The organism is Haloarchaeobius marinus (assembly GCF_051207415.1).
Classification (GTDB): Archaea; Halobacteriota; Halobacteria; order Halobacteriales; family Natrialbaceae; genus Haloarchaeobius.
In genome coordinates, this window is record NZ_JBPKGD010000003.1 from 1 (window position 1) to 108,147 (window position 108,147).

The following is a 108,147-nucleotide window of genomic DNA, read 5'->3' on the forward strand; positions in this document are numbered from 1 at the left end:
TGGTATCACGTGACCTTGCCATGGTCACAACCTGGGTTCAAATCCCAGCCAGCGCACTTCTGTCGACGCACCACCGTGAGCAGTCGCTGTGCGACTGCGAACACGACGGTGCGAGACGACCGCCACCCTGGATTCGAACCCTGCCAGCCCCGGCGGAACCCCGTGAGCGCGACCGGCTGGCTCCGGTTCAAATCCCAGCCAGCGCACTTCTGTCGACCCACCTCCGTGAGCAGTCGCCACGCGATATCGGGGTAACCGCCACGCTCTAGCCGCCACGCTCACGCTCTAACCGCCACGCTCGCCGTCGAGCAGCGAAGAAGCAGGATGGACGCGATGGGGCGTTCGTCACCCCTGGTCGCTGGCTCACCGGAGCCGTCGGACCAGTCGGGTGAGCAGCGAGACGGCCGTCCCGAGACCGGGAATCTTCGACGACAGCGCCGCCGCACCGAGCAGCAGGACGCCGTCCTTCGTCCGTCCCCGGGCGAAGGCTATCGCCGCGTCGATCACTGTGGAGATGATGCTGAGCTTGTTCGCCGAGTTCACGTTGACTGTGGTCATCGTCCCACTGTACCGGAACGGCCACACGGGGAAGTATCGCGGCCTTGCAGTCGCACGCTCCTTAACCGCCCGCCCGAACCGGTCGAACCGGATGCGGGACGCAGGTCGGCCGACCGGGGCAGCGCTCGCCCCGACGCGAACAGTCTCAGAGCCGACTCACGGCACCGATCGCCGAGTCGAGCGGCGGTGCGTCGAACAGTTCGAGGCCGGTGTAGGCGTTCGCGCCGGCGGTGTAGAGGTCGCTCACGACCTGGATGACGTCGTCGTCGAGGGGTTCGGGGTCGACCGGACAGAGCGTCCGCCAGTCCGCGACGTCCTCGGCTTTCGCCCGCTCCTTGGCGCCGGTGACGGCCTCGACCCACTCCGGTTGCGTGCGCTTGTGGTACTGGCGGACGACCTCCTTGCTTATCTGGGTGCCCTCGTAGCTGAAGCGGTTCTCGTCGAAGGTGCCGACGACGTCGGCGACGCGGACCTCGCCGTCGAAGTAGAGGCACTCTATCTTGCCGTCCTCGTGGGTCAGGCCGCCCGATTCGGCTTGCTCGGTGACGACCCGGTTGGCCTCGCGGGCGACGCGTTCGAGGTCGGCGACGTCGGCTCGGCCGGCGATGGCGTCGGCCTCCTCACGGGTGAGGTACCGGTCGGACTCCTCGAACTTCGTCGAGAACTCGACGATGGGTTCGTCGAGGTCGACGACCGCCTCGGGCCAGGTCTCGAAGTCGAGGCCGTGGTCGGCCGGGTCCGTGCGTCGCCGGAGGCTGGACCCGACCGGGACGCGGTTCCGGAAGACGATCTCGAGGGGGACCAGGTAGTTCTCCCCGGCGTCGGCGTGGAACGACTCGTAGTCGTAGTCCCGACCCTCGTGGGGGAGGTCGGGGACCTGCGTGAGGTCGATGGCCATCTCCCAGGGCGGGTGCGAGGCGTCGCGCAGGGACACGACGTCGCCGTTCTCGACGACGCCGCGGTAGTGGGTCGGGACGCCCTCGTCCTCCAGGAGTTCGAAGTTGAACGCGCCCATCGAACAGAGCGACGCCCCCTTGTTCGGAATCGTGTCGGGCATCTTGCCCCAGTCGAAGACGGAGTAGTCGTCGGTGAAGACGAACGCGCCGCGACCGAGTTCGTCCGCGGTCGCCGGCCGTTCGATACGGAACTCCTTGACGCTCGTCACGTCGGCCGCCCCCGCACGCGAGTGCTCATATGCGAACGGGCGAAGCGGTCGGTAAAGAAGGTTTCACTCCGCGACGAGCGCCGGTGCGTCCCGGTACCGGCCGCCGGTATCCACTACGTTTTTGGGTCTGAAACGCGACTCCCGCGTAATGGCCGACTCGTTCGAGACCACCGCTGCCGACCTGCCGTCCGACGGGTTCGACTTCGAGCACGTTCCGGAGACCGAGCAGTCCTTCGAGAACGCGCTCGAGAAGGCCCGTGACGGCGAGCGACTCACGGTGGCGGACGGTATCGAACTCATCACGACCGGCACCGACGTCGACGGCATCGACCGGGGGCGAAAGGAACTGGTCCTCGAGGCGGCCGACCACCGCCGCGCCGACGTCGTCGGCGAGGAGGTCACCTTCGTCGCCAACCTCAACAACAACGTCACGACGGCCTGCAACACCGGGTGTCTGTTCTGCAACTTCAAGAACAGCGCCCACGCCTTCGAGGTCGACTCGGACCTCGACCACGACGGGTTCACCAAGACGCCCGCCGAGTCACGCCGGGTCGTCGATTCGATGCTCGACCGCGGCATCTACGAGGTCACGTCGGTCTCGGGGCTGCATCCCGCCTTCGCCCTGAACGAGGAGCACCACGAGAGACTCCGCGACTCGGACTGGAAGGAGACCAACTACAGGCCGCCCGAGCAGTACGACGTCGACCCCGGCACCTACGTCGAGCAGATGGAGGCGATGTCGGTCGGCGGCGTCCACCTCCACTCGATGACCCCGGAGGAGGCCTACCACGCCCGCAGGGGGACCGACTGGAGCTACGAGGAGGTCTACCGGGAACTCGGGGACGCCGGTCTCGATTCGGTCCCGGGCACCGCCGCCGAGATACTCGTCGACGAGGTTCGAGACGTCATCTGCCCCGGGAAGATACGCACCGACGGCTGGCTCGAGGCCATGGAAGCCGCCGCGAACGTCGGCCTCGACATGACCGCGACCATCATGTACGGCCACGTCGAGAACGCGGCCCACCGCGTCTTGCACCTGAAGGAACTCCGCGACCTCCAGGACCGAACCGGCGGCGCTATCACCGAGTTCGTCCCCCTGTCGTTCGTCCACCAGAACACGCCACTGTACGAACACGGCGTCGTGACCGAGGGCGCCAGCCGCGCCGAGGACGAACTCATGGTGGCGGTGGGTCGCCTCTTCCTCGACAACGTCGAACACGTCCAGTCCTCGTGGGTGAAGTACGGCGACGAGCACGGGATGAAGATGCTCAACTGCGGTGCCGACGACTTCATGGGCACCATCCTCTCGGAGGAGATAACCAAGCGCGCCGGGGGCACGTACGGCGAGTTCCGAACCTTCGACCGGTACGTCGAGATGATTCGGGCCATCGGCCGCGTCCCCGTCGAGCGCTCGACCGACTACCGGGAGCGCCGGGTCGTCGACGGCGACGCTCCGTTCGGGCCGACGCTCGGCCCGCGGGCCGACGGCACGCCGTTGCTCCGCGACGACGAGGTACCCGAGACGGCCGGCGACGTCGTCAGTGCGGACGACTGAGTCCCGTCGGCGACCCGACGAGAACGACTACCGTTTTACCCCTCCCGCACCGACCCTGAGACATGAACACGCTCGTCCCGGCCGACGGCGAGGGGCGCTATCGACTCCCCCGGCACGCCCACATCGTCGTCTACGAGCGCGACGGCGGGCGGGGTCTGCTGACGGTGTACGACTGCGGGGCGGCACAGAAGCCCCCGACGGCGCAGTTGCTCGGCGACATGGGGAGCGTCCGTGCCGACCACGAGGTCCAGTCGAACCCGACGGGCTACGTGGTCCGGATGCGCGAACCGTCGGTACTGGTTCGCGAGGGGGACAGCCACTGGGTCGTCAGGACGGAGTAGCCGACCGTCGGACCCGATGGATACGACGGAGGCGGTCGCACGCACGACGCCCTCGCGCTACGTCGTCGCCCGCCGGTCGAGAACGCGGCGGTAGCGCCGGCCGGCCGGCGTGTCGCCGGTGAGGGCCGCACGGACCGGGTCGTCTATCCACCCGTCGCCCGGGGCGGGTTCGCCGTCGAAGTCCGGCCGGCGGAGCTCCGCCGGGAGGAAGCGCTCGTAGACTGGAAGCCGTTCCCGCAGGGGGACGCCGGCCGAGTCGGCGATGTCGCGCAGTTCTCGCAGGGCCGGCCACTCGTAGTCCGGGTTGATGTAGTCGTCCGTGACGGGGGAGACGCCGCCGAGGTCGTCGACGCCGCAGTCGAGCAACTCCCGCGTTGGCGAGAGGTTCGGGGGAACCTGCACCGAGACCTCCTCGGGGAGGACCGCCCGGGCCATGGCGACGACTCTGCGCATCGTCTCGACGCTGGGGCGCTCGAAGCGCGACCGCTCGTTCGGGACGACGTTCTGGACGATGACCTCCTGGACGTGGCCGTACCGTTCGTGCAGTTCGCGGATGGCGAGCAGGCTCTCGGCCCGGTCGCGCCAGTCCTCGCCGATGCCGACGAGGATGCCCGTCGTGAAGGGGATACGCAGTTCGCCCGCGTTCCGGATGGTGTTCAGGCGCTGGCCCGGCGACTTTACGCGCCGACCGGCGTGGGCGTCGACGTCGGCCGTCGTCTCCAGCATGACGCCCATGCTGGCGTTGTAGGGTGCGACCGACGCCATCTGTTCGCGGGTCTGGTCGCCGGGGTTCGAGTGCGGCAGGATGCCCCGGTCGAGGGTGTGCTCCGACACGGCACGGAGGTAGTCGTGGATGGAGTCGTACCCCCACCGGTCGAGCTGGGCGTGGACCTCGTCGTACCTGTCGTCCGGGTCGTCGCCGAAGGTGAACAGCGCCTCGGTGCACCCGGCGTCGATGCCCATGTCGAGCGTCTCGTTCACGGCCTCGTCGTCCAGCAGCGTCGCCTGCCCCGGCGGGTCGAAGAAGGTGCAGTAGGTGCAGGTGTACCGACACGCCGTCGTCAGTGGCAGGAAGACGTTCCGTGCGAAGGTCAACTCCGACGCCGGGTCGACGTCGTCGGGGGTGACCGCGAGCGCAGCCTCGACGTCCGACTCCGCGATAGAGATGTCGACCCCGTACTCGTCGGCCCCCGGAATCATACTCTGGCGTGCGAGTTCGACCGGCAAAAACGTGTCTTCCTGTCGCGGACCGAACCGGGCGAGTCCGGTGGGACCGCCTTCGACGACGACGGACGTCGCCACCGGACCGTCGCGTTCGGGCCTAGTCGTCGGCGCGAACGACGTCCACGCGTCCGTTCCCGCGGTCGAGTCGGAACCCGTGCGTCCGGAGCCACTCGGCCGCCTCGCCGTCGCCATGGACGAGCACCTCGACGAGATCGGTCGGTTCGTCGACGTCCGTCGCCAGTCGGTGCGAGTCGACGGTCGTCGGGTCGGCACCGACCGCCGTCGCCGCCTCGCGATGGTCGAGGTAGGACGCGCCGTGGAAGTCGACGCGGAACGCATCGTCGCGAACGACGAGCGCGTTCGTCCCGGCCCCTCGCCCCGGTGCGACGACGACGTCCCCCTCGGTCGCGAACAGACGTTCCAGTACGGGGCCGGTCACGAGGGGCAGGTCCGCCATCACGACGGCGACCGGACGGTCGGCGTCCGCCAGTACCGCGTTCACCGCCGGGGTCAACCGACGCTCGTCGACGCCGACCGGTGCGTCCACGTCGACCGGTCCGGTCGCGAGCACCGTCGGCTCCGCACCGGCCGCACGGACGGCGTCGAGGACGTCCCGGAGCATCGCGTGAGCGAACGCGACCCGCTCGTCGGGGCCGAGAACGTCCGAGAGCCGGGTCTTGGGGTTGGTCCCTTCGAACGGGACGACGACACGCATAGCTGGCGGTCACGAGTGAACCGCAAAGAACGTTCCGAAGCGCTCAGCCGAGGCGGCCGTAGTCGTCCTGTTGCTGACGGTGCCAGTAGATGCCACCGCCGACGACGCCGAGGACGAGAATCGCTGCACCGCCGTACATGAGGAACTTGGTGCGCTGCTGGCTGGACTCGGCAGCCGACTTCGCCTCGTTCGCCTCGCTCTGTGCGCGGTCGGCGAGGTCCTGTGCGTTCCCGAAGTTCGCGCCGTTGTAGGCCGAGACGGCCGACGAGAGCGTGTCCTCGGCCGTCGAGGTGTCACCGCCGGCGGCTCCGGCGGCGGAGATCGCCTGCTCGGCCGTCCCGATGGCGTCCCGGGCCGCCTTGCTCTCCGGGGTGTAGTGGTGGGCCTTGCGGGTGGCGACGTTGTTCGTGGTGCCACCCTCACGGACCTGCGTCAGGCCCGCGACGACGAACTGTTCCTCCTCGGAGTAGGTGTAGTTCTCGACCTCGGGCACCGTCCCGGTCACCTCGACGGTGACCTGGTTCGCGTCGTTCGCCTCGGCGTCGATGTTCGAGTAGTTGAACGACTGGCCGTCGAACGACTGCTGGTCTATCTGCTGGCCGGTGTCCGTGTCGGTCGTCGTGACCGTCCAGGTCACGTTCTCCAGTTCGGTCGACCCGCGCAGGGTCCACGACGTGTAGTCGGGGTCCTGGTACAGTTCCCCGAGCGTCATCGTCGCCGAGTAGTCGGACGATACCTCTCCCTCTGCCGGCACGTCTTCTTGGGTGACCGATACCGCCGCTGCTGTCCCGACCGCAGCGACCGCGATGACCGCGACCACGGCGAGTATCGACCACCTAGAAAAGCGGCTCGAGTTCATCCTCGTCATCTTCGACTAAGTTCTGTAAGTTATCTTCGCTTTCGTCGCGGATAGATTCGATGTTGTCCTGTGCCTCTATCGCGACCTGCTGGAGCTCCTTGATTCGCGGGACGTTGTTCACGCCAGACAGGAGTATACAGGACGCTACCTGCGGTTCGCGGAGCGGGTAGTCCCCGCCTCGAACCTCCATCGACCCGGTCTGCTCCTCCAGCCACTTCCGCCCGCGCTCTATACCTTTCCGGTTGAGGTGTTCGGTGGGACCGGCCATGACGAGCAGGGCACGCTCGGTGCCTTCTATCTCGCAGGGCAGGGTGAGCCGTCCGAGTGCGGCCTTGCGGACCAGCGACGTGATGCGGTTCGTCGTGTGTGCGGTGTCGACGTCGTCGTCGCCACCGCCGGTGAACCGCGACAGCAGTCCGCTGTCGTCGGAGAGTTCGACGCCCTCGGTCGCGTAGCCCACCGTCGAGATGCCGCCGCCGTCGAGCGTGTTGATTATCTCGGATGAGTCGACGACGCTCTCGGCCACCTCGTCGCCTTGCCCGATCTCGCCAGCGCCGAACAGCACGCCGAACCGGCGGACGATCTCCTCGTTGATCTCGGCGTATCCACCCTCGACGGACTCGCCGGCCTGCCGCCAGGAGTCGTTGTCGAAGACGAGCAGGTTGTCGACCTCGCGGACGAACGTCTGGAACGACCGTGCGGCGTTCAGCGTGTAGATGCCGCCCTCGTCCGACCCCGGCAGGACGCCCAGCCCGTACACTGGAATCGTGTAGATACGCTTGAGATGTTTCGCGAGGACGGGTGCGCCGCCACTGCCGGTACCGCCGCCCATCCCGGCCACGACGAGGAAGGCGTCTATCTCGTGTGTCGGAATCGAGTCGATGGCACCCTGCACCTCGTCGATGTCCTCCTCGGCGACTTCCGCGCCGAGCTCGTTGTCCGCGCCCACCCCGTGGCCCTTGACCCGTGACTGGCCGATTAGGACGCGCTTTTCGTTCGGTATGTTCTCCAAACCCATCAGGTCGGCCTTGGCCGTGTTGACGGCGACAGCGGCACGTACGATGCCGCTTTTCGTCCGTTCGTCGTAGTCGACGAAACGGTCGACGATTTTGCCGCCGGCCTGACCGAATCCAATCATCGCCAGTTTCATTTGAAAGGGGGCTCCGTTGGTTTGTCAAGACAGGGATGAAGGATATAAGCCTTTGGATGGTACCACTCGCGAGTTAATGTCACATTTATCCAGAACGTCGCGGTAAGGGCCTCCTACCTGCCAGATTCGCCTGCGTCGAAGCAACCATTATTTCACGAATTGAGCCCGTATATGTTACCGTCTGGAGGCAGAACGCGACGGGTCAGTCGGCCGTCGCAGCGGCCCGTTCGACGCCGAGGTACGACGCGAGCGTCGTCAGGTCGGACGGGTCGACGCCGAACGCCTCGACGTCGTTGTGTGAGACGGTGTGGTCCAGCTCCAGCGAGCGACCCTGGTCGGGGCCGAAGGGGACGAACGGGAGGGGACCGGCGAGGGCCAGTCCGAGGTTCGCAATCGGGAGCGGGATGGGGAGGATGGTTATCGACTTGCCCTCGGCGGCGTAGGCCAGTCGCGTCACGTCCGCGAGCGTCAGCACCTCCGGCCCACCGAGTTCGTACGTCTGGCCGACGTGGGCGTCGTCCTCCACCGTGTCGGCCAGCATCGGGACGATGTCGCCCACCCAGATGGGCTGGAACGGGGTCTTCCCGCCGCCCGGCAGGCCCGTCACGACCGGCGTCGTCAGCTTCTTGGTGAAGGAGACGAACTCGCCGCCCTCGCCGAATATCACCGACGGGCGCACGATGACCCAGTCGAGGTCGGACGCCCGGACGATCTCCTCGGCCCGTCCTTTCGCCCGGAGGTACGCCGTCGGGGCGTCCGGGTCGGCCCCCAGCCCCGACATCTGGACTAGGCGGTCGACGCCGTGCGCTTCGCAGGCACGGACGACGTTCTCGGTCCCCTTCCGGTGGACCGAGTCGTGGGTCAGGTTCCCCCGCGGTTCGAACAGCGGCGACAGCGCGACGAGGTTGACGACGGCGTCCTGCCCCTCGAAGTGCGGTTCGATGGACTCGTAGGCGCTCACGTCGCCCATCGCCGTGTCGACGGTGTCGGGCAGGTCCGCGTCGCCCGGGTTCCGGGCGAGTGCCGTCACCTCGTGCCCCCTGTCGTCGAGTTCTGCACACAGTCGGCGTCCGATGAAGCCTGTCCCGCCGGTGACGAGCACGTTCATACGTCGGCAGTTAGTCAGGAATCCCGATAAAGGCTAGCCATCGGTCGGCACGTCGCAAGTGCGTCCGGACCGGTCCGATGCCGGAGAGCTATGCGTACCAGACAGGTAGGATGGCATATGCGTCGGCGTAGACATCGCTCGCCGACAGGTAACCGGCCGTTACTGCCACCGTTTGGACCTTCCGCTGCACGTCTCAGTCCGACAGACAGATACGCCATCCCGAAGAAGTCCCGGCCATGCTCGTCACGCTGGAGGGACTCGACGGGAGCGGGAAGACGACGGTCTGGGAGGCCTTGCACGACGTCTACCCCGACGCCACGTTCACGCGCGAACCGACCGACTCGTGGTACGGCGAGGCGGTCGACCGCGCCATCGCGGACGACGACGCCGACCCGCTCGCGGAGCTGTTCCTGTTCGTCGCGGACCACGCCGACCACCTCTCCCGGGTCGTCCGGCCCGCACTCGCCGACGGCGACCTCGTCATCTCCGACCGCTTCGCCGACTCCCGGTACGCCTACCAGGGCGCGACCCTGGAGGGCGAACTCAGGCGGCCGATGGAGTACATCCGTGGCGTCCACCAGCCCTTCACCGTCCAGCCGGACTTCACCATCTTCCTCGACGTCGACCCCCGGACCGCCATGCAGCGCTCGGGTGCCACGAACAAGTTCGAGCAGTCGCAGTACCTCGCGCAGGTCAAGCAGAACTACGAACAGCTCATCGAGTGGGAACCCGAGCGGTTCGTCCGGGTCGACGCGACCCGGTCGCCGGAGGCGGTACTGGAAGACGTCGAGCGAGCCCTCGCGGACCTCGTCGACGAGTGAGCCCGCGGTTCCCGTCCGTCGGTCCGCCGCCCTATCGCATCGTGTCCGGGAGTTCTATCTCGTCCGGCGAGGGCATCCAGAAGAAGTCCACGCTCACGCCGAGGACCAGCGGGAGTGCGATGGCGACCAGCAGTGCGAGGTTGCGCGACCCGAGGTCGCCGCCGAGACCGAGGACGCCCGAGAGCAGGAGCGTCGTCACCAGGAGGACGAACGGAGTGACGACGACGACGTAGATTATCGACCCCCAGTCGGTGTCCAGTCGCTGGCGGAAGAACCGGGTGGCGACCGCCGCGAGCGCCGTGTTGACGAGGACGAGGACCAGCAGGCCGACCGCGCCGACCAGTGAGACCATACCACCCCTAGGCGTCGGGAACACTTTGCCGTATCGGAACGGCTTTCAGTCGGGCAAGGTTTGCAACTGACATGCATCGAGTCATCGGAGAACGGGACGTCGCCGACACGCCGTTCTCAGCCGAACAGGCCCGGACGCTGTACCGAGACATGGTCCGGGCTCGCCGATTCGACGAGCGTGCGCTGTCGCTCCAGCGCCGCGGCTGGATGAGTGGGTACCCACCGTACAAGGGGCAGGAGGCCTCGCAGGTGGGCGCGGCACACGCGATGGCCGACGACGACTGGCTGTTCCCGACCTACCGGTCGAACGCGATGCAGATAGCCCGGGGAGTCCCGATGAGCGACCTCCTGCTGTTCCGTCGTGGCCGCGCCGAGTTCGACTCGGGACACTCGCTCCCGATATTCCCGCAGGCGGTCCCCATCGCGACGCAGATACCCCACGCCACGGGTGCGGGCATGGCGATGAACTACACCGACGACAACGGTGCCGTCGTCTGTTACTTCGGCGACGGCGCCACCTCGGAGGGCGACTTCCACGAGGGGCTGAACTTCGCCGGCGTCTTCGACGCACCGACGGTGTTCTTCTGTGAGAACAACAACTGGGCCATCTCGCTCCCCCGGCAGCGACAGACGGCGGCGGACTCCATCGCCGGCAAGGCACAGGCTTACGGCATCGCGGGCGGGCAGGTCGACGGGAACGACCCCCTCGCGGTGCTCGAGTTCGTCGGCAGCGCGCTCTCGTCCGCCCGCGAGGGCGACCCCGTCCTCGTCGAGAGTCTCACCTACCGGCAGGGCGCACACACGACCAGCGACGACCCCTCGCGCTACCGCGACGCGGAGAGCGAGGACCTCCCCGAGTGGCGTACCCGCGACCCCCTCGACCGGTACGAGGAGTACCTCCGCGAGCAGGGACTCGTCAACGACGAGTACGTCGACACCATCTACGAGGAGGCGGACGAGGAACTGGCAGACGCTGTCGACCGGGCGGAGGCGAAAGAACCCGCCACGCCGGAGGAGGTGTTCGACTCCGTCTACGCCGAGTTGCCGGAGCGGTTACGGAAACAGCAGGCAGAACTCCGCTCGTTCGTCGACGACCACGACGTCCAGGAACTGGACCACTAGCTGCGTCGCCTCACTGGAGTGCGATGTACGTCTTGGTGTCGGAGACGCCGTCGAGTCGTTGCATCTCGCCGGTGACCGTGTGCAGGACGTCGTACACCTCGCCCGCGTCGACCTCGGTGATGATGTCGTAGTTCCCGGCGACGATGTGTGCCTCGGTGACGGCGTCGAGTCCGCGTATCGAGTCGAGGAGGCTCTCCGACTTGCCGGCGGCCGTCTTGACCATGATGAACGCGTGAACCATTCCCTCTGTGGTACAATTTCACATAGCAAAAACCTTCCCCCAGCACAGGGACCGCCGCCAGGGCAAGTTATTCAAGGTGGGTAGGCGTATGCACTGATATGCGGTTCGTTATCATAGGTGCTGGTCGAGTTGGACTCCGTACGGCGCGTGTCCTCAGGGACGAGGGGCACGAGGTCACGCTCGTCGAACTCGACGAGCGGAAGATTAAACGCGCTCGCGACCAGGGGTTCACGGTCGTCGAGGGCGACGGTTCGCGCGAAGACAAGCTGGAGGCGGCAGGCATCGCGGAGGCGGACGCGGTCGGGGCGCTGACGGGCGACCTCAACACCAACTTCGCGGCCTGCATGATCGCGGACCACCACGGCGCGCGGACGGTCATGCGCATCGACGAGGACTACCGCGAGGAGATATACCAGAAGTACGCCGACGCCGTCGACGAGGTCGTCTACCCCGAACGCCTGGGCGCCATCGGTGCGAAGAACGCACTGCTCGGCGGCGACATCCGGGCCATCGCGGACATCGCACAGAATCTTCAGCTCGTGGAACTGACCGCCACCGAGGAGTCGCCCATGCGTGGCTACTCCCTCTCGGAGGTCGAACTACCCGGCAGCGCGACGATGATAGCGTTCGGCAAGGCCGACGGGCCGCTCGTGATTCCCGACCCCGACGAGTCGCTCGAACTCGGTGACCGCGTCGTCGTCCTCGCCGACTTCGACGTCCTCGACGACGTTCGACAACTCGTCGTCGGCGACGCGAGCAGGGCCGCACCCGCAGGAGGTGTCTGACCGTGGTCACGGCGTACATCATGATCAAGGCCAACACGGGCGAGGCGGACAGGCTGAAGAACAACATCGAGGACATCGACGGCGTCGACCACGCCTACATCGTCGCGGGCGACGTCGACGTCATCGCGAAGGTCACCGTCGAGTCGCCCGGCGCGGTCAAGGACATCGCCGCGACCCAGATTCAGGGCATCAAGGGCGTCGAGGACACACAGACGTACATCGCGATGGATTGAGTTCTAGGGCCCGCCCGACCGACTGCTTCCTCCCTGCGTCGCGTTCGTCAGGAGTTCGGCTGCCGGTCCGCCGTAGTCGTACCCCGGGACGATACCCTGGACGAACGTACCCTCGGCGAACTCGGCGACGGCTTTCGCGTCCTCGACGCCCGTCCGGGCGCTCCCAGACCGGTAGGTGAACGTCGCGACGACCGTCTCCCCCCGGCGCTCGACGGTGGGGTCGTCGTGGTCGAGGGTGTGGGCGACGTCGAATGCGTCCTCCAGTCGGAGTTCGAGCGTCTCGAACCAGCCGTCCTCGACGACCGGTGGGACGGTCTCCCCCTCGACGACGGCGTCGAGCGTCGGGATCCGGACCGTCACCCGGAAGGCACCGTCGCGGTCGTCCCCCGTCGGCGCCGCCGTGACGACGGCGTCCAGTCGCGTCGTCCCGACCGCGAACTCGTCGTCGACGCGGGTGAACGCGTCGTGCCGTTCCAGCGCTCGCTCGACCGACTCGGGCAACCCTGTCATTGCCGACGGCTAGGCCATCGACGAAGATGGGCGTTGCGCTCTCGGCGTCACCCGAGGACGTACCGGGTCCAGGGGTACGCCTCGACGAGCGGTCGGCCGCCGACCTCGTACTGCTCGACGTAGGCGTCGAGGCCGAAGATACGGCCCGCACCGAAGGCGGCGACGGAGAGGAACACCAGCATGTACGCGAAGTCCCCGTTGATGTACCCGTGACCGACGTCCCAGTTGCCCAGGTAGAACAGCAACATCATGAACGCGCCCCAGAAGGCCGCCAGTCGGGTCATGAACCCGACGATGAGACCGAGACCGATGAGCAACTCGCCCCACGGGACCGCCACGTTGACGAAGTCGACGAACCAGGTGGTCTCGCCCATCCACACGAACGCGTTCGCCACCGGACTCCCGCTGCCGGGGACGCCCTGGGTGAGGTACCCGCCCGCGCGGAACCCACCCGAGAGCACCTTGTCGAGTCCGCTCTGGAAGAACGCGATGCCCATCATCAACCGGAGTGCGAGGATGAACCAGACGCTCAGCGAGTGGAGCGTTCCGTCCACGGTGAATCCTGCGACCGTACTCTGAAGTCGTACCTCCTGACCTGACATGTCCCTACACTCCAGAGGCCACCACCGTAAAAGCTATCTTTCTGCGAGGAGAGAATCCCGCCGTTTGCGGCGGGAGTGAATCCGACAACTCCTCCACGGTCCACCGACGACACTCTGGCCGGATATTCCGTGCTCTTCCGAACCATTGAGTAGATTTGTTTACATAGGCTATATATGGCGATCGAGGTCACGCGCACCTGCGTTGGTTCCATCAAGAACCACCGACAGGTGTGTGATGGCCTCGACTCGCTCGGTGAGTCCGCCTCGAAAATCTGGAACGTCGCACGCTGGACAGCCGACCGAATCTGGGACGCGACCGGCGAAATCCCCGACGAAGGCGTGCTGAAGGCGTATATGAAGAACCAGTCGTGCTGGAAAGACCTGAACGCACAATCCAGTCAGAAAGTCATCGAAGAACTTTCCGACGCTTTCCAGTCGTGGTTCGACCTGCGACAGAAAGATCCGGAGGCGAATCCGCCCGGCTACCGCAAACACGGCGACACCAGACCACGTAGTACGGTCACGTTCAAAGCAGACGGGTTCGAACACGACCCCGAGAACGACCGCGTCCGTCTCAGTAAAGGCTCGAACCTGAAACAGTACTGGTCGGACTTCCTGCTCTGCGAGTACCAGACGCGCCCCGACGTTGACCTCTCGGAAGTCGACAGCGTGCAGACCGTTCGCGCCGTCTGGAACGGTGACGAGTGGGAGTGAGTTGGCCCGAGGACGTGCGTGAGTCCGACTGGGGCACGACCGGGAACAAGAAGTTGCACTCGTGGGCGTGCGACCGACTCTACCAGTACCTCGCATACAAAGGCGAGATACGGGGCGTCGAGGTGCTGAAAGAGAACGAGTGGGAGACGTCGAAGACGTGTTCACGATGTGGGGACGACACGACGTCGAACCGTGTCGAACGCGGGCTGTACGTCTGCTCGTCGTGTGAGTTGGTAGCCAACGCGGACTGCAACGGAGCGGAGAACATGCGACAGAAGATAACTCCGAGTCCTCACGGAGAGGATAGGAGTAACGGCTGTGTGGCACAGCCATCGACGTACCTGTTCGATTCCCGAAGTGGGGTGTTCGCCCCGCGAGAACAGGTCGTGTCGCAGACCGGCAAACATCCCACCTGCGGTACGGGAAGCCCCGTCGGTTACGACGGGGAGGATGTCACGCCGTGGATTCGCCGGCCAGGACGCCACGGGCCGCCATCTCCAGTTCGTGGAAGTTCGACAGCGTCAGGCCGTCCGTGGTGACGAACACTCCCTCGGTGTCGGTGGTCACGCGGACGAGGAAGCCGTTCTCGAACACGCGGATGGTGTACTCGTAGTCGCCGAGTTCGGACTGCTGGTAGGCCGCCTGGGTGGTCTTGAACCCGCGCCACTCGTGGCCGACGAACGTGGTCAGGTCCGCGTCGCGTTCGAGGTCGCTCCGCAGGTAGAGCTGTTCGAAATCGTCCCGTGTGAAGTACGTCAGCGACCGGAGACTGTCCCCCACGGTCGTCCGACACGCCGTCACGAGCTGGTCCGCCAACCGGTCGGTCAACAACCTCGCCATGGTCGTCATCGTCCACCCATGGACATAAGGACGGTGTTGTGCCCGGACGTCGGTGAAACCGGACGACGTCGACGCGGCGCGACGTATCACTAACCGATACGTTTACGGTGCCAACCGAGAGACACGGAAGCGGTCCCCGAGGAATCGGGTACCACGACCGACGGGACATCTGTCATGACCCACAGTTCGCGTTGGTCGACGGCGGCTACCACTGCCATGCCCCGGTAGTCGCCTTCCGTACAGTGGACCACCTCCGTAGCGACCGCGTTTCCAGCCAGTTCGCCGTCCGACCGACTGCACGTCCTGTCCTTCCCGGACGACCGGTCGACAGCCGTCGCTGGGCCGTTCCAGTCGGTACGGTTCCGGGACACCCATCGACCCGTGCGGCGGCGGCAGAACGGAGACGAACGGCTCTTCGTTCGTTCGAGACGGGATGCGAGGGGCAGGATTCGAACCCGCGAACTCCTACGAGAGCGGATCTTAAGTCCGCCGCTTTTGGCCTGGCTCAGCCACCCTCGCGCGGTCGGCCATTATCCCGGCGCGTTCAAGACGATTTCGCTTACCAGTCGACGGAGAGGGTGCCGTCGCCCTCCGGGTCGGGCGCGATCTCCTCGTCGGTCCGGCGGTCGACGACGTGGATGATGCCACGGTCCTTCTTGGCCGGGCAGGCCTCGGCGGCCCTGACGTTGTGTTCGAGTTCGTCCTCACCGAAGAAGTACGTCTTCGGGGTCGCCAGCCCGGTGTCGATGTCGAGGTCCCAGTTCGCGGAGACCTCGGCGCACTTGCCCGCGCCGAAGCACTTGTTCGCCTCGAATATCAACTTGTACGGCGCCTCCTCGACGGGTGGTGCGTTCGCCTCGCCGATCTCGCTCGGCGTGTGGGCGTCCTCGGCGTCGCTCATGCGTCGAGGGTCGGGGTCGAGGAACCTTTCGTGTGTCGGTCTCCGGCGCGGTCCCGTCGCCGTCAGTCCGGGCGACGTGGACCGTCAGTACGTCCGGACCGCCGTGACGATGCCGGCCGTCTGGCCGACCCCGACCAGCGCGAAACCGACGTAGGCCAGCGTCGGGGCGCCGACCGACGACAGGTAGGCGACCGTCCCGAGTCCGGAGAGGACGGCCCCTGCGAAGTACACCGACGGCGCACGTTCGACCCGGAGGCCGGTGTAGACGTAGGCGACGGCCGGGACGAGCATCCACGCGACGATAGCCGCGGCGGCCAGCGCGAGGTCGACGGGGTCTGCGAACACCGCCACCGTGGCCAGCAGGTTCGCCGCGGTTCCGACCACGAGGACGAGTTTCCAGGCGAACAGGACGCCCTCGCGCATGTCTCTCCACGAGAGGACGGTGAACGCCACGAGCAGGGCGTCCATGACGAGCAGTCCGATCCGGACCGTCCGCAACTGGAGGAGTTCGGCGTGGGCGGCGGTCGCGAACCCCCACGCGAGCGGGACCAGCGCCGCCGGTCCGGTCTCACGGAGCCGCCTGAACATGGTCGTACTGTCGGGCGGGCGGACAAAGAGCGTGGCTCTTCCAGCAGGTCCGGAGGAAGTTCATCCAGGACCCGACGGTGCCCGCGTTCGCACCGGTTACCACACCTAGCCGACGAATACTTTTGCCCTCCTCTCTCCGACCCGGGGTATGCGCTACCGACCCGGGCGTCGCTCCACGCGAAGCACCGGCGTCCGCCGGTTCGTCACGACGCCCCGCGACAGCACCCGTCCGGGCAGGCCGGGTGAGACGCCGTGACGACGCCGGCGGTCCTCGCGCTCGACGACGACCGTGCGGCAGACCCGGAGACGGCCGGTTCGAAGGCCGCGACGCTCGCCCGCCTGCGCGGTGCCGGCCTCCCCGTCCCCGACGGCTTCGTCGTCACCACCGACACCTACCGTACCCTCGTCGACGACCCCGAGACGCGGGGACTGCTCGCTGCGCTGGACGAGGCAATCGAGGCGGGCGACGACGAACGGCGGGACCGCACCGCCGCCGACGTGCGCGAGCGAATCGAGTCGCGACCGCTCCCCGACGACGTGGTCGAGGGCGTCGAGGACCACCTCGGCGAGGGCGCCTACGCGGTCCGGTCGTCGGGGACGGCCGAGGACCTGCCCGGGACGTCCTTCGCCGGCCAGTACGAGACGGTCCTCGACGTGTCCGGACGCGACGAGGTGCTGGACGCGGTCCGGACCTGCCTGGCGAGTCTGTTCACCGACCGGGCCGTCGCCTACCGCGCCCGGAACGGCATCCCGACGGCCGACGCCGCGATGGCCGTCGTCGTCCAGCGGTTCGTCGACCCGGAGTCCTCGGGCATCCTGTTCACAGCCGACCCCGTCACCGGCGACCGGACCGTCAGCGTCGTCGACGCGGGGCCGGGGCGTGGCGACACGCAGGTCGCCGGACTGGAGACGGCCGACACGTTGCGCGTCGACTCCGAGACGGGCGACGCCCTCGACTACCGACTCGCCCCCGGCCGGTCCGAGCGCGTCCTCTCGGACGGGGACGTCGCCGCCCTCGTCGACCTGGGGGCGCGGGTCTCGGCCGTCCTCGACGGGCCACAGGACGTCGAGTGGGCCATCGTCGAGGGCGACGAGGAGCGCCCGGTCGGCGAGGTCGTCCTCCTGCAGTCCAGACCGGTCACGGCCCTGTTTCCCCTCCCCGAACCGCGCCCGACCGACGACCGACTCCACGTCTACTACAGTTTCGGCTACAGACAGGGGATGCCCGAGGCGATGCCGCCGCTCGTCCTCGACGTCTGGCGACGCCTCATCGACACCGCCTGGGAGCAGTACGGCCTCACCGGACGCTTCGCCGCGATGGCGGGTGGGCGCCTCTACATCGACCTCACCCCCTACCTCGTCAGACCGTGGCTCGGCCGTCGCATCCGGTCGACGCTCCGGTCGATCGACGAACCCGCCGCCGAGGCGCTCTCCGTCCTGGTCGACGAACGCGGGGACGACCTCCCCTGGTCGGGGTGGACGGTCGACCGGGTTCGCCGGACCGCCGGCACACTCGTTCGCGTCGCCCCCACGGTCGGACGCGTCCTCGGGCGCATCGCGACGGCGTTCGTCTCGTCGCGCCCCGAAGGGGCACCCGACCGGGCGCGAGTCGTCTACGAGGCGAACTGTCGGTCCGCAGTCCGCCGGATACGGAGCCACGACGCTCCCGAGGGTCGCGTTCGCGCCGCCGTCGACGAACTCGAGGCGTCGGTCTCGTGGCTGCTGGACGAGTTCTACCCGTTCTACGCGTCGATGCTGGCGGGAAGTGCCCTCGGCCGCCTCCGCCCGGGTCAGGCCGACGACGTCGCCCGTCTCGCCAGCGGCATCCGCGACGACCCGGTGCGCCGGATGGGTGCCGAACTCGACGACCTGGCCGACGTCGCCCGTGACGACCCCGCCGTCGTGGCCGCGCTCCGGGACGGTGCCTCGCTCGACGACCTCGCGAGCGTGTCGGGGAGCGGTCCGTTCCTCGACGCCTTCGAGGCGTTCCTCGACGAGTACGGCTTCCGGGCCGCCGCCGAGATAGACTTCAGCCGCCCGCGCTACCGGGAGGACCCGACGCTGTTGCTGAACGCCGTCGCCGGACACCTCGAATCCGGCGGTGGACCGGACGAGCGGGCCGCCACCCCGGAGCGCACGGCCGACGAGGCCGCCCGGTCGCTCGTCGACGGCGCGAACCCCCTCCTGCGCCCCCTCGTCCGTCGTCTCGTCCGCGTGTACAGCGGGTATCTCGGACTGCGAGAGTACCCCAAGTACGCGCTGTCGAAGTTGCTGGCCGAACTCAGAACGCAGGTCCAGGCGGCGGGCGAGCACCTGGCGGCGACGCCGTACCTCGCCGACGCGGAGGACGTGTGGTTCCTCGACCTCGACGAGTTGCTCGAGTGCCTGGCCGACCCGAGCGAACTCGCGGCCATCGGCCTGCCAGCGCGGCGACGGTCGTACGAGCGCCACCGGCGGACGGCCGCCCCGCGCATCGTCACCAGCGACGGGTACGTCCCGCCCTCGCGCCACCGGGAACCGGCGTCCTCGTCGACGCTGACCGGGACGGCGGCCGCGCCCGGCGTCGTCGAGGGGGTCGTCCGCGTCGTCACCGACCCCGGGACGGAGCGCCTGGAGCGCGGCGAGGTGCTCGTCGCCCCGTACACCGACCCGGGGTGGACGCCGCTGTTTCTCAACGCGGCGGCGGTGGTCACCGCCGTCGGGGGGCGACTCACCCACGGCTCACTCGTCGCTCGCGAGTACGGAATCCCTGCGGTCGTCGCGGTCGAGGACGCGACGACGCGGCTCAGAACGGGGGAGCGCGTCCGCGTCGACGGGACGCGCGGTGTCGTCGAACGACTCGACTACCGGTGAACTTCGATGTTCTCGATGACGACGTCCTTCGTCGGCTTGTCGCGCGCGTCGGTCGGGAGCGACCCGATCTCTTCGACGACGTCCATGCCGTCGGTGACCTTGCCGAAGACGGCGTGCTTGCCGTCGAGGTGGGGCTGGGCCGCGAGCGTGATGAAGAACTGGCTCCCGTTCGTGTTCGGCCCGGAGTTCGCCATCGAGAGGACGCCGGCGTCGTCGTGGCCGAGTTCGTCGTGGAACTCGTCGTCGAACTGGTAGCCGGGGCCGCCACGGCCGGTCCCGGTCGGGTCGCCGCCCTGGATCATGAAGTCGTCGATGACGCGGTGGAAGATGGTACCGTCGTACAGCGGGTCGTTCTCGTGTGCCTCGCCCGTCTCCGGGTGTGTCCACGTCTGGTCGCCGGTCGCGAGTCCGACGAAGTTCTCGACGGTCCGCGGCGCCCGGTCCTCGTACAGTTCGACCTCGATGTCGCCGCGGTTCGTGTGGATCGTCGCCGTCAGGTCGCTCATACCGTCACCGAGGACCCCCCTCGGGAAAACGTTGTGGATACGTCGTGGTGGGCGACCGTCCGCCCGTCGTCTGGCGGTCACCGCGGTCGAGCCCGTCGCATTCAATAGCGAGTGGCGCGAAATCAGGACACGATGACTCGCTCGGCACGTCACCGCAGAGAGCGCGTGACGCTGGCCAGACTCCCCTCGGGCGTGGCGGTCGAGACGACGGTCCACAGCTACGAGGGGTCAGACGACGGTCCGACGGTGTACGTGCAGGCGGCCCAGCACGGCCGCGAGATAAACGGGACCGAGGTGCTGCGACGCCTCCACGAGGAACTCCCGACGACGGCGCTCGCCGGACGCGTAGTCGCGGTGCCCGTCGCGAACCCCCTCACGTTCGACCGGGTGTCCTACACCACGCCGGAGGTGCTCGACTCGGTGAACTCGAACATGAACCGGGTCTGGCCCGGGGACGCCGAGGGGACCCTCCACGAGCGCATGGCCGCCACGCTGTGGGAGTACGCCGGGGAGGCGGACGTCGTCGTCGACCTCCACACGGGGAGTCCCGACATGCTCACCCACACCGTGTTCATGGAGGACGACGACCGGTCGCGCGAACTCGCCGAGGCGTTCGGGACCGACCTCCTGCTCGCCGAACGGGCCGGCGACGACGCCGCCGAGGCGTGGCACCGGCGGGGCTTCGACGGGAAACTCAGGGTCGCGGCGGCCAGGGAGGACATCACCGCCATCACGCCTGAACTCGCCCACAACAGGCAGATAGTCGAGGACGCGGTTGCGACCGGCGTCCGGGGCGTGCGCAACGTCCTCCGGAGCGTGGGTGTCCTCGACGGGCAGGTGATTCCGGTGGCGGACCAGCGCGTCGCCCGGAACCACCTCGGCCGCGTCGACGCCGAGGAGTCGGGACTGTTCCGACCGGACCCGGCGCTCGAACTCGGCCAGACCGTCGAGGCGGGCGACCCGGTGGGCGTCGTCTACGACCCGTCCACCTACGAGGTGCTCCACCGGGCCGAGAGCACCCGCGACGGCATCTGCTACGCCATCACGCGCGAGGCGACGGTCAAGGGGGGCGACCGACTCGCCAGCGTCGCCATCCCGCTGGACGAGTAGCGACGTCAGGCACGCGCCGGCAGCAGTTCGTCGAGCGCGACCTTCCGGCGGTCGCCGTCGAGTCGGACGACCACGTCGAGCGTCTCGTCGTAGTCGTACAGCAACTCCCGGCAGCACCCACACGCAGAGATGACGACCGGGTCTGCCGTCGGGTCGTCGTCCCGGTAGCGAACCGCGACCGAGCAGTCGAACGAGTCGTTGCCGTCGGCCAGCGCGTTCTCCAGCGTGATGGGTTCGCAGTGGACCGTCGCCTGGTCGACGGTCGACCGGAGGTTGACGGCGGTGTAGACGGTGCCGTCGCCGGTCCGGAGCGCCGAGGCGACGCGGTGGCGGTCGGGGTCGAACCGGGCTTCGAGCGTCTCCACGGCCTCCTCGACGAGTTCCTGGTCGGCGGCGTACAGCGGTCGGGCGTCCATGGCCGTGCTTGGACCGCGGGGGAGAAAAGCCCCCGTCAGACGCCGGGGGCGACCGCGACCGGCGACGAGACCGAACCCGGGGCTAGAACTCGCGCAGGTCGTCGAGGACGGTCGCCGCGTCGCCCGACGCGATGGTCTCGCGGGCACGGTCGAGGCCGTCGTCGAGCGAGTCCACGTCGTCGCGGGCGTACATCCGGAACGCGGCGTTGAGCGCGATGGCGTCGGCGAACTGGTCCTCGCGCTCGCCGTCGAGGACGGTCTCGGTGATGGCGGCCGAGTCGACGGCCACGTCGTCGACGCCGAGGTCGTCGCTCTCGAAGTCCATGCCGAACTCCGCGGTCTCTATCTCGTAGTCGGAGACGTCGCCGTCGTCGGCCCGCCACTCGGCGACCTTCGTGTACCCGGGTCGGATGTCGTCGTAGCCCTCCATGCCCTGGAACATGACGACCTTGCCGACGTCGAGTTCCCGGCTCTCGGCGAAGGTCTCGCAGGTCTTCTTCGCGAACGCGAGGTGGTAGAACGAGCCGAGGTGGACGTCGGCGTTGGCCGGGTTGGCGAACGTCTCGATGGTGTTGACGAACGTGCGGACGCCCATCTGGTCGCGGCGGTCCCAGAGGTCGTGGACGCCGGGGTTGAACTCTGGCTGGTAGTAGAAGCCGAAGCCGGCGTCGTCGACCATGTCCGCGCTCTCGCCGGGGGAGAGTTCGGTCCGGACGCCGAGTTCGTCGAGCACGTGCTTGTAGGCGTCCTGCTTCTGCGTCGGGACGCGGTCGCCGCTGTGTGCGACGACTGGCGTACCCGCCGCGGCGGCGACGATGCCCGCCCCGACGCCGAGGATGGCGGACCTGCCCTTGCCGTCGTAGTTCGCACCGCAGTCCACGGGGTCGGCGTCCGGTTCGGCCGTCACGACGCTCTCCTCGCGCATCACGTCTGTGTAGGCGGCGAGTTCCTCGGGGTCGTTGCGCTTCCAGCGATTCGCCAGCCAGAACGCCCCGAGCGTGGTCGGGTCCGGTTCGCCGCCGAGGATGCGCTGGAACGCCTCCCGTGCCTGGTCGCGGTCCATGTCCTCGGCCGACTTGTGTCCGGAGCCGACGACCTCCGTCATCAGCCGTTTGAGGGGCCACTCGCCGTACTCGCGGGTCGCTTGCGCCATAGACTGAGGTTGGGATGGCCCGAGGAAAAGTCCCTCGTTCCGTTCTCACGAGTCTGGACTCGCGCGTTCGACCGACCCGAGGTCGACCCGGGCCGGTGTGAGTGACCGAGACCCCAGACACTACCAGTGTCGAGCGCCTACAGTTCGGTATGGTCGAGACAGACCTCGGTCAGGCAACCATCGTGTACGAGGGTCCCGACGGCGACACCGTCGAGAGAACGGTCCAGAACGAGTACGTCGTGTACTTCCAGGACCACTGGATGATCAAGACCGGCGAGGACGACGAGGGGCGAGACCTCGTCCAGCGAATCCCGCACAACCGCGTCTACCACGTCGAACGCACGGTCGAGCAGTTCGAGCGCGAGGTCAGCAGCATCCGCAACCAGGTCCAGTCGATGGCCGACGACCTCCGGTCGATGCTCCTCGGCGACGAGGGGCGCACCACCCAGTACGGGGAACAGGGCGAGTCCGAACCCATCCGCATCGACGTCGAGGACGAAACGCAGGACGAACAGTAGCCCGGCTTCTGACTTCGAAACACGTACCTGCACCTCCTCCCTAGACCCGTCAATGAGCACTCCGTCAAGCGACTGGCGCGCGGACATCGACGACGTGGACGCCCGCCTCGTCGACGGCTACCAGTCCGGCTTTCCAGTGACGGAACGCCCCTTCCGGGCGGTCGGTGACGACCTGGGCATCTCCGAGTCCGAGGCGTTCGAGCGCGTCGAGCGACTGTCCGACGACGGCGTCTTCCGGCGGTTCGGGGCCGTGTTGAACCCGCCCGTCATCGGGTCCTCGACGCTGGCCGCGGTGCAGGCTCCCGAGGACCGGTTCGACGAGGTGGCCGCGGTGATAAACGGCTACCGGCAGGTGAACCACAACTACCGGCGCGAGCACGAGTGGAACATGTGGTTCGTCGTCACCGCCGGGTCGCGGGAGACGCGCGACCGCATCCTCGACGAGATAGAGACGGAGACCGGCTGTGAGGTGCTGAACCTCCCGATGCTCACCGACTACTACATCGACCTCGAGTTCCCCGTCGTCAACGGGGACCGGTTCGCACGCGAGAGCGTCGCGTCGACGGACGTCTCGGCGACCCGCATCTCGGAGGACGCGACGGGCGACCTCTCGCGGTTCGACGCCGAGTTGCTGCTGGCCATCCAGTCGGGCTTCCCGCTCTCCCGGACGCCCTACGGCGACGTGGCGGCCGAACTCGACGCGCCGGTCGACGACGTGCTGGCCGGCGTCAAGCGCCTGCGCGAGGCGGGCTGCATCAAGCGCGTCGGGTGCATCGTCAACCACGTCGTCACCGGCTTCTCGAACAACTGCATGGTCGTCTGGGACGTCCCGGACGAGGACCTCGACGAGCGCGGACTCGCGGTCGGCGAACTCCCCTACGTCACGCTCTGTTACCACCGACCCCGCCGCCCGGAACAGGACTGGCCGTACAACCTGTTCACGATGATACACGGTCGAGAGGAGCGCGCCGTCGACGAGAAGGTGGACGAACTCGCGAGCGAGCACCTGCCGTTCGACCACGAGCGCCTCTACTCGACGGAGACGCTGAAGCAGACCGGCGCGCAGTACGAGGCGCTGCTCGGCGAGTGAGTCGGTCAGTCGTTGGCCATCACGACGAGCATCGGGCCGACGATGAGCAGTGCGATACCCAGGAACCGGTACTGGACAGGCGCGAGGTTCGTCGGCGTGAGGACGAATATCGCGCCGAAGGCCACGACTGTCAGCCCGATCGTCTTCATCGATTTGAGCGGGAGCGTTCCGAGTATCGAGAGGATGAACACCAGAAGGAGCGCCTGCCCGACGTTGTAATTGAGCAGGAAGCTGTCGATTACCTGCAGTTCGAGCGCGGTCATTCGTACGTACAAGTCCAGAGGGTGCAGTCTTAACGCTAACGAAAGGTTGCTAGTCCGGACCGGTCAGGTCGAGGGGGCGGATGAAGACGTACCAGAACATCACCGCGGCACCGCCGTAGCCGAGCGCCCAGACGGCGCTGCCGACGAGTTCGTAGCCCGCGGCCCCGAGAAGATAGTTGAGGACGCCCGGGACGACGATGGCGAACGCGATGGTCGCGGCGGCCAGGACCGCCTGCGTCCGGTCGATGTCCGTGGTCTCTGCCATGAGGCGGCGTTGGCGCTCCAAACTCGTCAATGCCTCGGTTCGACGCGACGGCCCGCCCACGTGAAGGGAATGGACGCACGCGAGTGGTGAACCATGGAGCGTGTGACGTGCGTCCGTCGTCCCGTACCACGCCCACGGGCAAAAATCCCGTTCCCCCGACCGGTGGCGGCCGCCCGGGACGTCAGCGTCCACGGCTGTCCGGGAGCGCACGGGCGAGCATCTCGACCGGCGTCGGTGGCGCCGCTCCCGCGCCCCCGTCGCCCAGCACGTCCCGGTCTCCGAGTTGCGTGCGACAGGACGCGCCCGGCGCGACGACGACGTCGCCCGGACTGTCGTCGACCTGGTCGTAGAGTATGCGGGCGATGGCAGCACTCATCCCCCCGTGTTCGGCCTCGTAGCCGAAGCTTCCCGCCATGCCACAGCACCCCGAATCCAGCGGGTCGACGGCGTAGCCCGCCCGTCGGAGGACGCCGACGGCGTGGTGGTCCTTCTCGGTCGCCTTCTGGTGACAGTGGCCGTGGTAGACGAGGTGGTCGTCGGGCGCGTCGAAGTCGATGCGCTCGTCGAGGACGAAGGCGTCGACGTACTCGCAGAGGCCGTAGGCCGACCCGGCGAGGTCGGCCACGGAGTCGCCGTCGAGCAGGTCGCGGTAGTCGGACTGGAACATGACGGCGTCCGACGGTTCGACCACGACAACGTCCCACCCGTCGCGGACGCGGGGTGCGAGCGTCGCGACGTTCTCCCGGGCCGTCTCCCGTGCCAGGTCGAGCAGTCCGGTCGAGTACGCGGGGCGACCGGTGTCACCGGGGGCGTCGGGCACCTGCACGTGGACGCCGGCGGCTTCGAGGACCCGGACCGCCGCCTTCCCCGCCGCGGGGTCGTTGAAGTCGGTGTGCGTGTCGGGGTAGAGCAGGGCCTTGCGCTCGGCGTCGGCGGCCGGTACCGCCGGACCGCCACGGGCCGCGAACCAGTCGCGGAACGTCGTCCGGTGGAACGTCGGCAGGGTGCGCTCGGCGTCGACGCCGACGAGGCGTTCGCCCAGTCGCCGGGCGGGCCCGAACGACGCCACCCAGTTCGAGACCGGTGCGAGCGCGCTTCCGACCCGCGAGAGGTCGTGGACGCGCGCGAACAGGCGATCCCGCAGGGGAACGCCCTCGCGCTGGTGGTGTTCGTGGACCACCTCGGCCTTCAGCTTCGCCATGTCCACCTCGCTCGGGCAGTCGTGGGCACAGCCCTTGCACCCGATGCAGAGGTCGAGCACCTCGTCGACGAACTCGTCGTCGAAGCCGTCGTCGGGCAGGTCGCCCGACATCGCCTGCCGGAGCATGTTCGCCCGCCCACGCGTGGAGGTTATCTCCTCCCGACTCGCCCGGTAGGTCGGACACATCACGCCACCGGTGGTGTGCTGGTCGCCGCGACAGCCCCCACAGCCGTGACAGAGTTCGACCATCCCCTGGAAGCCGTTCTCGTTCTCCCAGCGCAGTTCGGGGTCGAAGCCCGCGTCGAACTCGTAGTCGGGACCGCTCCGGAGCTGTTCGGTCAGTCGGACGTCGCCACAGACCTGTCCGGGGTTCAGGAGCCAGTCGGGGTCGAACGCGGTCTTCAGGTCCCGGAAGACCGACCAGAGGTGGTCGCCGTACAGCTTCCGGTTCCACTGGGTCCGGGCCCGGCCGTCGCCGTGTTCGCCCGACACCGAACCGCCGAGGTCGACGACGAGGTCGGTGACGGCGTCGGCGATGCCCGAAAGCGCCTCGACGCCCTCGTCGGTCTTCGTGTTCACCAGCGGCCGGACGTGCAGGACGCCGGGACCGGCGTGCGCGTAGAAGCTCGCGACCGTGTCGTACTCGGCGAGGATGGCCCGGAAGCCCTCGACGAACTCGGGCAGCGACTCCGGCGGGACGGCGGTGTCCTCGATGAACGAGACGTGCTTCGCGTCGCTCGTCCGCGAGAGCAGGATGGGGAGCCCCGACTTGCGAAGCTTCCAGACGGTCTCGCGCTCGGCGGCCTCGTAGGCTTCGAGCGCGTCGAACGCCCGTGCAGGCTCGTCGGACTCGGACGGCGACGCGTCGCCGTCGTCCCCGAGTGCGGCGGGAACGCGGTCGGCCAGCAGGTCCGCGACCGCCCGCTTCCCCGCGGCGTCGTCGGCGGCGTAGAACTCCACGAGCAGGGTCGCTCGCGTCCCGTCCGGGAGCCGAGCGGCCACGTCGGCGAACTCGGCGGTCTCCCGGGCGAGGTCGAGCAACACCTCGTCGACGAGTTCGACCGCCGCGGGGTCGTGTTCGAGGATGGCCGGGACGTCGGCCATCGCGGTGACGAGGTCGTCGTAACAAAGCAGGGCGAGGGACTTCGTCTCGGGGACGGGTTCGAGCGACACCTCGGCCTCGGTGACGACGGCGAGGGTTCCCTCGCTCCCACAGACGAGTTTCGCGAGGTTCACCGTGCCGCCCTCGGCGTCGGGTTCGCCGACGCCCCGGGTCGCGCCACGGGCGTCCTCGACCAGCCAGTCGAGGTTGTACCCCGAGACGTTCCGCTTCAGGTCGGGGAACCGTTCGGCTACCTCGTCGGACTCCTCGTCGACGATTCGGGCCACCTCGGCGTAGATGCGTGCCTCCAGGTCGCCGTCGGGGTCGGCCCGGGCGCGCAGGTCGTCGAGGGCCACCTCGCCGAACTCGGTGACGGTGCCGTCGGCGAGGACCACCTCGCAGGACTCGACGTAGGCGTCGGTCTTGCCGTACTGCAGGGAGTGCGCCCCCGTCGAGTTGTTCCCGATGGCCCCGCCGAGCGCGCTCTTGTCTCCCCACGCGGGGTCGGGTGCGAACTTGAGGCCGTGCTCGGCCAGGCGGGCGTTCAGGTCCCCGAGCCGAACGCCCGGCTGGGCGCGGACGCGCCGGTCGTCGGGTCGCGTCTCGACGACGGCGTCCATGTACCGCGAGAAGTCGAGGACGACCGCCTCGTTGACCGTCTGACCGGCGAGCGACGTCCCGCCGCCCCGGGGAAGGACCGGAATCTCCTCCGCAGCACAGTACGAGACCACGGCGGAGACGTCGGCCGTCGACCGCGGGAAGACGACGCCGATGGGCGTCTGCTCGTAGATGCTCGCGTCCGTCGCGTAGAGCTGTCGGGAGTACGAGTCGAACCGGACGTCGCCGTCGACCCTGCCGGCGAGGGCGTCGAGCAGGTCCGGCCTGGCCACGTCGTCGCTCCGGTAGTCGTAGGTGGCCGCCTCGTCCCTGGCGTCGGCGGCATCGGCATCGCTGGCCATGCCCGTTGCTGGGCGTGCCGTCGGCATAAAATACGTGCCGGGGAGCGCCCGCCCGGCGGGTCAGTTGGCGTCGGCCCGGCGCGTCTCGCGGCGATGACGACGCGCCAGCGCGACGAGACGCAGGCCCGCCTGCTCCAGCGAGTCGAAGTCGTCGCTGGCAGCCGCGAGTCGCGCTGCGTCGAGCGTCTCACGAACGTCCTCCTCGACCATGCGGCACGGTTCGAACGCCCGCGATATAACCGCACGCCAAGCGCGGTGAAAGTGAAAGTGGTCTCACGGCACGTTCGGCCCTAACACCTATCAAGGTACCCGGAGACAGGCAGTGATAGATGGGTTCGCTGGACGACGTGAGGCGGCGGCTTCGGGCCGCCGTGCTGACAGAGACGGAAGGGTCCGAGTACGTCTGTCGGTCCTGCGAGTCGGGATACGACGTGCAACACCACATCTGCCCGGACTGCGGGAGTTACAGCGTCGAACGACTCGACTGGTGACCGGCCCGGGTGACTCCCGGACGGACTGATGACCTGACCGGGCACGGCCCGGACGAAACACAGTTGCCCGCTCGGCCACTACGGGAGGCCAGTGACACGAGACGACGACGAGACGGAGGTCGTCGAGGCGGCCGTCGGCGTCGACCGATTCTACGACGCACTCGAAGCCCACGGGCGACCGGTCATCACCGCGTCGCAACTGGCCCGACGCCTCGACACGACCCAGGAGGCGGCGATGCAGGCGCTCGAATCGCTCCACGACCGGGGCGACGTCGAGCGCGCAGACGTCGAGTCGGACCCGTCGGTCTGGTACGCGAGCGACTGGCGGGACGTGGTCGACCGCGAGCGCGTGGTGTTCTTCCCGGAGCGCCGGCAGTTCGTGGTGGACCAGCCCAGCCAGTTCACCCGGGCGCAGTGCTCGCAGTTCGCCCACCTCGTCGACACGACGCGGTCTGGCGGCTACCTCTACGAGGTGCGACGCGAGGACGTCTGGCAGGCGCCGTACGACGAGTTCGAGAACCTGGAGCGGACGATGCGACAGGTGCTCTCCGAGCGCTCGCCCGAGTTCGAGGCGTGGGTCGAGGACCAGTGGAAGCGCGCCAACCAGTTCGTCCTGCGAACCCACGAGGACGGGTACGTCGTCCTCGAAGCCACGACCGACAGCCTGATGGGCAACGTGGCGCGCGAACGACTCGACGCCGACTGTCTCCGTGCGCCCATCGACGACTCGACGTCGTGGGTCGCCGAGGAGCACGTCGCCACGGTCAAGCGCACGCTCTACCAGGCGGGTTACCCCGTCAGGGACGACCGCAAACTGGACGGCGGCGACGCCCTGCCCATGGACCTCGGCCTCGTCCTCCGGGACTACCAGCAGGCGTGGGTCGACCGGTTCGTCGAGGCGAAGGCCGGCGTCATGGTCGGCCCGCCGGGCAGCGGGAAGACCGTCGCCGCGATGGGGACGATGGCCGAGATAGAGGGCGAGACGCTGATTCTGGTGCCCTCGCGCGAACTGGCCAGCCAGTGGCACGAGGAACTGCTGACCCACACCACGCTGACCGAGGACCAGGTCGGCGAGTACCACGGCGGCACCAAGGACGTGCGACCCGTGACGGTGGCGACGTACCAGACCGCCGGGATGGACCGGCACCGCCAGCTGTTCGACTCCCGCGAGTGGGGGCTGGTCGTCTACGACGAGTGCCAGCACATCCCCGCCGACGTGCGCCGGCGGACCGCCGACCTGCAGTCCAAGCACCGCCTCGGCCTGACGGCCACGCCGGTCCGCGAGGACGACCGCGAGGAGGACATCTTCACCCTGCTCGGCCCGCCCATCGGCACGGACTGGGACGCCCTGTTCGAGGCGGGCTACGTGCAGGAACCGGAGGTCCACATCCGGTACGTGCCGTGGGCCGACGACGAGACCAGGAGCGAACACGCCAGCGCCGAACCGGGGCACGACCGACGGCAACTGGCCGCGAGGAACCCCGCCAAGGTCGAGGAGACCCGGCACCTCCTCGCCGAGCACGCCGACAAGAAGGCGCTGGTGTTCGTCGAGTACCTCGACCACGGCGAGCAACTCGCCGAGGCACTCGACGCGCCATTCATCTCCGGCGAGATGCCACACGGTCGCAGACGGGAACTGTTCGCCGAGTTCCGCCGGGGCGGGCGCCACACCCTCGTCGTCTCCCGCGTCGGCGACGAGGGCATCGACCTGCCCGACGCAGAACTCGCCGTCGTCGCCTCCGGCCTCGGCGGGTCGCGCCGCCAGGGCGCCCAGCGCGCCGGGCGGACGATGCGCCCCGAGGGCACCGCCCGCGTCTACGTGCTGGCGACCCGGGGCACCAGCGAGGAGCGCTTCGCCAAGCAGCAGGTCCAGCACCTCGCCTCGAAGGGCATCGGCGTGCGCGACGGCCCGGCCGAGGCCGTCGAGTGACGCGGCCGTGGAAGAATTGCCGGCGTCAACGCCGTTGAAGCGTCGGACGTCCACGTAGCGAGTAGCATGGTAGACCCGACATCGGACATCGGCGACGTCGACCCCGAGGAGGCCCCGGCCTGTGCGGTCTGCGGTGACCCGGTCGTCGGCGACGACCACCGCGTTCGGTCCTGGGTGGCGGACGGCAACGTCGAGCATCGCCACTTCTGCGACGACGAGTGTCTCGAGAAGTGGGACGCCTAGCCGGTCAGTCGTCGGCCGTCTCCTCCGCGTCGGCCGACCCCGCCACTATCTCGCCGAGTCCGTCGACGGGCCGGTCGGGATTCGCGTTCCTCGCCTCGCGCGACAGGCCCAGCTGGTAGCCCGGGTCGCCCGCCTCGCGCAGTTCCGTCCGGCCGCGGTGGACCGACACGTTCCCGTCGAGGTGCAGTCGAACCGCTTCGAGCAGGGCGTCGGCTTCGAGGGGCTGGCCGCGCGCTCGCATCGTCTCCATGTCGGCGTCGTCGGGGACGTCGAACGCGCGCTGGGTGATGATGGGCCCCTGGTCCAGGTCCGTCGTCACGTAGTGGGCGGTCACGCCCGCGATGCGGACGCCCTCCTCCAGGGCCTGCCGGTACGCCTTCGCGCCGGGGAACGACGGGAGCAGGCTGGGGTGGACGTTGATGATGCGGTCCTCGTACCGGAAGACAACGTCCGGACTGAGGATTCGCATGTACCGGGCGAGGACGATGAGGTCGGCGTCGTACTCGCCGAACAGGTCGAGTATCTGCCCCTCGTCGGGCGTCCCCTTCTCGTCGCCGACGTCGTGGAACGGGACGTCGTACCGCTCGGCCAGGGGTTCGAGGTCGTCGTGGTTCGCGATGACCACCGAGATGTCGGCGCCGAGGTCGCCGCTGGCCCACGCCTGGAACAGGCGTTCGAGGCAGTGGCTCTCCTTCGTGGCGAGGACGGCTATCTGCTGGGTCTCGCGGTCGGCCGGGAACCGGACCTGTACGTCGACGCCGAGTTCGTCGCCGAGTTCGTGCAGGTCGGCCCTGAGTTTCTCCTGCGTACAGACCATCTCCGAGACGTCCGCGTGCAGCGTCATCCGGAAGATGTCGTCGCGGACCGCCTGGTCGAGGTCCTCGATGTTGATGCCGCGCTCGAACAGGAGACTCGTGACCCGTGCGATGAGTCCGGTCTTGTCTCCTCCGACCACGGTAATCTCTGTCAGATCAGTCGTCATCGACACCACCTCCTGATGCTGGTCGTTGGAGACATCGTTGGTCTCTCAATCGGTCTGCGCGCAAAAGGGTTCGCATCCGTGCAAGTGTCGACCCGGCGACGGCGTCCGACCGACGGGACGGACGACTCAGGTCTCGACGTCGACGACGACCTCGTTCCGGCGCATCCACGGTGGCGTCCACGGGTCGTTGTACCGGAGCAGGTAGGGGCTTCCGACGGTGTCGATGCCGTAGGCGGCCAGCGTGTCGAGCAGGTGCTGGCCGGCGTGCTCGATGCGGCGGTCGGTCGCGTACCAGCCGAACGGCACCACGGCGGCGCGGTGGGCCTCGATGCGGACGAGTTCGACGCTATCGTTCGTCGGTTCCGGTGCCGACTCGATGGTGTACGTCCCGGGGAGGTAGAACCGCATGGTGACGCCGTCCTCGGATTCGGAGGTGGCGACCGGGGCGGTCATCGGGACGTCGGTGCCGTCCTCGCCGGCGTCGGCGGTGGCGACCGGGGCGGTCATGGCCACGTCCTCGGCGCGCCTGTTCCCGCCGCTGATGTAGTCGTAGAGTCGGCGGAACGCCTCGACGTCGCCCCCGGCGGTGGTCTCGACGGCGACGAGGTCGGGGTACTCCCTGAGTTCGACGCCCTCGAACTCGTCGAGGGTCGTGTACGGCACGGGGGCGGCCGTCGTACGTGCGTACACCCCCCAGGCGGTCCAGAGACCGGCCACGCCGGCCAGTACTCCACCGAGCGTGAGGAGTTTCGTTCGCTCCATGGCTACCGGTACGGCGTCGACCGGCAAAAACGACGGTGTGGGGTCGACCGGCGCACATATGCACGAACGTGTATCACAGAGCAGAGTCACAAGAGTTTTTGAACACGAACGCGCTCGTACAGGTGATGAGCGCCTACACCGCCACGGTGACAGTCCGACTCAAAGAGGGCGTCCTCGACCCCGAAGCCGAGACGACCAGACGCGCGCTGGAGCGTCTGGACTTCGACCTGGAGGCGCTACGGTCGGCCGACCGCTTCGAGATCGACCTCGACGCGACCGACGCCGACGACGCCCGCGAACGCGCGAGCGAGATGGCAGACCGCCTGCTCGCGAACCCGACCATCCACGATTACGACGTGGGGGTCGAGGCCCGGGAATGACGGTCTCCGTCGTCCGCTTCGGCGGGTCGAACTGCGACCGCGACGCGCTCGACGCCCTGACCGACCTCGACATCGACGCCGAGATCGTCTGGCACGAGGACGGCCTGCCAGCGGACACGACCGGCGTCCTCCTCCCCGGCGGGTTCTCCTACGGCGACTACCTCCGGGGCGGGGCGATGGCCGCCCAGTCACCGGTGATGGACGATGTCCGCGAACTTGCCGCCGACGGCGTCCCCGTGCTGGGCATCTGCAACGGCGCACAGGTCGGTTGCGAGTCCGGACTGACCGAGGGCGCGTTCACCACGAACGAGAGCGCGCGGTTCCAGTGCGAACACGTCAACGTCCGCATCGAGCGGACCGACACGCCCTGGACCGCGGGCTACGAGGAGGGCGAGGTCATCGAACTCCCCATCGCCCACGGCGAGGGTCGGTACGAACTCGACGAGGACCGACTCACCCGCCTGGAGACCGAGGACCGCATCCTCTTCCGGTACTGCGACGAGGACGGCGAACTGACCGACGAGGCCAACCCCAACGGGTCCAAGCACAACGTCGCCGGCCTCGTCGGTCAGCGCGATTCGGTCGCCGTCCTGATGCCGCACCCGGAACGGGCGACGCTCGCCGACGTGGGCGGGACCGACGGCCGACCCCTCCTCCGCGGGTTCGCCGCCGAGTGACCACCCCGGCACCCGTCGGGTGCCCGTTGAGACGACGACCGACCGACCGATGACTCCCGAACCGAACCGTCCGGCGACGCCGACCACAGACGCCGTGAGCCACCGCATCGTGCCACTGGTCGACCGTCGGAACGGCTCAAAGTTTGAAGATGGTGGGGGGCCTCGGTGACCAGTATCGGTGGCACCGTAGGGCTACCGCGAGTCGCATGACCGGACGAACGACACGTATCCTGCTCGTCGCACCCGACGGCGACGAACGGGCCGAGACGATGGCCGCACTCCCGTGGACCGTCAGTACGGCGACGGACGTCGAGTCGGCGCTCGACGCGCTCGACGGGACCGTCGACTGCGTGGTCACCGAGTACGACCTGCCGGACGGGGACGGCGTGGCGCTCCTCGAACCGGTGAAAGAGCGCCGCCCGACCTGTCCGGTCTTCCTCTACACCGCCACCGGCGACGAACGCGTCGCCGGGGCGGCCATCGCGGCCGGCGCAGACGGCTACGTCCCGGCGAGCGACGGCGTCGACGTGCTCCGCGAGCGCATCGAGGCCGTCGTCGAACCGTCAGGCGCGACCGACGCCACGTCGCCACGCCCGGTCGAGAGCGAACGGGAGCGCCTGCAACTCGTCTACGAGCAGGCACCGCTCGCCATCGTCGAGACGGACCTCGACGGGACCATCTCGACGTGGAACGACGGGGCGACGGTCCTGTTCGGGTACGACCGCTCGACGGCCGTCGGGTCCGACATCCTCGACCTGCTCGCCCCGCCGGACGAGCGTGACGCGATCGAGGACATCGCCGAGGACGTCCTCTCGGGTGCCCTGGAGTCGCCGAGCGTCACCGTCAACCGGAACGTGACCGCAGACGGCGACCTCGTCACCTGCGAGTGGTACAACACGACACTGCGGGACCACGACGGCGAGATCGTCGGCGCGCTGGCGTTCGTCCAGGACGTGAGCGAGCGCGAGCAGATGGAGTCGGAACTCGTCGAGCAAAAGCGCAAGATAGAGACCCTGCACGCCATCGCCTCCGACCTCGACGACTGCGAGACGCGCGGCGACATCTGGGAGCGGACGGTCGAGGCAGCAGAGCGCGTCCTCGACTTCGACAGCTGCAGCGTCGACGAGGTCGAGGACGGGTACCTGGTCTCCCGGGCGCTCTCCTCCAGCGTCGAACCCGGGGGCTACCGGGACCGCACGCCCGTGACGGACGGCCTCGCCGGGAAGACCTACCGGACCGGCCAGTCGTGGGTCGTCGACGACGTCCAGGCCGAGGACGACGCGACGCCAGTGCGTCGCACGTACCGGTCGCTCCTGTCGGTCCCGGTCGGCGACGTGGGCGTCTTCCAGGCGGCCTCCGACGAGGTGGGGGCGTTCGACCAGTCGGACCTCGAACTGACGGAACTGCTGTTGACGCACGTCGCGGACGCCCTCGACCGGGTCGACTTCGAGAGCAAACTCAGGGACGAACGCGACCGCTTCGCAGCGCTGTTCCAGAACGTCCCAGACCCGGTCGTCTACGCGGTCCACCACGACGGCATCCCCCGCGTCGTCGAGGTCAACCCCGCGTTCGAGCAGGTGTTCGGCTACGACGCCGACGAGATAACCGGGGCGGACCTCGACGGCTACATCGTCCCGGACGACCGGACCGACGAGGCCGACTTCGTCAACAGCGAGGCCCGGGACGGCAAACTCGTCGAACGCGAGGTGAAGCGCCGGACGACCGACGGCCTGCGCGACTTCCTGATGACGGTCGTCCCCGTCGAACTCGACGAGGCCTCGACGCGGACCTTCGGCGTCTACACGGACATCACCGAGCGCAAGGAGCGCCAGAAGCGCGTCGAGATACTGAACCGCGTGCTCAGACACGACCTTCGCAACGGCATGAACATCATCAAGGGGTCTGCGGAGATGCTCGAAGACGTGGTCGACGGGACCGCCTCCGTCGGCTACGTCGAGACCATCGTCGACCGTGCGGAGGACCTCATCAGCCTCGCCGAGAAGACGCGGGCGGTCGAACGGACGCTCGACCGCGACCGCGACGCGACCGGACCCGTCGACGTCCGCGAGAGCGTCCAGACGTCCATCGCCCACCTCGCCGAGGAGTATCCCGCTGCGACCGTCACGACGGACCTGCCCGACTCCGCCCAGGTCCAGGCCGACGACCTGCTGCGGACCGCGATCTACCACGTCATCGAGAACGCGCTCGAACACAACGACACGGGCGAACCCACGGTCCACGTCAGCGCGACCAACGGCGGAGGCGAGTTGCAGCTCACCGTCGCCGACGACGGACCGGGTATCCCCGCCGCAGAGCGCGAGCTCATCTCCGAGGAGCAGGAGATAACGCAGTTGCGCCACGCCAGCGGCCTCGGCCTCTGGCTGGTCGACTGGGTCGTCACCCAGTCCGGCGGGCGACTCACGTTCGCGGACAACCAGCCACGCGGGAGCGTCGTGACGATGCACGTCCCGGTGGCGATGAGCGAGGGTCGGACGGCCGGACGGCGCGTCGAGTGAGAGTCAGCGAGAGAGCGGCATGTTGTAGCTCGTCTCCCGTTCGAGCACCAGTTCCCACGCCGTCTCGCAGTCGCAGGACACCTGCTCGAACACCGACGGGTCCTGTCGCACGTCGAAGTCCTTGATGGCGGTCTGGACCCGGTCGTCGCACTCGCCGCAGTTGTGTGCGCCCCGGTCTGAGCCGTGGCCGACGGGGTCCGAGACGACGATGGCGTCGCAGTCGGCGGTCGACTCGAGCACCTCCGCGACCGACCAGAGCCACGGCGGGCGGTACCCCCCGCGGAAGAACAGTTCGTCGACCATGGTGTAGCGCTGGACGTTGCAGGGGTTCATCGAGACGGTGTGACAGCCCTCGACGGCCGAGCACCGACGCACGGAGGACGTCATGTCCTCGAGTGCCTCGGGTTCCGAGAGGAACGGGGGCTTCATCAGCAGGTACGCCTTCACGCCGGCGTCGCCAGCGTCCTCGTCGCCCGCCTCGTCGGCCGCGACGGCCTCGGCGCAGGCGGCCTCGAAGTCCGCGAAGTCGAAGTACTTGTTCACGCAGTCGTGGCGCACGCGGTCGGTCGCCGTCTCGAGTCCGATGGCGACGTCGGTGTCGAGGCCGTGCCGGGTGAAGTCACGGATCTTCGACTCGTCGACGAAGTCCGGGAGCGACTCGACGACCATACGCTCGCGGTCGGCGAACGTCTCGGCGATGGCCCGGCGCGTCTCCGCGCCGACCTCGCGTTCGTCGAGGAACGAGCCGGAGGTGTATATCTTGACGAGACCGCTCTTCGCGTCGGCGTTCGCCTCCTCGTGGTCGAGACAGACCTGGATCTGGTCCATCAGGGCCTCGTGGTCGACCGACCCGCCCTCGACGGACTCGGCGACGTAGCCACACATCGTACACCCGCCGGCGCGCGCCCACCGGCAGCCACCGGTGTTGAGGATGATGGTGAGGCTCTGGTAGACCCCGCCGGGCGTGTTGTCCTCGTCGAGCCACACGCGCGTCGGCTCGTGGGGGTCGTAGGTCTCGTCCTTCCGGGCGCGGATGCGACGCATCACCTGGTTGTGCGCGTCCATCCCCTTCCCCTGCTCGTAGACCTCGGGGCTGGGCTTGCTCATTGGCGGAGCAAAGCGGACCGGCGCGTAAATCGGTGTCGGGACGGTGATGTCACTCGGCGTACAGCGAGTAGAGGATGACCCCGAACCCGATGGTCGTGAGCAGGCTCTCGACGGCGAGCGCGACGGTGCGGTCGAAGGCGGTGATGACCGGGAACTGGTCGACCGCCCCGGCGAGCAGCGCTCCGAGCGTGACGATGCCGAACCCGAGCGCGAGCGCGCGCAGGGCTGGCGACCGGGTCCGCTGGTACGCCTTCGCCGCGAAGTAGGTGATGAGGCCACCGATGACGAGCGTCAGCGTCTTGAACGCGATGACGAGTGCTGAGAGGTGCGTCATGTCTCCTTGCGCACCTCCTCCCACATCGAAGCGAGGCGTTCGTCTGGCGTCTCTGGCGGGCGAGCTATCTGGAGTTCGAGCGAGTGGTCCTCGGCGAGCATGATTGTGACGTCTTCGAAGTTGACCCGGTACTGGGACGTGTGCCGACCGTCCGGACGGAGCTGCGTCTCCTCGGCGAGCAACGACGCCTCCGTGAGGCGGTCGAGCTTCCGGTACGTCGTCGAGAGAGGGATATCGCACGCGTCGGAGAGTTCACTGGCGGTCATCGGTTCGGTGAGCGCCTCGATGATTGCGTGGCAATCGGCGTCGTCGAGCGCCTCGAGCACGTCTCCGAACTCTGGTTCGTCCTTCGCGGACGGGTCGTACATCGTATCCGACCAATCCGAACGGGGCCCTAAAGACGGTTCGGGTTCGTCCCCGACCGGTGGGACCTCCACCCGGTCGACCGTCGCTCACCGGTCCAGCGACGCCGTCAGCACCCACCAGACCGCCAGACCGAGCGCCGCGCCGACGGTGTTCGCCACGCCGTCGGCGAGCGCGGTCGACCGCGCTGGGACGAACGCCTGCGCGACCTCGACGCCGGCACCGACCCCCGCCGTCAGCGCGACCGCCAGGACGACGCCGCGCCACGACCGGGGCCGGACCGCAAGCGACACGAACCCACCGAGCACCGCGTACCCGAACGCGTGCGCGTACTTGTCGAGTCCGACCAGTCCGAACGGTCCCAGCGGCGTCGTTCCCTGTCCCGGCGGGGTCACCAGCGACCCGCCGACCAGCACGACCGTCCAGCAGACCGCGGGGAGCCAGCGCCGGTTCCCTCGCGTCCATCGACCCGGTCCGTCCAGTTTCACACGTTCCCTCTCTGTTCAGGCGGCAAAAGGGGTCGGCTTCGTTCCGACCGGCCACGTGCGACGGGACGCACCGGTCCGTCGACGGCTCCCTCGCCCGAATCCGTCGGTTTCTTCGACCGCCTTCACGCAGGTGGCGTATGACCGGCGGGACCTACACGCTGCTCGTCGAACTCGACCGGGACGTGACACTGACCGTCGGCGCCCTCGGGGAGGTCCGCCTCGACGCCGGCTGGTACGGCTACGTCGGGAGCGCGCTCGGGGCCGGGGGCTTCGCCCGCATCGACCGGCACCGCGAGGTCGCCGTGGGCGAGCGCGACGTCCGCCACTGGCACGTGGACTACCTCCTCGGTCACGAGGCCGCGACTCTCCGAGGTGACGTCCGGACGTGCGACCTCGACGTCGAGTGTGCCGTCGCGAGGTCGTTACCCGACGCAGTCTCCGGGTTCGGCTGTTCGGATTGCGACTGTTCCTCCCACCTCACCGGCGCCCGGCGCGGCGGAGCCCTCCGTGAAGCGGTCGAGGACGCCCACGAGACTGCCGCCAACGACGCGCTCGACGGACGCGACCGGGTGTGACCACGAGGAACCTACTCTCCCGACCCGCACTCGCCGACGCCGCGGTCCGTCACGGTCGAGCAGGGCGTGTCCTTGCCGATGACGACGCAGTCGCGGATGTCCAGTGCGGCGACGAACTCCTCGAACCGACCGACCGTCTGCCCGAGCCGGAGGAGGTGCTCGACGTGTGCCTGTTCGACCGCCCGCGAGTCGCCGGCGTCGAACCCCAGTCGACCGGCGATGGTCCCCCAGTGACCCCCCTCGACGAGGAAGACGGAGACCTCCGACGTCTCGTGGACGCACTCGTACCTGGTCCGATACTCCTCGAGTCGGAGCCCGAGGTCCGCCTGGACGAGCGCGACGAGCTCCGGGAGCCGTCTCGTTCCGACGCCAGCCTTCATCGCGGCCAGCAGGAGCGCCTCACGACGTATCGGGTACCCGTTCATCGCTGTCACCCGGCGGTCCGCGTCGTTCGCTCGGCGATGCACGCTCGAACCGACCGGTTCGTCGTCGAGTCGCAACTCGCCACGCGTGTCCCTGCCGGGCCGACGGTCCGCGTCGAGCAGGCGTCGGTGGCCGCGTCGAATCGCGACTCGCCTCTCATGGATACCAGTGAGCATCGCCGTGCGTATAAACTCGCCCGGCAACCAGTTCGCCTCGCTCGACCCCGCGCTCGTCCGACCGCGTCTACGTCTCCTCGACGTGGCGGACGCTGGCGGCCTCGCCGCGCGTACTCTCGACCATCGCCTCTCCGTGCATCCGTGCCCGGCCGATGGCGAACGCCTTCGGGCCCTCGATCACGACCTCGTCGCCGACGCGAATCTCATCGTCGGCGTCGACGACGCCCGGTGCGAGGACGCTCCCGTGGGGGACGAACCCGTCTATCTCGACGCGCTTCGTCGGGGCGTCGCTCTCGGTCCACCGGCGCGCACCCTCGAGCGTGAACGACAGGCTCCCGTACCGTGGCACCATGGTCGCCAGCTGGGTCCCCTCGTCGTCGCGGACCTGGAACTTCGGGTACCGGCCGCTGACCTGGAACGAACCGAACAGGTCGCCCCCGGCCCCGTCGCCGACGTGGACGTCCGCGAGCGCCCGGACCGTGTTGTGTTCGCGTTCGCGCTTGCTGTAGGCGAGTTCACCCGAGAGCGCGTCCCGCAGGTTCCCGAGGCTCTCGGTCGTCGTCGGGTGGTCCGCGACCGTGTACTCGACCGGCGCGTCCACGTCGTCCTCGACTGCCTCGACGATCGGCCGGTAGTCCTCGGGGACGTGTGCGACGATCCGTGGATAGTCGTTCCGGTCGAGGTACCGGCGGAGCACCGCCGAGACGAACTCTACCTCGCCGGCGCTCCACCGGCCGGTGACGACGGAGTCGTAGTGCTGGGCCGGGTACGTCGTCTCCAGTTCCTGCGGGACGACGCCGATGGGGGAGGTCATCGACACGAGGTGACCACGGAACTGTACCGCGTCCATGTACTGGCGGTGGCTCTGTGACTCGCTGTACGGCTTGGTCGCCGAACACGGCACGAGCACGAGCGGGTGCCCGTCGAACCGGTTGCGATAGCGCGTCGTGACGCGCTCGGCGAAGCGCTGGATCTCGACCCGACGGAGCGTGTCCTCCGTCGTCGCGTCGAGGTCGGCCCCCCGGTACACCGGCGTCCGGGTCTCGAGGTAGCCGTACTGCTGGTCGAGTTCCCTGAAGAGTGCGGTGAGCCACGGGTCCTGTCGGGCCTGTCCCTCGACGTAGTCGCGCAGTCTTCCGTCGCGGATGCGCCGACGGACGCGTCGAAGTTCGGCTTCGAGCGCGTTGACGTTGTGCTCTACGCACTCGTCCAGGCCGAACTCGTCGCGCGGACCGGCGCAGGCCGGGCACGAACAGGGGAGTTCGTCGAGGTCCTCGAGGAAGTAGGCGTCGTCCGTGGTGAGGTAGCGCCCCTCGGCCCCCATCACGGCCGCCCGGTCGGCGTCGAAGAGGTCGACGCCAGCGTAGGCCAGCACGGCGACGTTCCGGGGCGTCGCGACCCCGGAGAGGTAGACGCCGGTGTCGTCCGGCACCGCCTCGCGGACGGCGAGGATGGCGTCTTTCATTCCCGCGCCGTGGCCGACCGACCCCTGCGCGTCGGAGAGGACGTAGGCGTCGGCGCCGTGGTCGGAGGCGGTGTCGCTGGAGACGACGGCGGCGCTCGGGAAGTCCACGTCGGGGTAGTCGACGGCGAACGATTCTGCTACCTCGTCGGCTGTCCCGGCCGGGAGCGCCCGATGCGGGAGGACCGTCAGGGCCGACTCGTCGCCATCGGGCAGTTCCCGGTCGGCGGCCCAGAGACTGCCGGCGTCGGCGACGACGTCGTCCACGAGCGCCGGCGTCGTCACCGGGTCGGACAGACGGAGTTCGGCCAGCCTGGCCGGGCCGTCTCGCTCGTGTACTTCGAAGTACTCGGTCATAGCCCGGAGTCGGGGACGCACGGACTACTATCTTGCTTTTGGCCGGCGCTCAGTCGCCGTCCGCGTCGCCCCACAGGTTCAGCAGTTCGACGCGCCCGGGGACCAGTCCGAGCGCGCCGTCCGGCCAGTCCTCGTGGGCCAGCGTGAACGAGACGTCCGGGTTCGCCTCGACCAGTCTCGCGACGCCCCGTGCCGCCTGTTCGTAGGCGTCGCGGTCGAGACGCTCGGGCAGTTCCGCCGTCAGCGGGTAGGTGTTCCGCAGTGCCTTCGGGAACGGACCGAACGGCGGGACGACCGACCACGACTCGTCGTAGTCTCTGGAGTGGCTTCCTTCCGTGAGCAGGACGTCGCCCTCGGGCGAGAGCCGGTCGAGTCGCCGGTGATGGCGAAGCACCTCCGGACGGTGGGCGCTCTCGTTCGAGAGGTAGAAGAACGACCCCTTCGACGCCGGGTCCGTCTCCTCCAGTTGCGAGGCGTGGTCGGTCAGGGCCCGGTACCCGTCGAGCATCGCCGGGTGCGCCCGGGCACGCCGGTCGACCAGTTCCAGCAGGTTCCCGTCCCGGATGGCCTGCTTGATGCGACGGATCTCCGCGAACGTGACGTGGAGGTTGTGTGCGGCCAGTTCCTCCTCTCGCTCCTCGGGTCCCAGTTCGCGGAGTTCTCCGGGCGTCGTCGACGTACAGACTGGACACGAACACGGGAGGTAGTCGAGGTCCTCGAAGTGCTCGGTCCCGTCGACGGTCAGGTACCGGCCGTCGCGGGCGTACAGCGCGTACGCCGCCGAGTCGAACAGGTCACAGCCGAGGGCGACAGCGAGTGCGAACATCATCGGGTGGCCGGCGCCGAACAGGTGGACCGGGCAGTCGCGGGTGAGACCCCGCTTCGCCGCCGCGACGACGTCGACCATGTCGTCGTAGCGGTAGTCGTTCATCAGGGGGACGACGGCACCGACGGGGAACACGTCGAGGTCGGTCCCGGCGGCGTGGGCACCCGCCTCCTCGCGCAGGTCGGGGTACGTCGACCCCTGGACCGGTGCGTTGACGAGCATGTCGCCGACGTCGACCGTCTCGGCGAGTTCGAGGCGCTCCTGTGTGGTCCGGAGCTCTGACTCGGCGCGCTCCCGGGAGACGTCCGGCGGCGTCGGGATGTCGACCGGCGTCCCGATGTCGCTCCCGACGTCGTGCTGGAACTGCAGTATCTCCTCGGTCGTCGTGTCGATCTCCCCGTACTCGGCGAGCTGGAAGCTCCCCGAGTCGGTCATGATGGCACCGTCGAAACCGAGCAGGTCGTGGAGGCCCCGTTCGCGGGCCCGTGCTTCGAGGTCGTCGGTCGTCTTGATGATGTAGGAGTTCGTGATGAGAATCTCGGCGCCGAACTCGGCGGCCATCCGCTCCGGTTCGATGGTGACGATGTTCGGGTTGACGACCGGCAGCAACGCTGGCGTCTCGACGGTGACGCCGGCCCGGGGGACGGTCAACTCCCCGATGCGACCGGCGGCGTCGCCGTCGCGGACCTCGAAGTGCTCTCTCATTGCCCTCGGCTACCCGGCGACCGGCGGTAAGGGTGTCGTTTGGCGGTCGTCGGGGCGACAGGATGGCGAACAGGCGACGCCGTGGTCGATATCACACCGGGCGTGGCGTCGCACACCAGCGAGACGCCCGGTGGGCCGTGGTCAGCGCACGCCCTCCATGGCCGCCCATTCCGACAAAAAGGCTCACCCGGCTACCCCTCCGGCCGGCCGAACAGTTCGTAGTACAGCAGTCCGATCACCGCCCGGCCGTCGACCAGGTCGCCGCGCCTGGCGGCGTCCAGCAGTTCGTCGTAGGCGGCGGTGTCGACCCGGATGCTCTCGTTGTGGTCGAGGTCCTGCTCGGCGGTCGGTTCGCAGTCGTAGGCGACGAAGTGGTGGTGGACCGAGTTGGCGATGCCGTTCGCCGGTTCGACGGTCGTCAGTCGCTCGACGGTGCCAGCCTCGTGGCCGGTCTCCTCGCGGAGTTCCCGCCGGGCCGCACGGGCGAAGTCGTCGTCGTCGGGTTCGACGCTGCCTGCCGGCAGGCCGCGGTTGACGCGGCCGACCGCCTGTCGCCACTCCTCGACGAGGACCACGTCCCCGTCGGGGGTGAACGGGAGGACCACGACGGCCGCCGGTTCGTCGAGGTAGTCGTAGTCGGTCCTCGTGCCGTCCGGGAGCGTGACCTCGTCGTGGACCACGTCGAAGCCGGGGCACTCGTAGGCCACGCGCGAACCCTCGGTCGTCCACGCCAGTTCGTCGTCGTCGCTCATGGTCCCCCCGTCGGTCCGGTGGGGTGAAAAGCGTGTGATTCCGGCAGGCACCTCAGTCGTGTCCACCGAAGAACGCGAGCAGCGACTCGGTGACTGCGGCGGGTTCGTCCAGCTGGAGCCAGTGGCTCGCCGCCGGGAACCGTTCGACGCGCAGGTCGGACACCCAGCGGTCGAGACCGGTCGTCAGTTCGGTCCCGAGCGCGACGTCGCGCTCGCCCCACAGGAGGAGCGTCGGCACGTCGACGTCCGTCGGGGGAGCGTCGTCGCCGACGAACGGGAGCATCGAGCGCCCGAGTGTCCGGAACAGCGCTCGATAGTAGTGTATCGACGACGTCGGGACGCCGGGCTGTCGGAAGGCGCGCTCGTAGCGGTCGACGTCGGCGGGCGAGCAGGCGCCGGGGGTCGCCGGCCCCTCGGCGAACAGGTCCTCGAATATCCGACCGCTGAAGGCACGGAACAGGCGCTCGGGGAGCCACGGGAGCTGGAAGTAGAAGGCGTACCACGAGCGCCGGACCTGGGCCGGGTTCCGGACGAGTTCGCGGGTGAACGCGCCGAGGTGGGGCGCGTTGAGCACCGAGAGGGTCTCGACCACGTCGGGTCGTCGCGCGCCGACGTCCCACGCGACGACGCCGCCCCAGTCGTGGCCGACGACGTGGGCCGTCTCGCCGAACTCGCGGACGAGGCCGGCCACGTCGGCGGCGAGGGTCGGGAGTCGGTAGGCGTCGACGCCGTGTGGCTTCTCGGACCGGTTGTACCCACGCATGTCTGGGGCGACGACGTGGTAGCCCGCGTCGGCGAGTGGGGGAATCTGCTCGCGCCAGGTGTACCAGAACTCGGGGAATCCGTGGAGGAGGACGACCGTCTCGTCGTCGGGGTCGCCCGCAACGACGTAGTGGAGGCGCACGTCGTTCACGACCGTCTGGCCGTGGGTCCAGGGGGACGTCATGCACCGGGGTTCGGACCGCGCCCTGAAAGTCGCTCCGTCGGTCCGGGTCTACCCGTCGAACTCGGGGGGCAACCCGGTGTGCCTGATGCCGGTCTGTTCCTCGACGACGAACCGGTAGAGTTCGGTCGCCGTCTCCGTGCTGGCGCGTTCGAACAGGTCGGGTCGCCACGCGTTCTCGAGGGTCTCGCCGACCGACTCGACCTCCTCCTCGGGGACCCGTTCGAGCCGTCCCGCCAGCCTGACGCTCTCCCAGGTGAACGCGGTGTCGGCGCGGTAGACGAGGAAGCTCGCCGCCTCGTTCGACTCGCTCAGGTCGCGCTTTCGGCTCCCGGACCCGACGACGAACGTGAAGTAGAGCCGCGAGTCCCCGTCGTAGTCGAACGACATCGGGAGCAGGTACGGCGCTCCATCGGTCGGGAGCCCGAGGACGCCCCTCCCCTGACTCGGCAGGAATGCTCGGATGTCGTCGTCGGTCATGCGTTCGACGCCGTATTCGACGAGGTCGTCGACGGTCATGTCTGAACCTACGGCAGCCGGAGACTCAAAGGTGTCTCCGGCAGGGGTTCCCTCGGGCACGGACCCGGAGTCGTCGCTCAATCGGTCAGGCCGTAGCCCCGGGCGACGAGCACCACGTCGACGGCGAACACCGCGGCCGTCGCGACGACGAGGATACCCAGCGAGACCGCCGGGTCGCGTTCGGCGTAGCCGAGGAAGCCGTACCGGACGGCGTCTACCATGTGGACCATCGGGTTGAGCAGGGAGAGGTCGTACCAGACCCCGTCGAGTTCCGACAGCGGGTAGAAGACGCCACCGAAGAACACCAGCGGTCGGATGAGGAACTGGTTGAGCACCGTGAGGTAGTCGAAGTCCCGCGCCCACAGGCCGCCGACGATGCCGAAACTCGCAAAGAGCGCCGAGACCGCGACGAGCGACACGGCCAGGTACGCCGGGTGCGAGACGCCGAGCAGGTCGTACCCCGGGCTGAACAGGGTGAACGCGAGTCCGATGGCCGAGATGATGATGGCGACGAGGACGCCCCGGAGCGCGCTGGCGGCGACGTAGGCGAACGCGAGCTGGCGGTACGACAGTGGCGACGTGAGCACCTCGTGGATGTACTCGTTCCACCGACCGTGGAACACCGAGAATGAGGCGTTCTCGAAGCCGTTCGAGACGGCACCGAGGACGACCAGTCCCGGCAGGACGAACTCGATGTAGGGGATGCCGTCGCCGTAGCTCCCGATCCGGCTGCCGAGGATGACGCCGAAGACGGCGAAGTACAGCACGTTGTTGATGAACGGCGGGAGGAACGTGTTCCGGGGACGGCGGACGTACCGGAGTATCTCGCGCTTCAGCAGCGCCCGCGTCCCGGTGGCGAGGACGTTCATCGGTCGTCACCCGTCAGTTCGACGAATATCTCCTCCAGGCTGGTCCGTGTGACGTCGAGGTCGAGCACCTCGTGCCCCATCGCCTCGAGTTCGTTCAGCAGGTCCGGCGTGACGGACCCGCCGTTGCGCGCTCGGACGAGGAGTCGGTCCCCCTCGAGGTCGACGCGCTCGACCCGGTCGAGCGTGTCGCCCAGCGGCGGCGTCCTCTCGGGTGCCTCCCGGAGGGTGACGGAGACGGTGTCCGTTCCCCGTCCCATCAGTTCGTCGGGCGTCGAGACCTCGACCTTCCGTCCCTCGTTCACGATGGCGACGCGGTCACAGAGCCGTTCGGCCTCCTCGATGTAGTGCGTCGTCAACAGCACCGTCGTCCCCGACTCGTTCAGGTCCCGGACGACCTCCCAGAGGTCGTGTCGGAGCTGGACGTCGACGCCAGCGGTCGGTTCGTCGAGGATGAGGAGGTCCGGGTCGGTCACCAGCGCCCGAGCGAGCAGCAGGCGGCGCTTCATCCCACCCGAGAGCCAGTCGAAGCGCTGGTCGCGCTTGTCGTAGATGCCGACCCGCTTCAGCGCGTCGGCCGCCCGCTCCTCGGCCTCCGCCTCGGGGATGCCGTGGTAGCCTGCCTTGTGGACCAGCACCTCCTGGATGGGGAAGAACCGGTCGACGTTGAACTCCTGTGGGGCGAGCCCGATGGCGTTTCTCGCCTCCCGGTAGTCGTCGACGACGTCGTGTCCGAAGACGGTGGCCTCGCCGCCGGACTTGCGCACGAGGCCGACGAGGACGTTGATGAACGTCGTCTTCCCGGCGCCGTTCGGTCCGAGCAGGCCGAAGAACTCCCCCTCCTCGACCCGGAGGGACAGTCCGTCGAGCGCCTGCACCTCCCCGTACGACTTGACGAGGTCGTTGACCTCGATGGCGGCAGTCATCGACACAGCCTCGGGGAAGTTCGCTGTTAAGGGCGTCGAAAGCGGTGCGGCGACCCTGGTATTAGGTTCCGAGCGCACCTATCCGCGTCCATGACGCGACTTCGCCGACGGACGGTCCTGGCAGGAACGGGGTCCGTCCTGGCCGGGGCACTCGCCGGTTGCTCCGGGTCCGGGGACGGCGTATCGACCGACTCGCAGGGGCCGGCCGACGACGACCCGACGGACGACGACGCGCAGACCGACCCCGCGACCGGGACCGGGGGCACGACCACCGACTGCCTGGACCTCCGCGAGGCGAACGTCACTGCGGTCTCGGTCGAGCAGTCCGGCGAGGCGGTCCGCTTCTCGGTGACGCTCTACCACGACGACGACGGGGAGGACGGGTACGCCGACTGGTGGCAGGTCGAGACGCTCGACGGCGAGCGACTGGGCCGGCGCGACCTCGCCCACCCCCACGGCACCCGCGAGTTCACCCGGTCGGCGACCGTCGACGTCGGCGACGCCACCTGCGTCGTCGTCCGGGGCCACGACCAGACACACGGCTACGGCGGGCAGGCGATGGTCGTCGACCTCGCCACGGGCGATACGCGCGCCGTGCGACAGGGCCCGGACCGGACGAGCGTCGACGGCTGCTGAACCACGGCGAACCGCATCCGGCGTAGCAGACGGTCCTCCCGTGCTCGACGCTACTCCCGCGTCGCGACGTTCGCGGTCGGGGCGGCCGACGCGACTGGAAACAGTTCGTCGATTCGCGCCATCGTCTCCGAGAGTTCGCCCGAGTTGTCGACGACGACGTGGTCCACCTCGATGGGTTCGAACAGGTCGCGAAAGCGCGAGTGGAGTTCAGGGTCGGCGTCGCTCTCGTCGTCGGTCCGCTCGCTGATGCGCCGCCGGGCCACGGACTCCTCGCACTCGACCTTCACCAGTTCGAGGGAGACGTCGAGTTCGTCGGCGAGTTCGACCGCCCGGTCGCGGAACTCGGCTTCCTTGAACGTCCCGTCGAGGACGGCCGTCTCGCCCGCCTGGACCGCGTCCCGGCCCCGTGTCAGGAGTTCGTCGTAGACCGCCTGCTTCTCGGCCTCGGTGTAGTCGGGGTCGGGGAACAGGTCCTTCCGGACCACGTCGGTCCTGAGCAACCGTCCGCCGACCCGGTCGGCCACCGTCTCTGCGACCGTCGTCTTGCCCGCCCCCGGGAGGCCACAGACGATCAGTAGCATGGGTGCGTGCCGTTCGACAGTTTCGAGACCGACGCACCGCGGTCGTGTGACCCAGTTCCGACAGTCGCCGCATCCCCTGACGTCATTACGAGCATACCCACACCGAACCTACATGAAACTGTGGAAAGGGCGCAGGTCGACCTCGAAAGCGCTCCCTACGTGACCCGTCTCCACGCGTCGCCCGACGAAGAATTATTCCGGCCACCGACGTAACTAGCGGTCATGAGCCGGTTCGAAGACTTCGACAACGAGAGACGACGGCGAATCTACGAGTACGTGGAACGCCACGGGGCTGTCGAACCGGTGACGGTGCGTCGGAACGTCCTGGTACAGCCGGCGTCCGATTCGAAGCCGGCGCGGTCGGGACCGGACCTCGACCCGTCCGTACCGATGCCGACCGGGGAGTTCGACGACCACGTTTCGACCCTCGAACGCGACGGCTACCTCGAGGAACGCGACGGGAAACTCCGGGTCGCGCTCCCGTTCGACGACGACCCGACGACCGTCGAACTCGGCGACGAAGACGAGACGGCCACCGTTCGCCCCGCCCGGCAGGAGGACATCGGCGACATCGTCGACGTCGTCGAGACCATCGCTGCCGAGGGCAACTACGTCGTCGCGACGCGGCTGGCCGAGGAGGTCACCCGCGACGACGTGCTCCTCCGCCACAACGAGAGCGGGAACCGGATGTTCTTCGTCGCGACCGTCGACGACGAGACGGTCGGGTGGCTCCACGTCGAGGCCGTGCAGTCACCGATGATGGAGCACACCGCCGAGTTGACGCTGGGCGTCCTGGAACAGTACCGCGACGAGGGGGTGGGGTCGACGCTCATGGAACGCGGACTCGATTGGGCGCAGACCCAGGGGTTCCGGAAGATCTACCAGAACCTCCCGGCGACGAACGAACGTGCCGTCGCGTTCCTCGAGGACGAAGGCTGGTCCGTGGAGTCGACCCGTGAGGGACACTACCTCGTAGACGGGGAGTTGCTCGACGAGGTCCAGCTGGCCATCTGGCTGGACGAGTAGCTCGGGTGCGCGGTCGCACATACCACCGACCCCACTCGGTCGTATTCTCCGCACACCTGAGTCGCTGAGACGTGCGATTCTCCGTATCGTAATCGAGAGTTCGTGGTAACCGTTTGCTACAGACTGACTGGTGAAACGTCCTAATCGAATCTGTTTGATGGTAGATGATAGATACGTGTCGTAAAGGTGGTTCTGACTAACCAGTCACAATCACTATTCAACGAATAACGAAGAGTCGACGAGTTGGTTGCAATAGTACTGCTTTCGAGGGGTATCGCGTTCGCCTGCGTCCCGACGTTAGCAGTGGATTCGAAAGCACGATGACGGACGAAGACTCACACTCGCACGACTCGACCCGACGGACAGTACTCAAAGCGGCAGGTGCGGCAGGATTGTTCGCGGCAACTCCCCTGGGGGTTGGGCAGGTTGCGGCCGTGCCCCCCATTTACGAGACGGACCCCGGATTGAAGACCCAGATTCTCGCCAACCAGTTCAAGGACGAACTCCCGAGACCGGGCGTTCTGAGGCCGACGAACCGACAGGGGGGAACCGACCGGTACGAAATCGAGCTCACGGAGTTCCAACAGCAGGTACTCCCCAGCGACGTCTACGCGGACCTCCAAGCCGACGGGACCACCGTCTGGGGGTACGAGGGGAGCTTCCCGGGGCCGACCATCGAGGCCACGCCCGGAGACCCTGTCGAGGTCGAGTACGTCGTCGAGAACCTCCCCCCGGATTACAGTGGCGTACTGGGGAACGCTGTCGACGAGAACGTCCACGGCGCCGAACCGCACGAACCCGTAGATGATTGGACGGCTACGCGAATCGTCACGCACCTGCACGGCGGCGTCGTCAGACCGGTTGACGACGGGTATCCCGAGGCCTGGGTGAACCAGAAGGGGTTTACCGCCGAACACTTCGGTCTGGATAGTCCGGTCGACTACAAGCAGACCAAGGAGTATCCCAACGACCAGCAACCGGGAACACTCTGGTACCACGACCACGCACTCGGGTCCACCCGAATCAACGTGTACACCGGGCTCGCCGGGTTCTACCTGCTCCGCGACCGCCTGGAGAACCAGCTACCGAACCGGCGGTACGAGGTTCCCATCGTCATTCAGGACCGAACGTTCGACGCCAACGGAGGGCTGTTTTATCCCCCTGGGGACGACAACGACTACGAGCCGGAGTTCGCCGGGGACATCCCGGTGGTCAACGGGAAGGCGTACCCGAAGCTCACCGTCGAGCCACGGACCTACCGGCTGCGGTTCCTCAACGGGTCGAACGGCCAGACGTTCAACCTGCAGCTGTTCAACGAGACTGCCGGCAGCGACACCGACGTGCCGGTGATGAAGCAGATCGGCGTGGACCTCGGGTTCCTCGACGACGTCGTTCCCGTCGGCCCCGGACAGACGGTCGACTCGCTGCTCCTCTCCGGTGCAGAACGTGCGGACACGATCGTCGACTTCAGCGACTTCGCCGGGCAGAGCTTCCTGCTGAAGAACGACGCAGAGTACCCGTACGCGGGCGAGAACAGCGGCCCGGGCATCGCCTCCATGGGCGACATCATGCGCATCGAGGTCGAGGAGCGGGGGTCGAGGGGTGACTCCATCGACATCCGACTGCCACGGTTCCTGGACCAGATCAACCAGAAGTACCCCGATCCCGAAGTGGAAGAGACCGACGTGGTCCGGACCCACTCGCTCGACAGCGCCGGCCTAAATGTCGACGGCGTCACGTACGACTCGCACTTCCTCAACGCGTCGCTCTGGAGTGAAGAGGACGCAATCGTGAATCCGCAGCTCGGGACGTCCGAAGAGTGGGAGCTGTACAACACGACTCCCGACTCGCATCCGATTCACCTGCACCTCGTCGACTTCGAGGTGCTGGAGCGACAGAGCTTCGAGTGGGGGGGAGAGGAAGGTGGCGAAACGGAATACCAGGACGCCGTCATGGAGGCAGTGAACAACCCGGACGACCCGAACGTGGACAAACCAAATGTCAAGGACTATACCAGTCTCGTAGAAGGCACGGTTACCCTGCCGAACCCGAACAACGCCACCAACAAGGACACCGTCCTGGTCAATCCACTGGAGGTCGTCCGAATCGAACCGGCGTTCACTGGCTACGAGGGACTGTACGCCTGGCACTGCCACATTCTCGAGCACGAGGATCAGGAGATGATGCTCCCGTACGAGGTGGTGGACGAAAACGGGTAGCACGACCCAGACGTAACGTTCGGTCACGTGGGAAGTGACGTGGTCGCACTCGGGGGCGTGACGACGGTGGCGGCTCTACCCGCGTAGAGAGGTCTTGCGTGCGTCGACGTACTCCCGTCACTACGTTCGTAGCGACGGACGTGGGAGAGACAGGGAACTGCTACTCGGCCAGTAAATATAAGATACCATATATTCCCACCGTTTGCATCGAAATGAAGTATCGAGTACCGTTAATCGGGTCTGTGGCGATACTTCCAGTATCTATGGGGTTCCTCGATGTGCTCGGCTGGAGAGGAGGAGGCGAGAGCGCCACCCTGTACGAGTGTCGGGACTGTGGGGTGAAGGTCTCTCCAGACGCGAGCGAGTGCCCCGTCTGTGGGTCTACCGAGATCGCGCGCTATCGCTTCTAACGCCGGTTCACTCGGGTCGGGGCTGCTCGAATCCCCGCGTGACCGTCCCGTCTACCCGAGGCCGGGCGAACCCAGCGTGGCCCCGCAATAGGAGCAGGTGCCCTGCTCGGCGGACGTCCGTGTCCCACAATCGGGGCAGTTCACCATTTCGGCGTCCGAATCTTCGTCCGGTTTCGCGTGATGATAATCGTAGAGGACGCTACACTCGTTGCACCGGGCCACTCCCTTGCCGAAGAGTTGTGGCAACTCCAGCGAACGGGTGCTGACGTTGATAACTTTTACGTCCGTGCTATCACAGACTGGACAGGTCATGCGTGTACGGGCGTTCTACCACCGACTCCTTAGTAGTAGCGCCGCGATTCAGTTACGGATTATTTCGACCAGCGATAGTGAAACAAAGAGTTAAATTCATATAGATTGATAGTACTGTCCAGGTATGGGGAGAGAGACAAAGCCCAGTCGCAGGCGGTTCCTCGAGGGGTTCAGCGCCGTTACTACGGGCAGTATCGTCTTCGGTTCCGCCGCAGCAGCAGGTCCAACCGGGCGTGGGTCAGCCGACGGATTCCCGCCGTCAGGAATCACGTCGTGGGGCGATTCGGCGACGCTCGGCGACGGTGACGTCAGCACCTTCTCGTCGGTGACGCCGTCGGGGACGCCGAAGTACGTGGGCGTACACTTCTCGGAGCGGGCGCACTCGGGTCTCCCCTCACCCGCCGAACTGATGGACCTCGGCGCGGGAACACGGAAGGACGGGGGCATCGTCGGGCGACTTCACGGTGGGTTCTGGTCGCTCCTGTACGACCTCTCGTTCCCGAGTGACACGCCGGAGCCGATCGAGTACCTCGGTCTCGGCTGGAATTCGCAGGGGCACCTTCCCCACGGCGTGTACTCCAAACCACACTTCGACATCCACTTCTACTTCCACGAACCCGAAGCGATCCGGTCGATCGGCCCCCGGAATCCGGCGCCGACTACTCCCCCGCCACTCACGAGCGACGACATCGCGGCGGGGCAGATACCCGAGAACTATCGCCTGATCGAGGGCGGTGCCGTCGTCCCGAAGATGGGGGCACACCTCGCGCCAGCGGACGCTCCCGAGTTCGAGGACAGGAGTGATGCCAGCGGGTGGCTCAAGACCCTCATCTGGGGTGCCGCGGACGTCGTCGAGGAGACGCCGTTCGAGCTGAACTTCGTAGAACCGATGGTCACCCTCGATTACTTCGAGAACCACCTCGACGGTGTTCACGAGGAGGAGATAGCCCAGCCCGAGGTCTATCCGATGGACGGCTGGTATCCGACAGCGTACTCCGTTCGGGACCTCGGGGGCGGAGGCTACGCCGTCGTCATGCAGGACTTCGAACATCGATAGGGCTGACCGGCGTCGGGGTACCGAATCGCCCCGGACTGCCGTCGAGAGTCACTGGTCGATTCGGTGACGATAGTGGTCGCAGAGTGGGCGGTCGTCGGCAGGGTCGAAACTGCCGAAACCTGTCAGTAGACGGTTAGAATTTGAATGCGGGAAGTGGGCCGGCGCGAATTTGAATCGCGGTTACGGCCACCCGAAGGCCGAAGGATACCAAGCTACCCCACCGGCCCGCACGTCGAACAGACGGGTGGCCGACTTTTAACCCTTCCGAAACGCCCGACTCCGGCCGGGGTCAGCGGTCGACGCGGAGTTCGTCGAGGTGGCCCTGGAACCGCAGGTCGTGGCCGTGGACGGTCGTGACGCGAACGGCCTCGGAGGAGAAACTGGATTCGAGGCGGTACTCCTCGCCGTCGTCGCCGTCGACGTAGACCGTCGACCCGCCGATGTAGCTCGTCTCGGCGCGCGTGACGTCGCCCCGGACGGTGTCGACGGTATCCGACGTGGCACCGCTGGTGTCTGCACGCACGGTGAACGCGATGCGGTCGTCGACCTCGACGTCGTCCAGGCCGGAGTCGAGGACCGTCCCGAGGTCGATGGGGTCCTCGTCGGGGGCGCCGCCGTCGGTGACGACCTCGGCCGTCGCCCCCGGTTCCTGGCCGCCGACTGCGGGACCGGCCGGGTCGCGTCCGGGCACGGTGCGGCAGCACTCGTCGAAGAATCCGGTGCAGTCGGCACAGAGGAGATACCGGTCGTCGTCCACGTCCAGTCGCTCGACGCTCGCGTCGCCGGCGAGTTCGTCGCCGCACCGGCTGCAATCGTACGCGACGGCGGCGTCGAGGTCGTGGGCCGTGTGTGCGGTCATGTCGGCGGTGAGCGTGGCGACGTCGGCGAAGCAGTGCTCGCAGGCGACGCGCTCGGTCTGGGCGACGGCGTCGGTCCCCCGGTCGACCCGCCGGGAGCAGACGCGGTGGACCGGGTCGTCCCCGTCCGTCGGGAGGGGTCGCTCACAGAAGGTACAGGCGTCGGGGCGGTCCGGAGTCGTTCGCATGGGGCGTACTCGTGCCCCCCGTCACTTAATTTCGACCCCGCGTTAGTGTCAGAAATTAGTGTATCCGTCGGTGTCGAGGTAGTGGTGGGCGACGGTGACGGCGTGGTCGGCGTGGAGTCTCGTCGGCCCGAGACGGACGCGCTCCCCGGCCACGTCGGCGAGCAACGACGCTTCCTCGTCGGTGAAGTCCTCGTGGTCCGACAGCACGAACACGGGGTCCGTCGGTGGTTCGACGTCGACGACCGGGTCGCCGCCCTCGTGTAACTGGACGACGGTCCCGTCGCGGGCGACCGTCTCGAGTATCGGTTCGAGCCCCATCCTCCGGATGGAGATGCCGGGCGACGACTCGGCAGGTTGGTGGCCGATGGCGTCCTGCCGGTGCTCGAGTGCAGTTCGAATCAGCGCCGCCGTCGACCGCTCGTCCGGGTGGAGGTTCCTGACCGTCGCGCCGTCGACGGTGACGGTGAACTCGTCCCGCAACACGAGGTGGGCGCGGACCGACTCGCGGAGGCCGTGGCTGGTGAGGAACGCGGCGTTCAGGCACCGACAGAGCAGGTCGAGCCGCCCGGCCTCGCTCGCCAGCGCGTCGAGCGAGAAGTCGGGGGTCGTCGGTACCTGGTGGCCGCAGATGACGAACTGTCGCATGTCCGTACCTGGTTGGCCGGTCGGTAAAGTCGCGTCGGAGCGACGGTGGCCTCAGGTCGGAGCGACGGCGGTCCCACGTCGGAGAGACGTCGAGCGGTTCGGTGGGTGAGTAGAACCACCAGGCCGCCCGAGACGTACGGTTCACCCGACCGGTCCGCCACGGTACCTGCCCTTCCCCGCGAAGAATCACGCGCCTGTCGGCGCGGACTCTTCTGGCCGGGGGGACGTTGAGGCAGTGGGGAAACCCGGGCCGGAAGTCCGTTGATGCAGTGGGGAAACCCGGACCGGAAGGCCGTTCAGGCCATGGGGACCCCCGGACTGGAAGTCCGTCCAGACCGGATGGACGTACATCGGAGGCGACGGGACGCCGGAGAGAGCAAACGAGACGCCGGAGATAGCAAGGCACTAACGCGCAGACTTGTTTCGGGACGGTATGGTAGACTTCGAGACGGTCCGGGCGCTGCGTTCGACCGGACCGGTCTGTGACGCCTGCCTCGGGCGTCCGTTCGCCGACCGGAGCTTCGGGTTGACGAACGAAGAGCGCGGGAAGGGGCTGCGCGTCGCACTGGCGCTGGCCGACGACGAACCGTACGAGTCGGTCGACCCGGCGGAGTGCTGGGTGTGCGAGGGGCTCTGCAACCAGTACGACACGTACGCCGAACTCGTCGCCGAGCAACTGTCGGACGTGGACTTCGAGACGTACCAGGTCGGGACGCGCGTCCCACCCCTGGTCGAGGAGAACGACCGACTGCTCCGGGAGGACGCCGGGCTGGACCCCGACGCGGGCGAACTGTTCAAGAGCGAGTTCAACCGCGAGGTGGGCAAGCGGGTCGGACGGCTGACCGGTGCCGAGGTCGACTTCGGGCGCCCGGACGTGCTGGCGCTGCTGAACGTCGACGCGGCCGACCGCGAGCCGTCGAGCCACGCCGTCGAGGTGCAGATCAACCCGGCGTTCGTCTACGGCCGGTATCGCAAGCTGGAGCGGGACATACCGCAGACGGAGTGGCCCTGCCGGGAGTGCGGCGGCTCGGGCGTCCAGCTGGGCGACGACGGCGAGGAACCGTGCGACCACTGCGGCGGGTCCGGCTACCTCTACGAGATGAGCGTCGAGCAGTACGTCGCCCCACACGTGCTGGCGGCGATGGACGGCGACGAGGCGCTGTTCCACGGCGCGGGCCGCGAGGACGTCGACGCGCTGATGCTCGGTCCCGGCCGGCCGTTCGTCGTCGAGGTGAAGCGACCCCGGAGACGCTCGCCCGACGTGGCCGCACTGGAGGAGCGCGTCAACGACGAGGCAGGCGGTGCGGTCGAGGTCGAGGGCCTGCGACTCGCGACCCACGAGATGGTCGAACGGGTGAAGGAACTCGACGCGTCGAAGACGTACCGGGCGACGGTGGAGTTCGACGAACCCGTCACCGAGGCGGCGCTCGCGGACGCCGTCGCCGACCTCGACGGCGCGACCATCCGCCAGCACACGCCACACCGGGTCGACCACCGGCGGGCGAAACTCGACCGCGAACGCACCGTCTACGACATCGACGCGACGCTGGAGGACGAGCGTCACGCCACCGTCGAGGTCCACGGCGAGGGTGGTCTCTACATCAAGGAACTCGTCAGCAGCGACGAGGGACGGACCGAACCGTCGCTCGCCGGCCTGCTCGGGGTCGGCGCCGTCGTGACCGCGCTGGACGTCCTCGACGTCCGCGGCGAGGACGAACCGTTCGACGACCCCGCCTACCTGCGCTGAGGCGGCAGGACCGTCCCGGGCCCGTCGCCACAACGACTTTCGTCGTGCGCACCGTTAGCACGTATCGAGGGGAGACCCGATGTGTCACCATGAGATAGCGCAGGAGATCCGTATACGGCACCCCGAGGACGAGAGCACCGACGAGCGCGAGGCCGAGGAGGAGCTCGCGGAGACGCCGACGGCGGCCGACGACTGAGTGCACCTGCACACTTTTTTCGCCGGGCTGGAGACCGACCGCAAAGCGATGCGTCCGTCCGCCGCCCCGCCGGTCCGACCCGTCCCGTCCCCGGACCACGTCCGCCGACCGACGAGAAACGTACAAGGCGATGGCGGACGATGGCGGAAGCGATGCGATTCGGCGTCGACGAGGCAGGGAAGGGACCGGTGTTCGGGTCGATGTGGGCGGCGGCCGTCGTCGTCCCCGACCGGTCGGTCCTCCCCGACGGCGTGGACGACTCGAAGCGACTCGCCCCGGCCAGGCGGGAGGAACTCGCCGCCCGCATCCGCGACGACGACCGGATTCGCGTCGGCGTCGCCGAGATACCCCCCGCACGCATCGACGACCCGGAGACCGACATGAACTCGCTGACGGTCGCCGCCCACGCCGAGGCGCTGGCGGACGTGGGTCACGACGGTGCTGGCGGTACCGGCACCGAGGCACTCCCTGGAATCGTCGACGCGGGCGACACCGACGAAGCGCGCTTCGGCCGCCGCGTCGCCGAGGCCACCGGGTTCGAGGTCGACGTCACCGCCGAACACGGTGCCGACGAGACGTACCCCGTCGTCGCCGCCGCGAGCATCGTCGCCAAGGTCGAACGCGACGCCCAGCTGGCCCGCCTCGCCGACGACTTCGGCGACGTCGGTTCGGGCTACCCGAGCGACCCGACGACGCGCGCGTTCCTCGCCGACTACGTCGCCGAGACCGGGGACCTGCCGCCGTTCGCACGCACCACGTGGTCGACCTGTGCGGATGTCCTCGCCGCGAACGAGCAGTCCGCACTCGGCGATTTCTGAGAAAACGGTTTGGGGGTTCGGTGCGAACCCGGAGACGTGTACGACGATATCCTATTTCCCACCGACGGCAGCGACGCGAGCATGGCGGCGCTCGAGTACGCGCTCGACCTCGCCACGACCTACGACGCCCGCCTGCACGTCCTCTACGTGGCCGATACGAACCGCGACAGCGTCACCACCATCGGCATGGACGTCGTCGACGCACTGGAACGAGAGGGCGAGGGGGTCGTCGCCGACGTGACCGAACGCGCACGGAGCGCGGGCGTCGAGACGGTCGACGAAGTGCTCCAGGGTGACCCGTCGGCGACCATCCTCGACTACGTCACCGACCGCGGGGTCGACTGCGTCGTGATGGCGACGAAGGGACGGTCGGGTATCTCCGAGTTGCTCCTCGGAAGCGTCACCGACCGCGTCGTCCGGCAGTCGCCGGTGCCGGTGTTGACGGTTCGCGCAGAACAGTAACGGACGGGGTAGCGACGGCGTCGCCGTGCTCAGCGGTCCTCGATGGACAGCGTCCGCAGGATGTCACCGTAGGCCGGGCGCGTGATGAGCACGCCGATGAGCACGCCGAGGATGGTGACGATGGCGAACCCGCGCAGGTCACCGAGGCTCAACACGGCCAGCGGCGACATCGCGATGATGGTCGTCGCCGCCGCCGCGCCGATGACCCAGAACGCCTTGCGGAAGCGAGAGCGGAACACCCGCGAGGAGTTCACCTCGCCCTCCGACAGCACCTCGTCGGCGATGATGATGAGGTCGTCCACCCCCGTCCCGATGACGGCGATGAACCCGGCGATGTGCGAGAGGTCGAGCGGGAGCCGGACCGCGGCCACGAACGCGAGCAGGAGCACCACCTCGGCGAGCGCGGTGACGATCATCGGGAGCGCCACCTGCGGCTTGCCGTACCGGAGGTAGACGACGCCGCTGACCGCCAGCACCGCGATGATACCGGTCGCCAGCGAGTTCGTCTTGAACCGCTCCGCGAGCGCCGGTTCGAGCGTGTAGACCTGCCGGCCGTCGGTGTCGAGGGGTGCGCGGAGTGCGCCGGCGCGCAGGTTGACCGAGATGTCCTGTGCTTCGCTCCGGTTCGACGCACCCATCGTGAACCGCGGGTCCTCCTGGAAGGTCCCCCGGCGGATGGAGTCCGCGAGGTTCGGGCCGAGCGAGTGCGAGGCCGTCACCTCGCCGTCGACGACCGTGAGCAGACAGTAGCCCTGGTCGTTGCGCTGTGCGCCCCCACAGGCGGGCGAGCTAACGCCGTCGGTCGTGAAGCCGTTCTCGTTCAGCGTGGTGGCGAACTGGTCGGCCGCACCCTGTCGGAGGACGACGGGAACCTCGTAGCTGCTGGACTGGCCGGGTTCGGGGCCCCCGATCTGGTCGAGGTCCTCGCGCTGGACCAGCAGTTCCTCCTGCATCGTGCCGTTCTCGCCGGGGAACCGGGCGATGAGTTCGACCGACCCGCGCTGGTTCACCAGGCGCGTGAGTTCCTCCTCGTCGCGGTTGGGCGCCTCGACGACGACGTACTTCTCGTTGTTGAAGCCGGTCGCTATCTTCGCGGACCCGGACGTGAGCCCGGTCGCCTGGAGCTTCCGGTTCAGCGTGTCGACGATCTGCTGGCGCGTACTGGCGGTCACGCCGTCGCGGATGTCGCTCGCCTGGAACTGCTCGCCGCCGGTGGTCTGCAGTCCCTGCTGGTTGAGCTGGGCGGCGAACTGGTCCTTCGAGACGGAGTCGTTGAACACCTCGACCGTCCCGGCGCCGGTCTGGTCGTCCACCTGGAAGTAGACGTCGCGGGAGGGTATGCCGAACTCGTCGGCCATGTTCTGTCGGATCTGGTTCTGTTCGGTGCCGGACACGCCGGCGAAGTTGACGTCCTCCGCGGTCATGCCGACGACCGGGGCGCGGAGTCGCGTCCCGCCGTCGAGTTCCAGCCCGTACTGCAGGTTGGTCGGCCCGTCGGACGTGCCGACGAGACCGGGCGTGAACAGGACGACGCCGCTCCCGACGAGCAGCACGACGAGGACGACGACGCGCCAGTTCTCGCGGACGTTCATCTGGGCGTCACCTCCCCGAGTTTGTACCACCGAAGCAGACTCAGGTTCAACAGGTACGTGTTCATGAGGTCGGTCGTCAGACCGAGGACGAGCACCAGGCCGATAGAGGCCATCAGGTCGATGCCGAAGAGGTAGGCCGTGACGGACATGACGGCCATCGCCGACAGCGACGTGACCGTCATCGTCACACCCGTCTCCATCGCGCGGTGGACGCTCTCGTAGAACTCGCCGGACCGGCGGAGCACGTGGTTGTTCAGCAGGATGTCCGAGTCGACGGAGTACCCGATGAGCATCAGCAACGCGGCGACGGTGCCCAGCGAGAGTTCGATGCCGAGCACGTTCATCACCGCGAGCGGGACGACGATGTCGGAGAACGCCGATATGACGATGGCGATGGAGGGGACGAACGACCGGAACAGGAGGAACGCGAGGACGCTCATCCCGAGGAAGGCGACGCCGACCCCGGCGATGGCCGTCGTCTGGGCGCCCTGTGCGAACACCGGCGAGGTCGACTGCCGGGAGAGGACGACCTCACAGTCCGCACAGGACTGCTGGAGGTTCTGGTTCGCCTGGTCGCTCAGCGTCTCACCGTCGGCCTCGGGGCCGAAACTGACGATGTACGTCGGGTTGTTCGTGGTCGGGTCGCGGACGCGCTGGGTCGACAGGACCTCCGCGTCGAACGCCTGCTCCAGTTCGCCGCGAGGCGTGTCGGTCTGTACCGTGAGTTCGGTGCCGCCAGTGAAGTCCGTTCCCAGGTTCACCGGTGTCCCGAACGCGACGTACCACCCAGCTATGACCACCAGCGCGACGGCGAGGACCGCGAGCGGTACGGCCGCCAACTGGCGGTTCGAGTACCGGGTGAAGTCGACTTCCGGTACCTCGAACTTGCTCATGGAGGCCGGTCGGGTACCGCCCCACCTAAGCCTTCTTATCTCCCGTGGTTCCCGGTCAATGAATCGGACGGCCGTCCCGGACGCACCACCGAGACATCCTTTTTTGCCGTGGGCGCGTAGCCACGACCATGAGCGACACCGCCACCCGCGTCTTGTTGTCGTACCCGGCCGACTTCTCCGGCTGGGGCCGCCAGCAGGTCGACACCGTCCACTTCCGGGCCTGGCTCAGGAAGAGTCACGAGACGGCCGACGTCGGCGACGTCTGGGAGGAGTTCGTCGACGTGGGGTGCTGTGGGAGCACCTACGACGTCCCGCTCCGCGTCGAGTCCGTCGAGGGCGGGCACGACCTCGACGAGAACACCACCATCGAGTACACCGAACGCGAATCCTGCGACATCGGCGGCAGCTGGGAGGTCCAGAGCGCCGCCGGTCCCGCGGCCGAGTAGCGTCGTCAGTCGGGCAGGTACCGGACGTTCAGGACGCCCTCGTCCGCGTCGCTCCTGACCTCGACGCGGACGGCGTCGACCCTGGCTGCCCGGGCCACCGTCTCCTCGTCCTCGACGACGTCGGCGACGGCGCTTCCCGTCTCCCCGGGCGGGACCGAGACGACGTGTATCTCGCCGGTCCCCGCGCGTTCGATTCGCTCGACGTCGCCGACCGACTGGTCGGCCGCCACGTCCATCGCCTGTTTCGTCGGCGAGAGGTCGCTGTCGACGACCTCGACGCGCCGGCGGGAGGACTCCTCGACGACGTTCCAGACGACCTCCAGCGGCGGTTCCGGGGCGATGGTCGCACCCACGACGTCGAGTCGCTCGTACCCGTCGTTCTCGGCGACAGTGTGGATCTGGCCCGTCTCCACGTCGCGGAGGACCGCCGACCCCTCGTCGGCCTCCGTGACGAGGAACGTGCCCGTCTTCTCGCTCATGTACCCGTGCTAGCGGTCAGGCCTTTTCCGGGTTTCGTCGTCGCCCGAGCAGGAACATCACGAGACCGGCCAGGACCGGGGGGAGCGGGCTCGACACCGGCGGCATCGCGTACAGGACGCGCACGACCGGTGCGAACAGTCCGCCCGGTTCGGGACGGGTGACCGTCTCGCCGTCGAGGGTGAACGTCGGTGGCATGGAGATGACGAGCGCGAGGTACAGCGAGAGCAGGAACGCAAAGCCCGTGACCGCCATCAGGCGGTCGTAGCGCGCGCCGCCGCCGGCCCGTCGGTGCCGGCGGGCGACGAACAGGACCGGAGCGACGACGGGCGCGACCACGAGCAGGCCGAAGAAGACGTAGAACGCCCGCAGGAAGGTGAACGTCCCGCCGGTCGAACCGAGGGTGTTCGCCACCTGGACGACGAGCGCCGCCCCGAAGTAGAACGTGAGGACGAGGCCCAGCAGTCCGGCGACCACCGCGTACAGTTTGAACAGCAGCGACTCGCTCGCACGGATGGCGTACGGGAATGCCCCGAAGACCCCGTTGTAGGTCCGCTCGGCGTCGTCTGTCATCGCTCGAACTTGGAACGAGAGGGGCAAAAGCGGCGCGGTCCTGGGGCGACGCCGGGTCGCGTACTCGATTCGGCGTCTGCTCGTCCGCCCCATCACCAGCGTTTTGTCGTTGCCACGTGCCAGTCCAGGTATGGACGTAGACATCGGCAACGCACTTGCGAGCGAGGCCTCGCCGGGTGTCTCGATGGACGCCCTGGAGCGCCTCGACGCGCAGGTCGCCCGGGCCCACGAGCGGATCGGGCGCGGGATGGCCGAGCGCGAACACGGCTACGCCGCCCTCGAACTCCCGGAGACCGTCGACACGGCGGCCATCCGGAACGCGGTCGCCCCGTTCGACGACAGCGAGGCGGTCCTGACCGTCGGCATCGGCGGGAGCGCCCTCGGCGCGGCGACCATCGCCGACGCGCTGGACTCCGACGTCGACGCGTACTTCCTCGACAACGTCGACCCCGAGCACGTCCGGGCGCTCCTCTCGGACCTCCCCCTCGCCGAGACGACGGTCAACGTGGTCTCGCGGTCGGGGACCACCGCCGAGACGCTGGCGAACTTCCTGGTCGTCCGCGACGCGATGGAGCGCGAGGACGTGGACTGGACCGACCGGACGTTCGTGACGACCGGCGAGTCCGGCCCCCTCCGCGACCTCTCGGACCGCCACGGCCTGCCGTCGCTCCCGGTTCCCGACGGGGTCCCGGGCCGGTTCTCGGCGCTCTCGACGGTCGGACTCGCCTGTGCGGCCATCCAGGGACACGACCTCGACGCGCTCGTCGCCGGGGCGGCCGACGAACGCGACGGACTGGCGGGGTCGCTGTTCGACTCGCCCGCCTACGCCTACGGGGCGGTCGCCTACGCGCTCGACGTGCGCGGGGCGAGCGTGAACGCGATGCTCCCCTACGCCGAGGCGCTCGAGACCTACGCCGAGTGGTTCGCACAGCTCTGGGCCGAGAGCCTCGGGAAGGACGGCCTCGGCCAGACCCCGGCACGGGCGCTCGGTGCGACCGACCAGCACTCCCAGTTGCAGCTCTACCGGGCCGGCCCCCGGGACAAGATGGTGACGTTCGTCCGCCCGCGAGAGCGCGAGGACCACGCCGTCCCGACGACGGACTTCGAGGCGCTGTCGTACCTCGGCGGAACGGGACTCGGCGAACTGCTCGACGCCGAGTTCGAGGCGACCGAGGCGAGCCTCGCCGCCGCAGGCCGGCCGAGCGTTCGCGTCGAACTCGACCGCGTGGACGAGCGCGGTCTCGGCGAACTCCTGTACGGGATGGAGGCCGCCTGCGTCCTCGCCGGCGAACTCTACGGCGTCGACACGTTCGTCCAGCCGGCCGTCGAGTGGGGCAAGAACGCCGCCCGGGGGCTCCTGGGCGGCGGCGACTTCCCCGAGGCCGAAGCCGTCGACGAGAAGCGCGAACTCCGCATCGAGTGACGGCGGGCCGGGGGCTCGACCGGGGCCGGACGACCCGCGTGCGATTCGGCTAACAGAGAACCTATATCCATCGCGGCAGTACGTGAATCATGGACAGTTCGCTCGTCGACAGCCCGGAGGGACCGTCGCCGGGCGACCGCGCCTCGACAGCGCTGGTCGCGAAGACGTTCCTCAGGTTCTTGCTCCTCGGGTTCGGCAGTCTCGTCGCGCTGTATGCCATCCAGCTAGTGCTGTACGTCGGTGCGGTGCTGGTCGTCGGGTCCGTCTCGCCGACCGGGTTCCTGGCACAGATTCTCACCTTCCTGAGCCTCGGACTCGGGACGCTACTGGTCGCCACAGCCTACCTCAACTACTCCGGTCGCGACTGGTCGTTCGTCGACGTCGAGGTACCCGGCCTCCGCGACGTCGCGTGGACCCTCGGCGGGTTCGTCATCCTGTTGCTCGGGTTCTTCGCGGTGATATCGGCGTTCGACGTCCTCGGCGTCTCGACCGCAGAACACAGCAGCACGGACACCGTCGCCAGCGCCAGCCCCGGAATCATCGCGCTGTTCGTCGTCGCGTCGCTCCTCGTCATCGGTCCGGGCGAGGAACTGCTCTACCGGAACGTCATCCAGAAGTCGATGTACGACGTGACGAGCAAACCCGTCGCCGTCGTCCTCGGTGGCGTCATCTTCGCCGCCGTCCACATCCCGGCCTACTCCGCTGGCGGGGCGGGACCCGGTGCCGTCGCGAGTACGCTGGTCGCCATCTTCGTGCTCTCGCTCGTCCTCGGCGGCGTCTACGTCCTCACCGAGAACGTGCTCGTCCCCGCGGTGATACACGGCCTCTACAACGCGCTCTCGTTCTACTCGACGTACGCGACGGGCGGTGGTGCGTCGGAAGCGATGCTCGGCCTGTTCTGACACCCCGTCGTGCGACCGTCTGACGAAGATTTTTCGATGCAGGGGACGTAGCTACAGAGACATGCCCAGACGGTACGCCTTCGTCTGCGGTGACGACGTGAGCGAACGCATCGAGGGACTCGCGTACGAGTACGACCTCACCGAGCAGGAGGTGCTCCGGCAGTTGATCGAACGCGGACTCGAACAGCTAGAGGACTAGGAGTTCGAGGGGTTCTTCCGGGAGAGCGAACTCCCGCAGATGGGACAGCGGTCCTTCTGCTCGTCGAACTCGCGACCGCACCCCTGGCACTGGAACCGCCAGTCACGGCGCTCGTCGATGCCCTCTCGGGCGATGACCTCGACGTGGAGGTTCAGCTTCTCGGCCACGTTCTGCATCGCGTAGTCGTCGGTCACGAGGGTCCCGTCGAGTTCGAACGTCGCGGCGACGAGGCGGACGTCGGTATCGGAGAGCACCGACAGGTCGCCGGTCTCCCTCGCGGCCCGCTTGACCCGTTCGGTCGTCTCGGAGTCGGGGATGTGGACGTGCATCCCCGCCCCCTCCATGGCGTCGTACCGGTAGACGCTCTCGCCTTCGAGTTCGTCGCGGACCATCGGAATCGTGGCCGTGTCGTTGGTCGTGTGGTACTCGTTGATGAACGCGGAAGAATCGAGAACGTACATCTAGCGTTCGACGACGATGTAATCCTTCACTGCCTGCACGTGTCCGACCGGGATACGGAATCGACCGCCCTCGTCTCGCTCGTAGGAGACGGTCCGCGTCGGCGTCTCGTCGTGTGGTGCGACGAGGAGGTTGTGAAGTTCGCCACTCTTGAGGTCCATCGTGATGTTGTACACGATGCCGAGTTCGGTGCCGTCAGACCCCATCACGTTCTTGTCCGACAGGTTCTCCGCGAGTACGTCTGGCATACTATCCCCTTTCCAATGACGGGTAATAAACGCCACGGGGTTTTTTCGGTCTCGTCCACACGACGGGGCGGTACGTCGCCGGTCCGCGCCCGTCACCCACCGTCCGCCGGCAGGTTCGTGATAGATTCGGTACCGTTCTCGCACGGTCGGGACGAGGGGTGTGAACGGGACCCTCGGCACGCACGTGCAAGCAACCGTCGGGGCGCCTCGGTCCGTAACGGTGGAGTTATACACCGTCCTGCGAACTTGTAAACAGAGACTTCTCCAGGGTGGCATTCATGTCGAATACGGATACTTCTGATACGGACACACAGGCTGGCGCACTGCGAACCCCCATCGTCGCGGTCCTCGGGCACGTCGACCACGGCAAGACGAGCCTGCTCGACAAGATTCGGGGCTCGGCCGTCATCGAGGGCGAAGCAGGTGCGATCACCCAGCACATCGGTGCGACGGCCGTGCCCCTCGACGTCGTCTCACAGATGGCCGGCGAACTCGTCGACCCGGACGACTTCGACCTCCCGGGCCTCCTGTTCATCGACACCCCCGGCCACCACTCGTTCGCCACCCTCCGCTCTCGCGGCGGCGCCCTCGCCGACATCGCCGTCCTCGTCGTCGACGTGAACGACGGCTTCCAGCCCCAGACGCTCGAGGCCATCAACATCCTGAAGAACACGCAGACGCCGTTCATCGTCGCCGCCAACAAGGTCGACACCGTACCCGGGTGGAACCCGACCGAGGACAGCCCCATCAAACCCACGTACGAGGCCCAGTCCGACCGCGTCCGTGGCGACCTCGACGACCGTCTCTACTCCATCATCGGCGAACTCTCCGACGAGGGCTTCTCCGCGGACATGTACTGGCGGGTCCAGGACTTCCAGAAGAACGTCGGCGTCGTCCCCGTCTCCGCCCTCACCGGCGAGGGCATCCCCGACCTCCTCGCGGTGATGATGGGACTCTCCCAGCGCTACATGAAAGAGGAGATGGAGATAGACGTCGACGGGCCCGGCGTCGGCACCGTCCTCGAGGTCAAGGAGGAACGCGGGTTCGGAACCACCATCGACATCGTGCTGTACGACGGGACCGTCCGCGAGGACGACACCATCGTCGTCGGCGGCGAGAACGAACCCATCGTCACCGACGTCCGGGCGCTCCTCCAGCCACGACCGCTCGCCGAGATACGGACCGAGAGCCGGTTCGAGCGCGTCGACTCCGTCACCGCCGCCGCCGGTATCAAGATCGCCGCCCCGGACCTCGACGAGGCGATGGCCGGCGCACCCATCCGCGTCGTCGGCGACCGCGACCTCGACGACGTCATCGCCGAGGTGCAGGCCGAACTCGCCGACGTCGCCGTCGACACCACGGACGAAGGCGTCGTCGTCAAGGCCGACACGCTCGGGTCGCTGGAGGCGATGGCCGACGCGCTCGAAGACGCGGAGATTCCCATCGTCCGCGCCGAGGTCGGCGACGTCGCACCGCGAGACGTCTCCGTCGCCTCGACCGCCGACGAGGACGTCCACCGCACCATCCTCGGTTTCAGCGTCGACGTACTCAGCGACGCCGAGGACCGCGCCGAGATAGACGACGTCCGCATCTTCACCGACGACGTCATCTACCAGCTCGTCGAGGAGTACGAGGAGTTCGTCGAGGAACGGAAGCAGTCACAGCAGGACACCGTCCTCGAGAACATCGCCCGCCCCTGCCGGTTCCAGATACTCAAGGACCACACCTTCCGGCAGAACAACCCCGCCGTCGTCGGCGTCGAGATACTGTCGGGCACGCTCAAGAAGAACCAGAACGTCGTCAAGTTCGAGGGCAACGAACCCGTCCGCGTCGGTACCCTCAAGGGCATCCAGGAGCAGGGCGAGGACGTCGACGAGGCCCGCGCCGGCAACCGCGTCTCGGTCGCCATCGACGGCCCGACCGTGGGCCGGCAGATAGAGGAGGGCGACGAACTCTGGATCGAACTCCCCGAGAAGCACGCGAAGATACTCGAACAGGAACTCAAGGAGGAGATACCCATGGACGAACGCGAGGCGCTCTCGTTCTACCTCGAGAAACAGCGCAAGCGCGACCCCTTCTGGGGGAAGTGAGGCGACCGCGTCCTACCGAATCAGAGCGAGCAGTTCCCTCGCGTCCTCGAGTTTCTTCTGCCGTAGTTCCTCCTCGATACCGGGGGTGTCCAGTCCGTCGAGTGCGTTGAGCGCGCGGTCGATGCCGTGGATGCTCCGGACGAGTCGCTCCCCCTCCTCGTGCGAGATGTCCTCCCGGGCGACCCGCTGCTTCCGTTCGAGACGTTCCCGCCTGAGCTTCGTCTTCACGTCCTCGATGCGTTCGCGTTCGGCCTCCGGAATCGTATCGAGGCGCTTGCACTCGAACACGAACTCCTTCAGGTCCACCGTCGTCCCCTGGACGGTGAGCGTCTCGGGGACGTCTCCCCCGATGGTCCTGGACGGACGGTCGATGTCGCCGAGGAGTTCTCGTCGCTGGTGCTCGTCCATATCTGTTCCTTGCCCCGGGGCCGGGATATGCGTTCGGAGCAACGGATTACTCTACGAAGAGTGACAGCAACGTTTACGGGCCGACGGTCGTACCTCCGGACGATGACCGGCGGAGCGTCGAACCAGACCGACGTGTTCGACACGGTGAGCAACTCGACCCGGGTCGACATCCTCCACGCGCTGGCGAGGGCGTACGGGGAGACACCGACCGACCCGTACCTGGAGTACACCGACCTCCGGAAGGCCGTCGGCGTCCGCGACAACGGGAACTTCAACTACCACCTCGACCAGCTTGGCGACCTCGTCGTGAAACGGGACGACGGCTACACCCTCTCGCGCGTCGGGATGGAGGTGGTGTCGGCGGTCTCCTCCGGCGTCTTCGACGCCGACTGGACGTGGGGACCGGTCGACGCGCCCGGAGACTGCCTCTTCTGTGACGACGCCGTCCAGCTCCACTACGAGGACGGCGTGCTCTGGCTCTCGTGCGGGATGGACGAACACACCGTTGGGCTCTCGGTCCCGCCGAGCCTGCTCGAATCCCACCCCGAGGACGTCGTCGTCGAGCGAATCGCCTTCCTGGAGAACCGGTGGGGCGCCCTGACCCGACAGGGAATCTGCTCGGAGTGTCGGGGGTACGTCGAGGGAGAGATCGAGTTCGGCGGCGTCCAGCCCGACCACTACCACTACCACGGTCGCTGTCGGCGATGCGGGTTTCGCCACGGCATCCCGGTCGGACTGTACCTCCTCTCACATCCGGCGGTGACCACCTTCTACTACGACCACGGCGTCGACGTCCGGTCCACGCCGTTCTGGACGGTGGACGGTTGCACGCCCGGCGCTGAGACCGTGCTCTCGACGGACCCGCTCCGCCTGCGCGTCGAGTTCACTCAGGATGGGGACACGCTCTCTCTCACGCTGGACCGGGACGGGTCGGTCGTCTCCACCGACCGTTCGTCGGCCCCTGCCGAGTAGGCCGAGGGGCGCATCGATAGACTATCACAGGCTTACGTCGCCTCGCTGTGCCGTCGTCGACATGGCGATCGAACTCGTGGACTTCGAAGTCGGCGGAACGACGTACGACGCCCGCCTGAACACGCCCGAGGAGGGCGAGGCCGACGCGTGCGTCGTCGTCCTCCCCGGCGGCGGCCACGGTCCTTCGGTGACATCTTCGACCCGAACGCGGACGAACGCGGCGCGGTATCGGCGACGACCCTGTCAGCGCGCCGTCGGCGTCACAGAGTTCGAGATGGCCTGTTTCACCTGGAGCGCGGCGGACGCCGCCAGTCCGCGGGCGACCTCCGCCTGGTCCTCGGGTGCGATGAGCGACTCCTCGTCGAGGTCGTCGGCGTCGGGGGTGAACCCCGCGCTGATGGGGTTCCCCACGGGCGGTTGGACGGCGACGGTGGCCTGGGGACCGCTGATTCCCTGTGACACGTCACCGTCGACGACGTACTCGTCGGGGAGGAACTCCCGGGTCCGTGCCGCGATGTTCGCGACGTCGGCACGGAGCGCCCGCTTCTGTTCGGGCGTCAACTCCGGGATATCGGCCGAGGCGCGGTGCCCGGCTTGCGTACTGCCCGGGAGACCGGCGTAGGGAGTGTTTCCATTCATAAAAACTCGCTACGCTTGCTATGGACGGGTCGGCTAAAAGTCGTTCGGCTACGGCACCCGGTGCGCCGGGCGAGCGCCGGGTGGCCGGACGCGCCGGAACGACGAGGCCGCCACTGCTGTCAGAGGATGGGGTCGCCGTCTCCGTAGACCGCCAGGACGACGGCCGTGGTGTACGTCCCCGGTTCGACCGACGTGCTCTCTATGCAGACGTGGGTCTCGCCGAAGGACCAGTCGCGCAGGGCCTGACCGGCCGCCATGCCTCGCTGGATGCGCTCCTCGACCTCGTCCTCGTCGGACGCTTCGGCCGCCTCGTAGAACAGGCCCCCGTCGGGCGACTGCGACCACGCGAGACCGGCCGCGACGTGGCCCGGTTCGGTCGTCGTGGCACGGGCCTCGACCACGGTCAACCGGTCGCCGACGTCGCCGAGGTCCGGGGCGTTGCCGGCCATCTCCACGGTCGCGCCCCCGGGGATGACCGAGGAGACGGACACCAGGTTGTAGTTCTCGACGCCGGCCTCGGCCAGCGCCGCGTCGTACGAGGACAGTTCGGTCGGGCCGGTGGCGTGTCCCCAGACGATGCGTATCGGCTCCATACTGAATCGAGTCGACGCGCGAGAAAGGAAGTTGCGGTTTCGGAGTCGCCGGAGTCCGTCGCTCAGTAGTGGTAGGTCGCGTGGCCGGCCGACGGGACGAAGTCGCTCCCGTCGTCCGACTCTATCTTGTCGAGTGCCGCCTCGAAGTCCGCTTCGCGGACCTCGGTCCGGTCGTCCCGGATGGCGAACATGCCCGCCTCGGTGGTGATGCTCTCTATCTCGGCCCCGGAGTAGCCCTCTGTCAGGTCCGCCAGGTCCTCGAACGCCACGTCGTCGTCGACGTTCATGTGGCGGGTGTGTATCTCGAAGATGCGGACGCGGCCCTCGGCGCTGGGTTCGGGCACCTCGATGAGGCGGTCGAACCGGCCGGGGCGGAGGATGGCGCGGTCGAGCATGTCGAATCGGTTCGTCGCCGCGATGATGCGGATGTTGCCCCGGGCCTCGAAGCCGTCCATCTCGGAGAGCAGTTGCATCATCGTGCGCTGGACCTCGGCGTCGCCGGAGGTCTTGGACTCCGTTCGCGTCGCCGCGATGGCGTCGATCTCGTCGATGAAGATGATTGCGGGTTCGCGCTCGCTGGCGAGTTCGAACAGGTCGCGGACGAGCCTGGACCCCTCGCCGATGAACTTCCTGACGAGTTCGGACCCGGCCATCTTGATGAACGTCGCGTCGGTCTGGTTGGCGACGGCCTTCGCGAGCATCGTCTTCCCGGTGCCCGGCGGGCCGTGCAGCAGGACGCCCGACGGCGGGTCGATGCCCACGTCCTCGAACTTCTCGGGGTCGACCAGCGGTTCCTCGACCGCCTCCCGGACCTCCCGGACCTGCTCGTCGATGCCACCGATGTCGGCGTACTCGACCTCGGGACTGGCGTCGACCTCCATCGCCTGTGCCCGGGCGTCCGTCTCCTGGGCGAGGATGCTCTGGACCGAGAACGAGTCGTTGACGGCGACGCGGTCGCCGGCCTGCAGGTCCTCGGACATCCGCCTGGAGACGTCAGTGAGAACCTCCTGGTTGTTCCCGTGCTGTTTCACGACGGCTTCCTGTTCGACCTCGTCTATCTCTTCGACCGTCGCGATGTAGAGCGAAGACGTCTTCAGCGCCTCGTTCTGCCGTTCCGTCTTGTCGACCTCGTCCTTGAGTTCGTCGCGGCGTTCGTGGGCGGCCTCCAGTTGGCTAGAGAGTTTGTCGTGCACTTCGACCACGTCGGCGAAGTGCTCCCGTAACGCCGAGAGTCGCTCCTTCTCCGACATGTCCGGGTCGAGGTCTAACCGCGGACGGTCTGGCAACGAAGGACTCCGGGACATGAGTTATCGGTCGTATGCGATGGGCGTAAAATAGCCTTTGGGTTGGGGAGAGGCCTCGCGTCCGGAAGGTTGATAGGCCGTGGCCCGGCCTGTGTTCGGCGGCCCAGTTGGAGCGCTACAGGAGCGCCTCCATCTCGTCGAGGTACTCGTCGTAGGTGTCCAGTGCGGCCTGGATCGGGGCGGGGTCGCTCATGTCGACGCCGGCACCCTGCAGGAGTTCGAGGGGGTACTCGCGGGACCCCTTCGAGAGGAACTCCAGGTAGCGGTCCGCGGCCGTCTCGTCTGCGGGGTCGAGGATGTCCTGCGAGAGCGCGACGGCGGCGGAGATGCCGGTGGCGTACTGGTAGACGTAGAACGAGTAGTAGAAGTGCGGGATGCGCATCCACTCGCGGCTGATGTGCTCGTCGACCGTGGCGGGTTCGTAGAACTCGCGCTTCAGGTCGCCGTACACCTCGTCGAGTGCGTCGGGCGTGAGGGGCGTTCCGTCCTCGACCAGCGCGTGGGTCTGGTGCTCGAAGTCGGCGAACATCGTCTGGCGGTAGAGCGTCGACCGCACGCGTTCGAGGTACTCGTTGAGGACGTGACGGCGGAACTGCTCGTCCTCGACGGTGTCGAGCAGGTGCTGGGTGAGCAGCGTCTCGTTGACCGTCGAGGCCACCTCGGCCACGAATATCTCGTAGTCTGAGTAGACGTAGGGCTGTTCCTCCTTGGTGTACTGGCTGTGCATCGAGTGTCCCAGTTCGTGGGCCAGCGTGAACATCGAGGAGATGTCCTCCTGGTAGTTCATCAGGATGAACGGCTGGGTGTCGTAGGTCCCGCTGGAGTAGGCACCGGCGCGCTTGCCCTGGTTCTCGAAGACGTCGACCCACCGGGACTCGAGGCCCGCTGCGACGCGGGACTGGTACTCCTCCCCGAGTGCGCCGACCGCCTCGACGACGTACTCGCTGGCCTGCTCGTACGGGACGTCGGGGCTCTCCGTCTCCGTCATCGGCATGTACAGGTCCCACATCTCGACCTGGTCGACGCCGAGCGCCTCGCCCTTCAGTTCGGTGTGGCGGTGGAGCGTGTCGAGGTTGTCCCGGACCGTCGAGAGCAGGTTGTCGTACACCTCGACGGGGACGTTCGGTCCGTCGAGTGCGGCCTCCCGGGCGGTGTCGTAGTTGCGGGCGTGGGCGAGTTTCACGTCCGCCTTCACGGAGTTCTTGTACGCCGCCGCGACCGAGTTGCGCACGTCGGCCCACTCCTCGTAGAAACCCTCGTGGACGGTGCGTCGGAACTCGCGGTCGGGGTCTTTCAGCAGGTTCGTGAAGTTGCTCTGGGTTATCTCGACGGCGTCGCCGTCCTCGCGTTCGACGGTGGGGAACTCCATGTCGGCGTTGGCGAGCATGGTGTAGACCTCGCTGGTCCCGCCCGTGACCTCCGAGAGGTCGGCGAGCAGTTCCTCGACCTCGGCCGAGCGCGTGTGCGGTTTCACCCGGAGCACGTCGTCGAGGTAGTGCTGGTACTCCTCGAGTTCCGGCGTGGCGTCGACGAGGTCCTCTATCTCGGACCGGGTCGCCGACTGTATCTCGGGTTCGATGAACGAGGCCGCACTCGACGCGTCGGCCGAGAGCGACTGTGCCCGGGTGCTGTACCCCTGGTACGTCTGGTCGGTCGTGTCCTCGTCCGAGCGCATCCGGGCGTAGGCGAAGACCGTCGCCACGTCCCGCATGATCTCGTCCCGCAGTCGCAGTACCGACAGCAGCGTCTCGCCGTCCTCGACGACCTGCCCCTCGTAGTGCTGCAGGTCGTCGAGTCGCTCCGACACCGCCTCGTACGCCTCCTCCCACTCCTCGTCCGTCGCGTAGATAGATTCGAGGTCCCACTTGTACTCCGCATCGACCTCGGACCGTTCGGGGACTGAACTCATGGAGGGCGCTTCGAATCGAAACGAGGTAAGCGTTGTCAAGTATCCTGCGCGCCGTCGCCGGAGAACGGCCCGCCGAAACGGTGGTGGTCGCTCTCCGAGACCGAACCCATTATATTGGGGAAACTGTGAAATACTGCTATGGTTCCACTTCAATACCTCGGTGCACCCTCCTTCGGCACACTGGTGCTCGCAGTCGTCGTCCCCTTCCTCGTCGTCCTGTTCGGGACCTACCTGGGCGTCCTCGGGGCGCTCCAGTCGTTCTTCGACGCGTCGTCGTGGAAGGAGGCGGTCGACACCGAGGACTCGGACGCGTAATCCGCGACCGTCCCGGGCCGTCCAAACAGGTTTCCCACCAGCGACCGGACCGTCAGCACATGGCAGGTGTCGATACGGTGCTCGGCCGACTCTGGCGGGACGACGAACCGTGGGACGTGCTGACCTCGCTCTGCGAACTGGACGACCGTCTCGCGGGTCACCACGGCGAGGCACGCGCCGCCGACCTCGTGGCGGCCACGTTCGAGACCGCCGGGGTCGCCGACGTGACAGAACGCACCGTCCCGATGACGCGCTGGACGCGTGGCCGGACCGACTTCGGCGTCGTCGACCCGGTCGCCCGGTCGTTCGAGGCCGTCGCACTCCCGTACTCGCCGTCGGGCGACGTACGTGCGCCGCTGGTCGACGTGGGGTACGGCACGCCCGAGGAGATAGACGAGGCCGACCTCGACGGCGCGGTGGCGGTCGCCAGCACCGACACGCCACCCGACCAGCGGTTCGTCCACCGGATGGAGAAGTACGGTCACGCCGTCGAGGCCGGTGCGGTCGCGTTCGTCTTCGCCAACCACGTGCCGGGGCAGTTACCGCCGACGGGGGCCCTCCGGTTCGACGAGGACGGCGCCGTCCCCGGCGTCGGCGTCGCTCACGAGACGGGCGAGTGGCTCCGCGAGTACGCCGCCCGGGACGGGACCGTTCGACTCGCAGTCGACGCGACGACCGACGACGGCGAGACGACCGTCGTCCACGGGACGCTCGGCCCCGACACCGACGAGGAGGTGGTCGTGCTGGCCCACCTCGACGCACACGACGTCGGCGAGGGCGCGCTCGACAACGGCTGTGGCGTGGCCGTCGTCGTCGCCCTCGCCCGGGCGCTCGCCGACCTCGAACTCGGCCGTCGCGTCCGGGTCGCCGCCGTCGGCGGCGAGGAGGTCGGCCTGCTCGGGAGTACCGCCCTCGCCGAGGACCTCGACACCGGCCGGGTCGGGGCCGTCGTCAACGTCGACGGGGCCGGACGACACCGCGACCTCGTCGCGTACACGCACGGGCACGAGGGGCTCGAATCCCACGTGACGGCCCTCGCCGACGACAGCGACCACCCGGTGTCCGTCCGCCCCGACCCGCACCCGTGGAGCGACCACTGGCCGTTCCTGAAGGCCGGTGTCCCGGCGATACAGTTGCACTCGGACGGCGGCGAACGCGGTCGGGGCGTCACCCACACACGGGCCGACACCCGCGACAAGGCCGACCCCAGGACGATACGCGAGCACGCCATGCTCGCCTGCCTGCTCGTCCGCCGACTGACCACCCCGGACGTCGACCTCGACCGGGTCTCGCGGACGGACCTGCTCGACGGCCTCCGCGACCAGGAGTACGAGTCGGGGATGCGCGCCGCCGGCGTCTGGCCGGACGTCTGAGCCGACACCCTACCCGACCCGGTCGGCCACCGTCCGGCAGACCCGACCCCTGGTCGACGCCTCGACGGCCCGGTCGCCGAACACCTCGCGAACCGACTCGACGGCGCGGTCGTCCGGGACGAACGTCACGCCCGGGTAGACCGCGTCGACGAACACGAGTCCGCCTGGCGGTGCCGGCGGGGGAATCTCGTGGTCGTCGAGCGACCCCGGCGAGCACGCCCGGTCGACGCGTTCGACCGGGACCGACCCCGTCGCGACCGCCCGGACCAAGGTGACGAGTCGGCGGACGAGTTCCCAGAGGAAGCCCTCGGCACGGACGGACATCACGAGGAAGTCGCCGTCGCGCTCGACCGTCGCCGACGAGAGGCGTCGTCGCGTCGACCCGTCCGTCGCGGCGGTCAGGTCCGCGAAGTCGTGCGTCCCGACCAGTCTGTCGGCGGCCGCCCGTGCAAGGTCGAGGTCCGCCCCGGGCGCGTACAGGTGGTACTCGTACGCCCGACTCTCGGCGTCGTGGGTCGCGTGGAACCCGTCGGGCACGTCGGCGCTCGCCCAGACGCGCACGTCCGCCGACAGCAGACCGCTGAACGCCCGTGGGGTGAGCCACCCGGGTGCGTCGAACGCGACGGTCTGGGCCAGCGCGAAGACGCCAGCGTCGGTCCGACCGGCGGCGGCGTACCCCGCCGGTTTGCTCGCCCCCAGGTCCAGCACGTCGGCGTCCCGGAGCGCGTCGAACAGCGCGTCCTCGACGGTGGGCACGTCCGGCTGGCGCTGGAACCCGTGGAACGGCCGACCGTCGTAGGCGACGCGGTACGCACGCTTCGGCATCTATCTGGTGTCCGTCGCGGCGGGAGTTAACCCTGTGGCTCCGGGGCGACCGGGCGACAGGATTAGGACCCTGCGCGAAGACGTGCGGCCATGGAGACGTTCACTGGCGAGCAGGTCGCCGAGGCCATCGGCACGGACCTCGCCGCGCGACTCGGGGTCGACGAGGGCGAGTTCACCGCCGACGAGGTGGCGGCCATCACCGACGTGCTCGGCGAGAGCGCGGCGCTGGCCGAGTCCGTCGCCGAAGGGGACGCCGACCTCGCCACCCTGTTCACGCCGTCGTTCGTCGACGCGTACACCGACTTCCCCGACTACGAGTCGTTCCTCGACGCGAGTCCGTGGACCGCGGGGGACGTCGCCGGCGCGTTCTCGGGGGCGACCGGGACCGGCGAGAACCCCGCCGCGACGGACAGCACCTTCCTCGACCGGACGACCGAGTTCTCGACGCCCGGGGCGATGGTGCAGGCGGCCATCATCGACCGGACGCGACGGGAGATAGAGACGGCGTAGGCGGGCCGGGTCGGGTCGACGCTACTCGGCGAAGTCGCCGTAGGTGGGCCGGGCGTGCTCGCCCGGGAACGCGTCGACGGGCGCCGTGGTCTGGTCGCCGGATTCCATGTCCTTGACCGTCACCTCGTCGTTCGCGAGGTCCTGCTCGCCGACGATGACGACCGTCTCGGCGTTGATGGAGTCGGCGTAGTTCATCTGTGCGCCGAAACTCCGGTCCGAGACGTCGCTCTCGACCACGTGCCCCTTCTCGCGAAGGTCGCGGGCGATGCGGGCCGCGACGGACCGGGTATCGCCGACCGTCAGGACGTAGTAGTCGGTCGAGAGGGCCTCCTCGGGCCAGACGCCGGCGCGCTGGAGCAGGAGGGGGAGCGTCGAGTTCATCACGCCGGGGGCGACGCCGACCGCGGGCGTCGACTGCCCACCGAAGGACTCGATGAGGTCGTCGTAGCGCCCGCCGCCGAAGACGGCCCGCGAGACCTCGCCCGTGGAGTCGAAGCACTCGAAGACGACGCCCGTGTAGTAGTCGAAGCCACGAGCGGTCGTCAGCGAGACGTCGCAGAACTCCCGGACGCCGAAGTCATCGGTCGCAGCGAGGACGTCCTGCAGGTTCGTGACCGCGTCGTGGACCGCCTCGCTGTCGGACCACTCGACGACCGCAGACAGGTCCTCGTCGCCGGCGAGCAGGACGTCGTCGAACTCCCGCGCCTGGTCGTAGGAGAGGCCCGTCTCGTACAGCAGGTCGAAGTACTCGGTCTCGTCGACCTTCGCGCGCTTGTCGACGGCGCGGATGGCGTCTCTCGTGTCCACGTCAGCGTCGAACTCCCGGAGCAGGCCGCCGAGGACGTCGCGGTGGGAGACGCGGAACTCGAAGTCGTCGCCGTCGAGGCCGAGGCCGGTGAGCATGTCCGCGCCGAAGGCGAGGACCTCCGCGTCGGCCTCGGGTTCCGAGGAGCCGAAGATGTCGACGTTGGTCTGGTAGAACTCGCGGAACCGGCCCTGCTGGACCTGCTCGTAGCGCCAGAACGGCCGCGTCGAGAACCACTTGATGGGCTTCGAGAGTTCCTGTTGCTTCGCGACGACCATCCGCGCGACCGTCGGCGTCAGTTCCGGGGTGAGCGCGACCTCGCGGCCGCCCTTGTCCTCGAAGGTGTAGAGCTCCTCGACGATCTCCTCGCCGGACTTGTCCACGTACATCTGGGTCCGTTCGAGCGCCGGCGTGGCGATCTCGCGGAAGCCGTATCGGCGTGCCGTGTCCTCGATGGTGTCGATGACCGCCCTGTAGGCGCTCATCTCCGCCGGGTAGAAGTCACGGAACCCCTTGAGTCCCTCGTACATACGCCGCGGTTGGGTGAGGGCGCGCTTGAAAGCTTCCATCGGTGACCGTCGTCGCCGGGGGTGTGAGGACGGTCAGTCCGTGCCCGTCACGTACGTCTGGTCGTGGTCCGGGAACACCTCGGGGACGGCCTCGGGACCCTCCCGCTGTGCGAGGATGGCCCTGAGTTCGGCCTCGTAGTCGGCACGCTGTATCTCCTCGCTCGGGCCGACGGTGACCGAGAGTTCCGCGTCGACCAGCCTGTCGACCGCCCGGCGACCGAACCCCGACAGCGGCGCGACGTAGTCGATGCCGTGTCTGTCCTCCAGGCTCTGGGCCTGCGCCCGGGAGACGGTCGGAACCCGGTCGTCACGGCGGGTGCCGTCGGCGATGGTGTCGACGTCGCGCTCGGCGAGCCGTTCGAGCGCGTGTTCGTGGACCATCTGGATGCCGTTCCGGGGGAACCCGTCGGCGACCATCCGGTCGACGGCGTCCTCTGCCACGTCGCGGTCAAGTTCGATGCGTTCGAACGGGAACCCGACCGACGTCGCCGCGTCGCGTGCGTGTTTCCAGTCGTCGGTGACGCCGAAGTGCCCGGTGACGAGCGTCACGTCGTAGAACGTGTCACACAGCAGCGCCGCGAGCGTCGAGTCCTTGCCGCCGCTGTAGAGCAGCGCCAGTCGCATCAGCGACGACGGATGTCGAAGCTCTGGGAATCGGGCTTGAGTTCGCGCAGGAGCTCTTTCATCTTCTCTTCGTCTATCTTCCCCTGGATGCGACCCGACCGTGCAAGCGCGACTATCTGCTGTTCGACCTGGTCCGCGAAGTCGGGTTTCGACATCCGGACCGAGTTGAGACGTTTGCGAGCGCCGTCGGTGAGGTACTGCCGGAGCAGTGCCTGTTTCTGGGCCTCGGCCTGCTCGCGCATGGCCTCCTGTGCCTCGGCGTCCTCCTGACCCTGCTGTTCGCGCAGCTGTTCCATCTTCTTCTCTCGAAGTCGTTCGAGTTCGTCGTCGTCGGGACTGCCGCTCATACGCGACGTTTATCGGTTCTGGAGGAAAATCGTTTCGACTGCCCCTGTCGGTTCGGTCAGGCGTAGCGCTCGAGGTCCGGTCGGTCGAGTTCGCTCATCACGGCGTCGGCGGTGTTGTCGAGGAGGCTGCGACCCTCGGGGGTGATGCGGCGACCCTCGCCCTCGGCGGTCGTGACGAGACCTTCCTCCTCGAGCTGCTGGAGGGCGACGCGGATTATCTTCTTCGAGCCGTTGGCCCGGTGGGCGGTGGCGACGCGGTAGCGGGTGGACCCGTCCTTGGAACCGCCGTACTCGGTGGAGAGACGGTCGATGCCGATGGGGCCGTTGTCGGCGACCTTGCGGAGGAGGGAGGCGGAGCGGATGGCCCAGAAGTTCTCCTGCTCGGGCGGGAGCTCTCGGTCGGAGCCGGTCTTCGTGTACTCGAGCCAGTCGGGCTGGTCGAGTCGGTCCTCGAGTTCGTCGGCGACCGCCTCGATGAGGGCGTTCGCCGGCACGTCGTACATCGTCGTCATTGCACCTTGGTTCCCTCGCGCAGGTTAAAAGGCCATCGTCTTACTCCCGTTCGGCGGCCCCGAGCGCCGTCGTCGCTCCGCCACCGAGGAAGACGGGGAACCAGTACGTCGCGAACCGGTGGAGGAGGATGACGGCGCTGATGGTCGCCGCCCCGACGCCGGTCACCGTCGGGAGTATCATCAGCAGGACCGTCTCGATGCCGCCGAGGCCGCCGGGGAGCGGCGTGACGCTGGCGACGGTTCCGAGGGGGACGGCGAGCATGGCGGCGACGAAGAGGTCGTCGCCCCGGACGCCGAGGGCCAGCAGCGACAGCCAGAGGCAGATGACCAGCATCAGCCAGCCGATGGTCGAGAACGAGAGCGTCACCGCTATCGACCGGCGGTCGTAGGCGACGCGCTCGATGGTGGTAAAGAAGTTCTCGATGCGGTGGCGGATGGCGTCGGGACGCGGCGGTTTGACGCGTGGGACGTACCGGTCGACCGCGTCGACGACGTGCGTGACCACGCCGAGGAGGCGCTCCTCTATCTGGTACCGGGCACGCCACGCGAACGTCCCAGCGACGACGACCAGCACCACCAGGACGGCGAGCACGCTGGCTGCGTCGACGAGCCTGTCGGTCAGCGTGACCGTCACCGCGTAGTAGCTGACGGCGACGAACGCCAGTCCCACCGACGGGACGAAGTTGATGGCGTCGACGCTCGCGATGGCGGCCAGGCCCGTCTCGTACTCGCTGTCCGAGACCCGGGCGATGAGCAACGCGCTGATCGGTTCGCCGCCGGCCTGCCCGAACGGGGTGATGTTGTTGACGAACGTCGCCGCGGCGTAGACGAGAAACGCCGTCCGTATCGACAGCGAGATACCCAGGGTGTCGAGGACCGACCGCAGGGCCAGTGCCCAGAACAGCAACCAGAGGACCGCGACGAACAGGAGCGGGAAGACGAACCGCAGGTCGGCGGTCCCGAGCTGTTCGATGACCGCGTCGACACCGACGAACCACAGGAGGACGGCCAGTACGAGTGCCGCGCCGAGGAAGCCCGCCGCGATGGCGCGTACGTCCCAGTCTCCGGCCATGGACGTCACATCACCCCTCCCCCGCTTCAACCCACCGACTCGACGGTGCCGAACTCGTACGGGGACCGCGTGGCTTTTGACCGTCCCGGCGAAACACGGCCCGTATGGACGAACGGGCGGCGCTCTCGGTGCTCGACGGCGTGGTCGGTCACGCCGGTGACGACGCGGCCATCGTCGACGGCCTGGTCGTCACGACCGACATGCTCCACGAGCGAACCGACTTCCCCGCCGGGACGACACGCTACACTGCGGGGTGGCGGGCCGTCGGCGCGTCGCTCTCGGACGTCGCGGCGATGGGCGCAGCGGCCACCGCCGCCGTCGCCGCCTACGCCGCACCGACCTTCGAGGAGGACGAACTCCTGGCCTTCGTCGGAGGCGCACTGGACGTCTGCGACCGCGTCGGCGCCGAGTACGTCGGCGGCGACCTCGACACCCACCAGGAGTTCACCGTCTCGACGACGGCGCTCGGCCGGACCGACGACCCCGTCACCCGGACGGGTGCGAGGCCGGGCGATCGGGTCTGCGTCACCGGGTCGCTCGGCCGAAGTGGTGCCGCCCTCCGGTTGTTCGAGGATGGGGACGTCGGCCGGGCGAACGACCTGTTCCAGTTCGAACCGCGCGTCGCCGCCGGGCGTGCCCTCGCCCCCTACGCCTCGGCCATGATGGACTCCAGCGACGGACTGGCACGGTCGCTCCACCAGTTGGCCGAGGCCAGCGGGTGCGGGTTCGCCGTCGAGGGCGACGCCGTGCCCGTCGACGATGCAGTCCACGACGTCGCCGACGACGCGGCGACGGTCCGTGACCTCGGCTGGTACTTCGGCGAGGACTTCGAACTGGTCTGTACCGTACCCGAGCGCGACGTCCCGGCAGCGCGGTCGGCCTGTCCGGTGCCCCTGTCGGTCGTCGGACGCGTGACGGAGTCGGGCGTAACCGTCGACGGCGAGGAGATGCCGGACCGCGGGTTCACGCACGGACAGTAGCGGGTCAGTTCACGATGGCGACGGGGACGGCCATGAAACAGAGCAGGCCGAGCGCGAACGTGAGCACGCCGACCAGCATGCGACCGGGTCCGAGTCCCTCGTCGTCCTGCACCGGCGTCGCCGACCCGGCGGCCGCGACGAACGCGGCGAGGCCGCCCCAGAAGACCCAGATGAACACGGAGTCCCAGGGGTACTGGTCGACGAAGTGGAGGTAGGCGGCGAGCGAGAACAGCCCCACCGGCACCAGGGTCGCGAGCGCCTCCTGCTGTTCGCCCAGCATCGCCCGGACGATGTGTCCACCGTCGAGTTGCCCGACTGGGATGAGGTTGAGCAGGGTGACGAAACAGCCAGCCCACCCGCCGATGACGACGGGGTGGACGTTCACCGTCGGGTCGGCGTAGGAGAGTTGCTGGCCGGTCACCGCCGCGAGGAACTCGATGAGCGGCGGGAAGCTCAACTGGATGACGACGGCGTTCTCGCTGCCGACGAACCCCGCCGGTGCGACCACCGGTGGCTGGTACAGTCCGACGACGGTGACGATGACGGTGGCGACCAGTCCCGCGAGGGGGCCCGCCGCGCCGATGTCGAACAGGGCCTTCCGGTCGGGCATCCGACCGCGCATCCTGATGACCGCGCCCATCGTCCCGATGAGCGTCGGGAACGGCAGGAAGTAGGGGAGCGAGGCGTCGACGTCGTGGTAGCGACTCATCGCGTAGTGGCCGAGTTCGTGCGTCCCGAGGACGAACAGGATGGCCGCGGAGAACGGCCAGGCCTTCGTGACGGCGAGTACCGGGTTCGCGACGGGGTCGACGAAGAACCACTGCGCGCCGACGTACATCGTCGAGACGACGGTGGCGAGGAACAGCAGGACGTTCTTCCATGGGAAGCCGTCGGGCCCGGGGCTGGTCGGTTCCGCGACGATGACGTACCGGCCCGCGGTGGTGGTCAACTGCGCCTCGTAGCCGGCCTCGTGGAACGCCCCCCAGAGGTTCCGCATCGTCAGCTCCGGCGTCCGGAGCGGCGTCCCGTAGTAGTACAGCGTGTCGCCGTCGCGGCGGACGTCCTCGACGTAGAACTCGTCGCTGAACGCCGAGAGCGAGGGACCGACGTCTGGGTCGTCCGCTGCCGGCGACTCGTCGGCGGCCATGTGACTCCTCGTAAGGCGCGCCATCGTAAAAACCCACGGCGACCGTGCTGGCCGAACGTCGATGCGGAAACCCTGCGAGAACGTCGACGGTGGCAGGACGTCGTGGACGACGTCGGGCCATCGGTCGGGGGTGACGTCGGCCGGTGCGGGGACGTGACCGGCCGCGTGTGGGGCAGGGTTCGTGGTGTGGGATTCGCCGGGCGCCGTGTGCCGGGTGTGGTGTGGTGTCGTGTGGTGTGGGACGGTGTCGTCTGTTCAGAGAGTCTCGACGCGCCACGTGGTCGCGCTCGTGTACGACCACTTCTCGATCTCGATGTCCGTCGCGGAGTCCTTCAGCTTGACCATGAGTGCGCCGATCTCCTTGGGGGACAGGCCGACGTCCTCGGCGATGAACTTCGACTTGAAGTACATCTCACCGTCGGAGGCCTTCTCGCGCAGGTACTCCTGTAGTCGCGTCTCTTTGTTTGCAGGCTCGCTTTCAGTGGAGGGGTTCTGTGTAGCGCTCATTTTGTCTCGCCTCGTTGAGACCAAGCATCCGGGATATGTTATAAAGACGAGTTGCTTCGGGCTGTTTTGCAACGTTTCGAGTGAAATCGGAGTTGTTCGACCTTTCACGCCGTTTTCGGAACCATTAACCGATGGCTCAGATTCCGTTAGACGTTTTATAGACGCCGCTAACTCTTTCGAACCACCTGTCGCCGGGCGCAGGTCAGAAAACCTATTTCGAGCCGGGTCGCAGAAAAATTATCCCGAAACGGGGTGTCGAACTCTCAGTTCGGGGTGACGAACGGTCAGTGCGCGTCCGTCTCTCGCTCGTGAACCCAGAACTCCTCACCCGTCGTCGCCTCCTTCTTGAAGATGGGAACTTCGTCCTTGAGGCGGTCGATGCCGTCCGAGACCGTCCCGAACGCCTCGGCCCGGTGGCCGGCGAGGACGACGACGAACACGATGTCCTCGCCCGCCCTGACGACGCCGGTCCGGTGGTGTAGCAGCACCTCGTAGACGCCGTCGCGGGCGGTCAGTTCCTCACGAATGGTCGCCATCCGGTCCGCGGCCACGGCCTCGTACGTCTCGAACTCCAGGTGCGTCGTCCGCTCGTCGTCCTCGTGTTCCCTGGCGCGGACCCGGCCGGTGAACGTCGCGATGGCCCCCGCCATGTCGGCGTCGGGCGACGCCTTGGCCCGTTCCACCAGCGATTCCAGGGTCTCGTGTGGCTGACGGTCCAGCAGGTCCTCGTGGACCGCAGCCACGTCGACGTCCGCCGCCTCGTCCGCCCGTCCGAGGACTGGACCGGCGTAGTCGACGTCGCCGAGGACGACGCCGGGGACCGTCGCGTCGTCGACGCCGTCGAGGACGCAGTAGTCGTTGTCCGGGGCGAGGTCGTCGAGCGCGTCGGCGACGGTCCCGCTGCGACCCGTGCCGACCCAGCCCTCGTCGCCGAACTCGTAGGCCGCGTTCGCCCCGGCCTCGCGGTACCGAGAGAGCGTCGGTGGCGTCGCGACGTCGGTGCTGGTCGCGTCCCCGGGCGTGGCTGCCTCGCTGGTCACGACCGCGACGGTTCCGTGGGCCGACAGTGCATCGACGACCCGGTCGACGAGCGCCGACCGTCCCTCGTCGGGTCGGCCGACGACGGCGAGTACGTGCATACCGGTACGTCCACCGGGAGTCGCTTGTAGGTGTCGCCCACACCGGCGCGTGGCGGGGTCCAGACACCCACTTGGCAACCCTTAAGAGACGCAATCGGCTACTGGGCGGTAATGAAAGTAGTCGTCTCGGTCGGCGGCAGCGTCCTCGCGCCGGAACTCGACGCCGGACGAGTGGCCGCGTACGCGGACGTCGTCAACGAACTCGTCGCGGACGGGTGTCAGGTCGCCGCCGTCGTCGGCGGTGGCGGCGTCGCCCGCGACTACATCGGGACCGCACGGGAACTCGGTGCGAACGAGATCGAACTCGACCAGCTGGGCATCGACGTGACCCGTGTGAACGCCCGCCTGCTCATCGCCGCACTCGGCGAGAACGTCGTCACCGCACCCGCGAAGGACTACGAGGCCGCGGGCGAGGTCATGCGGAACGGCGCCGTCTGCGTCATGGGCGGCGTCGCCCCGGCACAGACCACCGACGCCGTGAGCGCTGCGCTGGCGGAGTACGTCGGCGCGGACCTGCTCGTCTACGCCACCTCCGTCCCCGGCGTCTTCTCGGCCGACCCCGCCGAGGACCCGGACGCGGAGAAGTACGAGGAACTCACCGCCGACGAACTCGTCGAGGTCATCGCCGGCCTGGAGATGAACGCCGGGTCCTCGGCACCGGTCGACCTGCTCGCCGCGAAGGTCATCCAGCGCTCGGGGATGCGGACCATCGTCCTCGACGGCAACGAACCCGAGCGCGTCCTCTCGGCGGTCCGTCACGGCGACCACGACGGGACCGACGTCATCCCCGAGGGTACGGGCGACAAACTCACGTACTGGGCCGAGTAGGACACGTTCTCGTTCCTGCTACCCACCGAGAAGCGGTCTTCTGGCTGACCGACGTCTACGGGCCGTCCGTCGCGTGCATCTCCGTGTCCGCAGCCTCGATGGTTGACAACCCTTAAGCCCGCAACCGGGGTACGCACAGCCATGCAACCGACACGTCCCGACTCGACGCGGACGGCGACGACGCGACCCGGGGTGAACGACCGGTGAGCGTCGACGACGGCGAGACGAGTCCGTACACCCTGCAGGCGGACGAGGACGACGACGAGGGGACGCGACACGTCTTCTGGGCCGACCGCATCGCGGACGAGATAGAGGCCAGAGAGCCCGAGGACCCCATCGTCATCAAGGGCGGCATCTCGCCGTCCGGCGTTCCCCACTTCGGCAACATGAACGAGGTCATGCGCGGGTACTTCGTCGCCGAGGTGCTCAGAGAGCGCGGCCACGAGGTCCGGCAGGTGTTCACCGCCGACGACCGCGACCCCCTCCGGAAGCTCCCGCGGACGCTCGCGGACCTGGACGGCGACCTCGTCGACCTCGGCGACGTGGACGCCGGCGCGCTCGGGCGCAACCTCGGCAAGCCGTACACCGACATCCCGGACCCGTTCGGCTGCTGTGAGTCCTACGGGGCGCACTTCTCGCGGCTCATCCAGTCCAGCGCCGACGCCCTCGACGTGCCCATCGACCTCGTCTCGAACACCGAACTGTACGAGGAGGGCGCGTTCGACGAGGTGACGCGGTTCCTGCTCGAACACGTCGAGGACGCGAGGAAGGTACTCGCGAAGTACCAGGACAAGGTCGACTCGACGTACGTCCCGTTCAATCCCATCTGTGCGAACTGCGGCACGGTGACCGAGACCGTCACCGGGTTCGACGCGGCGGCCGGCACCGTCGACTACGTCTGTACCGACGTCGAGGCGGGTAACCAGACCATCGAGGGCTGTGGCCACGAGGGCACAGCCACCCTGCGCGAGGGCAAACTCCCCTGGCGCTTCGAGTGGCCCGCCCAGTGGCAGGTCCTCGGCGTCGACTTCGAACCCTTCGGCAAGGACCACGCCGAGGGTTCCTGGCCCTCCGGCGACGACATCGCCCGCAACGTGCTCGGCATCCAGCCGCCGGCCCCGATGGTGTACGAGTGGTTCACGCTGGACGGTCGGACGTTCTCCTCCTCGGCAGGGAACGTCATCCTCGTCGAGGAGGTGCTGGAACTGCTCGAACCGGAGGTCGTCCGCTTCTTCTTCTCGAAGAACCCGAAGAAGGCCCGGGACTTCTCCATCGAACGGCTCGACCAGCTCGTCGACGAGTTCGACCGCTTCGAGCGACTCTACTTCGACGACGAGGCGGGCACCGAGGAGGAGGTCGCCTACGCGAAGCGGGTCTACCCCTTCGTCGTCGGCGACCCGGACCCCGACCGTATCCGCCTGCCGTACACCTTCGCGGCCGTCCTCGGGATGTTCGACGACCCGGCCCTGCGCGAACAGGTCGCCCGGAAGGAGGGCCACGTCCCCGACGACGCCGACGAGGCCACCGTCGAGGCGGCCCTCGCACGCGTCGAACGCGCCCGAAACTGGGCCCGTCGGACGGACAACGAGTTCAACTACGAACTCAAGCGCTCTGCGATTCCGGACGTCGAGTTCGACGAGACGACCGAGGCCGCCCTCGATGAACTCGCCGACTTCGTCGCGGAGGGCCACGACGGCGACGCCATCCAGGGCGAGATATACGAGACGGCGAAGCGCCGCGACATGGACATCGGGAGCCTGTTCGCCGCCGGCTACCAGCTGTTCTTCGACGAGGAGCAGGGCCCCCAGCTCGGGACGTTCCTCGGGAAACTGGACCGGGAGTTCGTCGTCGAACGGTTGCGGCGGGAACGCTGAGTCGGACTCGCGCTCCTCGACCGGGCGTGAACTGACGGGGAATCGGGCCACGCCGACGTGCCCAAACCAAACTCATTTGCCCGTCCCTCCCCGAGTGTGAGGCGATGGTCTCCACTCTGTGGCTGGTCGTCGCCGGCTTCACCATCTACTGGATGCTGCTCCTGGCAGTCAAGCGTGAGGGGTGGCTGCCCTCGTACGTCTCCACGCAGGGACCCGTCTTGCTGGTCCACACGAAACGCGGGCGTGCCTTCCTGAACTGGCTGGCCGGGCCGAAGCGCTTCTGGCGAGCGTGGGCCAACGTCGGCCTCGGCATCGCACTGGTCGTGATGCTCGGGACGTTCCTCCTGCTCCTCCAGGGTGCGGTCTCGACGCTCCAGAACCCGCCGACGCCGACGGCGGTGAACCAGCCACGCAACGTACTCGTCATCCCCGGCGTGAACGACTTCCTCCCGCTGTCGGCCGCGCCAGGCATCGTCTTCGGACTGCTGGTCGGCCTCGTCGTCCACGAGGGCGGCCACGGCCTGCTCTGTCGCGTCGAGGACATCGACATCGAGTCGATGGGCATCGGCCTGCTCACCGTCCTCCCCATCGCCGCGTTCGTCGAACCCGACGACGAGAGCAGGCGGAAGGCCGACCGGGGAAGCCAGTCGCGGATGTTCGCGGCCGGCGTGACCAACAACTTCGCCATCACCGTCGTCGCGTTCCTCCTGCTGTTCGGCCCCGTCGCTGGCTCTATCGGGGTCGCGAGCGGTGCGCTCGTCGGCGGCGTCCTCCCCGGGTCTGCCGCCGAGGAGGCCGGCATCAGCGGCGGCGACCGGGTGACGGCCGTCGACGGCACCGCCGTCGACAACAGCACCCACTTCCAGACGCTCGTTGACGAGTCGGGGAGCGAGTCGGTCACCGTCGAACTGAACGACGAGACGACGCGGACGTTGAACCGGAGCGTGCTGGTGACCGGTGCGCTGGCGAACGGGCCGACGACCCTCGACGTCGGGACCACGATAGAGACGGTGAACGGGACGCCCGTGTCGACCGTCACCGGCTTCGAACAGGCGGTGCGCGAGTCGCCCGGGCCGGTCACCGTCACGACCGCCGCGGGCAACGAGTCGACGTTCGTCGGCGGCGCGTACGTCCTCGTCGGTGAGGACCAGCCGTTCCAGGCCGCCGGCGCTCCGGTCGGCGAGGCGGTCGTCATCACCGAGTTCGACGGAACCCGCATCGTCTCCATCGCCGACCTCGTCGACGCCATCGACCGGACGGAGCCAGGCGAGACCGTCCCGGTCGTCGCCTACCACGACGGCGAGCGCTCGACCTACGACGTGACCCTCGGCGAGGACGACGACGGCAACGGCTTCCTCGGCATCCGGGGGCTCGCCGCCGGCACCAGCGGTCTCACGCTGGACGACGTCGGCCTCCAGTACTACCCGGCCGAGTCCTACCTCGCAGTGCTCGGCGGCGGCGACCAGTCCACCCTCAACGCCTTCGCCCAGTCGTTCGTCGGCAAGGTCCTCCTCGTCCTCATCCTGCCCGTCGCCGCCGTCATGCCCGGCGGCGAGTTCCCGTACAACTTCGCGGGCTTCACCGGCGAGATGACCAACTTCTTCGTCGCCAGCGGCCCCCTTGAGTTCCTCGGCGCCGGCGTACTCTTCGCCGTCGCGAACGCGCTGTTCTGGACCGGCTGGATCAACATCCAGCTCGGCTTCTTCAACTGCATCCCGGCGTTCCCGCTGGACGGCGGCCACCTGCTCCGGACCTCGACGGAGGCGGTCCTCTCGCGGCTCCCGTTCGAGGTGACCCGGCGACGGGTGAGCGCGGTGACGACCACCGTCGGCGTGACGATGCTGCTCAGCTTCGTCGTCCTCGTCGTCGGACCGCAGTTGCTGACCGGGTAGTCGGTCTCGCCGGTCGAGAACCAGCGGACAGCATCACCCTCACTCCTCGTCGGCGTCGATGTCGTGGGCCTCGTAGAACTCCTCGGGCGTCAGGTCGATGCGCTCGAAGTCGTTGCCGTAGTAGTGCTCGTGGTGCCGGATCATCTGCTCGACGATCCAGGCCGAGAACGTCTCGTCGAAGCGCCACTCGCCCTCGACGGCCGGGACCTCGAAGCGCTCGTCGCAGGAGAAGGCGACGTAGACGTGGTAGAAGCCGAGGATGACGTCGGCGAACTCGCGGGCCTTCAGCCCGGACTCCTCGCGTCGCTCGTCGAGTTCGTCGAACCCGGCGTCGGTGAGTTCGAAGTACTTGCGGTCCGGTTCGTCCTCGCGCTCGATGCGCTCGGCCCAGCCCTCGTCCTCGAACTTGTAGAGGATGGGGTAGACCGACCCGTACGACGGTTCCCAGTGGCCGCCGCTGATGTCGCGAATCTCCTTCAGTATCTCGTAGCCGTACCGCGGTTTCTCCGAGAGGAGTTCGAGCACGAGGTAGGCGATGAGTCCTTTCGGTGGACCGCTTTTCCGCATTGGGACGTGATTCCCGTGGTGGACGTGAAAGCGTTTCGATACGGCCGATAGTTTGCCAGGGTCTCGGTGATGGGCGAATCAACACGTCCTTACCCCTCGTGTTCGAACCCCCGCGTATGCAGCGACGCGAACCTCCGTTGACAGAGGAAGGCTGGTACGCACTGCACGACTTCCGGACCGTGGACTGGGACGCGTGGCGCGACGCCCCGGAGCGCGAGCGAGAGCGCGCCGTGGCGGACGGCGTCTCGTTCCTCGAGGCCCACTCGGACCCGGACGTGGGCGGGACGGCCCTGTTCACCGTGCTGGGTCACAAGGCCGACCTCATGGTGTTGCACCTCCGCCCCACGCTCGACGACCTGGACCGCCTCGAACGGGGCTTCGAGTCGACGGAGTTCGCGGGGTTCACCGAACAGACCGGCTCCTACGTCTCCGTGACCGAGGCGTCGGGATACACCGAACGTGCCCGCGAGTACTTCGAGGGCGAGGTCGACGAGGACTCGGGGCTGGCGACCTACATCCAGTCGCGCCTCCACCCGGACATCCCGGACATGGACTACGTCTCCTTCTACCCGATGTCCAAGCGCCGGACGGGCGAGGACAACTGGTACGACCTGCCGTTCGACGAGCGCGCCGAACACATGGCGAGTCACGGCGACATCGGCCGCGACTACGCCGGCAAGGTCCAGCAGATGATTACGTCGAGCGTCGGGTTCGACGACCACGAGTGGGGCGTCACCCTCTGGGCCGACGACGCGACGGACATCAAGGACCTGCTCTACGAGATGCGCTTCGACCCGTCGAGTTCGCGCTTCGCGGAGTTCGGCACGTTCTACGTCGGGCGTCGATTCCCCGTCGCCGACCTCGCGGCGTTCATGGACGGCGAACCGGTGCCCGCCGAGGGCGACGAGCACCCGCATCACGGGCACGAGAACGGGCACGGTGACGGCCACCACGAGGAGACGGCCCGCCCCAGCACCGACCACGGTGCCGACGTGCGCTCGGAACTCGAAGCGGAGGGCATCTACGGCGGCACGCCACACGGCGAGGACGTCTACGCCGTCGTCCTCTACTCCGAGGCGGACCCCGACGAACTGTTCGAGGAGGTGTCGGGCCTGCGCACGAACTTCGAGCACTACGACTCCCACGTCAAGACGGCGGTGTACGAGTCCCGTGACGACGCCCCGACGGCGGTCGTCAGCATCTGGGAGACCCAGTCGGCCGCCGACACCGCAAGCGGGTTCCTCGCGGACCTCCCCGACGTCGTCCGACAGGCGGGCGACGAGACCGAAGGCGACACCTGGGGGACGATGGGGATGTTCTACACGACCAAACCCGACCGGACCGACGAGTTCGTCGAGAAGTTCGAGACCGTCGGCGGCGTGCTCGCCGACATGGAGGGACACATCCGGTCGGACCTCCTGACGAACCGCGAGGACGAGGACGACATGTTCATCGCCTCCCGCTGGGAGTCGAGGGAGGACGCGATGGCGTTCTTCCGGTCCGACGACTTCTCGGAGACGGTCGACTGGGGCCGCGACGTGCTGGCCGACCGACCCCGTCACGTCTTCCTCGCCTGACTCGCCGCCCTCGCCGTCACGCGCCGTCGGAGTCCCGCTGCTCCCGGACGGTCTGTCGTGAACGCCCTATCGCGACCGTGGAGTGGCGTCTCGGGGATGTCGCCAGGGCAGGGGAGAGATAGACTGGCCGTTCAGACGGCCCGCTTGTCCAGGTTCGCGGCCTCGATGTCCTCGCCGCCGACCGACGAACGGAGGATGTCCATGCCGTCGTCGCGAGTGATGCCGAAGTTGTCGGCGTACAGTTCCTCGACGCGCCGTGCCTCCTCGTCCGAGATGCGGGGCACCTCGCTCGCACTCGCCCAGGCGTCGATGTCCGCTTTCGTCCTGAACGTCGGCGTGACCGACGAGACGGCGTCGTGGGAGAGGAGCCACGCGATGCTGGCCTGGGCCATCGTGCGCTCGCCGTCCCGTTCGAGGAAGCGCAGCGCCTCGACCTTCTCCCAGCCGGTCTCGTACCACTCGTCCGGGCGGTGCGACCGGTGGTCGTCCTCGGCGAGTTCGGTCTCGGGCGTGACCTGCTCGTTCAACAGTCCCGAGGAGTGGGGGACGCGCGGGACGAGGCTGGTCGACGACCCGGTGCGTTCGACGGTGTCGACGAAGTGGTTGCCGACCTCCTGTTCGAGCACGTTCCAGACGAACTGGAGGGAGTCGAACTCCTGCTCGATGGCCATATCGCCCTCGGCCAGCCAGCCGATGGAGGGGCCGAGCGCCCAGCCGACGGCCTCGACGAGGCCCTCCTCGCGGAGTTCGTCGAGCGTCTCCAGCACGTCGGCGTCGACCTCGTCGACGTTCGCGTTGTGCAACTGGAGCACGTCGACGTACTCGAAGTCGAGGCGGTCGAGGCTCCGCTCTGTCGCCGTGCGGACCCACTCGCCGGACATCTCCTTCGGGAGTTCGCCGTGGCCGGCCTGCGGGTTGTTGTAGAAGTCGTAGCCGACCTTCGTCGCCACCGTCACGTCGTCGCGGCGGTCGCCGAGGGCCTGCCCGACGAGTTCCTCGCTCCGTCCGTGGCCGTACACGTCGCCCGTGTCGAAGTACGTGATGCCCTGGTCGTGGGCGTACTGGAGCATCTCGACGGCCTGTTCTTCCGTTCGGTCGCCCCACCAGTCGGTGCCGACGGTCCACGCACCGAAGCCGATCTCAGAGACGTCGACGCCGGAGTCGCCGAGTTCGCGGTACTGCATACTCCCCGCTTGGGAACGGGTACACTTATCGGGTGTGTTTCGTTCTCGAAACGCGGGAACGGCCCTCGCCGTCGTCGGTCTGCCGTTCGACGTACTCGACGACGACGCTGACCTCCCGGCCGGTCTCGGCCTCGATTCGCCGGGCGAGCGTCTGTCGCAAGTCGGGGTACGGCCGGTCGGCGGTCCGTCCGACGACGACCGTCACCTGCTGGTCGGTCTCGAGGCTGTAGAGGGGGCGGCCGTCGAACTGCGACCGGACGACGACGAGGTCGAGGCCCTCGTACCGCTCCTCCGAGAGCGTGTCGCCGACGGCCCGGTTCACGTCCTGCTCGAACTCGATGTGGGCCGTCACGACCACACCGGCGGCGGCGGTCACACCCACCAGCACGACGGCGATGGCGAGCAGGGGGACGAGTCGTTCGGGCGTCGTGCCCGGCACGCCGGCGACGGACGGCGCGTCCCCGGCCTCCTCCCGCTCTACGGGACGGTAGCCGAGGTACCAGAGGACGGTGACGCCGGCGACGTGTATCGAGACGACGTTCAGCACGAGCATGACGAACGCGCCGAGTGCGACCGCCGGGACCCCCCAGGCGACGCCGATGCCGACCGCGGCGGCGGCCGGGATGAGGGCCGCGGCGACCATCACGCCGACGAGCGTCACCGAGACGCCGGTTGCGAGTCCGAACGCGCCGGCGGCACCCGCACAGAGGCCGACTGTCACCGAGAGGAGTCCCGGCGAGATGCGCTGGGATATCTGCTGGGTCGTCGTCACGTCGAGCGCCGGCGGCAGGAACGCCGCCGACTGGAGCCCGAGACTGAACAGCGTCGCACCGACGATGGCGAGGGCGAGTCCGTACAGTTGCGTCCGGAACCCGTCGAGTAGCATGTCCCGGTTGAGCAACACGGTCCCGACGCTCGCGGTCAGTGCCGACCCGACGAGCGGGGCGATGACCATCGACCCGACGACGATGGCCGGCGAGTCGAGCAACAGGCCCGCGGTCGCGACCAGCGCGCTCAGCACCGTCATCGAGTAGTACGTCACCGGACTCGGCGTCAGGTCGAGGGCGGTGGCCCGTATCTCCTCGGTCGCGATGCTGTCGTCCTCCTCCGAACCGGTGATGAACCGTTCTTCCAGTTCCTCGAAGTGCTCGGAGAAGGCCGAGTGGGCGTCGGCGACGACGGTGTAGGTCTCGTCGACGGTCGTCTCGGCCCGCAGTTCGTCGAGGACCGTCTCGACGGCCTGCGCCGGAAGCGGGAACTCGACCAGCATCGCGTCGTCGCGGCCGCTGTCCTCGCTGAACACGACGTAGTCGACGTTGTGCTCGTCCAGCACAGAACGGACGGCCGACAGCTCCGACTCCGGGACGAGCGTCCGAATCAGACGCACTGTCGGTAGTACGGTGCAGTCGCAGTTAATCACCCGCTCATCGGGCGGGAACTGGTAACCAGCGGGTGGCGAACTGGCCGACGGCGGACGGACCGCGACTCCTGCCGAGAAGGAACGTTTTTTCTCGGGGACGAGTAAACGCACGGTGATGGATGGATTGCCGGTTCGCGTCGCCTGCCTGTACGCCACCGACCCCACCGAGGAGCAACGGGTCGCCTACGACTGGTGTGGGTCCGTCGCCGCAGCGGTCGACCGCCGGTCGTTCGCCGACGTCGCCGACGGGACGGTCGACCTCGCGTCCTACGACGCCGTGTGGTGGCACCGCGACCGGCCGGTTGACGACGACCCGGTCCTCCGCGACGCGGGCGACCGCCTGCTGGCGTACGTCGAGGCCGGCGGCGGCCTGCTGTTGAGTCTCCGGGCGGTGGCCGCCGTCGACAAGCTGGGCGTCGACCCCGTGGCGCCGGACGCGACGGGCGTCGAGGAGTTGCACGGTCACGCCGGCCTCCTGCGACGGTCGCTCCACGCGGGCCACCCCGCCTTCGAGACGTTCGACGGGCTCCGAACCTTCACGCGCGCTCCGAACCGCGAACAGGTGTTCGCCCGGTACGAGGCCGTGATTCCGGAACGCGGGGACGTGCTGGCCTGTGCGACCAGGGGCGACACAGACCTCGTCGGCCACCGAACGCTCGTCGAGTGGCGCCCCGGGGACGGTCGGGTCGTCGGGGCCGGGGACGCCGTCGGCTTCGTCGACCCCGGCGACTACGAGGACGCGCGCCGCCACGAGCGCTTCGTCCGGAACCTGCTCGGCACCGTCGCCAGCGGTCGCGGCGGGGTCGACGGCCGACCGACCGACGCCGCCGGCCTCGCCCGCCTTCGGGAGCACCTCGCCGACGACCACCACCGGCCGGGGTACCACGTCTCGCCGCCGGCGAACTGGCTGAACGACCCGAACGGACTCGTCGAGCACGAGGGCACGTACCACGTCTTCTACCAGTACAACCCGAGCGGGCCGTTCCACGGCTCCATCCACTGGGGCCACGCGGTGAGCGACGACCTGCTCCACTGGGAGGACCGGCCGGTCGCGCTCTCGCCCTCGCCCGACGGTCCGGACCGCGACGGCTGCTGGTCCGGGTGTACCGTCGTCGACGACGGCGTCCCGACGCTGCTCTACACCGGCGGGCGCGGGCACCGCCAGTTGCCGTGTCTCGCCACCGCCGACGACGGCCTGGACGCGTGGCGGAAACATCCCGGGAACCCGGTCATCGAGTCGGCACCGGCCGAAGTCGACGTGCTCTCGACCGACGACTGGACCGCCGAGTTCCGCGACCACTGCGTCTGGCGCGAGGACGACGCCTGGTACCACCTCGTCGGCTCCGGGGTCCACGACGTCGGCGGTACCGCCCTGCTCTACCGTGGCGACAGCCTCACCGACTGGGAGTACGTCGGCCAGTTGTTCACCGGGGACGACGGCCACGGGACCGTCTGGGAGTGCCCCGAACTCCTCGACTTCGGCGCGTATCGCCTGCTCCACGTCTCGAACTACGACGACGTGCGCTACTTCGTCGGGCGGGCGAACCTCGACGCGCCCTCGTTCGCCGTCGAGGACGAGGGGCTGCTCGACCACGGCGACTTCTACGCGCCCCAGTCGCTCCGGACGAGCGACGGGCGAGTACTCACCTTCGGCTGGGTGCCCGAAGCCCGCACCGTGGAGGCCCAGTGGCGTGGCGGCTGGTCGGGCCTGCTGTCGCTCCCGCGCGAACTCGACGTGACCGACGACGGCCACATCCAGCAGCGACCGGCCACCGAACTCGAACGGCTACGGGGACGCCGTGTCGTCGACGGTCACTGCTCGCTCGACTACGGCGAACGCCGGGTCCTCGACGTGAACGGGCGAACCGCCGAACTTCGCCTGCAGGTCGCCGACCTCGGGGGCGTGACGCTCGAACTCGGCCTGTTCGAGTCGCCCGCACTCGGCGAACGGACCGCCGTCCACTACGAGGGCGACCGACTCGTCCTCGACCGGGCGGACAGCAGCCTCGACCCGGCGGCGGAGTCCGACGAGCAGGTCCTCCCCGTCGGCGACGGGTCGCTCGACCTGCGGGTCTTCACCGACGGTTCCGTCGTGGAACTGTTCGCGAACGAGTCGCGGTGTCTCACCGGTCGGGTCTATCCGACGCGGGAGGACGCGACGGGCGTCTCGGTGACGGCCGTCGGCGGCCCCGTCGACCTCGAACTCGACGCCTGGGACCTCGACTCGACGTGGCCAGCGCGTCGCTGACTCCCCCGGCCCGTCGGACCTCAGTACGGCCCCGGAACGCGGTACGGGTGCCCCGTGTCGCGGCCGGCGGCCCTACCGTCCTGCCTGCGCTCGACCAGTCGCTCGTCGAGCGTCGGCGACAGGTCCTCGTCCTCCGTCGGGAGGTGACCGTGTGAGAGGGTCCCCCGGACCCACGTCCGGTCGCCGTCGTACCCCAGTCTGACCGTGGGCGCGAGCGTCCCGCCGAACCGTCGAATCTGTTCCGCCTCCGACAGCAACGCCACGTCGTCCAGCGACGGTCGGTCGAAGTCGCAGTAGTTTACGAAACTCGTCACCAGCAGTTCGTCCCGGTGGGCGTAGGTCAGCCAGGAGTACGCCTGGAACGGGGCGTTCGCCGGGTTCGTCAGCACCAGTCCGGACCCGTTCAGGGGTCGGTAGTCGCCGAACAGGTCGTCGGCGACGAAGCCGTAGAGTCCGTCGTAGCCCGTCAGCCCCGGCGCGAACGTGTGGACGTGGCTGGAGACGAACAGGTAGTACCGACCGTCGGCGACGACGACGTGGGGTCGTTCGAGTTCCTGGTTGACGCCGACGGCGTCGAGCAACGGCTCCCGAAGTTCCCAGTCGGTCGGGTCACCGGTCGACGACCGGGCGACGCCGACGCTCCCGTTGAACGACTGCAGGTCCGGGTCGCCGCCGCAGGCGTCGCTGCCCTCGGGGACGGGCGTGTTTGCCTCGAACAGCAGGTAGGTCTCGCCGTCGGCGGGGTCCTCGAAGAACCACGGGTCACGGAAGGTGTAGATCATCCCACGGGACTGGGTCTCCGTCTCGTAGCGCGTGCCGTCCGGTTCCAGCAGCACCTCGTGGTCCCACGGTCCACGGAGCGTCGGCCCGGCGTCGCTCACCTCGACGTGCCCGCCGCTGGCGCAGGCCAGCCGCTGTGTGTACGAGAGGTCGGACTCCCCGCGCTCGCCGGCGGCGGTGTAGTAGCAGTAGACGGTACCGTCGTCGTCGAGCAGTGCGGACCCGGCCCACTGGCGCGACCCGAACGCCTCGGCCGGGTCGACGGCGACGCCCCCGCACGTCCAGTCGGTCCCGTTCTGGGAGTAGAAGTACCGTATCGTGGCGACGTCGTGACGCTTGCCCGGCAGCAGGGTGGCCGGCGCGGAGAGACAGAAGATGACCCGGTAGCCACCCGGCGTCGCGACGCTCCCGTCGCGCTCTCGCAACAGCCAGGTGTCCCAGACGTGGTGGTCGGGGGACGTCTCGACTGGCGGCGGATAGACGACTGGAGCGACGGTGTCGTCGGACCGGGCGACCGTGCGTGCGTCCTCGCGGGACCACGCAGGCGTCGCCCGCGTCGCGTGCCTCGGTGTCATTGTCCAACGATTCGCCGCCCCGTCGAAAGTCGTGTCGCTCTTCGGTAACGCTTGCCGACCCGCGGTCGCGGTCCCACCGGGTTCGGACAACCGAACTGGCATAAGGTTGCCGCCCGAACGAGGGTGCATGACGAAACGGCACGTCTCGCTCCCTGACGACGCAGAGGCAGGCGTCCGGGCGTTCATCGAGGAGGTCCACGAACGACTCGCCTCCGAGGAGGACACCTGTGACGTCGTCGAGGAGACGCTGGTCGACCTCCACGGCGACCGCGACGCCTACGAGCGCTGGCGGAACGACGCGGAGGTCTCCCCGGCCGAACGGGTCCGACTGCAGGGCTACGACCCCTGCAACACGACGCTCGAATCGGAGTACTACGCCGAGAAGGACGAGGCGACGTTCGAGCGCTCGAAGCACCTCCAGTGGCTCTGGCGGCAGTTCGACGCGACGCCGATGGCCGACAACGTCGAGTTCGCACTGCGGTTCCGGGGGATGCTCGCGACGCACCTCTTCGACGAGTGCGGGGAGAACTGCCGGTTCTTCAAGGGCATCACCTTCACCTACGGGCACAACATCAGCATCGGCGACAACGTCGTCGTCCACGACGACGTCCACCTGGACGACCGGGGGAAACTCACCATCGGGGACCGCGTCTCCATCTCGGACGACGCCCACCTCTACTCCCACGACCACGACGTCGTCGACCAGACCGCCGTCAGGAACTTCCACACCATCGTCGAGGACGACGCCCGGGTCACCTACGACTCGATGGTCCGCGCCGGTTGTCGCATCGGCGAGAACGCCATCGTCGGCGCAAAGAGCATCGTCGGTGCCGACGTGCCCGCCCACCACGTCGCCGTCGGACAACCGGCCAGGAGCGTCCGCATCAAACCCGGGTGGGAAGACGTCGCCGTCCCCCTCGACGAGGCGGGCGTGGACCGGCGAGACGAGCGCGAGATAGCCTACGAACTCCCGGACGACTTCGAACAGTTCGACGAGTTCGGCCGCGACCTGTCGCCACCGAAGTAACAGGTATTTAGCCTGTCGTGTCGAATCCCGTCGTGATGCACAGACGCCGCTTCCTCGCCGCCGTCGGGACGGCCGCCCTCGGGACCACCGCGGGTTGCATCCTCGACCCCACCGACGACCGGCCGACCGAGACGGACGAGGACCGGCGACCGATTCGACTCGAACGCATCCGGATGCGACTCGAGACGCCGTGGGGCGCCTCGTTCCATCCAGAGACCGGCGTCCTGTACGTCACCGAACGCGGGGGTCGCATCCAGCGGGTGACCGGTTCCGACGCCGGCCTGGTCCGCGACCTGACCGACGGAACGGCCGCACGCGGCGAGGGGGGCCTGCTCGGGGTCACGTTCGACGCGGTCGACCCCGACTGGGCGTACGTCTACCAGACCTACGAGGGGGTCGACGGCCTCCGGAACCGCATCCTCCGACTCGACGTGACCGACGAGTTCGCCGTCGAGTCGGTACTGGTCGACGGGATTCCGGCCGGCGAGGTCAACAACGGCGGGCGAGTCGCCTTCGGGCCCGACGGCGCGCTCTGGGTGACGACCGGCGACGCCGGGGTCCCGGACCGGGCACAGGACACCGACGCCCTCGCCGGGAAGGTACTCCGACTCACCCGCGAGGGGACCGCACACCCCGACAACCCGTTCGACAACCCGGTGTTCACATACGGCCACCGGAACCCACAGGGCATCTCGTTCGTCGACGGCGAGGCGTACGTCGTCGAACGCGGACTGGACAACCCCGACGAATTCAACCGCCTCCGACGCGGCGGGAACTACGGCTGGCCGGCGGTGATGGGCGAGAGCGACGACGGCCGGTTCGTCCAGCCCCTCGTCTCGTGGCAGACGGCCGTCGGGCCGGCCGGACTCGCACACTACACCGGCCCGATTTCGCGCTGGCAGGGGAGTTTCTTCGTCAGTACGCTCCGCGGCGGGCACCTGCGTCGGGTGCGTTTCGGGGACGACGGGACGGCAGAAGAGACCGAACTGTTCGACGACCTCGGCCGCATCCGGACGACGTTCACCGGACCCGAGGACCACCTCTACTTCACGACGAGCAACCAGGAGGGGCCGGGCGAACCCGACCCGACCGACGACGAGATCTATCGCGTCAGACCGCCCTGACGGAGGCGGGAGACGGCGAGTACGCCGAGGTCGACGACGACGCCGACGGTCGCCAGCAGACCGACGAGTCCGGCGGCGAACTCCTCGAGGCGGACCCAGCCCGGGAAGACGAACCGTCCCCAGGCGACGTACGTCCCGATGGTCTTCTCGAGGCCGCCACGGTCGACCTTGCTCTCCAGGGATTCGCCGGTGGCGTCCACCTGCGTCTCCTCGGGGGTCCCGAGGCGGTCGGCCGCGTACGGCATGCTCATGCCGCCGTACTGCCAGACGACCTCGCCCTCCTCGTTCAACTCGATGACGCGGTCGTTGAACGTGTCGGTTATCAGCGTGTGTCCGTTGGCGAGGCGGTCGGCGTCTCGTGGCCAGAGGACGCCCTGCCCGTACTCCCAGACGCGTTCGCCCGTCTCGACGTCGTACTCGACGACGCGGTCGTTCTCGCTGTCGGCGACGAGGACGGTGCCGTTGAGCCGCATCGGGTTGTGCTGTTCGTAGAGGTAGCTGTGGTTCCCGGGTTCGCCGACGACGCCGACGACCGCCTTGGTCTCGCGGTCGACCTCGATGACCACGTCGAAGTTCCGGATGCTCATCTGGAAGTTCCCGTTGTCGAGCAGGTCGATGTCGTTCATGTGCGTCCAGTCGTTCTCCGGCCCGGTGTAGGCGGGTGCGCCGTACTCCGCGTCGAAGTCGCTGCCCTCGCCGAGGTGGGGGCGGGCGTGCCACTCCCACGTTATCTCGCCCTCGGCGTCGACGGTGAACGCACGGTTGTTCCCCATGTCGATGATGGCGGTCTCGCCGCTGGGCAGTCGGTCGGCGTCGTGGACCTCGTGGTTGTGGACGAAGACGTCGTACCACGAGTAGTTCCACACCTCCTCTTTCGTCTCGTAGTCGAGTTCGACGACGCGGTTCTGGACGCACCCGGGGTGCCCGTCGTTCGTGTACTCGTCCGGGCAGGCCGCGTCCGACCGTTGCGTCGCGATGCTCGCGAGGACGTTCCCGTTCTCGAGCAACTCGACGTCGAAGACGCGCGAGTTCGGCGCGTCGTACTCCCAGACCACCTCGCCGTCGGGCGTCACCTCGATGACGCGACCCTCGAACTCGTCGCCGTACGACTGGACGCCGATGAGCGTGTTGCCGGCGTGGGCCTCGTAGACGGACCCGTTCGACCCGTCGTCGATGGCGCCGACGCCGTCGCTGGCGTCGACCGTCGCTGCAGGTGCCGCGAACACGGCCTGCAGGCCGATGAATGCGGACACGAGTACGAGGAGGGCAGAGAGGGCGAATACGCGAGACCGTCGATCCATACCATGCTGGAACACAGCGCGCCGCCTAACTCTAACGGTACGTCGCGACCCCTCCCGTCGTTCGAATCGTATAAGTCCCGTGCTACACAATGTCATAGTATGGCGTCCGTCTGGAACTGGGCCATCGGGTACCTCCTCGTGTTCGCCGCGCTCCAGTTCGCGGTGTACGTCTACTACCGTCGCCGGATGGACGACGAGGCGTCGCCGCAAGGCCCGGGTGGTGAGCAACCGACCGTGGACCAGTTCGCCGCACGCTCCGCGTTCGGCGACGAAGCCACCGGGAGCGACGTCCGCCCCTGCCCCCACTGTGGCGTGGGCAACGAGCCAGACAGCACGTTCCGGTACTGCCGGAACTGCGCGCGCCAACTCGCCGGTTCTTAGGCGTTTCGGCCGTTCTGGCCAGCAAACATAAGACCGGGGCGGGGGAAGCACTACCGAGTCGAATGCACACGTCCGATACGGAACCCGAACGCTACGTCGGCCGCGAGACGGTCAACGGGCTCATCATCTACGACCGTGAGAACCTCGACGCCTGGATCGAATCCGACAAGACGGTCGCCGTGACCGAACAGACCGACCACCGTTCCTCTCACTCCCACTGAGACCTGGTCTCCGCCCCTCGCTGTCGAGCACCTGCTGGTCTCGTTCGAGCGACGCCCGTCGGCGGACGGTCGGGACGCGGCCGGCAGGGACAGGACGACGCAAGTCGTGCTGGTCTGCGATACCGGTCAGTAGACCCCCCGCAACTCCGGTACGAGCGCGATACAGACGGTCATCACGACGAGCAGGACGATTCCGACCGTGCCCAGGACGTACGTGGTGCCCTCGAGCAGCCATACGAGACCGAGCGCGGCCACGCCGAACATCGCGATACCCACGACGAGTCGGACCATCGTCGGGAGGTGCATCAGTCACCCCCGGACAGGTCCAGCAACTCCGCCGGGTCGACGTGCAGGTCCTCGTGGTCGACGTCGTCCCACTCGTACGCGACCGACACCCGGAGAGACACGAAGTCGTTCGACGCGTGGCCGCGTGCGAGCTGTGGCCACCGGTCCGGGGCCGTCCTGTGTTCGAGCGCGTCGAACCCGAGGACGGTCCCGCCCTCGGCGTCCGATTCGAGGCGGGCGGTCCCCCTGTCTCCGCCGTCTGCGTGTACGTGATAGCTCACGGAACTCCCCGGCCAGTGTGTCGACGTGTAGCGACATAGGTAATCGCGGATTACGCGGAGCGAACGTGGTACGTAAACGAGGTAAATCACGTAGTAACTGGCTTCCGTTCAGTCTGCATCCGTCCGTTCCGGTGGCAGGACGTCACTACTACCGTACGGACGAACGGGCCGCCTCGACGCCGACGGCGATGCCGACGGTGCGGCCGGGACCGAGCGCTCCCACCACTGCTCGGCGTCGTCACTCCCGGTGTGTCGTCGGAAGGATGCGCCGTCCGGGAATTGAACCCGGGCTATTAGCTTGGGAAGCTAATGTCCTACCACTGGACCAACGGCGCACGCACGCCACGGTCGTACGCGCCCCGGGGTCGTCGACCCGGTGCGCTCGCCCGTGGTGATTCTACCCGACTCTTTCACCCGGCGTCACTTGAACGTAGCGCTTTCCCGGACTGGACGCCCGTCCACTTTCCGAGGGGGTCGAGGAACGTTCTTGGCAGTGGCTTCCCAACTACGAGACGATGTTGGACCTCCGGTTCTCAGAGGCGGAACTCGCCGCACAGCGCGACCACATCGTCGATTTCATCGCGTCGACGGTGGACGACGCCGGTGCAGACGGTGCCGTTCTCGGTCTCTCCGGCGGCGTCGACAGCACGACGACTGCCTACCTCGCCGTGGACGCACTGGGCACCGAGAACGTCTACGGCCTGATACTCCCCGCCGAGGTGTCCAGCGAGGAGAACATGAGCGACGCGGAACGGGTCGCCGAGACGCTCGGCATCGACTACGACGTCGTCGAGATCGGCGGCATCGTCGGCAGCATCGTCGACGCCATCCCGGGTGCCGAACGCGACACGCTCGCCGTCGGGAACGCCCGCGCTCGCGTACGCGGCGTCGTCAACTACTACGTCGCCAACGAGGAGAACTACCTCGTTCTGGGAACCGGGAACCGCGCCGAGGCGATGACCGGCTACTTCACGAAGTACGGCGACCAGGCCGTCGACTGCAACCCCATCGGCAACCTCTACAAGCAGCAGGTCCGCCAGCTCGCCGCGTACCTCGGCGCACCCGAGGACCTCGCGGAGAAGACCGCGACCGCGGGACTCTGGGCGGACCAGACCGACGAACAGGAACTGGGCGTCGACTACGACACCATCGACGCGGTCGTCGCACTCCACATCGCGGGTGACGCGTCCACGAGCGCCACGGCCCGCGAACTCGGCGTCGAGGAGCGCGTCGTCGAGCGGGTCCGCGGACTGTACGAACGGAGCGAACACAAGCGCCGGATGCCGCCGGCACCCGAACCGCTGTCGCTCTAGAAGCCCGCTGCAGCCCGGGGCGCGACCCAGTCACCGGGGCAGTGACCGCCTCGTGGCGGTCCCTCACCGCGATAGCGTCGACGCGTTCTCGGCCACGAGGTCGGCGAACGCCGCCGCCTCCCTGGCGTGCTGGACGGCGCGGTCCGAGTCGTCGCGCATCCGTCGCTTCAGTACCGCCAGCGCGCCCGGGTCGTTCTCGGCCACCTCGGCCGCGACCGTCGCAGGGTCGGCCACGATTCGGGAGACCAGCCCCATCCGGAGGGCCGCCTCGGCGTCGACCACCCGACCCGACAGCGCGACGTCCATCGCCTCCCCCTCGCCGACGATGCGGGGCAGGCGCGCCGTCCCACCCCACGCACCGAACAGGCCGAGCGAGACGCCCGTCTCGGCGAACGTCGCGTCGGGCGTCGCCACACGGAGGTCGCAGGCGAGCGCCAGTTCGACCCCGCCGCCACGGGCCGGTCCGTCGATGCCAGCCACCACGACCGACTCCGCCCCCTCGATGGCGTCGGCGACGCGCTGGCCGAGCCGGGCGAACGCCTTCGCCTCGTCGCGGTCGAGTCCCGTCACGACGTCCAGGTCCGCACCTGCCGAGAACGCTGCTCCCGCACCAGTCAGGTACACCACCGGCGTCTCCGCCCCGGTCACAGCCGCCCGGAGGTCGCGCAGGCCCGCCTCGGTGAGCGCGTTTCGCCGCGTCGGCCGGTCGAGCACCACCCGGGTCACCCCGCCGTCGACTGCCGTTTCGATCATGGTGTAGGCGACTCTTCCCTTTCCAAAGGTCTTTGCCCTTCCCCCCACTAGTCGGCGGCAATGGACGAGGCCGCTACGTGCCGGCGCGCCGCCTGCGAGGCGCTCGCTGATATCTATCCCGACCGACTCCGCGACGACATTGCGGACCGGCTCGCCGCCTCCTCGATGGCCCCCGGAGTGGTGACGATCAGGTGCGCCCTCGCGTGCGACGACGACACCGACGTCGCCACCGTCGCCGACCGCGCCGCCGGCGTCCAACTCATCTACGACGGACTCCGACTCACACGCTCGCTCGCCCACGAGGAACCCTGGGCCGACACCGACGACCAGACACAGGCCAACCTCGACTCGCTGGCCGCCACGGTCCTCGTCTCCCGCGGTTTCTACCTGCTCGCCCGGACCGACGCCGCCGCGAAGGCCGTGGGCACCGTCCGCGACTTCGGGCGCGACCAGACCCGCCGCCGCGAACCCGGTGCCGACACCGCCGTCCTCGACGCCTCGCTCGAACGCGACGTACTCGAACTCGCCGCGCTCGCCGGCACCACCGCCGTCGGAGCCACCCCCACCACCGACCTGTTCGCACAGCTCGGTGCGCTCGTCGCCACCGACGGCTCCGAGGCACTCCCGCCGGTCGAGGCACTCCCGGCCGCGACCGAACTACAGACCGGCGCGACGGCCAGCGAGACCGCCGGCCGGACCGACGACCACGTCCGCCAGTCGGCGACCGATTCCTAACGGCAAATCGAAACCCATAAAGACAACACCGGGCAACGGTAGGATGCACTCCGGTGCCTGGGTAGCTTAGCGGTAAAGCGCGTCCTTGGTAAGGACGAGAGCCCGGGTTCAAATCCCGGCCTAGGCTTCTCTCGCCACCGCCTCCAACTCTCGGCGTTACAGCCGCGAGTGACAAACTACGTCCACGAACGGACGCGACCCCAGGTGTATTTCTGCCGGCTTCACGGCCACGGAAACGTCGAAATCCGGCGCATTCGGTCTCCAAACTACAGCTTACCCCAACAACGAATCAAATAACAAATTGACTGGGGCGCATCGTCGCGTGGATGGGACAGAGACTCCACGCACGAAGCAGTGACTCAGGTACGACGCGACGAACGTATCTCCAGGCGGCGGGGGCGTCCGGCGTCATAGCGCTACCCGTGGGGCCCACCAGGACCGAGAAGCAGCAGACGATAACGCTCGGGGGGTCGATGAGCCTCACGGGGGACAACGCCAACCTCGGGCGACTCTACAGGGACGCCTACGAGTTGACGATACGGCGTATCAACGAGGCGGGCGGCGTGGACGCTGGCGACGGCACTACCTACCGCCTCGAGCTGATACTGCGAGACGACGGAAGCGACGCCTGCAGGAGTACGGCGATATACCGTGACCTCGTCGACAACCAGCAGGTCGACTATCTGCTCGGACCGTACTCGAGCACCGTCGCGCTCGCGGCGAGCGAAGTTGCCGCCAGCAGTCAGAAACCGATGGTCCAGGGCAGCGGAGCGAGCCCCGAGATCTTCAGCAGGGGCAACGAGTGGGTGTTCGGTTTGCTACCGGCTGCCGACACGTACTCCGTCTCGACCATCGAGATGGCGATGGCCCAGGACCAGCCGCCGGCAACGGCGGCGCTGCTGACGGAACTCGATAGCTTCAGTCAGAGCTCCGCTGGAGGGGCACGCGAGAAACTCGCCGACGCAGGTGTCGAGGTCGTCGTGGACCAGACGTTCCCGAGCGAGACGTCGGACCTCTCGTCGTTACTGGCGGAAGTCAGGGATAGCGGGGCGGAGCTGCTCGTCCTCTCGGCGCACGAGCGACACGCGATCCTTCTCGCCAACCAGCTGGAACGCCAGAACGTCAGCCCGAAGCTGGTGACGACCACGGTCGGCAGTCTCACGTCCAACTTCAGGGAGCAGACGAGCGAGAACGGGGACTACGTCTACGGACCGAGTCCGTGGAACGACACCGCAGACTACGGCGACCCCGTCTACGGGTCTACCGACTCGTTCATCGCGGCGATAGAGCGGGCGTACGGCTACCGGCCCGACTACCACAGCGCCGCGGGTGCAGCGGTGATAGTGACCTTTCAGCACGCCTTCCAGCAGGTGACCGAACTCACTCCGAGGAACGTGCGTGACGCCGTCCGCCAGACCGAGATTACCACCGCGTACGGAGACGTTTCCTTCGACGAACGGGGCATCATCAGCAGAGCGATGTTCGTCTACCAGTGGCAGCCACGGGACGGCGGCGAGGCGGTGAAAGTCCTCGTCTGGCCCGAGGCGGTCCAGCAATCGCCACCCATCTATCCGATGCCCGGTCGATAGAAACAGGGAGTGCAGCCGTCGGTTATACGGCTCTGTCCGAGGCAGCGGGGTCGTCGTCTTCCGTCCCCGGTTCGGGTGCGCGTACCTCGAGCAGTCGAATCTCGAACTCGACGCGCTCGCCGGCCAGTTCGTGGTTGAAGTCGACCGTGACCGTCTCGTCCTCGACGTCGACGATCCACCCCACGTCTCCCGTCTCGCTACGGACGAGACTGTCAGGTTCGGCGGTGACGTCGTCTCCGTCCTCGAGTTCGCTCCGTGGAATCGTCACCACCAGTTCCGGGTCGCGTTTCCCGTAGGCCGCCTCCGGTTCGAGGACGACCGTCCGGGTCTCTCCACTCGACATGTCCAGGACGGTGCCGTCGATTCCGTCGATGACCGTCCCCTCCCCGACGACGAACTCGAACGGTCTGAAGTGGCGGTGGTCGTGATAGACGCCCTCGTCCAGGGCCACGTCGACGTCGGTCGTCTCGAAGACCTCCCCCGCGTCGGGGGCATCGACGAGCCGTCCGGTGAGGTGAACGACCGCGAGATGTCCAGGTTCGACCATCGTGTTCAGTTCTCTACCGTGAACGTGACCGCGTGGGGCACGTACGCGTTGTTACCGTAGCCCTTCTGGTTCCACGGGTACTTGTCGTCCTCGATGCCGCGAAGTTCCTCGTCTGGGGCGGAGATGGTCGCCGGTTGGCTCCGCCCGTGCTCGTCGGTCGCACGGGACACGAGCGTGTGTTCGCCCGACGAGGGGTCGTTCCAGATGTACCGGAACTGCCGCCAGGCCGTCTCGGTGTAGGCCGGGCCGTAGAATTCCGCTTCGCCCCACGACTCCCCGCCGTCCGTGGAGACCTCCACCGTCTCCACCCGGTCGTCACCAGCCCAGGCGACGCCGAGGACTTCGATAGACCCACCCGGCGACGGCGAGACGGTCTGTCCCTGTCCTGGATACCCGACGAGCGACTTGACCAGCTGGTCGTACATGTAGGCGTTCCGAATCTGGTCGGTGTTCTCCATCTGCTCTCGCGTGTCGAAGGTGTCGATCGATTCGTAGTGCTCGGCACCGTCGTCCTGCTGTGGGATGATCCGGTAGGAGTACTGCTGCCAGTGGGTGTAGAGCCGCTGGTCGCCCTCCTCCCACTCGTCTCCGATCACCATCTTGTTCATCACGTGCATCCGGTCGACCCACTTCACGTTGTTATTCCCGAACCAGCCGGGGACGAGTAGCCGCACCGGGAACCCGTGTTCCTTCGGGAGCGCCTCCCCGTTCATCTCGTAGGCGAGGAGACAGTCGTCCATGACCTTCTCCATCGGAATCGACCGGGTGAAGACGTCTTCACCGTCGGGTGCCTCCCCGCCCATGACGGTCAGGTAGTTCCCGGCCGAGGTGTCCGCACCGTAGTGCTCGAGGACGTCGCTGAGAGGGGTGCCAGTCCAGACGGTGTTCCCGACTGCCCCGAACGCCCACTGGTTTCCACCGACCTTGGGTTCGAAGTACGACCGGCCGTTGCCGGAACACTGCATCGTATGTGCGACCGATTCGGTTCCGAACGAGTACTTGAGACGCTCCATCGAGAGGTCTACCTCCTGGTCGACCAGTCCCGTGAGCGAGACCTGCCACTCTCCCTCGTCGATCGTCGGCGAGACGTAGTGGTTCCGGATGTAGAACTCCTCGTTCGGCGTGAGGTACCCGGCGTACGTCGACCGGTTCGCTGCCTGTGCGTTCTCCGGTTCGGGCGAGAGGATCTGGAGGCCGGGATACTTCTGCTGGAGCGACGGTTCCTCGTCCTGTGGCTGCGTCGTCGTCTGGGTCGACGTCGACTCGTCGGTGGCCGTCTCGGTGGACTCCGAGGTCGGCGTACCGGTGTCCTGGTTCTGTCCGCACCCGGCGAGAACGCCGACTCCAGCGAGCGTCCCGGCCGCCATCAGGAATCGCCGACGCTGGACGAATCGATTCCGCTGGGACGTCTCCTCACCGGTTGCATCAGCTACCCCATCACCGCGTGGTTCTCCCTGTGACATGGGAGCAAACAGCAAGCATGTGAGTATCAATCGTCGCCTGGCACAGGCCAATCTCACTCGGAGACGGTGATGTCCCCGACCATCCCCTGTCCCGCGTGTGGGGCACAGACGTAGACGTACGTCCCTGCGACCGTGAACGTGTGTTCGAACGTCGCGTCGACCTCCATCACCGCGTAGTGATTTCCGCCGTCGTACGACGCGAACGGGTCTGCACCGTCCGGGTTCTCACACTTCCCCGAGGACCCGGGCTTGCTCGTCACGTTGTGCCCCGGACTCTCCGCCGTCCACCGGACCGTGTCGCCGACGCTGATCTCGATGGACTCGGGTTCGAATCGCAGTCGCCGCTCGGGTCCGACTGCGACCTCGGTCACGCTGCTCTGTTGCGCCTCGGTCGCCGATGCGGTCGCCGTCGAGGTCGACGGCTGGGTATCGATATCGCCACTGCTGGAGGCCCCAAGACAGCCCGCGAGAGAGCCGACCATCGTCGTGCCGCCCAGTGCCGTCAAGAACGTACGTCTTTCAACCATCGTCTGTACCTAACCGCCAACGGTTGG

The 108,147-nt window shown here is 68.0% G+C and carries 114 protein-coding genes, 4 tRNA genes and 2 pseudogenes; 48 read left to right on the forward strand and 72 right to left on the reverse strand.

The window, feature by feature from the left end:
• Positions 1 to 363: 363 nt before the first annotated feature.
• Both ACSC1W_RS11885 and ACSC1W_RS11890 read right to left on the reverse strand, forming a co-directional pair.
• Positions 364 to 558 (reverse strand): hypothetical protein, encoded by a 195-nt coding sequence (locus ACSC1W_RS11885; RefSeq protein WP_435347686.1) that lies wholly within the window; start codon positions 556 to 558, stop codon positions 364 to 366.
• Positions 559 to 703: 145 nt separating this feature from the next.
• On the reverse strand, positions 704 to 1,723 hold the full coding sequence (locus ACSC1W_RS11890; RefSeq protein WP_435347687.1) for a phosphoribosylaminoimidazolesuccinocarboxamide synthase: 1,020 nt from the start codon (positions 1,721 to 1,723) through the stop codon (positions 704 to 706).
• Positions 1,724 to 1,871: 148 nt separating this feature from the next.
• Between ACSC1W_RS11890 and cofH the strand changes: the two genes are divergently transcribed.
• Together cofH and ACSC1W_RS11900 are read left to right on the forward strand one after the other, a co-directional pair.
• Entirely contained in the window at positions 1,872 to 3,278 is a 1,407-nt protein-coding gene (gene cofH / locus ACSC1W_RS11895) for a 7,8-didemethyl-8-hydroxy-5-deazariboflavin synthase subunit CofH (RefSeq protein WP_435347688.1), read from the forward strand.
• A 62-nt stretch (positions 3,279 to 3,340) separates the two neighbouring features.
• Positions 3,341 to 3,619: a hypothetical protein gene (locus tag ACSC1W_RS11900; RefSeq protein ID WP_435347689.1), complete on the forward strand. Its 279-nt coding sequence runs from the start codon at positions 3,341 to 3,343 to the stop codon at positions 3,617 to 3,619.
• Between the two features lie 57 nt (positions 3,620 to 3,676).
• On the opposite strand, the gene cofG is transcribed toward ACSC1W_RS11900, so the two are convergent.
• The 5 genes from cofG to ACSC1W_RS11925 all read right to left on the reverse strand — a co-directional run bounded on the left by cofG (position 3,677) and on the right by ACSC1W_RS11925 (position 8,675).
• Positions 3,677 to 4,819 carry a 7,8-didemethyl-8-hydroxy-5-deazariboflavin synthase subunit CofG gene (gene cofG / locus ACSC1W_RS11905; RefSeq protein WP_435347690.1) on the reverse strand — a complete coding sequence of 381 codons (1,143 nt, stop codon included), beginning with the start codon at positions 4,817 to 4,819 and terminating at the stop codon, positions 3,677 to 3,679.
• A gap of 121 nt (positions 4,820 to 4,940) precedes the next feature.
• Positions 4,941 to 5,558: a 2-phospho-L-lactate guanylyltransferase gene (cofC, locus tag ACSC1W_RS11910; RefSeq protein ID WP_435347691.1), complete on the reverse strand. Its 618-nt coding sequence runs from the start codon at positions 5,556 to 5,558 to the stop codon at positions 4,941 to 4,943.
• A 43-nt stretch (positions 5,559 to 5,601) separates the two neighbouring features.
• A complete protein-coding gene (locus ACSC1W_RS11915; RefSeq protein ID WP_435347692.1) occupies positions 5,602 to 6,417 on the reverse strand; it encodes a hypothetical protein in 816 nt (271 codons plus the stop codon).
• Positions 6,395 to 7,567: a tubulin/FtsZ family protein gene (locus ACSC1W_RS11920; RefSeq protein ID WP_435347693.1), complete on the reverse strand. Its 1,173-nt coding sequence runs from the start codon at positions 7,565 to 7,567 to the stop codon at positions 6,395 to 6,397. The genes ACSC1W_RS11915 and ACSC1W_RS11920 overlap by 23 nt, the downstream gene beginning before the upstream one ends.
• A 202-nt stretch (positions 7,568 to 7,769) precedes the next feature.
• Entirely contained in the window at positions 7,770 to 8,675 is a 906-nt protein-coding gene (locus tag ACSC1W_RS11925; protein WP_435347694.1) for a complex I NDUFA9 subunit family protein, read from the reverse strand.
• Between the two features lie 236 nt (positions 8,676 to 8,911).
• Between ACSC1W_RS11925 and tmk the strand changes: the two genes are divergently transcribed.
• Positions 8,912 to 9,496, forward strand: a complete 585-nt coding sequence (gene tmk / locus ACSC1W_RS11930; protein WP_435347695.1) for a dTMP kinase — start codon at positions 8,912 to 8,914, stop codon at positions 9,494 to 9,496.
• 31 nt (positions 9,497 to 9,527) lie between these two features.
• Here tmk and ACSC1W_RS11935 read toward each other — a convergent pair whose 3' ends face one another.
• Complete coding sequence (locus ACSC1W_RS11935) at positions 9,528 to 9,848, reverse strand: DUF7991 family protein (protein WP_435347696.1); 321 nt, start codon at positions 9,846 to 9,848, stop codon at positions 9,528 to 9,530.
• A 71-nt stretch (positions 9,849 to 9,919) separates the two neighbouring features.
• Here ACSC1W_RS11935 and pdhA point away from each other — a divergent pair, with 71 nt between their 5' ends.
• Positions 9,920 to 10,969 (forward strand): pyruvate dehydrogenase (acetyl-transferring) E1 component subunit alpha, encoded by a 1,050-nt coding sequence (gene pdhA / locus ACSC1W_RS11940; protein ID WP_435347697.1) that lies wholly within the window; start codon positions 9,920 to 9,922, stop codon positions 10,967 to 10,969.
• A gap of 10 nt (positions 10,970 to 10,979) precedes the next feature.
• Here pdhA and ACSC1W_RS11945 read toward each other — a convergent pair whose 3' ends face one another.
• Positions 10,980 to 11,210 (reverse strand): Lrp/AsnC family transcriptional regulator, encoded by a 231-nt coding sequence (locus ACSC1W_RS11945; RefSeq protein ID WP_435347698.1) that lies wholly within the window; start codon positions 11,208 to 11,210, stop codon positions 10,980 to 10,982.
• A 98-nt stretch (positions 11,211 to 11,308) separates the two neighbouring features.
• Here ACSC1W_RS11945 and ACSC1W_RS11950 point away from each other — a divergent pair, with 98 nt between their 5' ends.
• Both ACSC1W_RS11950 and ACSC1W_RS11955 read left to right on the forward strand, forming a co-directional pair.
• On the forward strand, positions 11,309 to 11,995 hold the full coding sequence (locus ACSC1W_RS11950; protein ID WP_435347699.1) for a potassium channel family protein: 687 nt from the start codon (positions 11,309 to 11,311) through the stop codon (positions 11,993 to 11,995).
• Between the two features lie 2 nt (positions 11,996 to 11,997).
• A complete protein-coding gene (locus ACSC1W_RS11955; protein WP_435347700.1) occupies positions 11,998 to 12,228 on the forward strand; it encodes an Lrp/AsnC family transcriptional regulator in 231 nt (76 codons plus the stop codon).
• 3 nt (positions 12,229 to 12,231) lie between these two features.
• Here ACSC1W_RS11955 and ACSC1W_RS11960 read toward each other — a convergent pair whose 3' ends face one another.
• Both ACSC1W_RS11960 and ACSC1W_RS11965 read right to left on the reverse strand, forming a co-directional pair.
• A complete protein-coding gene (locus ACSC1W_RS11960; RefSeq protein ID WP_435347701.1) occupies positions 12,232 to 12,738 on the reverse strand; it encodes a DUF5813 family protein in 507 nt (168 codons plus the stop codon).
• A gap of 47 nt (positions 12,739 to 12,785) precedes the next feature.
• Positions 12,786 to 13,340: a DoxX family protein gene (locus tag ACSC1W_RS11965; protein WP_435347702.1), complete on the reverse strand. Its 555-nt coding sequence runs from the start codon at positions 13,338 to 13,340 to the stop codon at positions 12,786 to 12,788.
• Positions 13,341 to 13,514: 174 nt separating this feature from the next.
• Between ACSC1W_RS11965 and ACSC1W_RS11970 the strand changes: the two are divergent.
• Positions 13,515 to 14,446 (forward strand): annotated as a pseudogene (locus ACSC1W_RS11970) (zinc ribbon domain-containing protein); the annotation flags it as partial.
• A 61-nt stretch (positions 14,447 to 14,507) separates the two neighbouring features.
• Here ACSC1W_RS11970 and ACSC1W_RS11975 read toward each other — a convergent pair.
• From ACSC1W_RS11975 to ACSC1W_RS11990, 4 genes are all read right to left on the reverse strand, one after another.
• Entirely contained in the window at positions 14,508 to 14,894 is a 387-nt protein-coding gene (locus ACSC1W_RS11975) for a DUF7522 family protein (RefSeq protein WP_435347703.1), read from the reverse strand.
• A 434-nt stretch (positions 14,895 to 15,328) separates the two neighbouring features.
• Positions 15,329 to 15,413 (reverse strand) — tRNA-Leu (locus ACSC1W_RS11980).
• Between the two features lie 40 nt (positions 15,414 to 15,453).
• Positions 15,454 to 15,795 (reverse strand): ferredoxin, encoded by a 342-nt coding sequence (locus tag ACSC1W_RS11985; RefSeq protein ID WP_435347704.1) that lies wholly within the window; start codon positions 15,793 to 15,795, stop codon positions 15,454 to 15,456.
• A gap of 84 nt (positions 15,796 to 15,879) precedes the next feature.
• Positions 15,880 to 16,383 (reverse strand): hypothetical protein, encoded by a 504-nt coding sequence (locus ACSC1W_RS11990; protein WP_435347705.1) that lies wholly within the window; start codon positions 16,381 to 16,383, stop codon positions 15,880 to 15,882.
• 252 nt (positions 16,384 to 16,635) lie between these two features.
• Between ACSC1W_RS11990 and ACSC1W_RS11995 the strand changes: the two genes are divergently transcribed.
• A complete protein-coding gene (locus ACSC1W_RS11995; RefSeq protein WP_435347706.1) occupies positions 16,636 to 19,236 on the forward strand; it encodes a PEP/pyruvate-binding domain-containing protein in 2,601 nt (866 codons plus the stop codon).
• Here the strand turns inward: ACSC1W_RS11995 and ACSC1W_RS12000 are convergent.
• The gene (locus ACSC1W_RS12000; RefSeq protein ID WP_435347707.1) at positions 19,227 to 19,742 is read right to left on the reverse strand and encodes a peptidylprolyl isomerase; all 516 of its coding nucleotides are present in this window, start codon (positions 19,740 to 19,742) and stop codon (positions 19,227 to 19,229) included. The genes ACSC1W_RS11995 and ACSC1W_RS12000 overlap by 10 nt on opposite strands.
• A gap of 132 nt (positions 19,743 to 19,874) precedes the next feature.
• Here ACSC1W_RS12000 and ACSC1W_RS12005 point away from each other — a divergent pair, with 132 nt between their 5' ends.
• Entirely contained in the window at positions 19,875 to 20,852 is a 978-nt protein-coding gene (locus tag ACSC1W_RS12005) for a succinylglutamate desuccinylase/aspartoacylase family protein (RefSeq protein WP_435347708.1), read from the forward strand.
• 5 nt (positions 20,853 to 20,857) lie between these two features.
• Here the strand turns inward: ACSC1W_RS12005 and ACSC1W_RS12010 are convergent, their stop codons facing one another.
• Positions 20,858 to 21,268 carry a cytidine/deoxycytidylate deaminase family protein gene (locus tag ACSC1W_RS12010; RefSeq protein ID WP_435347709.1) on the reverse strand — a complete coding sequence of 137 codons (411 nt, stop codon included), beginning with the start codon at positions 21,266 to 21,268 and terminating at the stop codon, positions 20,858 to 20,860.
• An 82-nt stretch (positions 21,269 to 21,350) separates the two neighbouring features.
• Entirely contained in the window at positions 21,351 to 22,421 is a 1,071-nt protein-coding gene (locus ACSC1W_RS12015; protein WP_435347710.1) for an anthranilate phosphoribosyltransferase, read from the reverse strand.
• 149 nt (positions 22,422 to 22,570) lie between these two features.
• Here ACSC1W_RS12015 and ACSC1W_RS12020 point away from each other — a divergent pair, with 149 nt between their 5' ends.
• Together ACSC1W_RS12020 and ahbB are read left to right on the forward strand one after the other, a co-directional pair.
• Complete coding sequence (locus tag ACSC1W_RS12020; RefSeq protein WP_435347711.1) at positions 22,571 to 22,939, forward strand: hypothetical protein; 369 nt, start codon at positions 22,571 to 22,573, stop codon at positions 22,937 to 22,939.
• Between the two features lie 52 nt (positions 22,940 to 22,991).
• On the forward strand, positions 22,992 to 24,029 hold the full coding sequence (gene ahbB, locus ACSC1W_RS12025) for a siroheme decarboxylase subunit beta (RefSeq protein WP_435347712.1): 1,038 nt from the start codon (positions 22,992 to 22,994) through the stop codon (positions 24,027 to 24,029).
• A 5-nt stretch (positions 24,030 to 24,034) separates the two neighbouring features.
• Here the strand turns inward: ahbB and ACSC1W_RS12030 are convergent, their stop codons facing one another.
• From ACSC1W_RS12030 to ACSC1W_RS12045, 4 genes are all read right to left on the reverse strand, one after another.
• On the reverse strand, positions 24,035 to 24,292 hold the full coding sequence (locus ACSC1W_RS12030) for a DUF8006 family protein (protein ID WP_435347713.1): 258 nt from the start codon (positions 24,290 to 24,292) through the stop codon (positions 24,035 to 24,037).
• Positions 24,293 to 24,341: 49 nt separating this feature from the next.
• Positions 24,342 to 24,557: a DUF7996 family protein gene (locus tag ACSC1W_RS12035; RefSeq protein WP_435347714.1), complete on the reverse strand. Its 216-nt coding sequence runs from the start codon at positions 24,555 to 24,557 to the stop codon at positions 24,342 to 24,344.
• A 181-nt stretch (positions 24,558 to 24,738) separates the two neighbouring features.
• On the reverse strand, positions 24,739 to 27,819 hold the full coding sequence (locus ACSC1W_RS12040; RefSeq protein WP_435347715.1) for an FAD-binding and (Fe-S)-binding domain-containing protein: 3,081 nt from the start codon (positions 27,817 to 27,819) through the stop codon (positions 24,739 to 24,741).
• A gap of 60 nt (positions 27,820 to 27,879) precedes the next feature.
• Positions 27,880 to 28,029 (reverse strand): hypothetical protein, encoded by a 150-nt coding sequence (locus ACSC1W_RS12045; protein WP_435347716.1) that lies wholly within the window; start codon positions 28,027 to 28,029, stop codon positions 27,880 to 27,882.
• A gap of 119 nt (positions 28,030 to 28,148) precedes the next feature.
• On the opposite strand from ACSC1W_RS12045, the gene ACSC1W_RS12050 reads away from it, so the two are divergent.
• From ACSC1W_RS12050 to ACSC1W_RS12060, 3 genes are all read left to right on the forward strand, one after another.
• Entirely contained in the window at positions 28,149 to 28,310 is a 162-nt protein-coding gene (locus ACSC1W_RS12050; protein WP_435347717.1) for an FmdB family zinc ribbon protein, read from the forward strand.
• 91 nt (positions 28,311 to 28,401) lie between these two features.
• Positions 28,402 to 30,240, forward strand: coding sequence for a DEAD/DEAH box helicase (locus ACSC1W_RS12055; protein ID WP_435347718.1), 1,839 nt, complete (start codon positions 28,402 to 28,404; stop codon positions 30,238 to 30,240).
• Between the two features lie 66 nt (positions 30,241 to 30,306).
• Positions 30,307 to 30,483, forward strand: a complete 177-nt coding sequence (locus ACSC1W_RS12060) for a DUF7576 family protein (protein ID WP_435347719.1) — start codon at positions 30,307 to 30,309, stop codon at positions 30,481 to 30,483.
• A 4-nt stretch (positions 30,484 to 30,487) separates the two neighbouring features.
• On the opposite strand, the gene ACSC1W_RS12065 is transcribed toward ACSC1W_RS12060, so the two are convergent.
• Together ACSC1W_RS12065 and ACSC1W_RS12070 are read right to left on the reverse strand one after the other, a co-directional pair.
• Entirely contained in the window at positions 30,488 to 31,465 is a 978-nt protein-coding gene (locus tag ACSC1W_RS12065; RefSeq protein WP_435347720.1) for a formyltetrahydrofolate deformylase, read from the reverse strand.
• Positions 31,466 to 31,591: 126 nt separating this feature from the next.
• Positions 31,592 to 32,227 carry an SOUL family heme-binding protein gene (locus ACSC1W_RS12070; protein ID WP_435347721.1) on the reverse strand — a complete coding sequence of 212 codons (636 nt, stop codon included), beginning with the start codon at positions 32,225 to 32,227 and terminating at the stop codon, positions 31,592 to 31,594.
• A 125-nt stretch (positions 32,228 to 32,352) separates the two neighbouring features.
• Here ACSC1W_RS12070 and purS point away from each other — a divergent pair, with 125 nt between their 5' ends.
• The 3 genes from purS to ACSC1W_RS12085 all read left to right on the forward strand — a co-directional run bounded on the left by purS (position 32,353) and on the right by ACSC1W_RS12085 (position 35,800).
• Positions 32,353 to 32,607: a phosphoribosylformylglycinamidine synthase subunit PurS gene (gene purS / locus ACSC1W_RS12075; protein WP_435347722.1), complete on the forward strand. Its 255-nt coding sequence runs from the start codon at positions 32,353 to 32,355 to the stop codon at positions 32,605 to 32,607.
• Positions 32,604 to 33,284, forward strand: coding sequence for a phosphoribosylformylglycinamidine synthase I (gene purQ, locus ACSC1W_RS12080; protein WP_435347723.1), 681 nt, complete (start codon positions 32,604 to 32,606; stop codon positions 33,282 to 33,284). Before purS ends, purQ begins: the two co-directional genes overlap by 4 nt.
• A gap of 206 nt (positions 33,285 to 33,490) precedes the next feature.
• A complete protein-coding gene (locus tag ACSC1W_RS12085) occupies positions 33,491 to 35,800 on the forward strand; it encodes a PAS domain S-box protein (RefSeq protein WP_435347724.1) in 2,310 nt (769 codons plus the stop codon).
• A gap of 3 nt (positions 35,801 to 35,803) precedes the next feature.
• Here ACSC1W_RS12085 and ACSC1W_RS12090 read toward each other — a convergent pair whose 3' ends face one another.
• From ACSC1W_RS12090 to ACSC1W_RS12105, 4 genes are all read right to left on the reverse strand, one after another.
• Positions 35,804 to 36,907, reverse strand: a complete 1,104-nt coding sequence (locus ACSC1W_RS12090) for an archaeosine biosynthesis radical SAM protein RaSEA (protein WP_435347725.1) — start codon at positions 36,905 to 36,907, stop codon at positions 35,804 to 35,806.
• Positions 36,908 to 36,956: 49 nt separating this feature from the next.
• Entirely contained in the window at positions 36,957 to 37,241 is a 285-nt protein-coding gene (locus ACSC1W_RS12095; RefSeq protein WP_435347726.1) for a DUF7521 family protein, read from the reverse strand.
• On the reverse strand, positions 37,238 to 37,609 hold the full coding sequence (locus tag ACSC1W_RS12100; protein ID WP_435347727.1) for a helix-turn-helix domain-containing protein: 372 nt from the start codon (positions 37,607 to 37,609) through the stop codon (positions 37,238 to 37,240). The genes ACSC1W_RS12095 and ACSC1W_RS12100 overlap by 4 nt, the downstream gene beginning before the upstream one ends.
• A gap of 84 nt (positions 37,610 to 37,693) precedes the next feature.
• Positions 37,694 to 38,092 carry a VanZ family protein gene (locus ACSC1W_RS12105; RefSeq protein WP_435347728.1) on the reverse strand — a complete coding sequence of 133 codons (399 nt, stop codon included), beginning with the start codon at positions 38,090 to 38,092 and terminating at the stop codon, positions 37,694 to 37,696.
• Between the two features lie 137 nt (positions 38,093 to 38,229).
• Here ACSC1W_RS12105 and ACSC1W_RS12110 point away from each other — a divergent pair, with 137 nt between their 5' ends.
• Positions 38,230 to 38,667, forward strand: coding sequence for a GIY-YIG nuclease family protein (locus tag ACSC1W_RS12110; protein WP_435347729.1), 438 nt, complete (start codon positions 38,230 to 38,232; stop codon positions 38,665 to 38,667).
• An 11-nt stretch (positions 38,668 to 38,678) separates the two neighbouring features.
• Here the strand turns inward: ACSC1W_RS12110 and ACSC1W_RS12115 are convergent, their stop codons facing one another.
• From ACSC1W_RS12115 to ACSC1W_RS12150, 8 genes are all read right to left on the reverse strand, one after another.
• Positions 38,679 to 39,266 carry a DUF8048 family protein gene (locus tag ACSC1W_RS12115; RefSeq protein WP_435347730.1) on the reverse strand — a complete coding sequence of 196 codons (588 nt, stop codon included), beginning with the start codon at positions 39,264 to 39,266 and terminating at the stop codon, positions 38,679 to 38,681.
• A gap of 67 nt (positions 39,267 to 39,333) precedes the next feature.
• Positions 39,334 to 41,085 (reverse strand): archaeosine synthase subunit alpha, encoded by a 1,752-nt coding sequence (arcS, locus tag ACSC1W_RS12120; protein WP_435347731.1) that lies wholly within the window; start codon positions 41,083 to 41,085, stop codon positions 39,334 to 39,336.
• 49 nt (positions 41,086 to 41,134) lie between these two features.
• Entirely contained in the window at positions 41,135 to 42,616 is a 1,482-nt protein-coding gene (gene tgtA, locus ACSC1W_RS12125; RefSeq protein WP_435347732.1) for a tRNA guanosine(15) transglycosylase TgtA, read from the reverse strand.
• A gap of 191 nt (positions 42,617 to 42,807) precedes the next feature.
• Positions 42,808 to 43,368, reverse strand: a complete 561-nt coding sequence (locus tag ACSC1W_RS12130) for an NUDIX hydrolase (RefSeq protein ID WP_435347733.1) — start codon at positions 43,366 to 43,368, stop codon at positions 42,808 to 42,810.
• Between the two features lie 52 nt (positions 43,369 to 43,420).
• Entirely contained in the window at positions 43,421 to 44,314 is an 894-nt protein-coding gene (locus tag ACSC1W_RS12135) for an alpha/beta fold hydrolase (RefSeq protein WP_435347734.1), read from the reverse strand.
• A 48-nt stretch (positions 44,315 to 44,362) separates the two neighbouring features.
• Entirely contained in the window at positions 44,363 to 44,830 is a 468-nt protein-coding gene (locus ACSC1W_RS12140; protein ID WP_435347735.1) for a pyridoxamine 5'-phosphate oxidase family protein, read from the reverse strand.
• Between the two features lie 77 nt (positions 44,831 to 44,907).
• Positions 44,908 to 45,699, reverse strand: coding sequence for an ABC transporter permease (locus ACSC1W_RS12145; protein ID WP_435347736.1), 792 nt, complete (start codon positions 45,697 to 45,699; stop codon positions 44,908 to 44,910).
• Positions 45,696 to 46,622, reverse strand: coding sequence for an ABC transporter ATP-binding protein (locus tag ACSC1W_RS12150; RefSeq protein WP_435347737.1), 927 nt, complete (start codon positions 46,620 to 46,622; stop codon positions 45,696 to 45,698). Before ACSC1W_RS12150 ends, ACSC1W_RS12145 begins: the two co-directional genes overlap by 4 nt.
• A 90-nt stretch (positions 46,623 to 46,712) precedes the next feature.
• On the opposite strand from ACSC1W_RS12150, the gene ACSC1W_RS12155 reads away from it, so the two are divergent.
• On the forward strand, positions 46,713 to 47,258 hold the full coding sequence (locus ACSC1W_RS12155; protein WP_435347738.1) for a hypothetical protein: 546 nt from the start codon (positions 46,713 to 46,715) through the stop codon (positions 47,256 to 47,258).
• A gap of 50 nt (positions 47,259 to 47,308) precedes the next feature.
• Here the strand turns inward: ACSC1W_RS12155 and ACSC1W_RS12160 are convergent.
• A pseudogene (locus ACSC1W_RS12160) lies at positions 47,309 to 47,845 on the reverse strand (P-loop nucleotide/nucleoside kinase family protein); the annotation flags it as partial.
• Between the two features lie 216 nt (positions 47,846 to 48,061).
• Here ACSC1W_RS12160 and ACSC1W_RS12165 point away from each other — a divergent pair.
• The 3 genes from ACSC1W_RS12165 (at position 48,062) to ACSC1W_RS12175 (ending at position 52,863) form a co-directional block, all read left to right on the forward strand.
• Positions 48,062 to 48,865 carry a GNAT family N-acetyltransferase gene (locus ACSC1W_RS12165; protein WP_435347739.1) on the forward strand — a complete coding sequence of 268 codons (804 nt, stop codon included), beginning with the start codon at positions 48,062 to 48,064 and terminating at the stop codon, positions 48,863 to 48,865.
• Positions 48,866 to 49,299: 434 nt separating this feature from the next.
• Positions 49,300 to 51,084, forward strand: a complete 1,785-nt coding sequence (locus ACSC1W_RS12170) for a multicopper oxidase family protein (RefSeq protein WP_435347740.1) — start codon at positions 49,300 to 49,302, stop codon at positions 51,082 to 51,084.
• 846 nt (positions 51,085 to 51,930) lie between these two features.
• Entirely contained in the window at positions 51,931 to 52,863 is a 933-nt protein-coding gene (locus ACSC1W_RS12175) for a hypothetical protein (RefSeq protein ID WP_435347741.1), read from the forward strand.
• A gap of 154 nt (positions 52,864 to 53,017) precedes the next feature.
• Here the strand turns inward: ACSC1W_RS12175 and ACSC1W_RS12180 are convergent.
• The 3 genes from ACSC1W_RS12180 to trmY all read right to left on the reverse strand — a co-directional run bounded on the left by ACSC1W_RS12180 (position 53,018) and on the right by trmY (position 54,553).
• Positions 53,018 to 53,090: transfer RNA gene (locus ACSC1W_RS12180), tRNA-Pro, on the reverse strand.
• Between the two features lie 62 nt (positions 53,091 to 53,152).
• Entirely contained in the window at positions 53,153 to 53,908 is a 756-nt protein-coding gene (locus ACSC1W_RS12185; protein WP_435347742.1) for a hypothetical protein, read from the reverse strand.
• Positions 53,909 to 53,956: 48 nt separating this feature from the next.
• Positions 53,957 to 54,553 carry a tRNA (pseudouridine(54)-N(1))-methyltransferase TrmY gene (gene trmY / locus ACSC1W_RS12190; protein WP_435347743.1) on the reverse strand — a complete coding sequence of 199 codons (597 nt, stop codon included), beginning with the start codon at positions 54,551 to 54,553 and terminating at the stop codon, positions 53,957 to 53,959.
• A gap of 433 nt (positions 54,554 to 54,986) precedes the next feature.
• Here trmY and ACSC1W_RS12195 point away from each other — a divergent pair, with 433 nt between their 5' ends.
• From ACSC1W_RS12195 to ACSC1W_RS12205, 3 genes are all read left to right on the forward strand, one after another.
• Positions 54,987 to 56,300, forward strand: coding sequence for a tRNA pseudouridine(54/55) synthase Pus10 (locus ACSC1W_RS12195; RefSeq protein ID WP_435347744.1), 1,314 nt, complete (start codon positions 54,987 to 54,989; stop codon positions 56,298 to 56,300).
• A 348-nt stretch (positions 56,301 to 56,648) separates the two neighbouring features.
• On the forward strand, positions 56,649 to 57,314 hold the full coding sequence (gene rnhB / locus ACSC1W_RS12200; RefSeq protein WP_435347745.1) for a ribonuclease HII: 666 nt from the start codon (positions 56,649 to 56,651) through the stop codon (positions 57,312 to 57,314).
• A gap of 36 nt (positions 57,315 to 57,350) precedes the next feature.
• Positions 57,351 to 57,776 (forward strand): universal stress protein, encoded by a 426-nt coding sequence (locus ACSC1W_RS12205; RefSeq protein ID WP_435347746.1) that lies wholly within the window; start codon positions 57,351 to 57,353, stop codon positions 57,774 to 57,776.
• A gap of 29 nt (positions 57,777 to 57,805) precedes the next feature.
• Here ACSC1W_RS12205 and ACSC1W_RS12210 read toward each other — a convergent pair whose 3' ends face one another.
• On the reverse strand, positions 57,806 to 59,368 hold the full coding sequence (locus ACSC1W_RS12210) for a preprotein translocase subunit SecD (RefSeq protein WP_435347747.1): 1,563 nt from the start codon (positions 59,366 to 59,368) through the stop codon (positions 57,806 to 57,808).
• Entirely contained in the window at positions 59,365 to 60,261 is an 897-nt protein-coding gene (gene secF, locus ACSC1W_RS12215; protein WP_435347748.1) for a protein translocase subunit SecF, read from the reverse strand. The genes ACSC1W_RS12210 and secF overlap by 4 nt, the downstream gene beginning before the upstream one ends.
• A 128-nt stretch (positions 60,262 to 60,389) precedes the next feature.
• Between secF and ACSC1W_RS12220 the strand changes: the two genes are divergently transcribed.
• Positions 60,390 to 60,707 carry a DUF7968 family protein gene (locus tag ACSC1W_RS12220; protein ID WP_435347749.1) on the forward strand — a complete coding sequence of 106 codons (318 nt, stop codon included), beginning with the start codon at positions 60,390 to 60,392 and terminating at the stop codon, positions 60,705 to 60,707.
• 5 nt (positions 60,708 to 60,712) lie between these two features.
• On the opposite strand, the gene ACSC1W_RS12225 is transcribed toward ACSC1W_RS12220, so the two are convergent.
• Both ACSC1W_RS12225 and ACSC1W_RS12230 read right to left on the reverse strand, forming a co-directional pair.
• Entirely contained in the window at positions 60,713 to 61,186 is a 474-nt protein-coding gene (locus tag ACSC1W_RS12225; protein ID WP_435347750.1) for a DUF5812 family protein, read from the reverse strand.
• Positions 61,187 to 61,202: 16 nt separating this feature from the next.
• Complete coding sequence (locus ACSC1W_RS12230; protein ID WP_435347751.1) at positions 61,203 to 61,757, reverse strand: DUF8056 family protein; 555 nt, start codon at positions 61,755 to 61,757, stop codon at positions 61,203 to 61,205.
• 130 nt (positions 61,758 to 61,887) lie between these two features.
• Between ACSC1W_RS12230 and ACSC1W_RS12235 the strand changes: the two genes are divergently transcribed.
• The 3 genes from ACSC1W_RS12235 to ACSC1W_RS12245 all read left to right on the forward strand — a co-directional run bounded on the left by ACSC1W_RS12235 (position 61,888) and on the right by ACSC1W_RS12245 (position 64,281).
• Entirely contained in the window at positions 61,888 to 63,180 is a 1,293-nt protein-coding gene (locus tag ACSC1W_RS12235) for a phosphoglucose isomerase-related protein (protein ID WP_435347752.1), read from the forward strand.
• An 89-nt stretch (positions 63,181 to 63,269) separates the two neighbouring features.
• Positions 63,270 to 64,082, forward strand: coding sequence for a CPBP family intramembrane glutamic endopeptidase (locus tag ACSC1W_RS12240; protein ID WP_435347753.1), 813 nt, complete (start codon positions 63,270 to 63,272; stop codon positions 64,080 to 64,082).
• A 61-nt stretch (positions 64,083 to 64,143) separates the two neighbouring features.
• On the forward strand, positions 64,144 to 64,281 hold the full coding sequence (locus ACSC1W_RS12245) for a CopG family transcriptional regulator (RefSeq protein ID WP_435347754.1): 138 nt from the start codon (positions 64,144 to 64,146) through the stop codon (positions 64,279 to 64,281).
• Here the strand turns inward: ACSC1W_RS12245 and ACSC1W_RS12250 are convergent.
• Entirely contained in the window at positions 64,278 to 64,742 is a 465-nt protein-coding gene (locus ACSC1W_RS12250) for an NOB1 family endonuclease (RefSeq protein WP_435347755.1), read from the reverse strand. The two genes, ACSC1W_RS12245 and ACSC1W_RS12250, sit on opposite strands and share 4 nt — an antisense overlap.
• Positions 64,743 to 64,988, reverse strand: coding sequence for a PRC-barrel domain-containing protein (locus tag ACSC1W_RS12255; protein WP_435347756.1), 246 nt, complete (start codon positions 64,986 to 64,988; stop codon positions 64,743 to 64,745).
• 278 nt (positions 64,989 to 65,266) lie between these two features.
• Between ACSC1W_RS12255 and infB the strand changes: the two genes are divergently transcribed.
• A complete protein-coding gene (gene infB, locus ACSC1W_RS12260) occupies positions 65,267 to 67,078 on the forward strand; it encodes a translation initiation factor IF-2 (RefSeq protein WP_435347757.1) in 1,812 nt (603 codons plus the stop codon).
• 12 nt (positions 67,079 to 67,090) lie between these two features.
• Here infB and ACSC1W_RS12265 read toward each other — a convergent pair whose 3' ends face one another.
• Positions 67,091 to 67,486 (reverse strand): DUF5788 family protein, encoded by a 396-nt coding sequence (locus ACSC1W_RS12265; RefSeq protein ID WP_435347758.1) that lies wholly within the window; start codon positions 67,484 to 67,486, stop codon positions 67,091 to 67,093.
• Between the two features lie 102 nt (positions 67,487 to 67,588).
• Between ACSC1W_RS12265 and ACSC1W_RS12270 the strand changes: the two genes are divergently transcribed.
• The gene (locus ACSC1W_RS12270; RefSeq protein ID WP_435347759.1) at positions 67,589 to 68,458 is read left to right on the forward strand and encodes a DUF7351 domain-containing protein; all 870 of its coding nucleotides are present in this window, start codon (positions 67,589 to 67,591) and stop codon (positions 68,456 to 68,458) included.
• A 243-nt stretch (positions 68,459 to 68,701) separates the two neighbouring features.
• Here the strand turns inward: ACSC1W_RS12270 and ACSC1W_RS12275 are convergent, their stop codons facing one another.
• The 4 genes from ACSC1W_RS12275 to pepF form a co-directional block, all read right to left on the reverse strand.
• Complete coding sequence (locus ACSC1W_RS12275; RefSeq protein WP_435347760.1) at positions 68,702 to 69,097, reverse strand: DUF5811 family protein; 396 nt, start codon at positions 69,095 to 69,097, stop codon at positions 68,702 to 68,704.
• A 119-nt stretch (positions 69,098 to 69,216) separates the two neighbouring features.
• Complete coding sequence (locus ACSC1W_RS12280; protein ID WP_435347761.1) at positions 69,217 to 69,690, reverse strand: pyruvoyl-dependent arginine decarboxylase; 474 nt, start codon at positions 69,688 to 69,690, stop codon at positions 69,217 to 69,219.
• A 62-nt stretch (positions 69,691 to 69,752) separates the two neighbouring features.
• On the reverse strand, positions 69,753 to 70,994 hold the full coding sequence (gene pan2 / locus ACSC1W_RS12285; protein WP_435347762.1) for a proteasome-activating nucleotidase Pan2: 1,242 nt from the start codon (positions 70,992 to 70,994) through the stop codon (positions 69,753 to 69,755).
• A 115-nt stretch (positions 70,995 to 71,109) separates the two neighbouring features.
• The gene (pepF, locus tag ACSC1W_RS12290) at positions 71,110 to 72,903 is read right to left on the reverse strand and encodes an oligoendopeptidase F (protein ID WP_435347763.1); all 1,794 of its coding nucleotides are present in this window, start codon (positions 72,901 to 72,903) and stop codon (positions 71,110 to 71,112) included.
• 138 nt (positions 72,904 to 73,041) lie between these two features.
• On the opposite strand from pepF, the gene ACSC1W_RS12295 reads away from it, so the two are divergent.
• Positions 73,042 to 73,218: a hypothetical protein gene (locus ACSC1W_RS12295; protein ID WP_435347764.1), complete on the forward strand. Its 177-nt coding sequence runs from the start codon at positions 73,042 to 73,044 to the stop codon at positions 73,216 to 73,218.
• Between the two features lie 59 nt (positions 73,219 to 73,277).
• Positions 73,278 to 74,591, forward strand: coding sequence for a M28 family peptidase (locus tag ACSC1W_RS12300; protein ID WP_435347765.1), 1,314 nt, complete (start codon positions 73,278 to 73,280; stop codon positions 74,589 to 74,591).
• A gap of 9 nt (positions 74,592 to 74,600) precedes the next feature.
• Here the strand turns inward: ACSC1W_RS12300 and truA are convergent, their stop codons facing one another.
• Positions 74,601 to 75,416, reverse strand: a complete 816-nt coding sequence (truA, locus tag ACSC1W_RS12305) for a tRNA pseudouridine(38-40) synthase TruA (RefSeq protein ID WP_435347766.1) — start codon at positions 75,414 to 75,416, stop codon at positions 74,601 to 74,603.
• Positions 75,417 to 75,506: 90 nt separating this feature from the next.
• On the opposite strand from truA, the gene ACSC1W_RS12310 reads away from it, so the two are divergent.
• A complete protein-coding gene (locus tag ACSC1W_RS12310) occupies positions 75,507 to 75,926 on the forward strand; it encodes a hypothetical protein (RefSeq protein WP_435347767.1) in 420 nt (139 codons plus the stop codon).
• A 21-nt stretch (positions 75,927 to 75,947) separates the two neighbouring features.
• On the opposite strand, the gene hisS is transcribed toward ACSC1W_RS12310, so the two are convergent.
• The 5 genes from hisS to ACSC1W_RS12335 form a co-directional block, all read right to left on the reverse strand.
• Positions 75,948 to 77,261, reverse strand: coding sequence for a histidine--tRNA ligase (hisS, locus tag ACSC1W_RS12315; protein ID WP_435347768.1), 1,314 nt, complete (start codon positions 77,259 to 77,261; stop codon positions 75,948 to 75,950).
• Positions 77,262 to 77,333: 72 nt separating this feature from the next.
• The gene (locus tag ACSC1W_RS12320) at positions 77,334 to 77,924 is read right to left on the reverse strand and encodes a DUF7411 family protein (RefSeq protein ID WP_435347769.1); all 591 of its coding nucleotides are present in this window, start codon (positions 77,922 to 77,924) and stop codon (positions 77,334 to 77,336) included.
• Positions 77,924 to 78,271, reverse strand: a complete 348-nt coding sequence (locus ACSC1W_RS12325; RefSeq protein WP_435347770.1) for a DNA-binding protein — start codon at positions 78,269 to 78,271, stop codon at positions 77,924 to 77,926. The genes ACSC1W_RS12320 and ACSC1W_RS12325 overlap by 1 nt, the downstream gene beginning before the upstream one ends.
• Positions 78,272 to 78,327: 56 nt before the next feature.
• Positions 78,328 to 78,783, reverse strand: a complete 456-nt coding sequence (locus ACSC1W_RS12330) for a 30S ribosomal protein S19e (RefSeq protein WP_435347771.1) — start codon at positions 78,781 to 78,783, stop codon at positions 78,328 to 78,330.
• Between the two features lie 40 nt (positions 78,784 to 78,823).
• On the reverse strand, positions 78,824 to 79,855 hold the full coding sequence (locus tag ACSC1W_RS12335) for a lysylphosphatidylglycerol synthase transmembrane domain-containing protein (RefSeq protein WP_435347772.1): 1,032 nt from the start codon (positions 79,853 to 79,855) through the stop codon (positions 78,824 to 78,826).
• Between the two features lie 104 nt (positions 79,856 to 79,959).
• On the opposite strand from ACSC1W_RS12335, the gene thiL reads away from it, so the two are divergent.
• Positions 79,960 to 80,835: a thiamine-phosphate kinase gene (gene thiL, locus ACSC1W_RS12340; RefSeq protein ID WP_435347773.1), complete on the forward strand. Its 876-nt coding sequence runs from the start codon at positions 79,960 to 79,962 to the stop codon at positions 80,833 to 80,835.
• Positions 80,836 to 80,839: 4 nt separating this feature from the next.
• Here thiL and ACSC1W_RS12345 read toward each other — a convergent pair whose 3' ends face one another.
• The 3 genes from ACSC1W_RS12345 to ACSC1W_RS12355 form a co-directional block, all read right to left on the reverse strand.
• Positions 80,840 to 81,982, reverse strand: coding sequence for a site-2 protease family protein (locus tag ACSC1W_RS12345; RefSeq protein WP_435347774.1), 1,143 nt, complete (start codon positions 81,980 to 81,982; stop codon positions 80,840 to 80,842).
• Between the two features lie 255 nt (positions 81,983 to 82,237).
• A complete protein-coding gene (locus ACSC1W_RS12350; RefSeq protein ID WP_435347775.1) occupies positions 82,238 to 82,489 on the reverse strand; it encodes a DUF7123 family protein in 252 nt (83 codons plus the stop codon).
• Positions 82,490 to 82,773: 284 nt separating this feature from the next.
• A complete protein-coding gene (locus tag ACSC1W_RS12355) occupies positions 82,774 to 83,628 on the reverse strand; it encodes a molybdopterin synthase (protein ID WP_435347776.1) in 855 nt (284 codons plus the stop codon).
• 111 nt (positions 83,629 to 83,739) lie between these two features.
• On the opposite strand from ACSC1W_RS12355, the gene pyrH reads away from it, so the two are divergent.
• The 3 genes from pyrH (at position 83,740) to ACSC1W_RS12370 (ending at position 88,222) form a co-directional block, all read left to right on the forward strand.
• Positions 83,740 to 84,456, forward strand: a complete 717-nt coding sequence (pyrH, locus tag ACSC1W_RS12360; RefSeq protein ID WP_435347777.1) for a UMP kinase — start codon at positions 83,740 to 83,742, stop codon at positions 84,454 to 84,456.
• 203 nt (positions 84,457 to 84,659) lie between these two features.
• On the forward strand, positions 84,660 to 86,330 hold the full coding sequence (gene lysS / locus ACSC1W_RS12365) for a lysine--tRNA ligase (RefSeq protein ID WP_435347778.1): 1,671 nt from the start codon (positions 84,660 to 84,662) through the stop codon (positions 86,328 to 86,330).
• A 104-nt stretch (positions 86,331 to 86,434) separates the two neighbouring features.
• Positions 86,435 to 88,222, forward strand: coding sequence for a site-2 protease family protein (locus ACSC1W_RS12370; RefSeq protein ID WP_435347779.1), 1,788 nt, complete (start codon positions 86,435 to 86,437; stop codon positions 88,220 to 88,222).
• A 39-nt stretch (positions 88,223 to 88,261) separates the two neighbouring features.
• Here the strand turns inward: ACSC1W_RS12370 and ACSC1W_RS12375 are convergent, their stop codons facing one another.
• Positions 88,262 to 88,789 (reverse strand): PadR family transcriptional regulator, encoded by a 528-nt coding sequence (locus ACSC1W_RS12375; protein ID WP_435347780.1) that lies wholly within the window; start codon positions 88,787 to 88,789, stop codon positions 88,262 to 88,264.
• Between the two features lie 116 nt (positions 88,790 to 88,905).
• Between ACSC1W_RS12375 and ACSC1W_RS12380 the strand changes: the two genes are divergently transcribed.
• Positions 88,906 to 90,366, forward strand: coding sequence for a heme-binding protein (locus ACSC1W_RS12380; protein WP_435347781.1), 1,461 nt, complete (start codon positions 88,906 to 88,908; stop codon positions 90,364 to 90,366).
• 131 nt (positions 90,367 to 90,497) lie between these two features.
• On the opposite strand, the gene ACSC1W_RS12385 is transcribed toward ACSC1W_RS12380, so the two are convergent.
• Positions 90,498 to 91,550: an aldo/keto reductase gene (locus ACSC1W_RS12385; protein ID WP_435347782.1), complete on the reverse strand. Its 1,053-nt coding sequence runs from the start codon at positions 91,548 to 91,550 to the stop codon at positions 90,498 to 90,500.
• 25 nt (positions 91,551 to 91,575) lie between these two features.
• On the reverse strand, positions 91,576 to 92,937 hold the full coding sequence (locus ACSC1W_RS12390) for a TIGR00341 family protein (protein ID WP_435347783.1): 1,362 nt from the start codon (positions 92,935 to 92,937) through the stop codon (positions 91,576 to 91,578).
• A gap of 148 nt (positions 92,938 to 93,085) precedes the next feature.
• On the opposite strand from ACSC1W_RS12390, the gene ACSC1W_RS12395 reads away from it, so the two are divergent.
• Entirely contained in the window at positions 93,086 to 95,218 is a 2,133-nt protein-coding gene (locus ACSC1W_RS12395; RefSeq protein WP_435347784.1) for a GH32 C-terminal domain-containing protein, read from the forward strand.
• Positions 95,219 to 95,238: 20 nt separating this feature from the next.
• On the opposite strand, the gene ACSC1W_RS12400 is transcribed toward ACSC1W_RS12395, so the two are convergent.
• Positions 95,239 to 96,573, reverse strand: a complete 1,335-nt coding sequence (locus tag ACSC1W_RS12400; protein ID WP_435347785.1) for a glycoside hydrolase family 68 protein — start codon at positions 96,571 to 96,573, stop codon at positions 95,239 to 95,241.
• A gap of 127 nt (positions 96,574 to 96,700) precedes the next feature.
• Here ACSC1W_RS12400 and ACSC1W_RS12405 point away from each other — a divergent pair, with 127 nt between their 5' ends.
• On the forward strand, positions 96,701 to 97,600 hold the full coding sequence (locus ACSC1W_RS12405) for an acyltransferase (RefSeq protein ID WP_435347786.1): 900 nt from the start codon (positions 96,701 to 96,703) through the stop codon (positions 97,598 to 97,600).
• Between the two features lie 35 nt (positions 97,601 to 97,635).
• Entirely contained in the window at positions 97,636 to 98,724 is a 1,089-nt protein-coding gene (locus ACSC1W_RS12410; protein WP_435347787.1) for a PQQ-dependent sugar dehydrogenase, read from the forward strand.
• Here ACSC1W_RS12410 and ACSC1W_RS12415 read toward each other — a convergent pair.
• The gene (locus ACSC1W_RS12415; protein WP_435347788.1) at positions 98,703 to 100,025 is read right to left on the reverse strand and encodes an aryl-sulfate sulfotransferase; all 1,323 of its coding nucleotides are present in this window, start codon (positions 100,023 to 100,025) and stop codon (positions 98,703 to 98,705) included. The two genes, ACSC1W_RS12410 and ACSC1W_RS12415, sit on opposite strands and share 22 nt — an antisense overlap.
• Positions 100,026 to 100,124: 99 nt before the next feature.
• Here ACSC1W_RS12415 and ACSC1W_RS12420 point away from each other — a divergent pair, with 99 nt between their 5' ends.
• Both ACSC1W_RS12420 and ACSC1W_RS12425 read left to right on the forward strand, forming a co-directional pair.
• Positions 100,125 to 100,406: a DUF7577 domain-containing protein gene (locus ACSC1W_RS12420; protein ID WP_435347789.1), complete on the forward strand. Its 282-nt coding sequence runs from the start codon at positions 100,125 to 100,127 to the stop codon at positions 100,404 to 100,406.
• Between the two features lie 62 nt (positions 100,407 to 100,468).
• Positions 100,469 to 100,627 (forward strand): DUF7331 family protein, encoded by a 159-nt coding sequence (locus ACSC1W_RS12425; RefSeq protein WP_435347790.1) that lies wholly within the window; start codon positions 100,469 to 100,471, stop codon positions 100,625 to 100,627.
• Between the two features lie 126 nt (positions 100,628 to 100,753).
• Here the strand turns inward: ACSC1W_RS12425 and ACSC1W_RS12430 are convergent, their stop codons facing one another.
• The 3 genes from ACSC1W_RS12430 to ACSC1W_RS12440 form a co-directional block, all read right to left on the reverse strand.
• The gene (locus ACSC1W_RS12430; protein ID WP_435347791.1) at positions 100,754 to 100,933 is read right to left on the reverse strand and encodes a hypothetical protein; all 180 of its coding nucleotides are present in this window, start codon (positions 100,931 to 100,933) and stop codon (positions 100,754 to 100,756) included.
• On the reverse strand, positions 100,933 to 101,193 hold the full coding sequence (locus ACSC1W_RS12435; RefSeq protein ID WP_435347792.1) for a hypothetical protein: 261 nt from the start codon (positions 101,191 to 101,193) through the stop codon (positions 100,933 to 100,935). Before ACSC1W_RS12435 ends, ACSC1W_RS12430 begins: the two co-directional genes overlap by 1 nt.
• 264 nt (positions 101,194 to 101,457) lie before the next feature.
• Positions 101,458 to 101,528 (reverse strand) — tRNA-Gly (locus ACSC1W_RS12440).
• 180 nt (positions 101,529 to 101,708) lie between these two features.
• On the opposite strand from ACSC1W_RS12440, the gene ACSC1W_RS12445 reads away from it, so the two are divergent.
• Positions 101,709 to 102,506 (forward strand): NAD+ synthase, encoded by a 798-nt coding sequence (locus ACSC1W_RS12445; RefSeq protein WP_435347793.1) that lies wholly within the window; start codon positions 101,709 to 101,711, stop codon positions 102,504 to 102,506.
• A gap of 63 nt (positions 102,507 to 102,569) precedes the next feature.
• Here the strand turns inward: ACSC1W_RS12445 and ACSC1W_RS12450 are convergent, their stop codons facing one another.
• Complete coding sequence (locus ACSC1W_RS12450; RefSeq protein WP_435347794.1) at positions 102,570 to 103,259, reverse strand: enoyl-CoA hydratase/isomerase family protein; 690 nt, start codon at positions 103,257 to 103,259, stop codon at positions 102,570 to 102,572.
• Between the two features lie 60 nt (positions 103,260 to 103,319).
• Here ACSC1W_RS12450 and ACSC1W_RS12455 point away from each other — a divergent pair, with 60 nt between their 5' ends.
• From ACSC1W_RS12455 to ACSC1W_RS12465, 3 genes are all read left to right on the forward strand, one after another.
• Positions 103,320 to 103,994 (forward strand): DUF7114 family protein, encoded by a 675-nt coding sequence (locus ACSC1W_RS12455; RefSeq protein ID WP_435347795.1) that lies wholly within the window; start codon positions 103,320 to 103,322, stop codon positions 103,992 to 103,994.
• Positions 103,995 to 104,049: 55 nt separating this feature from the next.
• Positions 104,050 to 104,121 (forward strand) — tRNA-Thr (locus tag ACSC1W_RS12460).
• A gap of 199 nt (positions 104,122 to 104,320) precedes the next feature.
• On the forward strand, positions 104,321 to 105,583 hold the full coding sequence (locus ACSC1W_RS12465) for an amino acid ABC transporter substrate-binding protein (protein WP_435347796.1): 1,263 nt from the start codon (positions 104,321 to 104,323) through the stop codon (positions 105,581 to 105,583).
• Positions 105,584 to 105,605: 22 nt separating this feature from the next.
• Here the strand turns inward: ACSC1W_RS12465 and ACSC1W_RS12470 are convergent, their stop codons facing one another.
• The 3 genes from ACSC1W_RS12470 to ACSC1W_RS12480 are packed head-to-tail and all read right to left on the reverse strand — an operon-like array spanning position 105,606 to position 108,075.
• Entirely contained in the window at positions 105,606 to 106,130 is a 525-nt protein-coding gene (locus ACSC1W_RS12470; protein WP_435347797.1) for an FKBP-type peptidyl-prolyl cis-trans isomerase, read from the reverse strand.
• A gap of 5 nt (positions 106,131 to 106,135) precedes the next feature.
• Positions 106,136 to 107,593 (reverse strand): sulfite oxidase, encoded by a 1,458-nt coding sequence (locus ACSC1W_RS12475; RefSeq protein ID WP_435347798.1) that lies wholly within the window; start codon positions 107,591 to 107,593, stop codon positions 106,136 to 106,138.
• A 53-nt stretch (positions 107,594 to 107,646) separates the two neighbouring features.
• Entirely contained in the window at positions 107,647 to 108,075 is a 429-nt protein-coding gene (locus ACSC1W_RS12480; protein ID WP_435347799.1) for a plastocyanin/azurin family copper-binding protein, read from the reverse strand.
• Between the last annotated feature and the right edge of the window lie 72 nt (positions 108,076 to 108,147).

Excerpts from the sequence above, each read along its gene's own strand:
- ACSC1W_RS12295 (WP_435347764.1), top strand. The coding sequence starts at position 73,042 with ATGGTTCCACTTCAATACCTCGGTGCACCCTCCTTCGGCACACTGGTG.
- ACSC1W_RS12345 (WP_435347774.1), bottom strand. The coding sequence starts at position 81,982 with ATGGCCGCCGACGAGTCGCCGGCAGCGGACGACCCAGACGTCGGTCCC.
- ACSC1W_RS11990 (WP_435347705.1), bottom strand. The coding sequence starts at position 16,383 with ATGTTCAGGCGGCTCCGTGAGACCGGACCGGCGGCGCTGGTCCCGCTC.
- ACSC1W_RS12010 (WP_435347709.1), bottom strand. The coding sequence starts at position 21,268 with ATGGACGCCCGACCGCTGTACGCCGCCGACCAGGAACTCGTCGAGGAG.
- ACSC1W_RS11900 (WP_435347689.1), top strand. The coding sequence starts at position 3,341 with ATGAACACGCTCGTCCCGGCCGACGGCGAGGGGCGCTATCGACTCCCC.
- ACSC1W_RS12450 (WP_435347794.1), bottom strand. The coding sequence starts at position 103,259 with ATGATCGAAACGGCAGTCGACGGCGGGGTGACCCGGGTGGTGCTCGAC.
- truA (WP_435347766.1), bottom strand. The coding sequence starts at position 75,416 with ATGCCGAAGCGTGCGTACCGCGTCGCCTACGACGGTCGGCCGTTCCAC.
- ACSC1W_RS12250 (WP_435347755.1), bottom strand. The coding sequence starts at position 64,742 with ATGTACGTTCTCGATTCTTCCGCGTTCATCAACGAGTACCACACGACC.
- ACSC1W_RS12310 (WP_435347767.1), top strand. The coding sequence starts at position 75,507 with ATGGAGACGTTCACTGGCGAGCAGGTCGCCGAGGCCATCGGCACGGAC.
- ACSC1W_RS12195 (WP_435347744.1), top strand. The coding sequence starts at position 54,987 with ATGGTAGACTTCGAGACGGTCCGGGCGCTGCGTTCGACCGGACCGGTC.
- ACSC1W_RS12165 (WP_435347739.1), top strand. The coding sequence starts at position 48,062 with ATGAGCCGGTTCGAAGACTTCGACAACGAGAGACGACGGCGAATCTAC.
- ACSC1W_RS12335 (WP_435347772.1), bottom strand. The coding sequence starts at position 79,855 with ATGGCCGGAGACTGGGACGTACGCGCCATCGCGGCGGGCTTCCTCGGC.
- ahbB (WP_435347712.1), top strand. The coding sequence starts at position 22,992 with ATGAGCACTCCGTCAAGCGACTGGCGCGCGGACATCGACGACGTGGAC.
- ACSC1W_RS12060 (WP_435347719.1), top strand. The coding sequence starts at position 30,307 with ATGGTAGACCCGACATCGGACATCGGCGACGTCGACCCCGAGGAGGCC.
- cofC (WP_435347691.1), bottom strand. The coding sequence starts at position 5,558 with ATGCGTGTCGTCGTCCCGTTCGAAGGGACCAACCCCAAGACCCGGCTC.
- ACSC1W_RS12015 (WP_435347710.1), bottom strand. The coding sequence starts at position 22,421 with ATGGCGCAAGCGACCCGCGAGTACGGCGAGTGGCCCCTCAAACGGCTG.
- purS (WP_435347722.1), top strand. The coding sequence starts at position 32,353 with ATGAGCGCCTACACCGCCACGGTGACAGTCCGACTCAAAGAGGGCGTC.
- ACSC1W_RS12020 (WP_435347711.1), top strand. The coding sequence starts at position 22,571 with ATGGTCGAGACAGACCTCGGTCAGGCAACCATCGTGTACGAGGGTCCC.
- ACSC1W_RS12320 (WP_435347769.1), bottom strand. The coding sequence starts at position 77,924 with ATGCGACTGGCGCTGCTCTACAGCGGCGGCAAGGACTCGACGCTCGCG.
- ACSC1W_RS11915 (WP_435347692.1), bottom strand. The coding sequence starts at position 6,417 with ATGAACTCGAGCCGCTTTTCTAGGTGGTCGATACTCGCCGTGGTCGCG.
- ACSC1W_RS12210 (WP_435347747.1), bottom strand. The coding sequence starts at position 59,368 with ATGAACGTCCGCGAGAACTGGCGCGTCGTCGTCCTCGTCGTGCTGCTC.
- ACSC1W_RS12355 (WP_435347776.1), bottom strand. The coding sequence starts at position 83,628 with ATGCACGTACTCGCCGTCGTCGGCCGACCCGACGAGGGACGGTCGGCG.
- ACSC1W_RS12395 (WP_435347784.1), top strand. The coding sequence starts at position 93,086 with ATGGATGGATTGCCGGTTCGCGTCGCCTGCCTGTACGCCACCGACCCC.
- ACSC1W_RS12465 (WP_435347796.1), top strand. The coding sequence starts at position 104,321 with ATGGGACAGAGACTCCACGCACGAAGCAGTGACTCAGGTACGACGCGA.
- ACSC1W_RS11885 (WP_435347686.1), bottom strand. The coding sequence starts at position 558 with ATGACCACAGTCAACGTGAACTCGGCGAACAAGCTCAGCATCATCTCC.
- ACSC1W_RS11975 (WP_435347703.1), bottom strand. The coding sequence starts at position 14,894 with ATGGCGAGGTTGTTGACCGACCGGTTGGCGGACCAGCTCGTGACGGCG.
- secF (WP_435347748.1), bottom strand. The coding sequence starts at position 60,261 with ATGAGCAAGTTCGAGGTACCGGAAGTCGACTTCACCCGGTACTCGAAC.
- ACSC1W_RS12130 (WP_435347733.1), bottom strand. The coding sequence starts at position 43,368 with ATGAGCGACGACGACGAACTGGCGTGGACGACCGAGGGTTCGCGCGTG.
- ACSC1W_RS12455 (WP_435347795.1), top strand. The coding sequence starts at position 103,320 with ATGGACGAGGCCGCTACGTGCCGGCGCGCCGCCTGCGAGGCGCTCGCT.
- ACSC1W_RS12145 (WP_435347736.1), bottom strand. The coding sequence starts at position 45,699 with ATGAACGTCCTCGCCACCGGGACGCGGGCGCTGCTGAAGCGCGAGATA.
- ACSC1W_RS12140 (WP_435347735.1), bottom strand. The coding sequence starts at position 44,830 with ATGACCGTCGACGACCTCGTCGAATACGGCGTCGAACGCATGACCGAC.
- ACSC1W_RS12030 (WP_435347713.1), bottom strand. The coding sequence starts at position 24,292 with ATGACCGCGCTCGAACTGCAGGTAATCGACAGCTTCCTGCTCAATTAC.
- arcS (WP_435347731.1), bottom strand. The coding sequence starts at position 41,085 with ATGACCGAGTACTTCGAAGTACACGAGCGAGACGGCCCGGCCAGGCTG.
- ACSC1W_RS12415 (WP_435347788.1), bottom strand. The coding sequence starts at position 100,025 with ATGGATCGACGGTCTCGCGTATTCGCCCTCTCTGCCCTCCTCGTACTC.
- ACSC1W_RS12035 (WP_435347714.1), bottom strand. The coding sequence starts at position 24,557 with ATGGCAGAGACCACGGACATCGACCGGACGCAGGCGGTCCTGGCCGCC.
- ACSC1W_RS12405 (WP_435347786.1), top strand. The coding sequence starts at position 96,701 with ATGACGAAACGGCACGTCTCGCTCCCTGACGACGCAGAGGCAGGCGTC.
- ACSC1W_RS12420 (WP_435347789.1), top strand. The coding sequence starts at position 100,125 with ATGGCGTCCGTCTGGAACTGGGCCATCGGGTACCTCCTCGTGTTCGCC.
- ACSC1W_RS12380 (WP_435347781.1), top strand. The coding sequence starts at position 88,906 with ATGCAGCGACGCGAACCTCCGTTGACAGAGGAAGGCTGGTACGCACTG.
- cofG (WP_435347690.1), bottom strand. The coding sequence starts at position 4,819 with ATGATTCCGGGGGCCGACGAGTACGGGGTCGACATCTCTATCGCGGAG.
- ACSC1W_RS12475 (WP_435347798.1), bottom strand. The coding sequence starts at position 107,593 with ATGTCACAGGGAGAACCACGCGGTGATGGGGTAGCTGATGCAACCGGT.
- ACSC1W_RS12255 (WP_435347756.1), bottom strand. The coding sequence starts at position 64,988 with ATGCCAGACGTACTCGCGGAGAACCTGTCGGACAAGAACGTGATGGGG.
- ACSC1W_RS11950 (WP_435347699.1), top strand. The coding sequence starts at position 11,309 with ATGCGGTTCGTTATCATAGGTGCTGGTCGAGTTGGACTCCGTACGGCG.
- ACSC1W_RS12375 (WP_435347780.1), bottom strand. The coding sequence starts at position 88,789 with ATGCGGAAAAGCGGTCCACCGAAAGGACTCATCGCCTACCTCGTGCTC.
- ACSC1W_RS12280 (WP_435347761.1), bottom strand. The coding sequence starts at position 69,690 with ATGGAGCCGATACGCATCGTCTGGGGACACGCCACCGGCCCGACCGAA.
- ACSC1W_RS12240 (WP_435347753.1), top strand. The coding sequence starts at position 63,270 with ATGGACAGTTCGCTCGTCGACAGCCCGGAGGGACCGTCGCCGGGCGAC.
- ACSC1W_RS11920 (WP_435347693.1), bottom strand. The coding sequence starts at position 7,567 with ATGAAACTGGCGATGATTGGATTCGGTCAGGCCGGCGGCAAAATCGTC.
- ACSC1W_RS12325 (WP_435347770.1), bottom strand. The coding sequence starts at position 78,271 with ATGAGCGGCAGTCCCGACGACGACGAACTCGAACGACTTCGAGAGAAG.
- ACSC1W_RS12045 (WP_435347716.1), bottom strand. The coding sequence starts at position 28,029 with ATGGTCGAGGAGGACGTTCGTGAGACGCTCGACGCAGCGCGACTCGCG.
- ACSC1W_RS12110 (WP_435347729.1), top strand. The coding sequence starts at position 38,230 with ATGACCGGCGGGACCTACACGCTGCTCGTCGAACTCGACCGGGACGTG.
- ACSC1W_RS12480 (WP_435347799.1), bottom strand. The coding sequence starts at position 108,075 with ATGGTCGGCTCTCTCGCGGGCTGTCTTGGGGCCTCCAGCAGTGGCGAT.
- ACSC1W_RS12090 (WP_435347725.1), bottom strand. The coding sequence starts at position 36,907 with ATGAGCAAGCCCAGCCCCGAGGTCTACGAGCAGGGGAAGGGGATGGAC.
- ACSC1W_RS12245 (WP_435347754.1), top strand. The coding sequence starts at position 64,144 with ATGCCCAGACGGTACGCCTTCGTCTGCGGTGACGACGTGAGCGAACGC.
- ACSC1W_RS12470 (WP_435347797.1), bottom strand. The coding sequence starts at position 106,130 with ATGGTCGAACCTGGACATCTCGCGGTCGTTCACCTCACCGGACGGCTC.
- rnhB (WP_435347745.1), top strand. The coding sequence starts at position 56,649 with ATGCGATTCGGCGTCGACGAGGCAGGGAAGGGACCGGTGTTCGGGTCG.
- hisS (WP_435347768.1), bottom strand. The coding sequence starts at position 77,261 with ATGTACGAGGGACTCAAGGGGTTCCGTGACTTCTACCCGGCGGAGATG.
- ACSC1W_RS12175 (WP_435347741.1), top strand. The coding sequence starts at position 51,931 with ATGGGGAGAGAGACAAAGCCCAGTCGCAGGCGGTTCCTCGAGGGGTTC.
- ACSC1W_RS12085 (WP_435347724.1), top strand. The coding sequence starts at position 33,491 with ATGACCGGACGAACGACACGTATCCTGCTCGTCGCACCCGACGGCGAC.
- ACSC1W_RS12050 (WP_435347717.1), top strand. The coding sequence starts at position 28,149 with ATGGGTTCGCTGGACGACGTGAGGCGGCGGCTTCGGGCCGCCGTGCTG.
- ACSC1W_RS11965 (WP_435347702.1), bottom strand. The coding sequence starts at position 13,340 with ATGTCAGGTCAGGAGGTACGACTTCAGAGTACGGTCGCAGGATTCACC.
- ACSC1W_RS12100 (WP_435347727.1), bottom strand. The coding sequence starts at position 37,609 with ATGTACGACCCGTCCGCGAAGGACGAACCAGAGTTCGGAGACGTGCTC.
- ACSC1W_RS12070 (WP_435347721.1), bottom strand. The coding sequence starts at position 32,227 with ATGGAGCGAACGAAACTCCTCACGCTCGGTGGAGTACTGGCCGGCGTG.
- ACSC1W_RS12000 (WP_435347707.1), bottom strand. The coding sequence starts at position 19,742 with ATGAGCGACCTGACGGCGACGATCCACACGAACCGCGGCGACATCGAG.
- ACSC1W_RS12300 (WP_435347765.1), top strand. The coding sequence starts at position 73,278 with ATGGCAGGTGTCGATACGGTGCTCGGCCGACTCTGGCGGGACGACGAA.
- ACSC1W_RS12220 (WP_435347749.1), top strand. The coding sequence starts at position 60,390 with ATGAGCGACACCGCCACCCGCGTCTTGTTGTCGTACCCGGCCGACTTC.
- ACSC1W_RS12230 (WP_435347751.1), bottom strand. The coding sequence starts at position 61,757 with ATGACAGACGACGCCGAGCGGACCTACAACGGGGTCTTCGGGGCATTC.
- ACSC1W_RS12095 (WP_435347726.1), bottom strand. The coding sequence starts at position 37,241 with ATGACGCACCTCTCAGCACTCGTCATCGCGTTCAAGACGCTGACGCTC.
- ACSC1W_RS12065 (WP_435347720.1), bottom strand. The coding sequence starts at position 31,465 with ATGACGACTGATCTGACAGAGATTACCGTGGTCGGAGGAGACAAGACC.
- pan2 (WP_435347762.1), bottom strand. The coding sequence starts at position 70,994 with ATGTCCCGGAGTCCTTCGTTGCCAGACCGTCCGCGGTTAGACCTCGAC.
- ACSC1W_RS12430 (WP_435347791.1), bottom strand. The coding sequence starts at position 100,933 with ATGCACCTCCCGACGATGGTCCGACTCGTCGTGGGTATCGCGATGTTC.
- trmY (WP_435347743.1), bottom strand. The coding sequence starts at position 54,553 with ATGCGACAGTTCGTCATCTGCGGCCACCAGGTACCGACGACCCCCGAC.
- pdhA (WP_435347697.1), top strand. The coding sequence starts at position 9,920 with ATGCATCGAGTCATCGGAGAACGGGACGTCGCCGACACGCCGTTCTCA.
- pepF (WP_435347763.1), bottom strand. The coding sequence starts at position 72,903 with ATGAGTTCAGTCCCCGAACGGTCCGAGGTCGATGCGGAGTACAAGTGG.
- ACSC1W_RS12040 (WP_435347715.1), bottom strand. The coding sequence starts at position 27,819 with ATGGCCAGCGATGCCGATGCCGCCGACGCCAGGGACGAGGCGGCCACC.
- ACSC1W_RS12370 (WP_435347779.1), top strand. The coding sequence starts at position 86,435 with ATGGTCTCCACTCTGTGGCTGGTCGTCGCCGGCTTCACCATCTACTGG.
- ACSC1W_RS12115 (WP_435347730.1), bottom strand. The coding sequence starts at position 39,266 with ATGCTCACTGGTATCCATGAGAGGCGAGTCGCGATTCGACGCGGCCAC.
- ACSC1W_RS12185 (WP_435347742.1), bottom strand. The coding sequence starts at position 53,908 with ATGCGAACGACTCCGGACCGCCCCGACGCCTGTACCTTCTGTGAGCGA.
- ACSC1W_RS11960 (WP_435347701.1), bottom strand. The coding sequence starts at position 12,738 with ATGACAGGGTTGCCCGAGTCGGTCGAGCGAGCGCTGGAACGGCACGAC.
- ACSC1W_RS12270 (WP_435347759.1), top strand. The coding sequence starts at position 67,589 with ATGACCGGCGGAGCGTCGAACCAGACCGACGTGTTCGACACGGTGAGC.
- cofH (WP_435347688.1), top strand. The coding sequence starts at position 1,872 with ATGGCCGACTCGTTCGAGACCACCGCTGCCGACCTGCCGTCCGACGGG.
- infB (WP_435347757.1), top strand. The coding sequence starts at position 65,267 with ATGTCGAATACGGATACTTCTGATACGGACACACAGGCTGGCGCACTG.
- ACSC1W_RS12235 (WP_435347752.1), top strand. The coding sequence starts at position 61,888 with ATGGACGTAGACATCGGCAACGCACTTGCGAGCGAGGCCTCGCCGGGT.
- ACSC1W_RS11945 (WP_435347698.1), bottom strand. The coding sequence starts at position 11,210 with ATGGTTCACGCGTTCATCATGGTCAAGACGGCCGCCGGCAAGTCGGAG.
- ACSC1W_RS12150 (WP_435347737.1), bottom strand. The coding sequence starts at position 46,622 with ATGACTGCCGCCATCGAGGTCAACGACCTCGTCAAGTCGTACGGGGAG.
- ACSC1W_RS11925 (WP_435347694.1), bottom strand. The coding sequence starts at position 8,675 with ATGAACGTGCTCGTCACCGGCGGGACAGGCTTCATCGGACGCCGACTG.
- ACSC1W_RS11985 (WP_435347704.1), bottom strand. The coding sequence starts at position 15,795 with ATGAGCGACGCCGAGGACGCCCACACGCCGAGCGAGATCGGCGAGGCG.
- tmk (WP_435347695.1), top strand. The coding sequence starts at position 8,912 with ATGCTCGTCACGCTGGAGGGACTCGACGGGAGCGGGAAGACGACGGTC.
- ACSC1W_RS11935 (WP_435347696.1), bottom strand. The coding sequence starts at position 9,848 with ATGGTCTCACTGGTCGGCGCGGTCGGCCTGCTGGTCCTCGTCCTCGTC.
- ACSC1W_RS12445 (WP_435347793.1), top strand. The coding sequence starts at position 101,709 with ATGTTGGACCTCCGGTTCTCAGAGGCGGAACTCGCCGCACAGCGCGAC.
- purQ (WP_435347723.1), top strand. The coding sequence starts at position 32,604 with ATGACGGTCTCCGTCGTCCGCTTCGGCGGGTCGAACTGCGACCGCGAC.
- ACSC1W_RS12225 (WP_435347750.1), bottom strand. The coding sequence starts at position 61,186 with ATGAGCGAGAAGACGGGCACGTTCCTCGTCACGGAGGCCGACGAGGGG.
- ACSC1W_RS12155 (WP_435347738.1), top strand. The coding sequence starts at position 46,713 with ATGACGCGACTTCGCCGACGGACGGTCCTGGCAGGAACGGGGTCCGTC.
- ACSC1W_RS12425 (WP_435347790.1), top strand. The coding sequence starts at position 100,469 with ATGCACACGTCCGATACGGAACCCGAACGCTACGTCGGCCGCGAGACG.
- tgtA (WP_435347732.1), bottom strand. The coding sequence starts at position 42,616 with ATGAGAGAGCACTTCGAGGTCCGCGACGGCGACGCCGCCGGTCGCATC.
- ACSC1W_RS12330 (WP_435347771.1), bottom strand. The coding sequence starts at position 78,783 with ATGACGACGATGTACGACGTGCCGGCGAACGCCCTCATCGAGGCGGTC.
- ACSC1W_RS12275 (WP_435347760.1), bottom strand. The coding sequence starts at position 69,097 with ATGAATGGAAACACTCCCTACGCCGGTCTCCCGGGCAGTACGCAAGCC.
- pyrH (WP_435347777.1), top strand. The coding sequence starts at position 83,740 with ATGAAAGTAGTCGTCTCGGTCGGCGGCAGCGTCCTCGCGCCGGAACTC.
- ACSC1W_RS12385 (WP_435347782.1), bottom strand. The coding sequence starts at position 91,550 with ATGCAGTACCGCGAACTCGGCGACTCCGGCGTCGACGTCTCTGAGATC.
- ACSC1W_RS12135 (WP_435347734.1), bottom strand. The coding sequence starts at position 44,314 with ATGACGTCCCCCTGGACCCACGGCCAGACGGTCGTGAACGACGTGCGC.
- ACSC1W_RS12400 (WP_435347785.1), bottom strand. The coding sequence starts at position 96,573 with ATGACACCGAGGCACGCGACGCGGGCGACGCCTGCGTGGTCCCGCGAG.
- ACSC1W_RS12265 (WP_435347758.1), bottom strand. The coding sequence starts at position 67,486 with ATGGACGAGCACCAGCGACGAGAACTCCTCGGCGACATCGACCGTCCG.
- ACSC1W_RS12005 (WP_435347708.1), top strand. The coding sequence starts at position 19,875 with ATGACTCGCTCGGCACGTCACCGCAGAGAGCGCGTGACGCTGGCCAGA.
- ACSC1W_RS12350 (WP_435347775.1), bottom strand. The coding sequence starts at position 82,489 with ATGAGCGCTACACAGAACCCCTCCACTGAAAGCGAGCCTGCAAACAAA.
- thiL (WP_435347773.1), top strand. The coding sequence starts at position 79,960 with ATGGACGAACGGGCGGCGCTCTCGGTGCTCGACGGCGTGGTCGGTCAC.
- ACSC1W_RS12410 (WP_435347787.1), top strand. The coding sequence starts at position 97,636 with ATGCACAGACGCCGCTTCCTCGCCGCCGTCGGGACGGCCGCCCTCGGG.